The sequence below is a fragment of the uncultured Mailhella sp. genome (genome assembly GCF_963931295.1).
Lineage (GTDB): Bacteria > Desulfobacterota > Desulfovibrionia > Desulfovibrionales > Desulfovibrionaceae > Mailhella.
Map to the genome: position 1 here is coordinate 342,526 of NZ_OZ007001.1, position 115,343 is coordinate 457,868.

Sequence of the window (115,343 nt, forward strand, 5' to 3'; positions counted from 1 at the left end):
GCCGACATCTCTTCCTCCTGAAATTCAACCAGAGATTAACTGCCCCGCCCCGCAGCGTCAATTCCCCCCGGGAGGAGAGAGGAAGGGGGACAGACAAGAGCCTTCGGGGCGCTGCCCCGAACCCCGCCGGGGGAAATAATTCCCCCGACAAGTCGGGACAAGCCCCCGGGCCCCCTGTTTCCGCCTCCGGCTTCGCCGTTCGGCGGCTCAGGCTTGCGGGAATGACGGAGGGAACCTCGAAAGGGAACGCAAAGACGACAGAATGCGGGGGAGACAAAAACGGATGAAAGAGTCGTAAATCAAAGACAGGAACTCCGAAGTCCTCGCGAAAAGACGAGGCAGGGAAACGGATGTCCGCCGCGAAAACAAAACGCCGGACGACAAAAGGACGGAAGGCAGCGAGCGGAAAAACGACGAAACAATAATAGATCAACAAACAGACGTCGACGCAGTGACAGACGCTGCCGGAATGCGAACGTCGAACGAAAAAAATCGACGCCCTTCCGTCGTTCTTTCCCCCTTCTTCGAGCCGTTCGTCATTGTTTCGCCCATGCGCCGAACGCCGCGCCTTCTTCCGCCCCGGTCTCTCCTTCTCTCCAGACGATTCCCGGCCCGAAATTTTCTCTCGGCGAAGCCCTTTTTCCTTCCAAAGCCGACCGGCCCGCCGTCGCCGGTCCCGAAAGTTCGTCCTGTCTCCGCCAGAACGCCGCGCTTCCCGTCGGACGACCCTCCACCGCGCCCCTCTCCTTCCTCAGTAAATCGCCCCGGCGCGCCTTCTCCTCAGACCGAGCCACTTTTGCCGAATCCTCGTTCTTCGCCTGCCGCTTCGAGCTTCTGCCCCTGCCCCCTCGCCTCTTCATCCGAAATCTCGCCCCGAACCTCGCCTCCCCTGTTTCGCCTCCGGCACAACGCCCCAGTGTCCTCCCCTCCCCCTCAAAAAACTTCTCTTCTTTTGTCAATGTCTTGTGAAATTCATATCAATTTTCCCCCACAAATGATAAAAACGACGCCCATCTCCCGCACGCGCCCCCTGCTTCCCACCCCCGGCAAACGGATTGCACGCCAGACTTTTCCAGGCATTCCGCTCCGCAGCAGCGCTCCCTCCCCCGCGCTCATCTTGTGATGAAAAAACCTTCCTCCTCGATTTGTTACCTTTCTCCCCTTGCCTTTACCCTTCCATAAAGGTATTGTGATGGCGCACAAATTTGTTCCCCGCCTTATGGCGAGACTCTGTACTTTCCGGGTGTGTGATTTGCCGAAGACGAAAAAATATCTGCCGATTCTGGGAAAGCTCCTCGTTCTTTTCATCTGTGCGCTGGCCTGCTGGCTTCTCTACGACAAGCTCAAGCGCTACAGCATGGAAGAAATCATAGACAGCATTCTCCACATACAACATCGGCAACTTATTCTTGCCGTTGTGCTCGTCGTCATCAACTACGCCATTCTCGTGGGCTACGACTGGCTCGCCGTGCGGGCCATTCATCGGCGTCTGCCCTTTCCCCGCGTCTGCCTCGTATCCTTTGCCGGTTCGGCCGTCAGCTACAACCTCGGCGCGCTGCTCGGCGGCACCACCGTGCGGTATCGCCTCTACAGCGCCTGGGGCTTCCATCCCATCGACATCGTGCGCCTCGTGCTCATGCTCGCCGTCACCTTCTGGATCGGCGCGCTCGGTCTCGCAGGCGGCGTGCTCCTCTTCGCCAACGTGCACATTCCCCCGGAACTCGGCATCGAACCCGGTCACATCCGCCCCCTCGGCGCGGGTCTGCTTGCCCTGTGCATCCTTTATCTGCTCGTCTGCTGGTGGGCCAGAGGCCGAGCCGTGCGCATCTTCAAAAAAGAATTCGCCCTGCCCACCCTGCCCATCGCCCTCGCTCAGACCGCCGTCGCCTGCGCCGACCTGCTCGTCGCCGCCGCCTGCCTCTACGTGCTCCTGCCCGAGCACAGCACCCTCACCTTCGCCGACTTCCTCCCCAACTACCTCCTCGCGCAGGTGGCCGTGGTGCTCACTCACGTTCCCGGCGGCGTGGGCGTGCTCGAACTCATCCTCATGCACATCATCCACGGCGTGAATCCCAAACGCCTCTTCGGAGCCATCCTCGTTTTCCGCGTGCTCTACTACCTCGTGCCTCTGCTCATCTCCCTCGTCATGCTGTTCTTCTATGAACTCCGCCTGCGCAGACGCACCCCCGAAGAAATCGCCGCCGACGAAAAGGCTACCGAAGAACTCCCCGAAAGCAAATAATCATTCCATCCCCGCTCTTCCAAAGTCCCCGCCTGCCCTGACGCATCCGGGGACTTTTTTGCCCCCCGGAAATGACGTTCCCCAAAGACTTCCGCAGCCCCGGGGAATTTTCCCATCCCGGGACATGCCGTTGGGCAGACGGCTCTCACGCCGGGGGCTGCGCTGTCCCGAACTCATGCCGCGACCTCCTCCCCCCCTTCAGAATCATTCCGCGCCGCCGGAACTGTCGTCCGCATGGCCGCCGCTCCGCCCGTCCGTTGCCTGTTGCCGTCCGCCACGCCCGCCGCAATCTTTGCAGCGGCCCTGCCCTCCATTCTTCACGCGCCCATCTCCGCACCCGACGCCGCCGCCCGTCCACGACTCTCTTCCCCTCCGCTCTTTCCCTGCTCCCCATGCTCTCCCGCGCCCATCCTTCCCCGCCTTTCTGCAACGCCGACGCTCCTTTCCGCTCTTTTCTCTCACTCCCGTTGTTCTTTTACCGCTTCTGTTGCCCTCCCTTTCCGGCTCTTGCCCCGTCGCTTTCCCGCTCCTGTCGCCGATCGCCGGACTTAGGGCGAGCACCCGGCATCTCATCTGCACATTGACGCATGATAATCATGGCATCGCTTACCCGCCGCGCTATAAATAAGGCATGTCCCCGGCAAGGCGGATGCCGCACTCCTACGGACAACGCCGCCCTGCCGGGTTCCGCCGCAGAACGTTCCGCACGCCGGAACGGCGCCGGGCCCGCGCCCGACTGCCGGAACATTGCGTTCCAGACAAGCCACCTTCAAACAGGAGAAATCACATGTTCAAGAAATTCGGAATGTTGCTTATGGCCGCCTGCCTGCTGCTGCCCGTTCAGGCCAAAGCCGCCGATCTTGTCGGCGTGTACATTGCGCCGAAATTCGTGCTGAACGTTCAGCATTCCAAGGGCGAACTTTCGTATCACGGTCAGGGCCTCGGCTCCGATTCCAAAACCGGCGCCCGCGCCGGCGGCGCTCTTGCCGTGGGTTACGATTTCAATCCCGTGTTCAGCGTGCCCGTGCACGCCGAACTCGAATACGGCGCTTACGGACGCATTTCCAAAACCGAAGGCGACGGCGACCATTCGTTCCACGCCAAGGTCGGCCTCCAGACGCTGCTTGCGAATGCCTATTGGGACATCACCACCTGGAACGGCTTCACGCCCTACATCGGCGCAGGTCTCGGCATGGCCTTCCTCAAGACCGAAGGACATGTGAATCACACCCGTCTCGCCGCCGATCTGCTGGGTTCCAACAGCGACACCGACACCGTTTTCGCCGGGCAGGTGGGTCTCGGCTGCTCCTACGCCTTTACCGACAACCTTTCCGCCGACATCGGCTACCGCTTCCTCATGATGGACAACGGCAACGTCACCGGCCTTGTGGACGGCATGAATTTGAAGTCCAAGGACAACTATGTTCATCAGTTCATGATGGGTCTGCGCGTGACATTTTAAGGGGACAGGAGGGGCGCGAAGGCCCGTTTGCACAAGACACACTGTACGAACGCAGAACTTGCACGACGGGGCGGCGCTGACGGCGGAAGTGAATTCCGCCTGCTTCGCCCCGTCGGCCCGGCCGTCTGATGACAGGCCGGGGGCCCCAGAGCGTTGCCCCCCCCGCAGGAGAAAACACCGAAGTCCGAGGGCCCGTCTGGGCAAGACACACTGTACGAACGCAGAACTTGCACGACGGGCATTGCGTTTAACGGCGGGAGTGAATCCCGCCTGCTTCGCCCCGTCGGCCCGGCCGTCTGATGACAGGCCGGGGGCCCCAGAGCGTTGACACTCGGCAGAGAAAAACGCCGACGCCCGAAGGCCCGTTTGCACAAGACACACTGTACGGCCTGCATCACTTGCACGACGGGCATTGTGTTTAACGGCGGGAGTGAATCCCGCCTGCTTATGCCCGTCGGCGCGGGCTCCTGACGTCGCCCGCGGGCCCCAGAGCGTTGAAAGATGGCCTTCCGGGCTGCATGGGCGAACCTCGACGATCCCTCCCCCAAAACATCTGGAAATCCCTTCCTTTAACACGACTGTCCGACACTTGTCGGACAGGAGTCGGCCACCGCAGGTGGGTCCGAAAGGACACACCTGCACTGCGTCCGCAGCCCGAACAGCGCCTGCCAAGCTCCACGGCTTCCGCAGTCCCCGCCTTTCCAAACTCCCCCCCGGATTCGGCAACGCGCTTTGCATTCCCGCCGACGCCCCGCCGAACGGCGCAGCCTTCGGCGGAAAACAGGGGGGCGCGGGGGGAATTATTTCCCCCGCATGCCTTTCCTGCCTTTCTGCCTTTCTGCGTTTCCCGCTGCGGGCGTTCTGCCGGGCGTCGGCGGCGGGTCTGTTTATGCGCTGCGTTTGTGACAAAAAATACGTTATTTCTGCATGGACAGTCGGGCGCATGCGTTCTAGAATTGCGGGCATGCGCATGATAAAGTCCATTTTTGTACCCGCCGTAGTGCTTATTGTCTGGCAGATTGTGTCCGGCGCGGTATCGCCGTATCTGCTGCCCGGGCCGGGGCGCGTGCTGGAAACCGGGCTTGCCATGGCGAAAAGCGGCGTACTTACGGAGCACGTTCTGTCGTCGTTCTACCGCATTGCGGCGGGCTTCTGTCTGAGCGTGGCGCTGGCCTTCGGCACGGCCGCGCTGCTGTATCGCTGGCGGCTGCTCGACGAGCTTTTTCAGGGCACGCTTTCCTTCATGCGCATGACGCCTCCGCTCGCCCTCACGCCTCTGCTCATTCTCTGGCTCGGCATCGGCGACGCCACGCAGATTGCCGTCATTGTTCTGGCCTCGTTCTTTCCGATCTATCTCAACACCCGCGACGGCCTGAGCCGACTCGACGCTTCGTTCCGCGAGCTCGCCGCAAGCCTCCACCTCTCGCGCACCCGCACCGTGCTCTTCTTTCTGCTGCCTGCGGCCACGCCTTCCATCATCACGGGCCTGCGCCTGAGCTTCGGCTACAGCTGGCGCGCCCTCATCGCCGCCGAACTCATCGCCGCCAGCAGCGGCCTCGGCTACATGATCATGGACGCCGAACAGATGCAGCGCGCCGACGAGGTCATTGTGGGCATTCTCATCATCGGCTTTCTGGGCTGGGCCCTCGACGCCGCCTTTTCCGCCCTTTCCTCCGCGCTGCTCAAGCGCCGCTTTCCCGAGCTCGCCGCATGACTGATTCCGCAACTTCTTCCGAAAACGTCGAGCTGCTGCGCGGCATCCGCAAATCGTTCGGATCGCGCGAAGTGCTGCGCGGAACCGACATGTTCCTCGCTCCGCAGGGCGTCACCTGCCTTTTGGGCGCGTCCGGATGCGGCAAGTCCACGCTGCTGCGCATCGCCGCAGGACTCGAATCCCCGGACGCCGGACTCGTGCTCCCCCGCCCCGAAGAATGCGCCGTGGTCTTTCAGGATCCGCGCCTGCTGCCCTGGCTCACCGCAGGCGAAAACCTGCGCCTCGCCCTGCCCCGCGTCTGCCGCGACGCCGACATCCGCATGGCGGAGGCCCTCGACATGGTGGAACTCTCCCCGGACGTGCTTTCCGCCATGCCCCGCGAGCTTTCCGGCGGCATGGCCCAGCGCGTGGGCGTGGCCCGCGCCCTGCTCCGCTCGCCGCGCATCCTGCTCATGGACGAACCCTTCGCCTCGCTCGACGCCATTACCCGGGAAAAGCTTCAGGACATGCTCAAAAAACTCATGTCCCGCTCGCTCTGCCTGCTCGTCACCCACGACATGGAAGAAGCCCTGCGCCTCGGCAGCCGCCTCTGCGTCATGGATCGCGGCGTCATCGTGGAAAGCTTCAACATTTCCGAAAACACCGGCCCCGAACGGCGAAACTTCATTCGCCGCAACATTCTTACGCATCTGAATACTAAGGAGTTGTAATTATTATGAAGATGCTCAAAACGCTCGCCCTTGCCCTGGCCCTTTCCCTCGCCGCCTCCCCGGCCTTTGCCGAAAAAGGCGCTCTCAACATCAGCTATGTGAAGTCGCCCTTCAATCTGCAAATGATCGTCATGAAGGAACACAAGCTCCTTGAGAAAAAACTCGAACCCAAGGGCATCAAGGTGCAGTGGCATGAAATAGATTCCGGCGCCCAGCAGGCCACCGCCATGGCTTCCGGCGCTCTCGACGTGGGCGGCGTGCTCAACACCACCTCCGTGCAGATGGCCAACGCCGAAGGCAATCCGGTCATCATCATCGCCGGAGCCGCCCGCCCCACCGACGTCTTCGCCCTCGTTGGACAGGAAAACGGCCCCAAAACCTTTGCAGACCTGCGCGGTAAAACCGTCGCCGGGCCCAAGGGCACCGTGCTCCATCAGCTGCTCGTCGCCGGACTCGCCAAAGAAGGCATGACCATCCGCGACGTGAAATTCGTCCAGATGGGCATCCCCCAGAGCTTCTCCGCCCTCATGTCCGGCAAGGTGGACGCCGCCCTCATTGCCGCAGGCGCCCTCGTCAAGGCCAAACAGGCGGGCAAACCCGTCATAGCTACCGCTACCGGCCTCGTTACCCCCATCCTCGCCATGTGCGCCAGCAAAAAGTTCATCGACGAACAGCCCGAACTGCTCAAGGACGTCGTTGCCGTCCAGGACGAAGCCTACGACTGGATCATGGCCCACCACGACGAAGCCGTCGCCCTCGGAGCCAAAGAACAAAATATCTCCATCGCCGACGCCGAACAGCTCTACGCCTGGTCCCACTACAATAAACGACTCAATGAAAACGATATCAAAAGCCTCGACAACGATATGACCTTCCTTATCGAAAACGGCATGGCCCGCCAGAAGGTCGACTCCCGCAGCTTCATCCTGAAATCCGCCATGGAGTAAGAGAGGACGTAGAGAGGGAAAGATTTGCGGGGGAAGGGGGAAACCCTTTTGAAAAAGGGCTTTCCCCCTTCCCCCGCACCCCCATCCCCTTTCCTGAAACTTTTAATGTTTAAGGGGCGCGGCGAGGAGGAGAGGCACGCTTTCCGACAGTTTCTTTTTGAGGGAGAGCTCTTCTCCTCCCGGGGAAAAAATACCGCCTTCCCGCAGCCTCTTTATGAAATACACGCACAAAAAAAGGTCGCCGCCCGGCTTGGGCAGCGGCCTTTCTTCATGTCCTTTGCACGGAACAGGCGGCGCAGGGAGCGCTATATTTCCCGGTAAAGCCGTTCCAGTCTGGAAGTATCGTTCCGATACTGCTCTATAAGGTGGAGATTGTCGGAAGCCCGCTGCTCATCCCCGTCATCGGCATCGATTCTGGAAATATTCTCGGTAATGAAATCTTCTGTACTGTTGAGAAGATTCGTATATTCCTCCATGGCATCGGCGGCCTTTTCCTTCAGGCGCTCTCTGTCGATGATTTCATTATCCCTGTTGTCATGGCATGTCGTTATGATGTTCTGACATATTTTTATTCTTGAAAAATATGCCGTTTCAATAATATAGTAGGCGGATTTCCGCATTTCATCATCTTCTATGAATCCGATGAAGGCTATATTGTTGATGACCTCGCATCTTATTTTATCAGCAATGCCCAGTCTTGAAATGTACAGTGAATACATGAGCGGAATAAAGGGATTGTCCGGTTCCTTTATGATGGATTCACGAAAATATGCCGTGGAAAGATACCGTTCCGTCGCACCCGTGAGATAACCGGATACCGCCGCAACGTATCTGGGTACGGTCAGCGGATCGTCAACCCCGGTCTTGATGGCCTCATCAGCATAATAATAGGCCATTTTAAAATCACTCATGATGAATAAAAGGAGCGCCCGGGCCGAATAGAGTCTCGCATTTTCCTCGGCAGTAAACGAAGGATCATATACATTCAGGGCATTGTATGCCTTTTCGAGCACTTTTCTGTTGTTGTCGGAACCGGGAACTTCTTCATCCATGTAGCCGTCCTCCAGAATGTCCACGGCCTCCTCTATGCAGTCCGGGCCCGAGGTGTTGACTATGGGAGGAAAATTCGGCATCTGCGCCGCCTCTTCCTGCATACGGCTGTAGGAATACTCGGCAAAAATTTTATTTATGCCGTAATCGCTCACCACTTCCGTGCCGAAACTGAATATCGTCGTCAAAAGCGCCGCACCACCGGCCATTCCCAGACCGCCCGCCGTCACGGCTCCGCCGCCGAGCATGGCCAGCCCCGCATTGGTTGCCGCCACTCCGGAAAGTCCCATGGCACCGCCTATCATGGAGCCCACAAACTTTATGGGGCCCACCAGCAGAGGACTCGACAGCCCTCCGGTGAAATACACGGCAATGCCGGAAACCACCGCCACCAGCGCCGCCAGCACCCAGCCGACGACAACGGACTTCTTATAAAATGAGGCAAAAGTACCGAGTTCCGAAGCAAAGCAGGTATCCGCGAGCAAAAATGTCACAAAAACCACGCCGAATACGCAGACCGTTGCTTTTAACGCCTTCATTTCAACACCTCGAGAAGCATGGGAAGCGTGTCGACATCAGCATACAGGAGCTCCACATTCTGCGATTTGGCCGCCGCCCTGAGAAGCTTGTCGATATTGTTGTCGACAGGTCTGGAGGATATGACAAAAAAACTGCGCACGTTCGCATGCTTACCGGCATACGCATTCAGACTCTGCATATCACCGCGAAAATTAATCAGGGCATTGTAATCAATGCTTTGCGGATGATAATTCTTCAGCTCGAAAATACATGTCCTGGATCCCTTTTTCGCGATCAGATCAATATCCGTCATGGCGTTCTTGATGCCGTCGTCAAATCTCTGTCCTATGGCCAGAATTTTATATCCGTTTTTTTTCAAGGCATTGGCGGCAAGCACTTCAAAGCCGTGGCCGGAAGCCTTGGCCTCACTGATGCCGCTCATTTTGCTCAGAGCACTGCGAAACCCGGGAGTACCGGACAGATTCTTTATGACTTCATCCGCCTTTCTGGCAGAGAGCCGGCCCTGCCTGACGAGGATATCCACATACGCCTGTTCAAGAAACGCAAGCCGCTGCGCCTCGGGAAGCTTTTCCGAAAGCCGAATCAGATTGGCTCCCAGCTCCTTTGAACCGCTGGTCTTGCCCAGGCGGGCGAGCTGCTTGATGGTATTGACCGGCAGCCTCACGGCAGAAGCAACCAGCGCATCCGAGTCCGTCACAAGAAGAGAAAAACTGAACAGCAGCGCCATCAGCACCGCCACCAACCTGCGCATGTTTCTGCCCTCCCTCTCCTGCCGCGCCGATACATCGACATGACTTCACCGTCACGGCAGACTTTTGGAAAAGCATAGCCTTCCAATGATGAAATGTCATCACTTTTACCCATCTGCCGCCGTTGCGACGCAGCCGCAAGGCGGAAAAAGGGAGAGCGCGGCGGGCTTGCCCCAAATTGTCGGGGAAAATTATTTCTGACCTTGCAGACTCCCGAAGAACACGCAGGCTCGTTTGCACAGGACACGCCGTGCGGCCCGCATCACTTGCACGACGGGCATTGCGTTTAACGGCGGGAATGAATCCCGCCTGCTTATGCCCGTCGGCCGGGCTCCTGACGTCGCCCGGGGCCCCAGAGCGTTGAAACACGGCCTTCCGGCAGCCCCCCTTCGCCCCACAGCTTCGGCATAATCTTCCCGTTCACCCCGTCCTGCCGAACCGGCGAAGCCGGGAGGCAGAAACAGGGGGGCGCGGGGGGAATTATTTCTGACCTTGCAGACTCCCGAAGAACACGCAGGCTCGTTTGCACAGGACACGCCGTGCGGCCCGCATCACTTGCACGACGGGCATTGCGTTTAACGGCGGGAATGAATCCCGCCTGCTTATGCCCGTCGGCCGGGCTCCTGACGTCGCCCGGGGCCCCGGAGCGTTGAAACACGGCCTTCCGGCAGCCCCCCCCTTCGCCCCACAGCTTCGGCGTAATCTTCCCGTTCACTCTGTCCTGCCGAACCGGCGAAGACGGGAGGCAGAATCAGGAGGGCGCGGGGGGAATTATTTCCCCCGCATGCCTTTCCTGTCTTTTCTGTCTTTTCTGCCTTTACAGGATGAACTGCTGGAGGTCGACGTCGTTTCTGACGTCGGCGAGGTGTTCGCAGACGTAGTTTTTATCGATGACGATGTGTTGTCCGGCGCGTTCGGGGGCGTCGAAGGAGATATCGGCAAGGATTTTCTCAAGGATGGTATAGAGTCTGCGGGCGCCGATATTTTCGGTTCTGGCGTTGGTTTCTTCGGCGAAGGAAGCGATTTCGCGCAGGCCGTCTTCGGAGAAATGGAGGGTGACGTTTTCAGTGGAAAGCAGGGCGTTGTACTGCTTTTGCAGGGAATTGTGCGGTTCGGTGAGGATGCGGTAGAATTCCTTGCTGCCGAGGGCCTGGAGTTCCACGCGCAGGGGGAAGCGGCCCTGGAGTTCGGGAATGAGGTCCGAGGGCTTGCTGAAGTGGAACGCGCCCGCCGCGATGAACAGAATATGATCGGTATGGATCATGCCGTGCTTGGTATTGACCACGCAGCCTTCCACCACGGGCAGAAGGTCGCGCTGCACGCCTTCGCGCGAGATGTCCGAGGAGCGCTGCTGAGCCGCCGAGCTGGCAATCTTGTCTATTTCGTCGATGAACACAATGCCGCTCTGCTCCACGCGTTCGCGGGCCACTTCCACAATGTGTTCCTCATCTATCATGGAATCGCGGGCCTGCTGCACGAGGATGTCGTAGGCGGCGCGGGTTTTCATGCGCTTTTTCTGCGTCTTGGGCGGCATGAAACGGCTCATCATGTTTTTCATCTGGCTGCCGAGGGAGTTGTCCATGCCGGGCATGCCGAACATGTCCATCTGGGGAGCCTGTTCGGTGACTTCCACTTCCACCTCGTGATCGTCGAGGTGACCGAGCTTCCAGAGATTACGCAGCTTTTCGCGCGTAGCCTCGCGGCCCGCCTCGGTGCTGCTGCCGGGCAGAAGAAGATCAAGCAGGCGCTCCTCGGCCTGGGCTTCGGCCTTGGCGGCCACGCGCTGGCCTTCTTCGTCGCGCACGAGCTTGATGCCGATTTCCATGAGGTCGCGGATCATGGATTCCACGTCGCGGCCGACGTAGCCGACTTCCGTATATTTGGTGGCCTCCACCTTGATGAAGGGAGCGCCGGTGAGCCTGGCCAGTCGGCGGGCGATTTCAGTTTTGCCCACGCCGGTGGGGCCCATGAGTATGATGTTTTTGGGAGCGATTTCGTCGCGCAGCGCGGGATCGAGCTGCTGCCGACGCCAGCGATTGCGCACCGCCACGGCCACCATGCGTTTGGCCTGTTCCTGGCCGATGATATATTTGTCGAGCTCGGCAACTATCTGCCGGGGGGTCAGCGTGTTCATGCGAATACTCCTTTTTTTCAGAAAATAGGCCCGATTCTGAAAAAGGGAAGAGCCGCGAACACGACTTCGGCCCGGAAATTTGCCGAGCCGGAACATTTTTGCACGTCGCGGGAAGGGAAAAGAGGGCGAATCACGGCCCCGGCCCCCCGCGACGGCGCACAGTTACGACATCAGGAACGAGGCGCGCTGCTGTCGGGATGTTTTTTGATCCGGAGCGGTTCCAGCGACGTGGCGCAGGAAGCGCAGCCGCCCTTTTTGGAGCAGGAACAGCCACAGCCGCAGCCGCCGCCGGAAACGGAACGGCGGAATCTGGCGAAGAGATAGACGCCCGCGAGGGCAAGGATGACGAGAACGACGAACGTCTGCATGATGATGCTCCTCTGCCGGGTGAAACCGGCGTATGTCGTCGGGAAGCGCGAGCGCGTCCCGGGATGGTTGAAGCGCGTTTTCCGGGATATCCGGGGAAGGCGTAAGCTGACGTTAGCAAGAATGAAAATCATTTTCAAGTAATTTTTTGAGGGACTCGGGCGCGCGTCTGCTTTGGGAGCAGGAAGTCGCGCTCATCCGCAGGCCTGCCGAAAAAGGCGCAGTCGAAGAAAATCGAGATGGGGTGCGCCCCTCCGCTGAATCTTCGCCGCACATCCGCGTTCCCCGAGGCGATGCCGCAGTTTCCCCGAGCTCTAAATCACGTTTCTTTCGGCCCGTCCGAGCGGGCGCGGAAGCGTCTGCGCGGTCACGCCGGACACTGCACAGAAGGCCCGCCCACACGGGAGCAAAACGCTCCTGCGGTGAACTTCGCCGCCTTCAATCACTTCGACCACTCGCAAAGCCCCCCACCACGGCACGCGCGCCCCACACATCGTGATGCCCACGCCCTTTTCCAGCCTCCCCGGCGCAGCCACCTTTTCCCTCCGCTTTCCCTCGCGCTCAAAAGACTTTTTCCTTGCCCGACCGATTTTCCCCATTCCGGGCCGCCCCTTCCTCCGGCTCCGTCCGCCGTCCTCCGGCCCCGGAGTTCGCCCCCAGTGCAGAAGGCAGCCCGGTTATGAGCCGGGAGCTCCCCTCTTTGCCGCCCCTCGCCGCCAGCTCTCCCCTCATCGTGACATTTTCCTTACCACGCCGGGCCCCGCCGCGCGTTCCCCATGCCCGCCCCCGACGTCGCAATCCCCACGCCCTTTTCCAGCCTCCCCGGCGCAATCGCTTCCCCCTTCGTTCTCTTCCCCCCACATTTTCCCCGCTCCTGCTCACACTCTCCCCCGCGTCCAGCCCGGCGTCTTCGCCCCACCCCGCCCTCGCCATCCGCCCAGTCCCCATCAATCACGCCCCGCGGCCCCCGGGGGACTTGCCGCCTCCGCCGATTCTGTATACTGTATCCCCATTAACCCGTTCGCCGGATACTCAGATGCTGCGAAAAATACTCATCGTTCTCGTTCTTCTCGTTCTTGTCGCCGGAGGCGGTCTCTTTGCGCTGGTCGCCACCAACAGCGACATCATCGTCGACAAGTTCAACGCCTACGTCGAAAACAGCACCGGCGCACCCCTCGTTTCCGAAAAAGCCCCCGAGCTTACCCTCTTCCCCAACCGCGGCCTCGAACTCGCCGCCAGCTCCTGGAAACGCCCCGACGGCAGCCTCAGCTTCAGCTTCAGCCGCGCCTCGGTCATGATTTCCTCCCACGCCCTGCTCACCGGCAAATTCAGCATCAAAAACTTCTCCGTCGACGACCTCAACCTCACCATGAAGCTCAAAAAGCCCCTCATGGAATATCTCAACGGCATCCCCGCCAGCGTGGAACATCGACGCGACTTCGACGACCTCATTCAGAGCATGCTCCACGCCCTGCGCATCGCTCCCGACAACATCAGCATCAACCGCGGCCGCGTGTGCCTCATTCAGCCCGACGGCTCCACCATCGTGTTCGCCCCCGTCACCCTGAGCGCCACCAACGTCCACCCCGGCACCGCCACCAAGTTCATTCTCCAGACCGACATCGAAGGCTCCTCCCCCTTCTTCCACGCCGGCATCGAACTCAACTGCTCCGCCCTCCTCAACAAGGACAAGGCTTCCTTCGCCATCGAAAAGGCCATGCTCACCCCGGGCAACGGCGTCGCCTTCCGCGAATACCTCAACCTCTCCGGCGAACTCGACTACGACTTCGACAGCGACGCCCTCACCCTTTCCCAGCTGCGCTTCAAAGGCCCCGATCTCTCCGCCACCGCCTCCGGCAGCGTCGCCTCCCTCGCCCGCATGTACAGCGATCCCGTCAGGGGAGACGCCACCCTCAAGGTCGAAATCGAAGGCGATCCGCAGCGCATCAGCTCCATCATTCATCATCCGCTGCCCTTTGCCGATCACAGCATCTTCAGCGACTGTTCCTTCGCCGCAGAAATGCGCTGGTCCGACGGACGCATGCAGATGTCCAACATCCAGGGCAACGCCGACGACCTCACCTTCGCCGGCAACCTCGTCATCTCGCACAGCCCCTTCGTCATCACCGGCGACCTCAAGCTCGGCGACCTCAACCTCGACGACTACCGCAGCAGCGACGCCTCCCCAGCGCCCAAAAAACTCGAAAACCGCGACTTCACCCGCTGGCCCCGCGTCAATCTTCAGCTCTCCGCCGAACACCTGCGCTGGAACCGCGTCCACCTCGAAAGCGTTTACACACGCCTCGCCGGACAAAGCGGAACCTACGAATTCAATCCCCTCTCCGGCATCCTCGCAGGCAGCCCGGTCACGGCATCCATGAAGACCGTCATGCTGCCCACCACGCCCCTCTCTTCCCGGCTCTCCGTCAACTTCAGCGTGCCGCAGGCCAATCTCAACGACATCTCCCAGGCCATCGCCGATCAGCCCCTGCTCATGGGCAGCGGCTCCATCAACGCATCCCTCTCCTTCACCACCTCCCGCGGGCTGCCTTCCCTCAACGGCAAGGGCAGTCTCACCTCATCCCAGGTCGAAACCGCCTTCAGCATTCTGCCTTCCAGCATTCCGCTCGCCGGCACCCTGCTTTCCTCCAACCGATTCGACAGACTCTTCCTTTCCTTCGCCGTCAAAAACGGTCAGCTCGCCGTGGACAGGCTCGCCATGGAAGCTCCCCGCATTTCCCTTTCCGGCTCCGGCAACGTCGATCTCGTGGAAAAAACCATCGACGCCGCAGGCTCCGTGCAGATTCCCGGCAGCGCCGCCATTCCCGTGCGTCTCGAAGGCAGCCTCCCCTCTCCGCGCTACTCCCTCGACGCCGACGGCAACCGCACCCTTTCGTCCAAGGCCATTGATCTCGATCTCAACCTGCCCAGACAACTGCGCAACATTCTGGGCCCCACGCGCTAAGCTCTTCAAGGATCGTTATGTCCAGCACTCCCGCAGGCAAGCGCGCCGCCGAACTCTTCACCGCCGCCGGCGGCGACAAGCAGCACGCGCCCCGCAACATCGTCAAAAAGCTCATGAACGGCGAGTTCTCCCTCACCGTCACATTCTGGATCTTCTGCGTGTCCGTGCCCCTCGTCGGACACCTCGTCTTCACCCGCCTCATCTTTCCCCTGCTCGATCTGCAAAGCTGGCACGGTTCCACAGCCTTCCTCGTCTGGCCCCTGCTCGCACTGCTCTACGGCCTGCTCGCCAGCCTCGGCCTCTGGCGCAGCCGCGCGCACTTTTCCGGCAATCCCCTGTGGGTCAACCTTGCAGGCCTCGCCGCCATTCTCGGCGCGCTCGGCGTCGCAGCCTACGCCGTCATGATGGCCGCTTCCTGGTTCATGCTTGCCGCCTAGCGAGTTTCCCATGTCCATAGAAAAAGCCAAAGCACACCTCCGCCGCTGGAACCGCGACCGCGACGTGCAGGAACACGAGCTCTCCAGCGCCACCGTCGATCTCGCCGCCCGCGCTCTCGGCGTCGAAGCCTGCCGCATCGCCAAAACCCTTTCCTTCCTGAACGGCGAGCGCACCATCCTGCTCGTGACCGCCGGAGACGCCCGCGTGGACAGCTCACGCTTCAAGAAAACCTTCGGCGTGAAAAAGGTCAAAATGGTTCCCGCCGAAGAGGTCGAAGCGCGCACCGGCCACGCCGTGGGCGGCGTATGCCCCTTCGGCGTTCCGGACTCCGCAGACGTGTTTCTCGACGAATCCCTGCGCCGCTTCGACACCGTGTTCCCCGCCTGCGGCAGCGACAACAGCAGCATCGAACTCTCCCCCGCCGACCTCGAAACCTGTTCCTGCTCCCGCGGATGGGTGGATGTGTGCTCCGGCTGGCGCTAATTTCTCCTTTTGTCTTTCCCGCCCCTTGACAAAGGCCCGGAACACGTCATAGTCAAGCTGTGGAGAAAGGCGGAAACATGATGAAAGGCACGACGAACAGAGTTTCTCTCGGCATCAGGATCATGCTCCTGATGATCTGTTGCGTCCTTTTCATGCCCCCTCACGGACATGCCGGGGAAAGCAAGGAAACCCAAAGCTTCCGCATGGCCTCGCTCACCCTGGCGGTGAGCGGCATCAGCAATCCGGTCTCCCAGCTCAAGACCTTTGCCGAATCCGACGGCACATCCCTGCGCTCGCCGGGCAAACGTCAGCAGAACGCCTCCACCGGCTTCGACGGCGGCGACGCTCCGGCCGCCCTGCCCCCCACGCCTCCCCTGCCCGACTTCTTCCTCTGCGCTCAGGAGCATTTCGACGTGCCCGCCTGTCCGCCGGAAAGTCACGGGCTCATCCACTGGTTCTCCCTCGCTCCCCCTTCCTCTGCGAACGTCTAGTTATGGCCGAAGTTCCCGTTCCGCCCCTGCGGACGGGCATTGCGTCTGCACTTACGTTCCGAGCGTTTCCTTTCAGCCCCGCCGCGCCCGCACGATCTGCGACAATCCGCGTCTCTGCGCCGATTGCCTTCTCACGCGCGCCAGTCAACGCGACCACGGCCCCCGAACGCTCCAAGAGGATTTTTCATGCGTTCCCTGCGTTGGCGCTCCTGCGTCGCGTTGCTGACGGCTCTTCTCTGCGCCGCCTGCATATCCGTCAATTTCTTTGTGCCGCCCCGCGCCCTCGACGCGTGGCTGCCTGATCCCATTCGTCTCGGCCTCGATCTGCGCGGAGGCATCAACCTCACCCTCGGCGCAGACGTCGATCAGGCCGTTTCCCAATCTTTGTCCCTTCTGGGGCAGGATATCCGTTCCAGCGCCAACGATGCGGGAATAAGGACCCGCCTCCTCCGTCAGGCCGACGGTCGAACGCTGGAATTCGTGCCGCTCAAACACGAGGGAATCGAACAACTCTCCAACCTGCTGCGCGACCGATTCGGACAGATGGCAGTCGGGTCTGCCATCTCGTCCGGATCCGGGGAAAAATTCCTCGTCTCCTTCCGCCCCGAATGGGAAAAACAGCTCCGTGAACGCATCATGGATCAGACCATCCGCACGCTCCGCGGCCGCATCGACGCCTTCGGCGTGGCGGAACCCGACATCCGCCGCCAGGGCGACGATCAGATCCAGATACAGCTTCCCGGCGTCACCGACACCGCGCGCGCCCTTCAGCTCATCGGGCGCACCGCACAGCTCACCTTCCACCGCGTTCGATACGACGTCAGCCCCACTTCCACCCTCATGCCTCCGGGGACGGCGTGGTATCCGCTGGTCACGGGCTCGCGCTCCTGGACCGCCGCCGGCAAGAACGATCTCTCCGGCGGCCTCATCCTCGACAAGGCGCCCCTGCTCTCCGGTCAGGACATCGTGGACGCCCGCCCCGCTTTCGATGAACGCAATCAGCCATGCGTATCCATCCAGTTCAGTTCGCGGGGCGCGGATCAGTTTGAACGGGTCACCGAAGAACTGATCCATCAGCAGTTCGCCATCGTGCTCGACGGCGTTGTCCAGAGCGCCCCCGTGATCCAGCAGAAAATCAGCGGCGGCAAGGCTTCCATCACCGGCTCGTTCACCACCGAAGAGGCCCAGGATCTCGCCGTGGTGCTGCGTTCCGGCTCCCTGCCCGCCAAGGTCTCCGTGCTCGAAGAACGCACCGTCGGCCCCTCCCTCGGCGCCGATTCCATCCGCGCGGGCCTCATCGCCGGAGCCGTGGGCGCCATCGGCGTCATGGTGGTCATGCAGGTCTGCTACGGCCTTGCCGGACTCCTCGCCAACACCATGCTGGTGTTCACCATCAGCCTGCTCTTCGCAGGGCTCGGCCTTTTCGGAGCCACACTCACCCTGCCCGGCATCGCAGGCGTCGTGCTCACCATAGGCATGTCCGTGGACGCCAACGTTCTCATCTTTGAACGCATACGCGAGGAAATAAAACGCGGCCTCACCATGAGCCGCGCCATCGACGCCGGATTCCGCGAGGCCCAGAGCTCCATCCTCGACTCCAACCTCACCACCCTGCTCACCGCCGCCGTGCTCTACCAGTTCGGCACCGGCCCCATCCGCGGGTTCGCCGTCACCCTGGCGCTCGGCATCGTCGCTTCCATGTTCACGGCCATATTCGTGTCCCGCATACTCTTCGACGCCTGGATCAGACACAACAACGCCGTCAACTGCGGCCTGGCTCATCATGTTCGCGGGGCTTCTCGTTAGCCCTGCACCCGCTCCGGCCGGCGCCGGCGCGGGCCCGTCCCGGGCGATCCGGGCTTCTCTCCTCCGGATCGCCCCACAAAAAAATTTCAGGCCGCAAACGCTTCGCGCTGCGCCTCATCGACTCGAAAAACTACGGGAGGATCCCCATGGATGATTATCTCAAACAGGCCATAGAACTCGTCAAGGCGCAGTCTTCCGTCCGCGTCATGCAGGAAGAAGAAATGGTGACCATGATCCGCACCCTGGCCGCCAGCCTCAAAAACCTCGAAAACAACCAGCTCCCCGAAAACGATGAAGAGGAACTCTCCCTCCCCGCTCCCTCCAAATCCATCCGGGAAAAAAGCATCACCTGCCTCGAATGCGGCAAATCCTTCAAACTCATTACCAGAAAACACCTCGCCAGACACGGCCTCGACGCCGATTCCTACCGCAGAAAATGGGGCATCAAAAGCGATACCCCTCTTGTCTGTAAATCCATCCAGCGCGTCCGCCGTAAAAAAATGAAAGACATGCGCCTCTGGGAAAAAAGACACCCCGCTGCCGAAGCGTAAAGAGGAGAGAGGGAGAAGAGATACCGCGGGGGAAGAGGGAAACCCTTTTGAAAAAGGGCTTTCCCTCTTCTCAGTCTCCCGAAGAACACGCAGGCCCGTTTGCGCAAGATACGCTGTTCGGCCTGCACCGCTTGCACGACGGCGGCTGCGCTTAACGCCGGAAGTGAATTCCGGCTGCTTGCCTGCCGTCGGCCGGGCTCCTGACGTCGCCCGGGGCCCCAGTGCGTTGAGAGACGGCATTCCGGCATGCACTCTCCCCCTCGCCCTTTGCTTCGGGCATAATCTTCCCGTTTACCCTGTCCTGCCGAACCGGCGAAGCCGGGAGGCAGAACCAGGGGGGGCGGGGGGAATTATTTCTGACTTTGCCGTGTCCCGAAGAACACGCAGGCCCGTTTGCGCAAGACACGCTGTTCGGCCTGCATCACTTGCACGACGGGCATTGCGTTTAACGGCGGGAGTGAATCCCGCCTGCTTATGCCCGTCGGCCGGGCTCCTGACGTCGCCCGGGGCCCCAGTGCGTTGAAAGACGGCATTCCGGCATGCACTCTCCCCCTCGCCCTTTGCTTCGGGCATAATCTTCCCGTTTACCCTGTCCTGCCGAACCGGCGAAGCCGGGAGACAGAACCAGGGGGGGCGCGGGGGGAATTATTTCTGACTTTGCCGTGTCCCGAAGAACACGCAGGCCCGTTTGCGCAAGATACGCTGTTCGGCCTGCACCGCTTGCACGACGGCGGCTGCGCTTAACGCCGGAAGTGAATTCCGACTGCTTGCCTGCCGTCGGCCGGGCTCCTGACGTCGCCCGGGGCCCCAGAGCGTTGAAAAAACGCCTTCTGCCTTCACTCTCCCCTCGCCCTTTGCTTCGGACATAATCTTCCCGTTCACCCTGTCCTGCTGAAGCAGCTTTAGCTGCGAAGCAGAATCAGGGGGGCGCGGGGGGAATTATTTCCCCCGCATGCCTTTCCTGCCTTTCCTGCCTTTTCTTCTCAGGCTTTGACGACCATGAGTTTAGGGGAGGTCTGGGGGGCGGGGGTTGGGAGGGCATCGGAGGGAGCGGAGCCGAAGAGTTCGCTGGAGGGGCGGGAGACGAGTCGTCTTTGCATTTCCATGAGGAGCATTTCCATGAGGACGGCGAACTCGTAGGTATGGGCGGTTTTCGCGCTGCCGCCTGCGCCTTCGAGGGCGGCGACGGCGAACTGTGTCTGTTCCCAGAGGCTCATGAGTTCCTGATCGGGGAGGAGCTGGAGTTCGGCCAGCGCGGAAGATTCCCCCAGTTCAGACGGCGTAGCGGAAAAAATGGGAACCATAAAGCCTCCTTATCTATATCGGGCGCGGAACGGAGAACGGCGCATGATTTTATGGGAACGCGGGCCTTTCGGGGAGCGGCGCGGGGTGCAGGCCGAGCGGCGCGGAAAGGAGCGGCGAGTTGAGGGAAGAGTCGGGATTCGGGCGAATCTTCGGGAACGCCCTGCCCCGAGCCTGCGCGGGCCGACAGCATCCGGCTTTCCAATAGAGAAGAAGCCCGGCGCTAGCTTCCGGGCTTCTTTTAGAAGAGGCAGCTCGACTGCCCTTTATCTAAACTCCCCAATAAAGGAGAGATTTCCCATTGCGAACCTGACGTTCCGCAAAGTTTTGCAAAACGCCGTTCTGCGACCTGAGCCGCGAATTCCCCGGAGCGTTCGGGAAAAACGCCGACGAGTTTACTCTACCGGACTTTATCTCGGTAGGACTACATATCTCTTTTTTTCCGTTCTGGCAAGCATTTTTTCCGATCAGAGCCTGCCCGCGCTGCTCTGTGCGGCAGGGAAAAGCCTACTTGCGAACCGGGCCGACGCCGCAGAACCATGCGGCACAGATATCTCAGCGAAGTTCCAAAATCAGGCTCGACGGAGGGGAAAACGGGCTGGACAATGTACGGGCCAGCCGCCGGAGCGTTGCCGCGGCAGCCTCGCGTTTTTTAAAGCGCAGGCTTTTCAAAACAAGGCGAGACGCGCTTGCCGGAAGTCCTGAGCATGAGACCGGAGAGAGAAGCGACAAAAAAGCGGCAAGCCGAAGGACGGCGGGGGAGAGGGAGAAAAAAGAGCGCACCCCGGGGAAGCCAGAGGCAGAGAAAAGGAGGAAGACTGCCCCCAAAAGCCGGACGGCGACAAAGGGAGCCGACAGGGAGGCAGAAAGGCGTGATCCTGCGCCTCCCTTTGAAGTTTTCCTCCAGCGCCGACGGGATCCGTCCCCTCCGCATTCACCGTACCATGCTTCGCCGCGACGAAGTCGGGCGACGTTGATCCGCGCGCTCGCCTGCCATACTCCCGCAGCCTCTGCGCCTTCGCTACGCCATGCGCCTCAGTATGCACGTCTGACCTCGTCTGCACGGCTGCCCCCCCGCTGCCGCTCCGGCTGCGCTTTCCGCCCCGTCTCCGCTCTGCCTTCCGCTCCCGTTTACGCTTTCCCGAGCTTCCCTGCTCCCACGTCTGCGCTTTCTGTGCTTCCTCTTATCCTCCGTGCCCGATCCCCTGGCCCTCGCTCAGCCTTCGCCGCACGTCTCCTCCCACGCGCACGCATCCCCGCAAAAAACGGCTGCAAGTCTCCTTCTCCGCGGCGAGCATTCCCCCCAAAAGCGTCCTCCCTGCCCGCAAACCGCCAAAAACGCGGAAACTTTCCCCCTCTCCCCTTGACACCAGCCGCCAGGACATTAAAACATACAAGAACTCTCAGGGCGGGGTGAAAGTCCCCACCGGCGGTGATCCCCCTATTCCGCGGGGAAGCCCGCGGGCGCGTTTTCAAGGGAAAAAGCGCAGATCCGGTGCAAATCCGGGGCCGACGGTAACAGTCCGGAAGAAAGAGAATGGATTCCTCGCCTCAGTATTCTGAAGCCTCTCCTCTCTCCTAGCGCCTTCTGCGGCCCTGATGTGGACATCTCCAGGGAGTTTGTCATGCGTCAGCTTTCTTCTCTTTGCTCCATCGAACAGGCTGTGGACGACATCCGCAACGGGCGGATGATTGTTGTCGTCGACGACGACGATCGCGAATGCAGCGGTCATCTGGTCATGGCCGCCCAGCTCGTCAACCCCGACGCCATCAACTTCATGGCGCGTCACGCCTGCGGCCTCGTCTGTCTCGCCCTCTCACCCGACATGGCGGATAAGCTCCATCTGCCCCTCATGCCCTCCAGCAACGCCGGGCACACTCCCGCGTTCACCGTGTCCATCGAGGCCAGGGAAGGCGTCACCACCGGCATCTCCGCCGCCGACCGCGCCACCACCATTCTCGCCGCCGTCGCCGAAAACGCCGGCCCCGACGACATCGTCACCCCCGGTCACGTCTTCCCGCTGCGCGCCCGTCGCGGCGGCGTCCTCACCCGCGTGGGCATCGCCGAAGCCGGTTCCGATCTCGCCGCCTTCGCCGGTCTGCGTCCGGCCGCCGTCATCTGCGAAATCCTCAAGGATGACGGCTCCGTCGCCCGCATGGACGATCTCGAAGCCTTCGCCGAAACCCACGGTCTGCACATCGCCGCCATTCGCGACATCATCCGCTACCACATGCGCCACGGCAAACTCGCCGTCCGCCGCGTGGCCGAAGCCAATATGCCCACCAAGTACGGCACGTTCCGCATCATCGCCTACGAAAGCGACGCCTCTTCCGACACCCACATCGCCCTCGTCAAGGGCGACGTCGATGAACGCGTCGATCCCTCTCCCGTGCTCGTGCGCGTTCACAGCGAATGCCTCACCGGCGACGCCTTCGGTTCCCTGCGCTGCGACTGCGGCAATCAGCTTGCCGCCGCCCTCATGCAGATAGAAAAGGAAGGCCGCGGAGCCCTGCTGTACATGCGTCAGGAAGGCCGCGGCATCGGCCTCGCCAACAAAATACGCGCCTACGCCCTCCAGGAACAGGGCTACGACACCGTGGAAGCCAACATCAAGCTCGGCTTCGCCCCCGATCTGCGCGACTACGGCGCCGGAGCTCAGATTCTCCGCGACCTCGGCATCAGCCGCCTGCGCCTCATGACCAACAATCCCCGCAAGATCGTGGGCCTTGAAGGTTACGGCATCGAAATTACGGAACGCGTTCCCATTGAAATCGGTCTGTGCGACATCAACGAGCACTACATGCGCACCAAACAGGAAAAAATGGGACACATCCTCCACTTCGGCAAGAAAAAACAGGAGGACTGATCCCCCCGACATTCTCGCCGATTCCCCCTCGCAGGATTCCGCTTTCTGCCGCACCCCTGCGGCCGCCCCGCACGTTGCGACATGCGCCGACGCTCAAGCCTGCGCTCTCACGCGAGACTTGCGCTTCCGCGATGTGCGCCTCATGCAGGCTCGCATCGCCGCATGATCGAAGCGCCGGATTTTCGCACCGGCGTGCGCTTTGCCGCTGCGCGGACGCGTGACGGAACGCTCTCGCGAAACACGCCCGTCGCGTTTCTCTGCGATCGCCGCACAGCGCTCCGCCTGTCCGTTCTCACGGCGCGGCAGGTCGGATTCCGCATCCGCCGAAACGCCGATTTCCTGCGTCGAGGCCCATGCTCAAAGGAGATACTATGGACATCATTGCCTTGAACAGCAAAAACTGGGAAGAAAAGGTCCGTCAGAAAAATCCCTGGACCGTTCCCGTCGATTCCGAAGTCATACAAAACGCCAGAAACGGCAACTGGTGCATCATGCTCACCGCTCAGAAACCCGTTCCCGGCGCATGGTTCCCGCCATTGAAGGATAAACGCATCCTGTGTCTGGCTTCGGGAGGCGGTCAGCAGGGCCCCGTGCTCGCCGCCGCCGGAGCCTACGTCACCGTGCTCGACATCTCCGAAGCGCAGCTCGAACAGGATCGCTCCGTGGCCCGCAAGGAAAATCTCAATCTGCACACCGTGCGCTCCAGCATGACCGACCTGTCCATGTTCGACAACGACTCCTTCGACATCATTGTGCATCCGGTGTCCAACGTGTTCATTCCGCACATCCAGCCGGTGTGGAACGAGGCCTTCCGCGTGCTCAAAAAGGGCGGCGTGCTCATGAGCGGATTCATGAACCCCGTGTTCTACATGTTCGACGAAAAACTCGAAGAACAAGGCATTCTGCAGGTCAAATATCCCCTTCCCTACTCCGACCTCGACTACCTCAGCAAGGACGACCTCGAACGCAAGGGCGACGCCGTGGAATTCGGCCACTCCCTCACCGATCAGATACAGGGACAAATCGCCGCAGGCTTCGTCATCACAGGATTCTATGAGGATTCCTTCGGCGGCGAACGCCTCCTCGACAGATTCTGCCCCTGCTTCCTCGCCACCCGCGCCGTCAAGCCGTAAGAAGAAAGGCAGAAAAGGCATACGGGGGAAATAATTCCCCGGCGAAGTCGGGACAAGCCCCCCGCACACCCCCTGATTCTGCCTCCCGGCTTCGCCGGTCGGCAGGATCAAGGGATGCCGGTCAAATTCTCCAACATCAACCACGGGAGAAGCGTCCGCCGTTTCGGCGGAACCCCTTCTCCGTCGCCCGTCAACACACGAAAGGCCCGATCCGGGCTCCGCATCGGAGCAAGTCTGCGCGACCTGCATACGTGGCGGGGGCCGCAACTGCCCGTTTGCGCAAGACACGCTGTACAGAAAGCGAGGCTTGCACGACGGGCATTGCGTTTAACGCCGGAAGTGAATTCCGGCTGCTTATGCCCGACGTTTTTCTTTTCCCGAGTACCCGCAACTGCCCGTTTGCCCAAGACACACTGTACGGACTGCATCACTTGCACGACGGGCATTGCGTTTAACGCCGGAAGTGAATTCCGGCTACTTATGCCCGTCGGCCGGGCTCCTGACGTCGCCCGGGGCCCCAGTGCGTTGAGAGAAAGCCTTCCGGCAGGCGCTCCCCCCCAGACTGCTGAACCGAACTCAGAACAATCACATCGAGCCGAGAGCTTCTCTCCTCCCCCAAAAAATCCAGAAATCCCATCCGTTATCACGACTGTCCTTTGCAGTGTCCCGAATAGCTCACACACCCGTTTGTGCAAGACACGCTGTACAGGATGCAAGGCTTGCACGACGGGCATTGCGTTTAACGCCGGAAGTGAATTCCGGCTACTTATGCCCGTCGGCCGGGCTCCTGACGTCGCCCGGGGCCCCAGTACGTTGAGAGAAGGCCTTCCGGCAGGCGCTCCCCCCCCAGACTGCTGAACCGAACTCAGAACAATCACATCAAGCCGAGTGCTTCTCTCCTCCCCCCAAAAATCCAGAAATCCCATCCGTTATCACGACTGTCCTTTGCAGTGTCCCGAATAGCTCACACACCCGTTTGCCCAAGACACACTGTACGGACTGCATCACTTGCACGACGGGCATTGCGTTTAACGCCGGAAGTGAATTCCGGCTGCTTATGCCCGTCGGCCGGGCTCCTGACGTCGCCCGGGGCCCCAGAGCGTTGAGAGAAAGCCTTCCGGCAGGCACTCCCCTCCCCAGACTGCTGAACCGAACTCAGCGCAATCACATCAAGCCGAGTGCTTCTCTCCTCCCCCAAAAAAAATCCAGAAATCCCATCCATTATCACGACTGTCCGGCGAAGGCCGGACAGGAGTCGGCCACCGCAGGTGGGTCCGAAAGGACACACCTGCACTGAGTCCGCAGACCGAACCGCGCAAGCCAAGCACTCCGGCATCCGCAGTTCCCGCTTTTCCAAACGCCGTCAGCTTCGGCAACGCGCCCGGCACCCGCAGTCCCGCCCCGCCGAACGGCGCAGCCTTCGGCGGAATCAGGGGGGCGCGGGGGGAATTATTTCCCCCGCATGCCTTTCCTGCCTTTCTATCTTTTTTCGGACTGGGAGAGGAAGAGGCCGGCGAGGGTGAGGATGGTGCCGAGGGCGGAGAGCCAGGTCAGGGATTCGTTGAGGACGACGACGGAGACGGCGACGGTGATGACGGGGACGAGGTAGATATAGAGGCTGGCGCGGACGGTACCGAGGGCGCGGACGGCCATGTTCCAGGTTGTGAAGCAGAGGGCGGAGGCCACGAGGCCGAGGAAGAGCATATTGCCGAGATTGACGGGGCGAAGGAGTCTGGCGAAGTTGCAGTCGAAGCCGAAGAGGGGCATGCAGGGGATCATGAACAGCAGCCCCCATCCGAAGGTGGCGCGGGTGATCTGGATGGACGAGACGCCCCACGTGCCCATGATGCTGGTGAGGCAGGCGTAGAAGGCCCAGACCAGTCCGGCGGAGACGGCGAGCAGGTCGCCGACAGGATTCAGGGAAAGCTGCGCGCCGTTGAAGCTGATAAGGCAAATGCCCGTCATGGCGACAAGGAATCCGAGGTAGAAGAAGAGTCCCAGACGCTCGCCGCTGCGGAACACGAAGCGCCCCACAAGTCCGGTGAAGAGCGGCGCGGCCGTGAGAATGACCGCCACGTTGGACGCCATGGTATGATCGAGCGCGATGTTTTCCAGCAGGTAATAGAGGCATGTGCCCGTGAGTCCGGCGGCGGCCGTGACGGCGTGACGGCGCGGCGTCATGTGGGGCAGGCGTCCGGGAGCGACGAGGTACAGGGCGCAAAAGGCCATGGCAAAGCGCAGAAACAGGATTTCCACGGCCTGAAAATCCCTGAGCAACACCTTGGTACACACAAACGTGACGCCCCAGACGACAACGGTAAAAAGCGCCGCGGCATGACCGACGGCTCTACTGGACATGTTCATAAAACGGCTCGGGAAGGCCCGTTTGCGGAAAAAAGCTCCCGACAGCGTCCGGGGGCGACGCCCGTAAACAGGGTAACACTGTTCATAAGATGACCCGATCGCAAAAGCCCGACAGCAACGGCATCGGCAAGAGACCGCGTTCCGGCAGACGTTTTTCCACGCGAGCGCTTCGAGGCTGCGGCGCGGCGTGACGCCGTGAGCCGCGAGAACACGCGCAGCAGCGCGGAACGATTCCGCACCGTGCAGCGGCACAGCTCGTCGAGACGCTGCCGCCCGGCGCAGTGTTCCCGCATGGCATGCAGGCGCAGGCGGGAGTGCGATCCAGATCGAGGCTCGGCGCTGCCAACGTCGGCGCAGGATGAGCGGCGTGATCGAGAAGTCGGCAGACGGAAGCGCAAATTCTCTGCGCATCCGCCGTGCAGCAGCGTACACGGCACGCAGCAGCGTGGCAAGTCCGAAATCGCGCACAACTTTCTCTTTCGGACGCGGAAGAAAGGAACGGCAAGCCGGGCGGTTTTCCGCGTCAATGCTGCGGCCTCCCCAAGCTCAGGGAAAGCCGGGGCAAGCCCCCCCCCCGGACGATGCCGGGAACAGGCGACGCCACAGGAACCGACGCCGGGATGAGCACAACCGACCCGCAGAAAACGAACAAAGCCGCAGGGAACGGGCGACGCGCCGGGAGGGAAACAACCGTCGCCGCAGTCCGGGGCGCGCATCCGGCCATGTTCCGCAGGATTCACCCCGCGATTTTGCTCAAACAAACACGACTCGTCCCGCGCTTTCGTTCCCCGGAACAGGAGCTCCCCCGCGCGCACAAAAAAGGCGTTCCGCAAAACCGAAGTTCTGCAGAACGCCCGACCGTCACGACTCAGGGCTTGCCCGGAGCCTCAATCGCACCTTCTCCTACCGGATGAAGTTGGTGCGGATGACAGGTTCTTTCTCCGGCAGCGGCACGCCGGCGGCCTTGCCCGCTTCAAAGCAGCGGAGCATCCACGCCATGTTTCTGGCAAGCTGACGCATGGTCTGAAGGCCTTCCGCGTCCTGACGAACTTCGTCGGGCGTGTTGCCATGCACCTGGTTCCAGTAAATAGACGTGACCACCGGCATGTTGTTCATGCCGAAATATTTGTTGATCTGCTCAAACGCCGCAGACGCGCCGCCTCTGCGGCAGCTCACCACGGCCGCGCCCGGCTTGTTCGCAAACAACGACGAGCCGCTGAAGAACAGTCTGTCGAGAAAACTTTCCAGCTGGCCGGACGCCGACGCATAGTACACCGGCGAACCAAACACGAATCCGTCAAACTCGGGAACCAGCGCCAGCGCTTCGTTCACCTTGTCGTCGCGGAAGCAGCGGCCGGTCTTGCGGCACGCGCCGCATCCGATGCAGCCCGCAATGGGCTGCGTGCCCAGCTGAAAAATCTGCGAGCCGATGCCCTGCTTTTCCAGTTCGGCGGCAATTTCAGAAAGCGCCGTAAACGTGCAACCTTTGGCATGCGGACTGCCGTTCACAAGAAGTACCTGCATAGTATTTCTCCTGTTCCATTAGCTACAATGACTCTTCCATCGCCCCGCCTTCCGAAACCCGCGCCGCGATTGAAAACATTCCGCGCATGCTGCGCAAAATCGCCTTTCTCACGCGCATCCGGCCCCGGGCTGTCCGCGCCGTAAATCACGCCGCAAAACGCCATCCGGCGGAAACGACTCCCTTCCCCTTCGTCCAACACAAAAACGGAGCTGCCCGAAGGCCTCTCCGTTTCCGCAACGTTTTTCAAAAGGAATCCTATCGGGCAACGATCACGCGGGCCGGACGCAGCAAATGATCGTTCAAGCGATATCCCTTCTGCATCACGCGGACAATGCATCCCGAATCCACGCCTTCGGCTTCTTCCTGCCCCACGGCTTCGTGATTGTTGGGATCAAAAGCCTCGCCCGCCGTGCCCACAGGCACAAGTCCGTGCTTCTTCAGCGCGTCGAGCAGCATGGTGCGCGTCATTTCCACGCCCACCATCATGTTCCGGCTCTCTTCCGACTGTCCGCCGTACTGCAGCGCAAGATCCAGATTGTCCAGCGTGGGCAGCAGATCCGCCAGCACCTTCTCGGCCGCGTAGCGCGCCTGCTCTTCCTTCTCGCGCTGAACACGCTTCTTGAAGTTGTCCATTTCGGCCAGCGCGCGCAGCTTCACGGCGTTGGCCTCGGCGGCCACATTGCAGGCGGCGCAGAGTCTGGCGCGGCACTCCTCAAGCTGTTCGTCTTCCGACTTTTCCTGAACGGGCGCTTCCTCGGTCTGCGGCTGTTCCCCGGCTTCGAGTTCCGGCTCCTCGTTCAGAGCTTCCTTGTTTTCAAATTCCTGACTCATCAAAAGACCTCCAATAGTGGTACCCGAAAAGGTAGGAACGATATGCCCCTCTGTCAAGAACTCCGACGTGAACGACCTCGTCCTTCGCGCACCACCCGATACACGCCCGTGGCCATGGCGTCGAGCGCCAGAAGCGGATTCACCTGCGCAATGAGCGCATCCTGACACTCCACAAAAATATCAGACAATTCCAGCAGACTTTCTTCCGGCAGCGGCCGGAACAAGGCCGCCAGCGCCCCGGATTCGCGCCCCGCAAGGCAGTCCGCCAGCGCCTTCTGTCCCACAAGAGCCACCTGCTGCGCCGTGGCCGCATCTAGCCCGTTGCGCGACTGCGACAAATCAAACCAGCCGCGCCCCTCCGTCGCAAACTGCGCGAGCGCCTTTTCCCACACCCGCATGGCCTCCGGCAACGCGCGTCCGGTTTCCGGCCAGGGCAGCGTAATCACCCATCCGCGCGACACCAGCGTGGGCAAAAGCCGCTCGCGCTGCGGAGCCGTGAACACAAAACACGTGTCGGGGGAAGGATCTTCCAGCACCTTGAGCAGCGAGTTGGCCGCTTCCACGCCCAGCGACTGCGCTTCCGCCAGCACGATGACGCGCCGACGCGCAAAATGCGGCTTCTCGCCCATCACCGGACGCAGGCCACGCACATCGTCTATCTTGATGGATCCGGCGCGGCCGTCGAGCAGAAAAAGATCGGGATGCATCCGCGCCCCGATGCTCAAACACGAATGACAGCGCAGACAGGGTTCGTCGCCCTGCTCCTCGCAGTTGAGCAGCGCCGCCCACCACAGAGCCAGCGCCACCCGCGACGACGCGTCGCCGCCTTCCAGATGCAGAAGCTGCGGCGGCTCCTCGCGCATGGCCTGCAAAAAGCCGCGCTGTCTGGCCAGCTCCGGCCCCAGCGCGCCGGAAAACGCGGCGCGCGCCTCGTCCACGCCGGGGAGCACGTCCTCGGGCGCAACGCGGCGCGCAGCCGTCTTACCTTCTTTTTTTCCCGCCGCCATATCAGTGACGGAAGGTCTGATTCCTGTCGGGCCCCACGGAAATGTAGCCCACCTTCACGCCCAGCACTTCCTCGATGCGCTCAATGTAGCGACGGCAGTTGCGGGGCAGGGAATCCCAGTCCGTGCAGCCGGAAAGATCCTCATCCCAGCCGGGCAGCACTTCAAACACCGGCTTCGCGTTGTCGAGTCCGCGCGGGGTCTGCGGCGGATACTGCATCACCTTGCCCTCGTACTCGTAGGCCACGCAGAACTTGATTTCCTTCAGGCCGGAAAGCACGTCCACCTTGGTGAGAGCAATGCTCGTGGGATCGCAAAGACGCGCCATTTCCCGCAGCACCACCAGATCAAGCCAGCCGCAGCGGCGCGGACGTCCGGTGGTCGCCCCGTATTCGCCGCCCTGACGACGCAGAAATTCGCCCATGTCGTCGAAAAGTTCCGTGGGGAAAGGTCCGGAACCCACGCGGGTGGTGTAGGCCTTCACGATGGCGATGCGCTGATCGATCATGCCCGCATGCACGCCCGAGCCGATGGACGCGTTGTCGCACACCACGTTGGACGACGTCACAAAGGGATAGGTGCCGTGATCGATGTCGAGCATGACGCCCTGCGCGCCCTCAAACATGATGCTCTTGCCGGCGGCGTCGGCGTCGATGATGAGGCTCGACACGTCGGCCAGATAGGGCACAAGGCGCGGCGCAATGGCCATGAGATCGTTGAACACGGTTTCAGGATCCAGCGCGGGCAGGCCGTAGAGCTGCGTGAAGAGCACGTTCTTTTCCTTGAGGGCGTGCTCAATCTTGTCGCGCAGCACCTCGGGATCGGTCAGATCGCCGGCGCGCACGCCCACACGGGCCTTCTTGTCTTCGTAGCAGGGGCCGATGCCGCGGCCGGTGGTGCCTATCTTGGACTTCGCACTGCCTTCGCGCGCGCCGTCGATGGCGCGATGATACGGCATGATGAGATGCGTCTTGTAGCTGATTTTCAATCTTTCGGGGCTGACGTCGAGTCCGAGGCTCTGGAGGGCGTCTATCTCCTCAAGGAAGCTCTCAGGATCGAGCACAACGCCGTTGCCGATGACGCACATCTTCCCGGGATGAAGTATGCCCGAGGGCACGACATGCAGGACGTACTTCTGGCCATCGACGATGACCGTATGTCCGGCGTTGTTGCCGCCCTGAAAACGGACCACCATATCCACTTCGGAAGTGAGCAGATCGACGATCTTACCCTTGCCTTCGTCGCCCCACTGCGCACCAACGATTGTCATGTTCGACATATATCTCTCCTTAGGACGCACCTTGAAAAATAGAAGGCCGTGCCGGCCCTCTGAAAACGCGCCAAAGACATTTTTATAGAGCCCTTTGTCTGGCTCGTCAACCCGATAAAGCCGAGGGGGACCCGGACGCCCGGCGGTACCAATTCCTTCTCCCGAGTGCGGCAACTGCCCGCTTGCTCAAGCCTCTCTTTACAGAATGCGAGGCTTGCACGACGGCGGCTGCGTTTAACGCCGGAAGTGAATTCCGGCTACGCGCTGCCGTCGGCCGGGCTCCTGACGACATCTTGCCGGGAGCATGAGTAACGCCGTCGTCCGTTTGCGCCGGACACACTTTACGGGCTGCTCTGCTTGCACGACGGACATTGCGTTTAACGCCGGAAGTGAATTCCGGCTACTTATGCCCGTCGGCCGGGCTCCTGATGTCGCCCGGGGCCCCAGAGCGTTGAGAGAATGCCTTCCGGCAGGCACTCCCCCTTCGCCCTTCGCTTCGGGCGTAATCTTCCCGTTCACCCTGTCCTGCCGAAGCAGCGAAGCTGCGAGGCAGAATCAGGGGGGCGCGGGGGGAATTATTTCTGACCTTGCAGTGTCCCAAAGAACACGCAGGCCCGTTTGCGCAAGACACGCTGTACGGCCTGCGGGACTTGCACGACGGGCATTGCGTTTAACGCCGGAAGTGAATTCCGGCTACTTATGCCCGTCGGCCGGGCTTCTGACGTCGCCCGGGGCCCCGGAGCGTTGAGAGAACGCTTTCCGGCAGGCACTCCCCCCTTCGCCCTTCGCTTCGGGCGTAATCTTCCCGTTCACCCTGTCCTGCCGAAGCAGCGAAGCTGCGAGGCAGAATCAGGGGGGCGCGGGGGGAATTATTTCCCCCGCATGCCTTTCCTGCCTTTCCTCTCTTCCTGCCTTTCCTGCCTTTCCTGCCTTTTCTGTCTTTCACTCCCGTGAATCGGGGAAGCAGTCGGGGAATTCGGCCTTGTCGCGGGAGAGTTCGTCCTGCATCCAGGCGAAGAAGGCGCTCACTCGGGGGGTGCGGGCGGCCTCGGCGAGGCAGGCTGCGGTATAGCGGCTTCTGACCGGAACCGTGGGCGTGCGCAGAGCGGCGAGGCGTCCGGCGCGGAGGTCTTCGGCCACGAGAAGCGAGCTCGCCAGCGCCGCGCCCCGGCCTTCCGCCGCCGCGGAAAGCGCCATGTACGAAAACTGAAACATCGGCCCGAAGCGCAGGTCCGGGCGCAGTCCCGACGCCTGAAACCACGCCTTCCATTCCTGTTCCCCGGCTTCCGGAGAACGCAAAAGCCGGTCGGTCTGCCAGTCGCGTTCGTGATCGCGCCAGTAGTCCGGGCCGAACACCGGGAAAAAGCGCTCCTCCGGCAGCTGCACCATAAAAAGTCCGGGCGTCTCAGGCATGTCCAGCCGCACAATGACATCCACATCCGGCCCAAGCACAGGATGCCCCGGATGCGGTCCAATACGAATATCAATATCCGGACAGCGCTCGCAAAAACGACTCAGTCGCGGCGCCAGCCAGCGATTCGCAAAACTCGCCTCCGCCACCACGGAAAGCGGTCCCACCCCGCGCCGCAGGCGCGCGCTCTCCCGACGCAACGTGTCAAGCGCGCCCGCAATCGCCGCGTAATACCGTTCCCCGTCCGGCGTGAGTCGGATTCCGGGCGCACGGCGGATAAACAACGGCACTCCCAAATAATCCTCAAGATGCCGGATGTGCTGACTCACGGCCGCCTGCGTCACGCACAGCTCCTCCCCTGCCCGGGTGAAACTGCCCAGCCGGGCCGCTGCTTCAAAGGCCGCCAGCGCATTCAACGGTGGATTCTCTATCATAAGAAAAACTTATCCCGGCCCACAGGAAATCTCGTTTGCGCCGCCGCAGCATTTGCTGCATGTTGTTTTTCCGCGCCTTCCGGCCGAAAGGCGAACTCCAAAACAACTACGAATGCAAATGACGCGCGCCCAGCGCCCGTCTGGAGATTCCCATGTGGGATGTGTTTTTATTACTGCTGCCCGTGTTTGTGCTGATCTTCCTGGGCATGCTCGCTGAACGCTTTCAACTCGTGCCCCCCTTCGGCTCGACGACGCTCAATCAGTTCCTCGTCAACCTCGGACTTCCGGCCCTGATCTTTCTTTCCATTGCCGAGTGCCGCCCCGAAGATCTCGACCATGAGGCGTTTCTCGCCGGATTCGCCGTCTGTCTGTTCGTGACCTTCGGCGCGCTGATTCCGGTGTTCCACTTCCTTAAATTCGACACAAATTACCGGGAGGAAGTGGTGCTGTCAATGCTCGCCAGCTTCCCCAACGTGGTGCTCGTCGGCCTGCCCGTACTCATGGCCCTGTATCCCGGAAGCCCCGTGGTGGTGCTCGCCAGCACCCTCACCAACATTCTCGAAATCCCCATGGTGCTCATCACCCTGTTCATTCTCGTCAACAACGGCGCCCGCGGACGGCATCCCATACGCACCATCGCCCTTGCGCTCGTCACCAATCCCGTGGTGCTCGCCACCCTCGGCGGCGCAGCCTTCTACGCTTCCGGAACTCCCGTGCCCGCCGTCATCGAATCCCCCTGCCGCGCCCTCGGAAATTCCGTCATGCCCTGCGCCCTCGTGTCGCTCGGCATCGTCATCAGCGCAAGACTGCGCAATCACGGCGACAACAGCGTGTTTCATCCCGGCAGACAGGCCGTCATTCTCATCGGCAAGCAGATAGTCCAGCCCGTGATCGCCTTCATCGCGCTCACCGCCTTTCACACCGAACCCATGTGGCGCTCCATGGGCGTGCTGCTCGCCGCCATGCCCGTGGGAACCCTCGCCTATGCCATGAGCGACTCCTACAAGGTCGCCTCCAACGACGCTTCGGCCGCGGTCATCATGAGCACGCTCGTCTCGCTGCTGCTCATTCCGGTGCTCGCCCTCGTCGTCAAATAGGGGCAGGCCGCGACGGACTCAGCGCCGCCGATTGAACATATTTTCGCCGCGGATCAGGCCGACTCCCATCGAACCGCAGGGACAACGGCTCCACGGCAAACCGGCACGACGCCCCGGGATGACGGGGAATCTTCCCAAGGGCTTCGACGCCGGTAAAAACCTTTTCCCCCGGAACGGATACGCTGCGCACCTTTCCCCCTTGCCGCGCCTGCCTTTGTCAGCCCCTCCTCTCGGGGAACGCTCCGTTCCTTTTTCCCTGCCATGCGGGGCGCTTTTTCAGCCTGAAGCGCCCCGCTTTACATAGTCCTCCTCACTAAAGCCTGCGACAGAACATGCTCCTGCCGCAGGCTTTAAGTTTAAGCGGACACAATACGGACACGGAGCGAAAAACAACAGGCATCAAGCCCGGCGCGCAGAACGACTGGTTCAGCCTGCGGCTCCAGAACAACCCATGTGATTTCTCCCCGGCACTCAGAGAAGCTCCATAAAAACACACGATCCACCAGAAGGCTCGTCAGCTTTTCCCGCGCCGGCAGAGCGACTCCTCGTAAATGTTTTCTGCTGTATTTTTCCCCGGCGCGCAGAACGCCCTCAGGCCAGAAAACGGGGCATTTTTCGTATCGTGATTTTCCCCGCGAACGCAGAGCTGCCGAGAGAGGAAAAACCGCCGCTGCCCCTGTCCACACGGACAGCCGCGCCGCCCAAGATCATCGATCACCAGGGGCAAGCACGCCTCCACAATCAGGCATCACCAACAATAATGGAAAGCGTCCCGAGCAATGACATGTAAATACCACAGCCCTTCCAGTTCCAGCGGCGTTTCCCCCGATGCCATGGCCGCACAGAAGGTCGTCACGAAGTGCGGTCGCGAATTTCCCGGCCTCCCCGGAAACATTCCCCAGCGCCCGGGCAGCTCTCCAGTCGCCACCACGGCCGCCCCATGCCCCTGCTCGCATTGGCGCTGCCTGTGCGGAGTTCATGTTCACAGTATGGTGGGCCCCCGGACCTGCGTCCAGGTGTCGCCGCTCCACCGCAGATAAAAAAACGCCGCCTGCAAAAGGCGACGCTTGTCGTTCATGCCGCGCGTGGCAATCTGCACTGAACATCCGGCATGCGGTCCGCGCCTGTCCCGCGCATGAGGGCAAAGCGCCGTCCGGCTCCGTCAACCGCTCCGGCACGAATCCCTCACCTGCTTCTGCGGGAGCGCTCCGGCTTGTCCTTGTTCGGCGTCGGGTTCGCCGTCTTCGTCGCAGGCTTCGCCGTCTTCGCCTTCGGGCGTCCGGGCTTCTTTGCCCGAATCGGAGCCTTGCGCGGCGTCTCTTCCGCAGCGCCCGTCTTCGCCGCCTTCACCTTTCCGGCACTCTTCCCCGAGCCGGACGCCCTGCTCAATCCTTCGTCAGCAGCCGGCTCCGCTCCGCGCGAGGACTCCGCACGAAAGGCGTCCCGCGCTTCCTCAAGATCGCTCAACGACTGGCGAACACGCGCTGCACCTCGACGCCATTCCACATCCATGCCGCTGAAGCGCTTCTTCATCACATGCACCGCTTCGAGATTGCTGTCCACCAGCAGCGCATTGCGCCCCAGCTCAAACGCCGATTCCCCAAGCGTGCCGCTTCCGGCAAAAAAGTCGCACAGAATATCCCCCGGATTGGAATGCACCTTCACTATCCGATCTATGATCGCCCGCGGCTTCTGCGTGGCATAGCCGGTCTTCTCCCGGCCGTTCGGACTCACTATCGTGTGCCACCACACGTCCGTCGGCGTCTTGCCCAGAGCCGCCTTCCGCGGCCCCACCAGCGCAGGCGCCATGTAGGGAATCCTGTCCATCGCGTCGAAATTAAACGTGAACTTCTCAGGATTCTTTGCGTACCAGAGAATATTATCGTGCTTCGCCGGCCAGCGCTTCTTCGAGCGCGCGCCGTAATCGTACGCCCAGATGATCTCGTTGATGAACGAGGCGCGGCCAAAAATGCCGTCCAGCATCACCTTGCAGTAGTGAATCTCCCGGTAGTCCAGATGGAAAAACAGCGCGCCCTCCGGCGCAAGTATGCGGTACGCTTCTTCCATGCGCGGCTGCAAAAAGCCCAGAAAATCATCAAACCTGTCGTCGTATCCGCTGGTCTTGCCCCGGATCGTCCGATAAAGCTGCCCCTTGAATCCGACACGGTCGCCGTGATCGTCACGCACCGTCGCAAGCTGCGTGCGACGCTGCACCTTTCCCGTGTTGAACGGCGGATCAATATAAATCAGATCCACACAGGCGTCCGGCAGCGCGCGCAGCACTGCCAGATTGTCGGCATGAAAAACGGCAAGTCTGGGCATGGATATCCTTTGTCCTCACAGATGACAGACGTCCGCACTTTAATCGTTTCGCAGATTTATGGCAAGGCACATAGAAGACGTTCAATCTTCGCACAAAATTCCCCCGCATCCGTGCCACGCTCCGCGCCCCGCAGCTCTTTTTCCTCCCCGCGATGCGTTTCCCATCTTCCCCCCTTGACAACTCGCCCGTTTTTTTCCCTTATGAGAAATCACCATTTTTCAGGAGATTGTCATGATTCTGGCCCATGTGATCTGGCTTGCCTTCGCCTGGCTGCTCGGAGGATTCGTTCACGGCGTTACGTCCATCGGCGCGGCCATGGTCGCCATGCCCCTCATTACCTTCATCGCCAGCCCCAAAGAGGCCATTCTCATCGCCTGCATCTCCAGCGGCGTCGCCCCCCTCGCTCTTTCCATCATCTACCGCCGCTACATTCTCTGGAAAGAAATGATCTGGCTCTCTCTCGGCTGCATCGTGGGCATTCCCGCAGGCGTCGCCATGCTCTCCGTGCTCTCCGGCACCGTGCTCATGCTCACCATAGGCGTGCTGCTCATCTTTTTCGTCTCCTGGCAGTTCTTCTCCCACAAGGTGCGCGCCACTCTCCCCTATCATCCCGTCACGGCGCTCATCATCGGCACCGCGGGCGCGTTCCTTACCGCCAGCACAAGCCTCGGCGGCCCCATCCTCGCCGTGTATACCGCCTTCCGCGGCTGGGAACAGAAAAACGCCCTCGCCACCACCAGCATGTATTTCAACTTCGTCAATGCAAGCATCATCGTCATGCAGCGGAAAGCCGGTCTCTACTCCAGCGCCGTGTACGACGCCGTCAGCATCTCCCTCACCTTCGCCGTCATCGGCGTGCTCATCAGCATTCCCGTGGTGCGCCGCATGCCGCAGGAAACCTTCCGCAAGCTCCTGCTCCTCATGATCTTCATTTCCGGCGTCACCCTCCTCTCCCGGTCGGTGATGTAATTTTCCCCCAAAAACAAAAACCGCGGGCCCTTCTCCGCCCGCGGCTCAACCATTCCAATTGCCCGAGTTTTCTCCCGAGAGGGAATCCTCACCGTCCGCGACTTCTACTTCCCGTCACCAAGGGCGAGGAACTCTTCGGGAGCCTGCTTCTCAAGCTCGGTAAGCGCATCTTCCAGTTCGTTGCTCAGAGCGTTGGCCTTTCGGGGTTCCCAGTCCGCCAGCGCCGAGCGCATCTCGTCCAGCTTGTCCGTCACCTTCTTCGCCCCGGGCATCAGCGCCTTCCGGCTCTCCTCCGAAATATCCGCAAAACGCAGCGCATCGGGCAGATATTCCGCGAGCTCCGTCACCCCGCGCTTCATGCCCTGCGGCCCCCAGCGGTCGAGCTCAGACCAGACCAGCGCCGAAAGACGCGGCCAGGCCGCCACCACTTCATCTTCGTTGTACGTCCACGCGCCTACGCGAATCTGCAATATCTTTCCCATACCTTATACTCCTTTTGCCGCGCGCCCGGGGCGACCTTCCTTTTCTTTCTTCTTCCTTCTCCCGAGTACCCGCAACTGCCCGTTTGCCCAAGACACGCTGTACGGACTGCATCACTTGCACGACGACGGCTGCGTTTAACGCCGGAAGTAAATTCCGGCTACGCGCCTGCCGTCGGCCGGGCTCCTGAGGTCGCCCGGGGCCCCAGTACGTTGAAAGACGGCCTTTCCGGCTGCATTTGCGGCCCTGTCCCGGTGTTACCCGCCGAAAAATCTGAAAATCCCTTCCTTTAACACGACTGCCGGCGCATGCCGGACAGGAGTCGGTCACCGCAGGTGGGCGCAGACATTCGAGCGCCCTGCTTCCGCCACGTCCCGTTTGCCCAAGACACGCTGTACGGACTGCATCACTTGCACGACGACGGCTGCGTTTAACGCCGGAAGTAAATTCCGGCTACGCGCCTGCCGTCGGCCGGGCTCCTGACGTCGCCCGGGGCCCCAGTGCGTTGAAAGACGGCCTTTCCGGCTGCACTCCCCCCTTCGCCCTTTGCTTCGGGCATAATCTTCCCGTTCACCCTGTCCTGCTGAAGCAGCTTTAGCTGCGAAGCAGAATCAGGGGGGCGCGGGGGGAATTATTTCTGACCTTGCCCTCCCCCGAAGAACACGCAGGCCCGTTTGCCCAAGACACGCTGTACGGACTGCATCACTTGCACGACGACGGCTGCGTTTAACGCCGGAAGTAAATTCCGGCTACGCGCCTGCCGTCGGCCGGGCTCCTGAGGTCGCCCGGGGCCCCAGTGCGTTGAGAGACAGCCTTTCCGGCTGCACTCCCCCTTCGCCCTTTGCTTCGGGCATAATCTTCCCGTTCACCCTGTCCTGCTGAAGCAGCTTCAGCTGCGAAGCAGAATCAGGGGGGCGCGGGGGGAATTATTTCCCCCGCATGCCTTTTCTGCCTTTCCTTTCTTTCCCTAAAAAAACGCCCGGCTGCGGGTGCGGTCGGGCGTTGGGTCATACGTTTTTCAGGGGGCTATTCGCCTTCGTTCCATTCGCTCTGGACGCGGGCCACCACGTCTTCCACGGCGGTCTGCTGTTCCGGCGGGCAGACCACGATAAGGGGGCTTCCGGCGTCCACGTTCTGGGTCTGGTCGAAGTACACGTCGTAGATGATGCCCGAAGGGCCGCTGTAGCACAGGGGCACTTCACGCTTCATGCGCGACACGATGAACAGTTCCATGCCGTCGTGGATGGACACGGTGCGGCAGCCGAGAATCTTCACCTTCTTGTCCACGTCGGGCACGAAGTAGTACTTGGCTCGTTCCGGGGCGCAGAAGGCGTACAGGCTTTCCTTGAGCAGCTTGCTCACGACTTCCTGCCGCGTAAGGTAGTGACGGATCACGCCGAGGGGGGTTCCGGCCTCCACGAAGGAGCCGTCGAGATCTCGATAGAGCTTCTGGAGCACGCCGCGTTCGGTGGCGAGCACCTTGCGCGGATTCTTCTCGCGCGTGATGGTTGCAATGTGCGTGCCGGGAATTTCCTTCCAGGTGCCGGTAAAGCCGCTCACGCGGTCGCCTTCCTTGATGTCGGCGAACTGAATCACGCCCGTGTGCGGAGCGCAGACCTCCCGTTCCGTGTAGGGCGCGGCCTTGAGTTCTTCCATAACTTCGGCAATGTCTCTCATGCTTTCACCCTAGCGATAGTAAAGGTTGCGGCCGCCCATGGTTTCGAGGGCCTGGCGCAGGTTGGCGCGCACGTCGCGGCGATCCCAAACGCCCTGGATGTGCCCGCGGGAAAGCGCCTTGTAGCAGTTGTGATGATCCGGCGGAATGTCGAGACCGGTGGTGTTCTTGATGACGCCCGGGCCCGCGAAGCCGATGTCCGAAGAGCGGATGGCGAACTGATAGAACGCGCAGCCGAGGAAGCTGGCCACCGGGCCGCCGTAGGACTTGGTATCGTAGAGCACGAGGTACAGGCCGCCGGACTCGATGTAGCGACGCACGGCCACGGTGCAGCGCGGCATCTGAATGACGCCGTGCGTGCCTTCCTGAATGCGTATGCCCGCGGTGCCGTGGCAGTACACGATGAACGGATAGCGCTTGCGGCGCGCGCGATCGGCGGCAGCCACGAACTTGGAGCCTTCGGCCACGCCCACGGATCCGCCGCGGAACGAGCCCACCAGAATGGCCACCACCACCTGCACGCCGTCGAGACGGGCTTCAAAGGTGATGCAGCCGCTCTTGAGGCCGGTCTTTTTCTTGGCCGCGGCGATCTTTTCGTCGAATCCGGGGAAGTTCAGCGGGTTGCCGGCTTCCACTTCGGTATTGAATTCATAGAGCGAATTTTCGTCGAAGCAGTTGTTCATCACCCACTGGTATTCCATGGGGAAGTGATGTCCGCACGACGAGCACACGCCCGCAAATTCGTTGTAGAGATCGGGAGCCCACATGTCCATGCAGCCGCGCTGCGCCGAATACGGACACGACACCGCACGATCTTCCTTGGCCTTGGGGCTGACCCAGGCCCATCCGGAATGGTTGTCTTCCTCCCATTCGGAAAGCGTGGTCAGCTCTTCGGTGTTGCCCGCGGGTTCCTCCACCTTGCCGTGACGCAGCTTGTTCCACGGCTTCATGGCGCGCAGCTTGAGCATTTCCCATTCCGAACCTATTTCTTCAAGCAGGTTCGAGAAGGTGCGGCGGTTGCGGTGATAGAAATCATAAATAAGGCGATTGTAGATTTCCCACCACTGTTCGGACCATGCGTCGCCGAGGCGTCCCATGACGGAACGCCGGTTCTGACACTCGCGGTGCGAGGCCTTGATGAACTTGTTCTGACGCATTTCCACGAGACGCTGACGCGCCTTGCGGGAAAGATCCCAGCGCACGGAGAATTCGTCGAGATTGAGTTCCCTGTCGCGGAAGCGGCGCAGCGTGGCGGCGCGCAGCGGCGCGAGACCGCGGGCGGCGAGCACGACTTCGTCGGTGGCGCGGATCACTTCCTGACGGATGGTGCGGAAGAACTCGTAGTGGTACGGACGCGCGCCGAGCACGGGTTCCTGAATGATCTTGTCGATGTAGCCGAACTTGAGGTTGTCTTCGGCGGTGAGGTGCAGATCCTTGGCGCAGCGTTCCACGAGATCGGCGGAAGCGCGCGCCCCGCCGCGCAGATGACCTTCAATGGCGGCCGCGCCTTCGGGCGAGATCACGGAATAGTAGCCGTGCGAGAACATGAGGCGCTTGTCGGCGAGGGAAATGGCTTCGGCGCCGCCGGAACCGCCTTCGGAAAACACCGCGATGAGCGGCACGGTAAGGCCGGCCATTTCGTAGATGTTGCGGGCGATCTGCTGAGCCGCGCCGGGATAGTCTTCCAGCGGATAGCCGCCCGGCGTGAACACGTAGGCGTGAATCGGAATGCCTTCGGTTTCGGCCACGCCCATGTAGTGCTTGGCCTTGGCGTTGCCCCAGGGCTTGGCGGAGCCGCCGTTGCGGAATTCCTCGCCGTGGCCCTTTTCGTGACCCATCACGAGCACGGGCTGATGATACACCTTGCCGTGACGCTTGCGCGTGATGTAGGCGCGGGCGATGACCATGGCCGGATCGTTGGTGTGCTCGCCCTGCCCGCCGATTTCGGTGTAGTTGTCGTACACGTTTTCAAGGATGTCGCGCAGGCAGATGCGGTGCGGATGACGCACGATGCGCACCTTGTCCATGGGGGTGAGCTTGTCTTCGAGCTTGCACTCCATGAAGAAGAAGAGGTCTTCGAGCGAGGTCATTTCGGCCTGCGCCTCTTCGGCCGTGCAGGATTCGAGCTTGCGACGGGTCTCGCCGAGACGGGTCTCAAGAAGCGCGATGTCCTCCTCGTGCTTGCCGGGGAAGATATCCTTGAGATAACACAGTCGGTCGGAAAGCTGATGCAGTTGCTTTTCCCATTCCATCATAAAAATATATCCCTTCCTGACCAGAACAGGAAACTAGAAACGCAGCATGCGCTCCGTTTTTTTCTTCAGAAATTCCACGTTGGACTTCAGCGGTTCGCCCTTGCCGTCGTGCCCCTCAAGACGGAGCGTGTCGAGGAAGGCAAGACCGTGGGCGCTCACCTCGGCAAGATCCTTGCCCCAGATGATGGCCAGCGCCAGGTTGGGATCGAACTCGGTGGGAATGGTGTAGGGATGCTCGGGCGAGGCCGGAGGCACATGCGTGTGAACGCGGCACCATTCGTGCTCTTCCCAGCTGAAGCGGTCGATGTCGCCCACCCAGGGGGAGAAGCCGTTGTCGGGGTCTTCGGCAATGATGCGGTATTCCACGCCCACGCCGTGGAAGGTGATGTCGTCCTGCGTGTAGCCGAGCGGATCACCGAGACCGGTGCGTATCTGTTCGGCAATGAGATCGACTTCCTTGCCCTTCACGCGGCTGATGGCCGCCGACACGCCGTTTTCCACCTGAATGCGGGTGTTCACTTCCATGAGGAAGGGATGCCCGTCGCGGGTGACGATCCATTCCCAGGTGCCCACGCTGTCGTAGCCCACCTTGCGCGCCATGTTCAGCGAATGCATGACGATCTCGTCGAGCAGGGCCGCGGCGTCGAAATCGTACTTGATGGACGACGGATCAAAGCCCGGAGCCACTTCGAGACGCTTCTGACGCCCCGTGGACTGAATGGAACAGTTGCGCGTGCCGAAATGCACCGGATGACGCCCCGTGCGATCGGAAAGCACCTGAACTTCCAGATGATTGAAATCCTTGATGCGCTGCTCGATGAGCACGCCTTCGTCCTTGAACTGACGCATGGCGTAGTTGCGGATGCGGCGGTACACCTGACGGAACATGTCGATGTCATAGACTTCTTCAATGCCCATGCCGCCGCCGCCCGCCGAGGCCTTCACCAGCACCAGCGGACGCGCAATCCCCTGCTGCATCTGAAAGTCGAAAAGCGAACGCGCAATTTTTTCGGCTTCAAGCTCGTCGTAGATGGGACGGTCGGAACCGGGCACCGTGGGCACCCCGAGCGAACGCGCCAGACGCTTGGTGTTGATCTTGTCGCCGAGATCGCGGATCACCCGCCACGACGGCCCCAGAAACACCAGCGGACGCTCGCGTTCCGTGACCCGACGCGCAAAACGAAAGTCCTCGGCAAAAAAGCCGTAGCCCGGATGCACCGCCGTGGCCCCGGATTCGTCGGCCACGCTCAAAAGCTCGTTCGCGTCGTGATACGAAGATATGCGGTACAAGCTCTTCTCGCCGCCCACTTCGCGGGCCAGCAACACGTGACCGGAACTCGCATCCTCCGCCGTGTAAACGCATACAAAATCAAGTCCGAGCTTTATGCATGCCTGAATAATGCGAACCGCAATCTCGCCGCGGTTGGCTATAAGCACTTTATGCTGTTTATTCACGCCATTTCCTTATTGCAAAGGGGAAAAGGCCATAAGACCATAGAATAGTGAAACAATCTGATAAGGCGATCCTCTCCTCCCGCCTTATCCGCAACATGACGCAACTGGCGCAACGCGCCCGCCCGACCCCGCACTTCATGCAGAAGCCGAGCTCAGCGCCGCTCGCGCGGCCGCCTTTTGTGGGGCGATTATACCTTCCAAACAGAAAGAATCAACCCCCCCTTCCTTAATATCCTCTTATTTACGGATAGAACGGGTTGAGAGGAAAGGATCAGGCAAGAGCATCGGGGCTCCGCCCGCCCCCCGGAAAGGCAGGAAAGGCAAAAAGGCAGGAAAGGCATGCGGGGGAAATAATTTCCCCCGCGCCCCCCTGTTTCTGCCTCCCGGCTTCGCCGGTTCGGCAGGACGCCGGCGGGAATATGTGCGTTGCCGAAGATGGCGGGAGTTTGGAAAGGCGGAGGCTGCGAGGCGCGGAAAGGCCCGGCGGGCGCTGTTGGGTCTGCGTACGCAGTGCAGGTGTGCGCTTCCGCGCCCACCTGCGGCGGCCGACTCCTGTCCGGCCTGCGCCGGACAGTCGTGCCAAAGGATGAGATTTCCAGATGTTGGGGGGATGAAGGAACATCAAGGGCCGACAATGCAGACCGTAACATGTTCTCTCAACACTCAGGGGAAACACGGGCGACTTCGGGAAGCCGAACCGGGCAGTTATGTCAACCGGAAATGCTTTCCAAATATTGAGAAAAATCAGGGAAGCCCATGCAGACCGAAAGGCACAGTCTCAATATTATGGGGAAGGCGAGCGGAAAATATTCTTCCATCCCCGGCGCTCAGGACTTGCCCCGCCACGCCCAGAGGGCCAGAACGCACAGCACCACGACCACGCAGGCCAGCAGAAAATCGGGAATCTCAACAAAGCGCGGGAGCACCAGTTCCGCCGCCAGCGACGCCACCACCAGCGCAACGGCTGTCAGCTGGCCGCGGCGTCGTCGTCCGGCCTGCGCTTCCCTTTCCTGCTCGAAACGGGCGCGTTTCGCTTCTTCCGCGGGCGTTTCCGACACGCCGCGACGCTTCAGTTCTTCCGCCCGCAGCGCTGCCGCTTCCGCCGTGAGCTTCGCCGGATCCAACGCCTTCAGTTCCTCATCCGTCATCGACGCATAACGCTCGGCTATCTGTTCATCCGTCACTTTCATTCCGTATTCTCCATCCTTTCCGCATCGCATTCCGCCGCTTCCGCCTCCGCGAGCCGAACACTCCCCAAAAACAACGCGGCCTGTGCGCCCATCGACACCCGGAGCCCCTCCCCCGCCTCATACACAAACTTTCGGCGAAATTCCCCGTCGTTTCAATGATAAGAACCCCGCTGCGCACAGGCGTCAACGCGCACTCCGCGTTTTCTCATCCATGCGCCGCCGCAGTCCGAACCGGCTCTCCCCACCGGCAACAACGACTCTTTCCCCCGAAACGTCATACTACCTGAACCCGTCCGGCAACAAAAGCCCCATTGCAATCATCTGGAAATCCTTCCTTACTCACACGGATTCCGGCGAGGCCGGAATCCGTGTCGGCCACCGCAGGTGTGTCCGACAGGACACACCTGCACTGAGGCAGCAGACCGAACAGCGCCCGCCAAGCATCCCGGCATCCGCAGTCCCCGCCTTTCCAAACGCCCGCCATCTTCGACAACGCTCTTTGCCTGCACGCTCCCGCCCCGCCGAATGGCGCAGCCTTCGGCGGAATCAGGGGGGTGCGGGGGGAATTATTTCCCCCGCATGCCTTTCCTCTCTTCCTTTCAGTTTTCGAGATGGGCCTGGAGGAAGAGGCTTTTTGAGAGGGCGTTGAAGAAGTCCTGGTAGATGATGGGGTCTTCGATGGGGGTAACGTTGTACTGGGCGCTGGCGCGGACGGTCATTTGCGCTTTGCCGCGGGGCATGACGTTGACGGTCATGCGGACGGTGTATCCTTTAAGTTTGGTGCCGGTGACGCTGCCGAGGTCGAGGGACGCCTTATCGATGACGAATCCGAGGTCCTGGAGGGTGGCGATGACGGCTTCGACGGTTCTCTGCTTATCGGAGGTATCGAAGTAACGGGTCTGGATCTGGCGCAGGCGCAGCTGCGAGGAGCCGCCGGACTCGAACAGGCCTTCGGCGGCGGGCACGGCGCAGCCAGCACAGAGCAGCACCACAAGGGAGAGAGCAAGAGCCATGAGCTTTTTCATATTTCGTGAGCCTCCAAAAAGACGGACTTGGAAAGTTTATCGTAAAATTCCCGGTAGATGGCGGGATCGTTGATCTGTTCGGCGCGGGTGATCTGTCCGGCGGTGTCGAAGATGATGCGCTGGAACGTCACCCGCACAATGGATTCTCCGCCGCTCGACTGCACGCTCAGAATCTTTTTGAGATCCGCCTCTATCACCTTGACGGCGTTGTCGGCGGCCTGTCTGGCCGCCTTGTCGCTCACGTCGCGGGAATAGTTCTTGCGCAGTCCGGCGGCGATGTTCCTTTCGATGTCGGCCCGCACGGAGGTCAGTTCCGCGGAGGAAAGGTTCTTCATCGGAGCGCGGGAGCCCGGCGCGCCGGTATTTTCCCGCATCACCATGGACACGCGTATGGTCTGATGCGAATCCACGGGAACCTGACCGCCTCCGAGCGCCGCAATGATGAACGCGCCCGCAAGCTGCGTGGTGCTCGACGCGTCGCGCTTCTTCGAGCCCACCAGCACGCCGAGCGGCACTTCCGCCTCCTCAAGACTGAAACCCAGATCCTGAAGCACTCCCGTAGCCGCGGCAAGCATGGCGGCCTTGTCGGTGGTGTCGAAGCGCCGGGTCTGCATCTGACGGCTCTGGAGCGAGTCGGGCGTGAGCAGAAGCGCGTCTCGGGGAATCTGCGTGGAACAGCCTGCAAGCATGGTCACGCACAGAATCAGCATAAACACTTTTTTCACAATATATCCTCACGACATTAATTGTCCGGTAAAAATCCTTGAGCTTTCGGGGAGATTCCCGCAGATTTGCGCTGCTGCGGACGCTGGGGAGATTGACCGCGCGTTCCCGGGAGGGATCCGCTCCACGGCGAAGGGTTTGCGGCAGGCCGCAGCAAGCGGCGGAGAGAGTCCAGCACCCCACGGTGATGCGGCCACCCGCAGCGCGTGACGGGCAGGCTTCCGGCAGAGAGAAAACACCGGCTCCCCGGCTGACGCGGAATTTCCGCTCCAAGGCGAGCCGCGCCGCACCGGCCTCTCTTTCCCGGCCTGACGACGAAAATCTTCGGAAGCGCTTCTCCCTCAAGAGGTCTTCGCCCCTGCCCGGAAGGACGGATCATCAGAAGCTGGACTGCCGATAGCTGTAGTCCCGAACCTTGCCGTTCTCGTCGAACTTGATGATGATGGTCAGAGTGCGCTGATTCGTGGCCGACGCTCCGCTGCTGCGTTCCACGTTGCCGGTCGCGCCGCCGAGAAGGCCGCCGGCGCCCAGACCGAACACCCCGCCGAGCAGTCCGCCCACGCCGCCCTGCGAGGCGGAATAGGCCTGTTCCGTGGCAACCTTGTCGTACACCCAGGTTTCGCGGCGTTCGCTGTCGGTGGTCACCATGTTCGGCGAACCGAGTATGGACACCACTTCGGCACTCGACATGCCTTCACGAATCTCTCTCTGCACCTTGCCGACGGAAATTCTGTCCGCCGTGTCGTCGCGCACCGCTTCCCGATGCTTTCCCGCCGACATGCAGCCGCTGACACCAATGCTGAGCACCATAACGCCCGTCACAAAAATCCTGTTCATTTCTCACCTCTTATCGTTGTTTTTTTCTTCCCGGAATCAGGGGCGGGAAAAGGAGTTTCACCCTATATCGTTAAATTTGTCACATGGGAAGCGTTTTTTTACCCTTGCGGCGCAAAGAATTTCCGACATTGCGTCCAGAAAAGGACGAACAAAAGGCGGAGTCTGAGGAAGACGAGATAGAAAGATTGCGGGGAAAGGGGAAAACCCTTTTGAAAAAGGGCTTTTCCCCTTTCCCCGCACCCCTATCCCCTTTCCTAAAACTTTTATTATTACAAGCGGTTTTCCTGTTCTCAGGGCGCACGAACGACGTTTTCTTCCACCGTCCCGCCTGCCGGTGCACACGCTGTCGCAAAGCTCAAGCTCCATGCGATCGCCTTGCGTCCGCCGCATCCCGTTTGCACAAGGCATGCTGTACGGCCTGCATCACTTGCACGACGGGCATTGCGTTTAACGGCGGGGGTGAATCCCGCCTGCTTATGCCCGTCGGCCGGGCTCCTGACGTCGCCCGGGGCCCCAGTGCGTTGAAAGACGGCATTCCGGCATGCACTCTCCCCCTCGCCCTTTGCCTCGGGCATATTCTTCCCGTTCACCCTGTCCTGCCGAACCGGCGAAGCCGGGAGGCAGACTCAGGGGGGCGCGGAGGGAATTATTTCTGACCTTGCAGCGTCCCAACGACTGCGCAATCCCGTCTGCGCCGGACACGCTGTACGACCTGCGCGACTTGCACGACGGGCATTGCGTTTAACGGCGGGAGTGAATCCCGCCTGCTTATGCCCGTCGGCCGGGCTCCTGACGTCGCCCGGGGCCCCAGTGCGTTGAAAGACGGCATTCCGGCATGCACTCTCCCCCTCGCCCTTTGCCTCGGGCATAATCTTCCCGTTCACCCCGTCCTGCCGAACCGGCGAAGCCGGGAGGCAGAAACAGGGGGGCGCGGGGGGAATTATTTCTGACCTTGCAGCGTCCCAACGACTGCGCAATCCCGTCTGCGCCGGACACGCTGTACGACCTGCGCGACCTGTACGACGGGCATTGCGTTTAACGGCGGGAGTGAATCCCGCCTGCTTATGCCCGTCGGCCGGGCTCCTGACGTCGCCCGGGGCCCCAGTGCGTTGAAAGACGGCATTCCGGCATGCACTCTCCCCCTCGCCCTTTGCCTCGGCCATAATCATCCCGTTCACCCTGTCCTGCCGAACCGGCGAAGCCGGGAGGCAGAATCAGGGGGGCGCGGGGGGAATTATTTCCCCCGCATGCCTTTCCTGCCTTTCCTGCCTTTTCTGCTGCTCTGAATAATGAAACGGCGTGTTTTTCGGCGCGAGCTGGACACGGTGGCGAAAAAAGGTATAGTTTGAGTTTTAGTTTAACTTTTTCCGGGGATTCCCGGCGGGGGAACATATGGGCGACGAACTGAAGCGGCTGTACATTGAGCCCACGTCGCGGTGCAACTTGCGCTGCGCGATGTGCTTTCGCAACAGCTGGATAGGCGAGAGCACGGGGGACATGGACGAGGAGGCGTTCCGCGCGGTGATGGAGCATCTGCCCGCGAGCGTGGACACCATATTTTTCGGGGGCATGGGCGAGCCGCTGGCGTATCCGCACATTGTGGACATGGTACGCGCGGCGTCGGCATCGGGCCGCCGGACCGAACTTCTGAGCAACGGCTCGCTGCTCGACGAAGCGCACGCCGCCGCCCTGCTCGACGCCGGTCTCGACATGCTCTGGCTTTCCGTGGACGGCTTCAAGGAAGAACGCTACGAAAGCATTCGACGCAACGGACACCTCGCCACGCTCAAGCAGCACATCATGACGTTCAACCAGCTGCGCTTCGCCCTGAACCGCGAAGTGAAGCTCGGGCTGGCCTTCGTGGTCATGAAGAGCAACGTGCAGGAACTCGCCGATCTGCCCTACTTCGCCAGCTACTACCGCGTAAACGAAGTGAACATTTCCCACGCCATTCCCACCGACGAGCACACCGAATCCGAGCTGCTCTACCGCAACGTTATCGGCAGCGACCTCGGCGGCGACAACGTGCCGCCTTCCGCACCGCGCATCCACCTGCCCCTCATGGACTGGACTCAGCCCGGCGCAGCCCAGGCCGCCGCCGGACTGCTCAGCGCCGGCATGTGCGAAATATTCCTGTCGGGCCAGCGCCTGCACCGCCCCGCCCGCCGCTGCCGCTTCATCGACGACGGCATCGCCTTCGTGCGGCACGACGGCTTCGTCGCTCCCTGCATGTCGCTGCTGCGCACCTCCCGCCTCTACTGGGGCGGCAAAACCCGCGTCAATCAGCACCACTTCTTCGGCAATGTCCGCGACACCCCCCTCGACACGATCTGGAACTCCCCGGACTACGCCGCCTTCCGAAGCAAAGTACGCAACTTCGAGTTCTCCCCCTGCTGCCGCTGCTCCCAGTGCGACAACTGGGAAAACTCCCTCCCCGACTGCTACGGCAATAATACCCCTACCTGCGGCGCCTGCCTCTGGTCCGAAGGCATCATCTCCTGCCCGTAAAGGCAGAAAAGGCAGGAAGAGAGGAAAGACAGGAAAGACATGCGGGGGAAATAATTCCCCCCGCGCCCCCCTGATTCTGCCTCCCGGCTTCGCCGGTTCGGCAGGACAGGGTGAACGGAAGATTATGCCCGGAGCGAAGGACAAAAGGGGAAGAGCAGGCCGGAAGGAAGTCTCTCAATACCCGGGGCCAGCACGTCAAAAAACACTTTCCGGTTTACTTTCACGCTCCTCGACATTCCCTCCCACAACTATCTGGAAATCCTATCCTTTAACACGACTGTCCGGCACAGGCCGGACAGGAGTCGGCCACCGCAGGTGGGTCCGACAGGACACACCTGCACTGAGTCCGCAGCCCGAATCGCGCACGCCAAGCGCCCCCTCGCTGTCCCAGCCTTTCCGAACCACCACCCATTTTCGGCAACTCGCCCTGCCTTCCCGCCAGCGCCCGCCGAGGGCGCAGCCGTCGGCGGAATCAGGGGGGGACCGGGGGGGATTATCTCCCCCGGCGGGCCCGGGGCAGCGCCCCGAGGGCTCCGGCTTGTCACTCTTCCTCTCAATCCTGCCTTTCCGGATGCATTTCCGCCCGGCGGGGCAGGTGTGAGGGAGGGTTGCAATCTCTGCTTCCTTTCTTTATACTTCGCTGTTTCAAAGAGTACATCATCCGTCCGGGGCGGCTTCGAGAAGGGAGCGGCTCCGGGCAGGTTTTCCGCCGCCGCCCGGCAGGGTTTCGGCGTCGGGCTGCGCGTGCGCGCGGGTCGGCGTTCGGAGGAGTCGGCGCAGTCCGCGCGAAGGCAACTTTTTTCAAACCAAGTCAAAGAAGGAATGCGAACGTGAGTTCTCTCGCCCGTAACGAATCTCTCCGCAATATCGCCATCATTGCCCACGTCGACCACGGCAAGACCACCCTGGTGGACGGTCTCTTCAAGCAGAGCGGCATGTTCCGCGCCGATCAGGTGGTCGACGACCGCCTCATGGACAGCATGGAACTCGAACGTGAACGCGGCATCACCATTTCCGCCAAAAACTGCGCCGTGGGCTGGAAAGGCGTTCGCATCAACATCCTCGACACCCCCGGCCACGCCGACTTCGGCGGCGAAGTCGAACGCGCCCTCTCCATGGTTGACGGCGTGATCCTCCTCGTGGACGCTGCGGAAGGTCCCCTTCCCCAGACCCGCTTCGTGCTGCGCAAGGCCCTCGGTCTCTCTCTGCCCGTGATCGTGGTGCTCAACAAGATCGACAGAAAGGACGCCCGTCCCGCCGAAGTGCTCAACGAAGTCTATGACCTCTTCATCGACCTCGACGCCAACGAAAGTCAGCTCGAATTCCCCGTGCTCTACGCCATCGGCCGCGACGCCGTGGCCATGAACAGCCTGAACGACGAGCGCAAGGATCTTTCGCCCCTGTTCGACGCCATTCTCAAGTACATTCCCGCTCCCACGTACGATCCCGAAATGCCCTTCCACATGCTGGTGGCCGACCTCGACTATTCCGACTATCTGGGCCGTCTGGCCGTGGGCCGCATCCGCAACGGCCACGCCCACACCAAGGACGCCCTCGTGTGCATCGGCGAAAACGGCACTCCCCGTCCGCTGCGCGCCACGCGCTTCCAGGTGTACAAGGGCAAAAGCCTCGTCGATGTGGATGAAGTCGATGCCGGCGACATCGTGGTCATGGCGGGCATCGAAGATGTGACCATCGGCGACACCATCTGCACCGCCGCCGATCCTTCTCCGCTGCCCCGCATCAAGGTGGACGACCCCACCGTGTCCATGCGCTTCGGCATCAACACCTCGCCCCTCGCCGGCCGCGACGGCAAGCTCGTGCAGGCCCGTAAAATCCGTGAACGCCTCGATCGCGAAGCCCTGCGCAACGTGTCCATCCGCGTGGAAGACACCGAAGATCGCGACGCCTTCCTCGTGAAGGGCCGCGGCGAATTCCAGATGGCCATCATCGTGGAAACCATGCGCCGCGAAGGATTCGAGCTCACCGTGGGCCGCCCCGAAGTCATCTTCAAGGAAATCGACGGCCAGAAGTACGAACCCATCGAAGAAGTCTCCATCGACTGCGACGAAATCTACATGGGCGTGGTCACCGAAAAGCTGAACTTCCGCAAGGGCCGCATGACCAACTGCATCAACAACGGCACCGGCCGCGTGCGCCTCACCTTCTCCGTGCCCGCCCGCGGACTCATCGGATACCGCGACGAATTCCTCACCGACACCAAGGGCACCGGCATTCTCAACTCCGACTTCAGCGGCTACGAACCCTATCGCGGCGACTTCCTCACCCGCATGACCGGTTCCCTCATCGCCGACCGTCCCGGCAACGCCGTGGCCTATGCCCTCTTCAACCTCGAACCCCGCGGCAGACTCTTCGTCGTGCCCGGCGATCCGGTGTACGAAGGCATGGTTGTGGGCGAACACAGCCGCGACAACGACATCGACGTCAACGTCACCAAGGAAAAGAAGCTCACCAACCTCCGCGCCGCCGGCCACGATGAAAACATCATCCTCACCCCCGTGCGCCCCATGTCCCTCGAACAGTGCCTCAACTTCATGCGCGAAGACGAAGTGCTCGAAGTGACGCCTCATTCCCTGCGTCTGCGCAAGGCCGTGCTCTCCTGCGCCGAACGCTACCGCATGGGCGGCGGCCGCAAACGCGTGTAACTGATTCCTGAAAGGCCCTCGGCTTCTGTCCGCAGGGCCTTTTTTGCAGGCTCGAGCAGCCCCCCCCCTGCGACTTCCGACTCCGCTCAGAACGCGCCGCCGACGAACCGGGCCTCACCTCAACCGGAACTTTGCTCCGCTCTCGAGGAGTCGTTATGAAAACATCCGGTCGCCGTTCGCTCATCTTTCTCATCTACCTGCTCGCGTTCATATGCGCCATAGGCAATCCCGTGGCCGTGCCGAGCCTGCCTTTCATCATGCGCGACTTTGCGCTCAGCCCCATTGAAATGGGCATGGTCATTTCCATGTTCGCCCTGCCCGGAGTATGCGTTATTCCGCTTTACGGCGTGCTCAGCGACCGCATAGGTCGTCGCCCCATGCTGCTTGCCGGACTCATCATCTGCGTGGCGGGTTCCCTGCTCTGCTGGGCCGCCCCAAACTTCGGCTGGCTGCTCGTGGGCCGCGCGCTTCAGGGCCTCTCCATCACCCCGCTCGAAGCCATGTGCAATACCCTCGTGAGCGATCTCTTTCAGGGCGAGGACCGCATGCGCTTCGTCACCAAGGCCACGGCCATGCAGTATTTCAGCATTGCCATCACACCCATCATCGTTACCTGGATACTCAGTTTCGGCACCTGGCGCACAGGTTTTCTCTTCGCCGTCATTCTCGGCGCTGCGGCGCTTATCGTCAGTCTGCCCATCGGAGTTCCGCAGTCGCCCTCCAAAGGCGTCAGCTTCAGGGAGTACGGCAGCCATCTGCTCACGCTGCTCACCTCGGGCCGCGTGCTTTCCCTGTTTTCCGTGCGCATTGGTTCGGCGCTGGTCATTTTCGGGGCCGTGTATCCGCATCTTTCCCTGCTCGTGGACAAGAGCTACCACCTTTCTCCCGATCTTGCGGGGGTGCTCTTCTCCCTGTACGCCGTGGGCATGTTCGTGGGCGCCATGTCCACCCAGTGGGGCATGAGGCATCTTGCCGCCCGCACGATAGGCCTTGTCGGCGGCCTCGAACTGTGCCTCTCCATGCTGCTCCTGCTCTTCGGCTCCGGCCTCGTCGAAGCCGTGCCCGCCCTCTTTTTCGTGGGACTCGGCACCGGCACGCTCAATTCCTGCTGCGCCGGACACGTTTCCCTCACCGCCACGCCCGATACCCGCGGATCCATCATGTCCGCGTACTCCACCATGTTCCGGCTGGGACAGACCTTCGCCCCCATCCTCTTCGGCCTCTGCTATCAGTACGGCGGCTTCACCGGCGTGTTCGGCGCGGGACTCATCACCTCGCTGCTCGTCACCGCAGTCGCGCCCCTCTCCTTCGCCTATGCCGACCGCATGGAACATCAGCACGGCGATCTGCACCATACCTGATTCCGCACGGAATGAGCAACGCCGTGGCCCTCCGGCTCCGGATACAACGCCCTGAATAACTATTTCCGACCTTTCAGACCTTCGACGAACACGCAGCCCCGTTTGCGCAAGACACGCTGTACGGCCTGCATCACTTGCACGACGGGCATTGCGTTTAACGGCGGGAGTGAATCCCGCCTACTTATGCCCGTCGGCCGGGCTCCTGACGTCGCCCGGGGCCCCCGAGCGTTGAGAGACGGCCTTCCGGCATGCCTCCCCCCCTTCGCCCTTGCTCAGCGCATACCGTTCACCCTGTCCTGCCGAACCGGCGAAGCCGGGAGGCAGAATCAGGGGGGCGCGGGGGGAATTATTTCTAACTTTGCAAAGCTCCGACGAACACGCAGCCCCGTTTGCGCAAGACACGCTGTACGGCCTGCATCACTTGCACGACGGGCATTGCGTTTCACGGCGGGAGTGAATCCCGCCTACTTATGCCCGTCGGCCGGGCTCCTGACGACGCCCGGGGCCCCCGAGCGTTGAAAAAAACGCCTTCCGGCCTCCACTCTACCCCTCGCCCCTGGCCTCGGCCATAATCTTCCCGTTCACCCTGTCCTGCCGAACCGGCGAAGCCGGGAGGCAGAATCAGGGGGGCGCGGGGGGAATTATTTCCCCCGCATGCCTTTTCTGCCTTTCCTCTCTTCCTGCCTTTCCTGCTACTTGCGTTTAGCGGGTTTGGCGTCGGGTTCCGGGGGGAAGAGGATGTTGTAAACGGCCTTGGTGACGGGGCCTGCCACGGCGCCGCCGCCGCCGCCGTGTTCGATCATGGTGACGACGACGACGCGTTTGCCGTCCTTTTCGCCCCAGGAGCCTATCCAGGCGTGGTCGCGCTGGCGGAATTCCATTTCCGCGGTCTTCACACGGCGGTCGCCCTGCATCTTGATTTTGACCACCTGCGCGGTACCCGTTTTGCCGCCTATGGTCATATCCTTTCTTTTCAGCACCTTGGCGGTCGCGCCCGGGGCTTCCACGGTCTGCACCATGGCTTTTTTGATCCATTCGCGGTGAGCGTCGGAGATGGGCGTCTTGCCCGTGACCTCGCGGGGAGCGTCGGCAATGAGCTGGGGCTTGAGAAGATAGCCGCCGTTGATGATGGACGAAAGAAACACGGCGGTCTGGAGCGGGGTCACGAGCACATGGCCCTGCCCGATGGACGCGTTCACCGTATCGCCCTGCTGCCAGGCTTCGCCGAAGCGGCGCTTCTTCCAGTCGCGGGAAGGCACAAGGCCCGTGGTCTCGTAGGGCAGATCTATGCCGGTTTCGCGGCCGTAGCCGCAGGCGCGGGCAAAGGCTTCCATGTTGTTGATGCCCAGCTTCACCGCCATGCTGTAGAAATACACGTCGCAGGAATAGATGAGCGAATGCTCCATGTCCACGGCTCCGTGCCCGCCGCGCCGCCAGCAGCGGAACGTATGATTGCCGAGGGTGAACTGTCCGGGACAGAACACCTTTTCCTGCGGAGACACGCCGTGCTCAAGCAGCATGCCCACCATCATGAGCTTCCACACCGATCCCGCAGGATAGGCGCTCTGGATGGCACGGTTCTGGAGCGGAAAACGCGGATCGCTGCGCAGAGCGTTCCAGTCGCGCGCCGAAAGCCCGCCGATGAAGATATTGTTGTCGTAGGCAGGACGCGTCACCAGCGCGAGCAGCTTGCCGGAATCGGGATCCATGACCACCACGCTGCCCGAATAGTCGCCCATCGCCTCCATGACCGCGTGCTGAAGCCGCGAGTCGATGGACAACGTCACGTTCTGCCCCATGTGCGGCGATTCGATGAGCGTACGGCTCAGCGGCCTGCCGAGCACGTCCACTTCCAGCCGGTACAAACCTTTTTGTCCGCGCAGACGCCGTTCCAGCACGCTTTCGAGGCCCTGACGCCCCACCATGTCGCCGAGCGAGAGGTCGGGATCTTCGGCGAGTTCCTTTTCGCTGGCTTCGGCCACGTAGCCCAGAATGTGCGAAAACGCCTCCCCTTCCGGGTAGTAGCGCCGAGAATGCGTCACCACGCGCAGACCGGGCCACTTGTAAAGTTCGGCCTCAATGGGCGCCACCTGCTCGAAAGGCATGTCGGTGAGCAGCAGGATGGGGTCAAAACTGCGGCCCTTGCTGCGATCCTGCTCATAGCGCGCGTGAAGACGATCGAGCGGCACGCCGGTCCAGGCGCTCACCTGCGCAAGCGCCGCCGAAATGTCCGGACAGTATTCCCGCACAAGCGCCAGTCCGTACGCCGTGCGGTTTTCCGCCACCAGCTCGCCCGACGCATCATAAATTTCGCCGCGCGGCGCAAAAATACGTTCGTCGCGCAGGCGGTTTTCCTGCGCCATGCGCACGTAATCCGCGCCGCGGTGTATCTGCAGATACCAGAAGCGCGCGCAGAACAGCGCAAACAGCAGCACTATGCAGCACTGGAGAAGCAGAAGTCCGCTTTTCGGCGGCTGATATTCATCGTTGCCGGTTTCTATCTTCATGGATCACCTTGCGGCGCAGCGCCGCGGCCACCCACCACACCCACGGCGTGAACAGCGCCTGAAACAGGCATTCGTCCAGAAGCAGCGAGGGATTCCACGGGATGTCCTGAAGCGCGGAAAGCGTGGCGAAAATCAGATAATGCGCGCAGGAAAGCAGTATGCCGAACAGCGCCACAAACAAAAAGCCCGTGCCCTGAAGCAGGCCGCAGCCCACATGAAACACGATGGCCGCCAGCGCGTACCACAAAAGCGTGCCGCCGAAAGCCATGCTTCCCATGCCTTCCTGAAGCAGCACGAAAAACGCGCCCACGGCCAGAACCTGCGGAAAATTCCGCTCCTGAAGCGCCAGAATGAAGCCCGGCAGCAGGAAATCAAGACCGGGCAGCAGGGCCTGAAGCGCAACGCCTATGAACGCATAGCAGAGCCACCAGCCGGCGCTCGCCCAGCTCATTGAGCGCCTCCCGCTTCGGGAGCCGGTTCCTCGGGCTTTTCCAGCACCGGCGTGCGGCGGGTATAGACGGCGTCGCTCTCGGGCGTGATGGAATCGGCAGGCCGCTGAAGCAGAAACACTTCCTCAAGACTGTGGAAATCCACGAGAGGTTCGGCCTGAATTTCGAGCACCGACGCCCCGGAACGCGACGCCCCGCCCGTGGATATGGCCGTCACGCGGGCCACGGGAATGCCCTTGGGATAGCAGGAATCCACGCCGGAGGTGACCAGCAGCTCGCCCACGCGCACGGGAGCGTTCTGCCGCACGAAACGAAGTTCGAGAGGCAGTCCGGGGCCGCCGCCCGAAAGTATGCCCTGCACGCGCCCCTCGGACGTGATGACCGCCACGCGCGAGCCGGTATCGGTGAGAAGCAGCGCCACGGAGGTGCTGGGGCCCGCCTTGAGCACGCGGCCCACCACGCCCGCCCAGGACGTGACCGGCGTGCCCGGCGCGGCTCCGCTCATGTAGCCGCTCGAAAGCATGATGGTGGAAAGCGCCGCATTGGGGCCCATGCGCCAGGCCAGCACGCGGCTTGCGCGCGCAGGCCACGACGCCGGATACTCAAGATGCATGAGCCGACGCAGACGTTCGAGTTCGGCGCGTTCCTCGCGGGTTCCGGCGAGGCGCTGTTCGAGAATGCGGAGCCGTTCGCGCAGCTCGTCGTTCTGACGGCGCACGTCGCGCAGATCGACGTAGCTGTTCCACACGTCGGAGAGGGAATCCTCAATGCTGTCGAGGCCGCGCATGATGCCCCCGGTGAATTCGAGTCCCACGGCGGCGCACAGCCTGTCCCACTGTCCGGTGCGCTGGTTCCAGGTGTAGATGCCCAGAAAAAGCAGCAGCGTGCAGATGATGAGAAGAATGATGCGTCGGGGCAGCAAGGCGGGGCGACTCCTGCGTTGGGCATGAAATCCCTCCCCCGGTCGGCAGGGGAGGGATCAAGAGCTAGTCTATGCACACCTCGCGCATGGTGCGCATGTTGTCGAGCGCGATGCCCGTGCCCATGACCACGGTGGCGAGGGGATCGTCCACGCTGAAGATGGGCAGCGAGGTGTCTTCGCGCAGAAGCTGATCCAGACCGCGCAGCAGAGCGCCGCCGCCGGTGAGCACGATGCCGCGTTCCACGACGTCGGCGGCGAGTTCGGGCGGGGTCTGTTCGAGGGCCTGACGCACGGCCTGCACAATGGCGTCCACCTGCTCGGCGATGGCCTTGCGCACTTCTTCCGAGGTGATGATGATGGTCTGCGGGATGCCCGTGACGAGATCGCGACCCTTGACCTCGATTTCCTTTTCCTCTTCCATGGGATAGGCGGAGGCGATCTGAATCTTGATTTCTTCGGCGGTGGATTCGCCGATGAGCATGTTGTACTTGCGCTTGACGTGGCGGAGAATGGCTTCATCCATCTTGTCGCCGCCCACGCGCACGGAACGGGAATACACGATGCCCGAAAGGGAAATGACCGCAACTTCCGTGGTGCCGCCGCCGATGTCGACCACCATGTTGGCGGTGGGTTCCTGAATGGGGAGATTGGCGCCGATGGCCGCGGCCATGGGCTCCTCGATGAGGAAGACTTCACGCGCGCCGGCGCTGAGCGCGGATTCCTTGACCGCGCGCTTTTCCACCTGAGTGATGCCGGTGGGCACGCAGATCATGATGCGCGGACGCACGAGACGACGCTGATTGTGAACCTTGGAAATAAAATACCGCAGCATGGCTTCCGTCACCTCGAAGTCGGCAATGACGCCGTCCTTCATGGGGCGGATGGCGCGAATGTTGCCGGGAGCGCGACCGAGCATGCGCTTGGCTTCGGAACCGACGGCGAGCACCTGATTGTTGCCGCGGTTGTCTTTCTTGACCGCCACCACCGACGGCTCGCGGAGCACAATGCCCTTGCCCTTGACGTACACGCAGGTATTTGCGGTGCCGAGGTCAATCGCGAGGTCGTTGGAGAAAATACCGAGTATCATATCAAAAATCTTGGCCATGGGGATTTCTCGCAAGGACGTATGGAGTATGGAATGGGAGGTTCTAGGCACAGAAAAGGCGCGCTGTCAATAGTACGCGACCGTCCGGCCCGCCGTCCTCCGAGTGGCGCGGAACGCCTTTCGGAACCAGACAGCTTTCCATCGTATTTGCGCTCTTGTCAATATTTTTAATGGGTGAACGCGACATTTCTCCGTCAAACCTCGTTCCGCCGAGGGGGATGAGGGAAAACGGAGGGACGCCGGGCGCTTTCCCCCGGTCGTCGGAAAGCACGCTCTGCCTCGGGAAAACGCTCAGTCGAGGAAGGGATTCCGCTCCGGCGCGTCGCAGTCCTTGCCCTGCCACCAGTCGTTATACGCCAGCACGGCGTCGATCATGTCGAGGGTGCGGCGCTTGTCCGCCGCCCAGGCGGGAGCGACAAGCTCGCCGGGCGCAGGATCCGCGCAGAGCCTGTGAATCACGACGTTCGACGGCAGCAGCGTGAGCGCCCGCGCCGCCAAAAGCGCGTATTCCTCCTGATCGAGCAGGCGCAGCTCTCCGCTCTTCCACGCCCGTTCCACGGCCGCGCCCTTCGGCACGTACAGATTGTGCAGCTTCACCCCGTCCGCGGGCAGGCCCGAAAGCCAGCGCGCCGACTTCAAAAAGTCCTCGCCGTCCTCGCCCGGAAGCCCCGCCATCAGATGCGCGCACGTCTTCACGCCAAATCGCGCCGCCAGCCGGAGCGCCCTTTCCGAATCCTGCGCCGTGTGCCCGCGATTCACGCGCCGAAGCGTGACGTCGCTGCACGTCTGCACGCCCACGTCCAGCCAGAATTCCCGCCACGGCGCCGACGCCATCAGCCGCATTTTCTCTTCATCCAGACAGTCGGGGCGCGTGCCGATGCACGCCCCGACAAGCCCGGGCAGCGCTTCCAGCTCCTTCAGCATGGCCGACAGCCGAGCCGCCGGCCCGTACGTGTTGGTAAACGACTGCACATACCCCAGAAACAAACGCGTGCTCTTCATTCTGGGCATGGCCGCATACCGCGACCGCCAGCGCTCCCACTGCTCCCGAAAGCTCCCCAGCCCCACGCCCGGCCCGGAACCCTCCGCATTGCAGAACGTGCATCCGCCCACGCTCAGCGTTCCGTCCCGGTTCGGACACCCCGACCCGGCATCCAGCGTGATCTTCTGCACCTTCTCCCCAAACTCGCCCCGTAAATGCCCGTCCAAACTCCGATACCGCAGCTGCCGACTCATCTCGCACCCCCTCCCCCTCTACTGCCGCAAAACCCCTCCCCCCGCAACTGGAAAAGCAAAAAGGCAGGAAGAGAGGAAAGGCAGGCGGGGGAAATAATTCCCCCCGCACCCCCCTGATTCTGCTTCGCAGCTAAAGCTGCTTCAGCAGGACAGAGTGAACGGGAAAATTATGCCCGAAGCAGAGGACGAACGGGAGTGAGTGCAGACCGGAAGGCACTCTTTCAGCGAGCTGCCCCCCGGCGACGTCCTCATCCGAACATTGTTGTTTCAAGCGCATGTATTGAGACTTCCGCCTTTTTCTTTAACTTCTGAAAATCCTTTCCTTTGGCACTACTTGCGGCCCAGGCTCTCGCACCATCGCTTTCCCCATCAGTACCGACTGGCGTTTCCCCGGTCTCGGCCAATCTCCCCCTCCCCCCCAAAAAAAATCTGGAAATCCCTTCCTTTGACACGACTGTCCGGCGCAGACCGGACAGGAGTCGGCCACCGCAGGTGGGTCCGAAAGGACACACCTGCACTGAGCTCGCAGCCAGAACAGCGACTGCCAAGCACTCTGGCATCCGTAGTTCCTGCCTTTCCAAACGCCCGCCCGGATTTGGCAACTCGTCCTGCATCCGCACTCCCACCCGCCGAACGGCGCAGCCGTCGGCGGAAACAGGGGGGCGCGGGGGGAATTATTTCCCCCGCATGCCTTTCCTGCCTTTGACTTATTTGACATTCGGGCAGTCGGCCGCCTATGTTTGAAGATCACAGCAAGGGAGGGAGCATGCCTCACAAGGTTACCGACGCATGGGACAGGAGCGGAGCGTTCACGCTGGAGGAGGCGGAGGCGCTGGCGGCGCGGCGCGGGGAACGGGCAGTGCCCACGTGGTGCGGCATGTGCGGGCCGCGGGGGAACTGTGCGGTGTACGCGTTTGAGCGCGACGGGCGTCTGCTTCGGGTAGCGGGCATGAAGGAAGCGCCGCACAACAGAGGCGGGCTGTGCTGCAAGGCTCATGCGGCGGCGCAGTGGGTCTATTCTCCGGACAGGATCACCACGCCTCTGCGGCGCACGGGCAAAAAGGGCGAAGGCCGCTTCGAGCCCATAGGCTGGGATGAAGCGCTCGGCATTGTGGCGGACACGCTGAAGGCGCAGAAGGCGGCGTTCGGGCCGGAATCGCTGGCGGTGCTTTCTCCGGCGCGGCGCGACTACAGCGAATATCTGTATCGTCTGCTCGTGGCGCACGGCAGTCCCAACTACGGACACAGCGGCATTTGCGCCATGCAGCTTCATTTCGGCTTCTGCCACACGATAGGGGCGCGGCCCTCGCCGGACTACAGGAATGCCGACGTGATTCTCATCTGGGGCAGGCAGCCGGTGTATTCCGGGCCGCCGCTGGGCACGGCCGAAGCGCTCGTGGAAGCCCGGCTTCGCGGCGCGCGCATTTACGCCATCAAGCCCTCCATCGAAGCCGACGGCAGTTTCGCCACCGACTGGATTCCCGTGCGCCCCGGCACCGATGCCGCTCTCGCCCTTGCCATGCTCCACGTCGTCACGGGCGAGGGGCTCATCGACAAAAATTTCGTTGATCAATGGTGCTTCGGCTACGACAGGCTTGCCGAACACGTGCGTCAGTTCAGTCCGGCGTGGGCCGAAGGCATCTGCGGCGTACCGGCTGCGATCATTGAGGAAATGGCCCGCACCTACGCCACCACGCCCCGGGCCACCATCGATGTGGGCAACGGTCTCGAACACGCCCCTTCCGCCAGCGACGCCATCCGCGCCATAGCCATGCTCATGGCCGTTACCGGACATCTCGACAGGCCGGGCGGCAATCTGTTTGCCGGGCCGGGCTCCACCATGCCCGCGCCGCGCAGCGTTCAGATGAGGGACAGGTACACCCCGGAATGGCTGGAAAAAATCGTGGGACCGGAATTTCCCCGCGCGTTTCAGCCGTTCCGCGAAGGCACTTCGGCCGCGTATCCGCGCCTTTTTGCCGACGTTGTTTCCGAGCATCCGACCATTCACGCCATCATTGCGCCCGGCTCGCAGCCCACGGTGAGCACCCGCAATCCGCGAGGCGTCATCAGGGCGCTGGAAAAGCTGGATTTCTATGTCGTCATCGACACCCACCGCACCGCAGACATGCCCTGGGCCGACATCGTGCTGCCCGCGCTCACGCCCTATGAAATCGATCATCCCTTCGAGGTGCGCGGCCCCTTCATCATGGCGCGCAGCCGGGCGGCTGATCCCGTGGGCGAAGGCCGCTCCATGCAGCAGATCATTCTCGACATCGGCACCGCCCTCGGCTACGGCGACGAATTCTGGAACGGCGACATCAACGCCTGCATGGACTGGCAGCTCGAACCGCTCGGCATGACCATGGACGAGCTGCGTTCCCACCGCACGGGCATCATTTATCCGCCCGCCGGTCGGCGTACCTACGAAAACTACGCAAAAGTCTTCTCCACGCCCAGCTCGCGCCTCGACAAAAGTCCCTTCCTGCCTCAGGGCAAGGCGGCGCTCTACAATACCAGCTTTGAAGAGGCGGGCTTTGCGCCCTTGCCCGGCTGGAGAGAACCCGTGGAAAGCGTGACCGGCACACCGGAACTCCTCAAGGATTACCCCTTCGTGCTTTCCGACTATCACACCTCGCGGAGCTTTTCCGCAGGCTGGCAGCGCAACGTTCCCCTGCTGCGCGAGGTGGAAAAGGAACCTTGTCTGCACATCCATCCGAACAGGGCCCGGGCCCTCGGCATTGCCGACGGCGACACCGTGCGCGTCACCTCTCCCCACGGCTTTCTTCTTGTGAAGGCCATGTACTACCCCGGCATCCGCGAAGACACGGTCATGCTGCTGCACGGCTGGTGGCAGGGATGCGCCGAACTCGGCCTGCCCGACCTGCCCCTGCTCGACGGCGGCGCCAACGTGAACCTGCTCTACTCCCCGGACATGGAAAAAAGCGCCGATCCCCTCATCACCGCCATGGGCAGTCAGACTCTCGTAAACGTCGCGCGCGTCTGCCCCGCCGAAAAGGATGCCTCATGAAGGAATACGCCATCACCTTCGACCCGGAACGCTGCATTGCCTGTCACGGCTGCGTGGTTGCCTGCAAAACCTGGCGCGACACTCCGCAGAACGCCTGCCGCCGACGCCTGGATACCCTGTGGACCAAAGAAGAAACCATGCCCCGCCTGCGTCACGCTTCCGTGGCCTGCCTGCACTGCAACACGCCCGCCTGCCTCGAAGCCTGCCCCGCAGGCGCCATTCGCAAACAGGAAAACGGCCTCGTCACCGTGGACGAACACGCCTGCATCGGCTGCCGCGCCTGCCTCAGAGCCTGCCCCTTCCACGTGCCCTCGTTCGCCGCTCCGCGCAGCCCCATGATCAAATGCGACCTCTGCAACGGCCTCTTCAACCCCGAAACCGAGTCTCCCCCCTGCGTGGCTTCGTGCCCTACCCGCGCCCTCACCTTCACCGCCCTCACCCCCGAACAAAAAAGCTCCTGCGAAGCCGGTATGCTCGCCCTGCTCCGCAGCCGTGAGGAATGGTAGAACGTCTGAGGAAAAATGTGATGGACGAAAACGCCCCGGCGTCCGCCATCACCCGTTTGCGCAGGAAAGTCTGCACAGGTTGCGGAACTTGCACGACGGGCCTTGCGTTTAACGCCGGAAGTGAATTCCGGCTACGCGCCGCCGTCGGCCGGGCTCCTGACGACATCTTGCCGGGAGCATGAGTAACGCCGTCGTCCGTTTGCGCCGGACACACTTTACGGGCTGCATCGCTTGCACGACGGGCATTGCGTTTAACGCCGGAAGTGAATTCCGGCTACTTATGCCCGTCGGCCGGGCTCCTGACGTCGCCCGGGGCCCCAGAGCGTTGAAAGAATGCTTTCCGGTTTACCTTTGCGGCCCTGACTTCGGCGTTCCCGAAAAAACACCTGGAAATCCCTTCCGTTGATACGACTGTCCGGCGCAGGCCGGACAGGAGTCGGCCACCGCAGGTGGGCGCAGCAGCGCACACCTGCACTGAGTCCGCAGCCCGAACAGCGCCTGCCAAGCACTCCGAGCCCGGCGTCACTGCCTTTCCGCACTCCCGCCCGTTCTCAGAAACGCTCCATGCCTTCCCGTCGGCGCCTGCCTTGCCGGCGAAGTCGGGAGGCAGAATCAGGGGGGCGCGGGGGGAATTATTTCCCCCGCATGCCTTTTCTGCCTTTCCTGCCTTTCCTGCCTTTCCTGCCTTTACTCTTCCGGCAAAGGCGGGGCGTTGAGGGCGCGGGGGGGCTGGGATTTCGGGAGTCGGGAGAGGGCTTCGCACTGGAGCTGACGCAGGCGTTTTCCGGATTCCGCGCCGCGGTTGCGCCAGGCTTCGGGCAGGCGCACGGCACGGATGGCGGCGAGGTCGCGGGAGGCCATGGGTTCCCAGTTCCAGCCGCCGTCGGCTCCGGCGAGGATCCAGAAATCGTGGAAGATGCGGGCTTCCTGGAGTTTGCAGATCAGGTCTCTGCGCGTGCCTGCGCGCAGGGAGCCGTACACGCCCCCTTTCATGTGCAGCGCCGTGCCCGCCACGCCCGCGCGGATGTGGCGCGAAGGCAGGCGCAGGCGGCGGCCCAGGGCGCGCACGAGTTCCGCGCCCTTGAGCTCATGCCCGTAGTGATGCGGCAGAATGGCGGCGTCCGTGCGGATTTTGCCGAGATCGTGGCAAAGGGCCATCCAGGCGGCAAGGGGGTGTCCGGCACAGCGGTCGAGCACCTCAAGGGTATGATCCAGCACCGAATTGTCGTGCCACGGGAGCGGCCCCGCAGGAATGTCCGCCGCGGGGGCGAGTTCCTCAAACCACGGAGAAAGACAGTCCGCGTCGCGCAGCACCGTGAAGAAGCGCGACGGCTTCGGCGCTTCCAGCGCGCGCAGAAATTCGCGTCCCACGCGCTCGGCAGGAAGCGCGGCCACAGCGGATCGGCACTCCACGGCCGCGCGGCGCATGGCGTCCAGCGTTTCGGGGGGCACGGTCCAGTCCGGCCAGGCCGCGGCAAAGCGCGCCACGCGGAAGAGGCGAAGCGGATCGTTTTTCAGCGCGTCGGGCGAGGCGAAACGCAGACGACGGGCAGCCATGTCCGCAAGAAAATCAGGATGGCAGAACAGACGCCCCTGCGCGTCGAAGGCGGCGGCGTTCACCGTGACGTCGCGGGTAAGCATGTCGTGCTCGACATCGCCTTCCAGCGGGGTGAACTCGTCCGCGCCCACAAGCCAGATTTCAGGACTGCGACCCGTATTGCGCGCCGCGGGGAAGCGCTGTAGAAAGAACTCTTCGCCACCGCTGAAGGAAACATCCACGTCGTGGGCCGGACGCCCCAGCAGAAGATCGCGCACCGCGCCGCCCACCACATACCATTCACCCATGTTGCCCCCGGCCCGCGGGCCGCCGCGCGCAGGCAAAAACGCCGCGCGCCTCCCTCCCGCAGGAGGGGCTGTGTGTTTCATCGCCGCCGATACGCGACGGCCGCTCTGGAGGATCCATGAACGATAACGCCGCCTTGCGACTGCTCTATCTGGGCCTGCCCCCCATCGGGGAACAGGAGCCCACGGCTCTGCCCTTTTCGCCGGAAGCGCTTGCCGCCTCGCCTCTTGCCCTGACCGCCGCAGATCTGGCGACGATTCCGGCGCTGTTTGCCGCCGCATGGACGGAGCGCGACGACGGCGGAAACCGCGCCGACACGCCGGACGCCAGCGCCTGCGCAGAAGCGGGCGCAGAGGCGGACGCCATCGCCGCGGCCTTCGCAACTGCAAACGCGGCCACCTGCGCGGACGCCGGTCTCGCGGCAGCCAACGCCTCGGCTCCGCTCTCCGGCTCGTCTTCGCGTCCCGGATCCGCAGGCCCCGACGCCCTTGCCTGGACGCCCAAAGAAAAAAACGGCGTGCGCTGGCTCGAAATTCCCGCGCCCGGACTGCCCGCCCCAGTGTACATCACCGGCCCTGCCACCTCAACCCTCGACGTCGCCCGCCTGCTCGTCGAAGCCGACCTCTTCCCCGAATGGGCCTCCGTGCTTTCCCTGCGTCAGAGCTCCGGCCGCGGCCAGATGCGCCGCGCCTGGGCCTCCCCCGAGGGCAATCTCTACTCCGCCCTGCGCCTTCCCCTCGCCCCGCCCTTCGATTCCGCGGCCGCCGCCCCCGCCTGCGGAGCCCTCTTCGCCGAAGCCCTCTCCCGCGAGAGCTGCCCCGTGCTCCTCAAATGGCCCAACGACCTCCTTCAGCCCTCATCCTCGTTCCGCCCCGGCGTCGCCCCGGGCAGAAACGACTGCTTCAAAGTCGGCGGCATGCTCATGGAAGAACGCCGCGGCGCGCTCATCGTGGGCACGGGCTTCAACCTCGTCTCCTGCCCGCCGAACTCAATGCTCCGGGATAACTACGCTTTTTCCGCAGGCGTGCTCAGGCGCGCATCCGGCTTTCCCCTCATCGATCCCGCCTGCGCCGATCCCTCGCAAAAGGACAGCAAATCCAAGGACATCGTGACTATTTTCACGCTCTGGATTCGACTTGCGAGCCGTCTTTTTTCCTGCTATTCACAAAGGCAGACCCTCGAACCGTGGTGGCCCGCGCTCGCGCAAAGGCATCTCGCCTTCCGCGGCTGCCGCGTCACGCTCGCCGACGCCTGCCCCGAAAGGGAAACCATGGTCAGAATCCCCTGTGAGGGCGTGGTGGACGGCGTGACCGAATCCGGCGCGCTTCGCCTCAGTACAGCATTCGGAACGGAAACGTTTCTGGGCGGCTCCATCCTTCCCGCCGGTCAAGTCTCCTGACTTTCCCCGTCGGAACCCGGCCCCCCGAAACCTCCCCCTTCCTCGGAGTAGATATGTCTGCAAAAACCATGGAACAAGTTCAGGCCGAGCTCAAAGGCAAAGCCATACTCGTGGCCAACCGCGGCATTCCCGCCCGCCGCATCTGCCGCGCCATCCGCGAACGCTTCGGCGCCGTGGCCATCATGACCGCCACCGACGTGGACAAGACCTCCCCCGCGGCCTCCGCCGCTCAGGAACTCATGCTCCTCGGTCCCAACCCCTCCGCCTACCTCGACCTCGACCTCATCATCAGCAAGGCCAAGGCCCGCGGCGTGGTCGGCATCCATCCCGGCTGGGGCTTCGCCTCCGAAGACGACAGCTTCCCCCGCAAGTGCGCCGAATCCGGCATCACCTTCATCGGCTCCACCTGCGAATCCATGAACCTGCTCGGCAACAAGGTGCAGGCCAGAAATCTCGCCACCAGGATCGGCGTGCCCGTCGTGCCCGGTTCCGACGGCGCGGTCGACATCAACGGCGCGCGCAAGGTCATCAAGAAAATCGGTCTGCCCGTCATGCTCAAGGCTGAAGGCGGCGGCGGCGGTCGCGGCATCTTCGTCATCCGCACCATGCAGGAACTCGAAGACGCCTTCGTCAAGGCTTCCACCATGGCCGAAGCTTCCTTCGGCAACCCCCGCCTCTTCGTCGAACGCTACCTCGAACACGTCCGCCACATCGAAATCCAGGTCATCGCCGATCAGTACGGCAACGTCTTCGCCTTCGATGAACGCGACTGCACCGTGCAGCGCAATCATCAGAAGCTCGTCGAAATCACGCCGTCCCCCTGGCCCGGCATGACCCAGAAACTCCGCGATCAGCTCAAGGAATACGCACGCGCCCTCATCAAGGCCGTCAACTACTATTCCCTCGCCACCGTGGAATTCCTCGTCACCCAGGACGGCACCCCCTACATGATCGAGGTCAACACCCGTCTCCAGGTCGAACACGGCATCACCGAAAGCCGCTACGGCATCGACCTCGTCGGCGCGCAGATCGCCATCGCCTTCGGCGCCGAACTCCCCTTCAACGAGGAAAACACCAAGCCCCAGAACTGGGCCATGCAGGTCCGCATCAACTGCGAAGACCCCCAGAACAACTTTACCCCCAACTGCGGTCGCGTCGTCCGCTACGAATCCCCCGGCGGCCCCGGCATCCGCATCGACTCCAACCTCTGCGCCGGTTACGACTTCCCCTCGAACTACGATTCCGCGGGCGCGCTCCTCATCGCCTTCGGCAGAAGCTGGGAACGCATTCTCAGCATCATGAACCGCGCCCTCGAAGAGTACACCATTTCCGGCATCAAGACCACGCTGCCCTTCTATCGCCACATCCTCCAGAACGAACAGTTCCGCTCCGCCAACTTCGACACCAACTTCGTCGCCAATACGCCGGAACTCTTCGACTATCAGGATCTCGCGCCCGAAGGCGAACGTCTCAGCCACCTCGTGGCCGAAATCACCGCCAAGGGATACAATCCCTTCGTGCAGCTCGGTCAGTACCGCTCCGCAGACACCCCCCGTCTGCCCGCCTTCGAGCCCGTGCTGCCCCACATCTCCGGCGCAGACCGCTACGCTCCGAGCCCCTATCCCCACGAACGCGATCAGCTGCTCGAATTCCTGCGTGATTCCAAGATGGTGCACTTCACCGACACCACCACCCGCGACATGACGCAGTCCAATACCGGCAACCGCTTCCGCCTCGCCGAAGATGCGCTCATCGGGCCCTACCTCGATTCCTGCAACTTCTTCTCCCTCGAAAACGGCGGCGGCGCTCACTTCCATGTGGCCATGATGGCCAACATGACCTATCCCTTCACCGAGGCTCAGGCCTGGAATCAGTTCGCGCCCAAGACGCTCAAGCAGCTGCTCGTGCGTTCCACCAACGTGCTCGGCTACACCCCCCAGCCCCGCAACCTCATGAACATCACCGGCGAAATGATCTGCGACAATTACCAGATCATCCGCTGCTTCGACTTCCTCAACGATATGCGCAACATGCGCCCCATCGCCGAAGTCGTGCTCTCCCGCAACGACGTGGTCTTTGAACCCGCCCTCTCCATCTCCGTGGCCAAGGGCTTCGACATCGACCACTACCTCAACGTGACCGCCGCCACCCTCGACATGGTCGGCAGCATCGCGGGCTGCACCCAGAAGGACGCCTCGCGCATGATCATCCTCGGCCTCAAGGACATGGCCGGCATCTGCTCGCCGTCCTTCATCGCCGATCTCACCCTGGCCATCCGCAAGCAGTGGCCCGACCTCGTGCTTCATTACCATCGCCACGCCACCGACGGCCTCTTCGTGCCCGCCGTGGGCGCCGCCGCCAAGGCAGGCGTTCAGATCGTCGATACCGGCCTCGGCGCCAGCGTGCGCACCTACGGTCAGGGCGACGTGCTCGCCACCGTGGCCTACATGGAAAATGAACTCGGCCTCAAAACCATGGTCAACAAGGACATGATCGCCCAGGCCAACTTCGTGCTCAAGCAGATCATGCCCTTCTACGACCGCTACTGCTCCCCCTACTTCCAGGGCACCGACTACAACGCCGTGTATCACTGCATGCCCGGCGGAGCCACCTCGTCCTCGCAGGAAGGCGCCATGAAGCAGGGCTACATTCAGCTGCTGCCCCACATGCTGCGCTTCCTTGCCGCCATCCGCAAGATCGTGCGCTATCACGACGTCACGCCCGGTTCCCAGATCACCTGGAACACCGCCTTCCTCGCCGTGACCAACGCCTTCAAGCGCAGCGGCGAAAAGGGCGTGCAGGACCTCATCCGCGTGGCCGAACTCGCCGCCGTCACCCCCGAAGATCAGGTGGACGACATCCTTCGCGAACAGCGCCTCGACATCTACCGCGACTGCAACGACGCCTTCCGCAACCTGCTGCTCGGCAAGTTCGGCCGCCTGCCCCTCGGCTTCCCCGAAGACTGGGTCTATGAGAGCGCCTTCGGCAGCTCCGCCTACCGCTCCGCCCTCGCCTCCCGCACCGAGGATTCTCCCCTCGAGCACCTGAAGGACGTCAACGTTGAAGCCGAATCCAAGGCCTGCGCCGCCATCATCAAGCGCGCCCCCACCGACGAAGAACTCGTCATGTACCTGAACCACCCCGGCGACGCCGTCAAAACCATGCAGTTCGTCAAGAAGTACGGCGATCCCAACCGCCTGCCCCTGCATGTGTGGTTTGAAGGCCTCAAGCTGGGTCAGGAACTCCAGTTCACCGACTCGAGCGGCAAGCCCCACAAGATGACCATCTTCCGCATCAGTCCCGTCACCGATCACGGAACCGTCACCGTGCGCTACAGCTTCGACTCCATCCTCATCAGTCACGAAGTCAAAGTCTCCGAAGGCCGCATGACCTCCGCCGACACCACCATGGCCGATGAGAACAACATCTACCACGTGGCCGCCCCCTCCAACGGCGACCTCTGGGTGATGTACGTCAAGCCCGGCGATATCGTGAAGGCCGGAGACGAACTGTTCAACATCTCCATCATGAAGCAGGAAAAGGCCGTGCTCGCCCCCACCGACGGCATCGTCAAACGCGTGCTCAAAACCGCCGACTACCAGGCCACGCGTAAAATGATCCCCGTGCGCGAAGGCGAACTCATCGTCGAACTCGGCCCCTGCCCCATCGTCTGCCCCAACCCCGACTGCGGCAAACCCCTCCCCTCCGCCGCCATGCACTACTGCCCGTGGTGCGGCTGCCCCGTGGAAAAGACCGATAAGGAACCCGGCAGCTAACCAGAAAACATAAACCTAAAAAAGGGCGCCCCAAAAACGGACGCCCTTTTTTAGTTAAAGGCAGAAAGAGAGAAAAGGCAGAAAAGACAGGAAAGGCAGGAAAGGCATGCGGGGGAAATAATTCCCCCCGCACCCCCCTGTTTCTGCCTCGCAGCTAACGCTGCTTCGGCAGGACAGGGTGAACGGAAAGATTATGCCCGAAGCTGTGGGCAACGGTGGGAGTGGAGGTCGGAAGGACGTTTCTCAACGCTGTGGGGCCCCGGGCGACGTCAGGAGTCCGACCGACGGGCATAAGCAGCCGGAATTCACTTCCGGCGTAAAACGCAATGCCCGTCGTGCAAGCCGCGCAGGCCGTACAGCGTGTCTTGCGCAAACGGGTCTGTGTGCTCTTCGGAACTCTGCAAGGTCAGAAATAATTCCCCCCGCACCCCCCTGTTTCTGCCTCGCAGCTAACGCTGCTTCGGCAGGACAGGGTGAACGGAAAGATTATGCCCGAAGCTGTGGGCAACGGTGGGAGTGGAGGCCGGAAGGACGTTTCTCAACGCTGTGGGGCCCCGGGCGACGTCAGGAGTCCGGCCGACGGGCATAAGCAGCCGGAATTCACTTCCGGCGTAAAACGCAATGCCCGTCGTGCAAGCCGCGCAGGCCGTACAGCTTGTCTTGCGCAAACGGGTCTGTGTGCTCTTCGGAACTCTGCAAGGTCAGAAATAATTCCCCCCGCGCCCCTCTGATTCTGCCGTGCGGCTGCGCCGGTTCGGCAGGCGCTGACGGCAAGACAAAGCGCATTGCCGAAGATGGCGGAAGTGCAGAAAGGCGGGGACTGCGGATGCCGGGGTGCTTGGCGGGCGCTGTTCGGTCTGCGGTCTCAGTGCAGGTGTGCGCTGCTGCGCGCCGACTTCTGTCCGACAAATGTCGGCAGTCGTGTCAAAGGGGGGAATTTCCAGATGTTTGGAGAGTAAAAAAATGGCAGGACGACAACGCCTGCATTCGAGACAACAAGGCGCAGGTTATGACGTCTGCCCCGTCGATGGTGCCGTGTTGAATGATCCGCTTACCCTGCCTGCAAAGTCAAAAGGCTGAATCGAGGGAAGGAACGTTATAGCTGAGAGAGCGGGTGTCCTGCGCTTTTCCGCTGATGGCGTAGGGAGATGGCGCAGGAAAGGCAGAGGGGAGTGACTACGCGTTGAGTGTCTCTGATGTCGAACGTGAGAAGCCATCGAGGAAGAGATTGCGCAGTGAATTGTTGCAGTGAATAGGGAAGCTGGAAGGCGTGAGTGTTGCCGTTCTGCATAGATATCACTTGAGCAATAAAGAACAATATCATATTATGAAGCATTCAGCAAAAAATTTTCCCTTGAACAAAGGAATATGCCATGACCATCCCCATCAAAAAGTTTGAATCCGACGCCGTTATTGTCAACTATTCAAAAAAGAACAATATATTTGATTTTATTTCGCTCAATGAGCTCGGCACGTCACAACTGATCGCCTGGCTTCTTGATCCAGAAGAAAGTCACGGTTTAGGCAATGCCTTTCTCAAAGCTTTTGTGGCGGAGATAAACAACAGCGTCAAACAGCACGAAGAGCTGAACTCAGACCGGCTGACCCTCGGCGACATCGGTTCCGCGACCATTCTTACCGAGCAGACCATCAAGCATTACGGGAAAAAGGGAAGACTGGACATTCTTCTTGTCAGCGACAAGGTATGCATTGTCATTGAAAACAAATTCGGCTCCAAGGAACACAACAATCAGCTCAGTTTCTATCAAAAATATTTTTCCAACACGCGCAAAAACAAGCTGGAGAAAACGTTCTTCGTCTATCTCGACGTCAATATGAACGTTCCTGAAATGGAACACATCGCCCAAAAGGGCTGGATACCGCTCGACTTCTCCTGGATATCCGAATTTATCGTCAATCATAAGAAGGACGTCAAAGAACAGCGGATAAGATACATTCTCGAATCATTCCATACCGCCATTGACGACGAAAGCGCCTTCGACGACTGCATGGATCAGCTCTGTCACACGCATGCAGAACTCATCAACGCCGTGAAGGATCTGCATGAGGACAGCATCACCGATTTTATTGCCGACAAGAAGCACTTCGACATTTCTCTGTATAAAACATACGTCAAACATCAGTGGATATTTGAAAGACTTATCAAGAGAATGAAATATATAAAGGAGATAGACCTTTCCCTTGCCGTAAGCAAAAAGTTTAAAACATCCTATTACATACAAAAAGGCTCGTGCGATTTCACGACTTGGAAAATTGCGGAACGTTCCGAAGAAAATGACACCTACTGGCCGATTTACATTAATATTTCCCTCAATGACGACGACACCTGCTCCATCAAACTGTATCTTTACATAAGCGACATGAGACAGGATGAAAGTATGTTGACCAGCCTTGAAAGCGCCGCAGGAAAAATAAAAAACAAAGCAGATTTTTCTTTCACGGAAAGAAATACCTACTGCCTCATGTCGTCCACGGATGTTTCACAGAAACAGCTCCTGAACGCCTTCGGCGAACAGTGGGATGCCCTCTTGAAAATCCAAAAAATCATCACGCATTGATGCCGCCCGTCCGCGGCGTTGAGCGAAGGATGCAAAGGAAACTCCGTCAAGGCGCTTTTCTGCCCGCAAAACAAAAGGCGCGACCTCAAACTTTTCTCTTGAGGCTGCGCCTTCGTTGGTTTCGGGGTTCCCTTGCCTGCCTGATGATCTCGGGAGGGCTGCCATGCCCGGACTCCTGATGTCGCCCGCGGGCCCCAGAGCGTTGAAAGACGGCCTTCCGGCAGACACTCCCCCCTTCGCCCACAGATCCGAGCACAATCTTTCCGTTCACCCTGTCCTGCCGGGCGGCGCAGCCGCACGGCAGAAACAGGGGGGTGCGGGGGGAATTATTTCCCCCGCATGCCTTTTCTGCCTTTCCTGCCTTTTCTGCCTTTCCTCTCTTCCTGGCTTTACTTTGCGGGGCGGTCGAAGCGGGGGACGGGGAGGTGGCAGCCGCCGCGGCCGGTGCGTCTGGTGAAGTCCTGATGCCAGGCTTCGGCCTCGTAGAAGGGGCCGGCGGGTTCGAGTTGGGTGACGACGTCGTAGCCGAGGCGGCGCAGTTCATCGATGAGTTTCTGTGCGGTCTGCTTCTGGTTTTCATCCAGCCAGAACACGGCGGAGCGGTACTGACTGCCCACGTCCGGGCCCTGGCGGTTGAGCTGGGTGGGATCGTGAATTTCAAAGAAGCGGCGCACGATGGCTTCATAGCTGATTTTGGCGGGATCGAAGCGCACGAGCACGGCTTCGGCGTGGCCGGTATCGCCGCGGCAGACATCCTCATAGGACGGCCGGTCGGTATGCCCGCCCGTGTAGCCGGATCGCACGTCCACCACGCCCGGCAGCTTGCTCATGGCGTCTTCCACGCCCCAGAAACAGCCGCCCGCAAGCACCGCCACGCTGGTTCCGCGAACCTGCGTGTACAGCGCAAGCCCCAGCTTCTCCTTCTCGCTGCCCGCAGGCGCAAAGCTCATCGACAACGAATTCACGCAGTAACGCGTATTCTTTTCCGTCAGACGCTCGCCTTCAAACACGTGTCCCAGATGCGCCCCGCAATGATTGCACACGATCTCCACGCGGCGACCGTCGGCATCGGGCAGACGACGCACGATGTCGGGCAGCGCGTCGTCAAAGGCGGGCCAGCCGCAGCCGGAATCAAACTTGTCCGACGAACGATACAGCGCTACGCCGCACTGACGGCACAAATACGTTCCCGCCGCCGTGTTCTTTTCATATTCACCGGACCACGGCGCTTCCGTGGCCTTGCGGAGAATCACATCCGCTCCCCTGGGCGTGAGAGGCGGCACGGCGGCATCGCCGCGCGCCACAATACGAAATCCGCTCTCTGTCATGGCAACCGGCTCCCGTAAGGGGTCAAAAGTTGGACGAGTAAACTTCGCCGCCGCGTCACTCGCAAAAAAAAAACAGCAGCAGCACAAGGAAAAAGGCGCGTCGCGTTCTGACCTTGTCGTACATGGCACCCTCCTTATTAAGAATCTTTACTGATAAGTAGTCGTACCACGGTAAAAAAGCAAGTGCTTTCTCCTCCACATGTTCAAAAACTCATGCAGAGAAGAAATCAAAGATTTCCACAGTCCTCCTGCACCGGAATCATAAGGAAACTGCAATCCGCATGCGGCGTTGCGCCGTTCTGCGTGCCTGCTTGTCTCCACCACGACGTAGCAAGCGCCACTGCCAAACGTGTACCGCTCTCCCCCCCCACGCGCGTTGCTGAGGCGGGGGCGTCGGAATTCCCCCGGCAAGCCCTGCACCGCGCTTCACTGCGGGAGAGGCGTCGGGACTTTGCTTGCGCGTATCTCCCGCCTGACCGAAAGCTCGGGGAAATGTCGAAAGCCGCCGCGCCCGCTCTCGCCTCGATTTTCACCCTGCCCTGCCTCGCCCTCGCCGACCTCGCATCAGCGTTCCTGACCGATCCTTTTATTTTCGCGCCTGCCCTCGCCTGCGCCTCAGTTCTGGCAGCCGCTTTCCGATAAAAAAAGGCAGCTCGTTGCAGAACTGCCTTATCGCTCACTCATGAGGGGAAAGCCACCAAAAGAATACTAAGCGCCCCGTAATGATGGGTTACCATCCCTCCGGGCAGGTCTATGAGAACGTAACCTTTAGAAACGTCATTAGAAAATAATTGAAGGAACAGGTCATAACCCCTCTGCTGGTCAGGTCTATTAAAACGGGGTTCATCATGAAAAAGAGTAAAGAAATCATGATTCGTCATCATCCCTTTGCAAGGCTGTTCTCTTAGAACCAGGCAGGACCATAACTATTGTGTATCGCACAAGGGCGAGGCACAAACCCTCTGGTCTGGTCTGCGACATGAGAAAAAATGGAACGATACGAGGCTGTGTTATTCTCCGCCTCTCTTCTCCTTTGCTCTCGCCTTTTCCATCCTTTTCCCCCTTTGCTCCGTGCTCAGCGCGTCGGAACCGTTGTCGCTTCTGCCGTCATGGGGTCACGCCTTCCTGCCCCGGCTGGGGGCGCAGGTATCTGCGTTCAAAATCCGCCGCCGACATGGGGCGACCGTAGTAGAAGCCCTGTCCGATCACGCAGCCTTCCGCAAGCAGGGCGTCGATCTGCGCCTGCGTCTCCACGCCTTCGGCAACGCAGGTCATGTTGCGCACCGCGCACAGCCGCACGATGTCGCCCACGAGGGCGCGTCCCACGGCGTTGTGCGACAGGCCGCTGATGAGACTTCTGTCGAGCTTCACGGTATCGAAGGCCACGTTGGCGAACACCGAAAGATTGGCGTAACGCGTGCCGAAGTCGTCGAGACCGAAGCGCACCCCGAACGGACGAAACCCCGCCATGGCGCGTTCGAGCGTGCGGTTTTCCAGATCGCCGGCGTTTTCGGAAACCTCGATTTCGAGCAGGTTCGGCGAAATATGCGGATACCGGCTGAACAGCGCCAGCACCGAACCCGGCGCCGAGGCGCTCAGCATGGTGGCGCGCGAAAAGTTCACGGAAAGCGGCAGCACCTTCCAGCCGCGCACGCGCCAGTTTTCCATGGTGGAGAGCGCCAGATTGAGCACGTGCAGATCCACCTCGCGGATGACGCCCGTGCGTTCCAGGGATTCCATGAACAGGGCGGGCGCAATGACGCGGCCCGAACCGTCGAGGCCGCGCACCAAGACTTCCGCGCCCACGAGATCGCCGGTGCGCATGTTCACCTTGGGCTGAAGGTAGATGGTAAAGCTCTCCAGTCCGGCCGTGCCCGCCACGGCGGGCCCCCGCACGCCGTGCGCGGACTGCCCCTTTCCGTCGGCCGCAGGCTCCAGCTGATTGCAGAGCATGATGGTGCGCGCCTCCTTGACCAGCTTGTCGCCGGAAAAAAGACCTTCCGACCAGGAATAGCCGAAGCGCAGCTGGCCCGGATATCGCCGCTGCAGCAGGGACTGCGCTCTCAGCACCCGCGCGAGGAAAACGTTCTGGGTGCTGTTGGCGCACAGGGCCACGAATTCGTCGCTGCGGGTGCGGAACAGCAGTTCGCGACCGAACACGGCGCTCAGCGTTTCGGCAACGTACAGGATGCGCCACGAATTCCGTTGTCCCACGCGCCGCCGCGGCTGGGACGCCCCGGGAATATCCAGAATGAACGCCCCCAGAGAACTATAGGCGTCGGACGTGAGCAGACACACCTTGTCCATGTAGGCGCGCAGATTCTGCAATCCGGTGAGCGCGTCGCGCATGCCGGAATCCCGCCCCTGACCGGACACGCGCAGCGACCGTTCCAGATACGGCATGAGCACGGCGAACAGACCGTCGCCTTCCATGCGGGCCCGCGGATTCTCCACGCAGAGCAGACCGTCGGGCTCGCCGTCTTCCGGCGCGAGGGGGAACACGGCATAGCTCCAGCGGTCGCCCCTGCTGCGCATGTGCAGGGGCGCGTTCTCGCGCAGGGCGCGCCAGCACATGGGAATCTTGTCGAGAGGCACGTCGGAAAACTGCTTCTTCAGACTGCGGCGGCCGTCGTTCACCCATTCGTGGGTGGCGCGCACGCTGCGGCCGTCGTCGACGAGGGCGAGGGTATAGACTCTGTCCGCCTGATAGTATTCTCCCAGATTCCGCAGCACCTCCGCCATGACGACGTCCGGGGACTCGTCGAGCAGCAGGGCTTCCAGACAGGCTATGGCCGTATTCTTGCCATTGTCGGAGAGGCGGCGCGCCGGTTCGACGTTACGCACGTCCTCCTTCGGAAACACGGACTGCGCCGGGCGGGCGGCGACGTCGCTCTCAACGGCGGAAACCGCGTGGTCGGCATGGTCGGTATGGTCGGCCGAGGCAGCCGCCGACGCAGCCGCAGCGGAAACCAGGGCCGCCATGCCGGGAAGCGGAGCGCCGAGGGCCGCGTTGCCCACGGCCGGAGCGGATGCCGTCGCGCCGGGGAACGACGCGCCGAGAGGCGAAGTTCCGGAGGCTCCGGGAATCGATGTTCCGTGGGCGGCAGCGGCCGCAGGGGCCGAGGTTCCGGAAGCCGAAGCAGACGCGAGAGCCGGTGATCCGAGGGCGCCGTGGGACACGGCGGCAAAAGTTCCGGGAGCAGCATGGGGCGCAGGAGCCGAAGTTCCCGCCCCCGCAGGGAGCGTTGCATCGGAAGTTCCGGGGGCCGCCGCGCCCGCGGATGCCGACGCCGCATCCGGCGCAGACTCCTCTGCCGGAACGGAAGCCGGAACCTCACCGCCGGACGCCGCATCCCGCACGACCGACGCCGAAGCCGCGGATTCCGCGCCCAGCGGCAGCCCGTCCGACCGCTCGGGCTGGAACGGCGACAGATCGTCAATGAACACAATCACGTCCGAAGGCTCGTTTTCCCATTCGCCGCACATCTGCTCGGCTCGCCGCACCAGCGCCTCGTAGTCCGTTCCGCAAAGATCGGCGCAGGCCACCGCCGCCACAAAACGCGGAATCATGGCCATGCCGCAGTCAAACAGCGCCTGACGCACAAAGGCAAATGCTTCGTCCATGCGCTGCCGCGTCACCACCCGCGGCGCGGCGTCGGAACGAAACACCGTAAACGCGTCCTCGCCGTGCTCGCCCATCACGCAGTCGGAACCGAGCAGCAACGAAAACGCCATGAAAATAAATCGACGACGGCGCGCCGCTTCCGGCCCGGACAGACCAAGCACCCGCACAAACGCCAGCAGATGCAGCGGAAAGCCCCCGGTCTCCAGCACGTTTTCCGCCAGCCTGCGGGCCATGTCGCGCCCGTAGATGCCGTGCACCGGCAAATCGCTTGAGCTGCGCACCAGCGACGCTTCCCGCGCATGCCGCCGTTCCGTGTCCTGCAGAAAGCCGAAGGCCTGCACGTCCCCGGAAAGCGGATTCTGCGCCAGATGCGCCGTGTACGACAGCCAGCGCACCATGCCGCCCTCGTCCACGCGACGATATTCCCGCGTCACCCACTCCGAGCCGTGCGCAAACGCCTCCAGCAGCGCATCCCGACCGAACACCGACAGAAATTCATCCCTGTCCTCCCGCCGAAACAGCCGCTTCTTCTCCCACTTCAGGAGCTCCATGCAGCTCACGCCGCGCAAATGCTGCGTAAACGTCCGCCCTTCCGACCAGAGCGCCTCCACACGGTCACGCGTCAGATCAAGCCGCAGATAGCAGAACAGATTCGGACGCAGCGCCTCCCACAGCCGCTCCCGGCCGGATATCCCTCCGCCCGAAAGCACGCCCCCGGAAAGCGGTTCCGCAATGCCTATCACCTTGAGCGGCCGCCGATCCCCGTCGGGCAGCACCCGATAGTACACCGAAAACCACCCGTATCGACGACTCATCTTGTGCCGCAGAATGAACGCTCCGCCGCCCGCAGGACGTCCGCCCAGCATGTCGCGCGCAAAAGCCCGGAACCGGGAAACGGAATCCGGATGCACCCACCTGCGCTCAATCAGGCCTTCCGGAAAATTCTCCACCCGCATGGACGACGCGTTCACTCGACGCCGACTGTTGAACAGCACAAATCGACGCGACGACACGTCCAGTTCCCAGAGCACGCGCGAACCGCGATCAAGCGCCAGCTTCAAAAGCTCGCTCTCTTCCTGAAGCGCGTCCTCGCGCTTGCGCGCTCCTGAAACATCCCGCACCAGCGCCAGCATCGACACCCTGCCGCCGGACGCCGGCATGCGCGTCACCCGCGCCCGACACCAGCGCCATACCCCGTTGCGCAGAAAACGATGCTCGTATTCCACCCCGCGGCCGCTCGCCATGCTCTCGCGCAAAAGCCGCTCGTATTCGGGCACGTCGTCGGGATGAATCCCGGAAAACGACGAAAGATCACACGGCAGCGCCACGCTTCCCGGCTCCGCGCCCAGCATGCCCAAAAGCGCAGGACTCGCATACACCACGCTGATGTTCTCCTGCACTTCCAGCAGCGCCACGCCTTCTTCCATGTGCTCAAGCAGCGCCTGAAGCTGAACAGGCGCATACGGCAGCACTTCCGTCTCGTGCTCGCCTTCTTCCGACTCCTCCCCGCTGCTGATGTGATACCTGTTGCGCCCCTCCGCCTTGGCCTCGTACAACGCCGCATCCGCACGCTCGTACAGCTTCTCAAACGCCCGCGTCTCCCCGGACGCTATGTACACCCCAACGCTCGAACTCACATGCAGCGTCGGATTCACGCCTATCGAAAACTGCAGCGCCTCACATATGCTCCGCGCCTTCTCCCGCGCACTCTCCTCCGTAATCGGACCCGAAATCAGCGCAAAAAACTCGTCCCCGCCAAGACGCCCCACAATGTCCGTCGCCCGAAAACACCCCGACAGCGCCTTCGCCGCCAGACGGATGACCTGATCCCCGGCCTGATGCCCCAGCGTGTCGTTCACCTGCTTGAAATTGTCCAGATCAACAATGAACAACGCACACATGTCCCCAGGCTGCATGTGCCGCAAACACTGCTCAATGTAGTCCGTCGCCGTCTCACGATTCAAAAGCCCGGACAATACATCCCGCGAGGCGCGCTCCGCCAGTATCTTCAACTCGCGCCAGTATTGAAGATCTGATAAATGAAATCCGCTGCCTATCGTCATATCCGCAACGTCCCTGCCTTAAAAACTCCAAACCTGAGCTTTTCCACTATCCACCCCCCTTCCCCCACTGTCAAGAATCAGAAAAATCAATCGCCTCAAATCGCTCAGTAGAAGGGGGCAGACCGGAAATTGAATGGAAGGGGGACAAGATTTTTAAAAGGCAACGCCGTGCAACATCATGGGCGGCAGCCGACATTCCGCGCCGCTCTTTGTCCGGCAAACGTCACCCCGGCATAAGCGCTGAATCGAAAAAAAAAGAGAGGAAGACGCCCCACTCTCGGAACACTTTCTATATATCTGACGAACGCCCCGGCGTCCTACACATCCCGTTTGCGCAAGACACACTATACGGACTGCGGGACTTGTACGACGGGCATTGCGTTTAACGGCGGGAGTGAATCCCGCCTGCTTATGCCCGTCGGCCGGGCTCCTGACGTCGCCCGGGGCCCCAGAGCGTTGAGAAAAAGCCTTCCGACAGGCATTCTCCCCGCCCCGGCGACTGAACCGAAAATCAATTCCGCCACGCCGTGCCGATTACTTCTCCAACAAAAATCTGGAAATTTCTTCCTTACTCACATTGACTCCGGGCACGCCGGAATCAATGTCGGCCACCGCAGGGGGGGGCGCGGCAGCGCACACCTGCACTGAGACCGCAGACCGAACAGCGTTCGCCAAGCACTCCGCCCGCTGCGGACATGACCTTTTTGCCCGACCGCAGCCATAGGCAACGCGCTTTGCCTGCACGCTCCTGTCCTGCTGAAGCAGCTTTAGCTGCGAAGCAGAATCAGGGGGGCGCGGGGGGAATTATTTCTGACCTCGCAGGAATAGTTCTGCCACAACATCCCGTTGACGCAAGACACACTGTACGGCCTGCGGAACTTGTACGACGGGCATTGCGTTTAACGGCGGGAGTGAATCCCGCCTGCTTATGCCCGTCGGCCGGGCTCCTGACGTCGCCCGGGGCCCCAGAGCGTTGAAAAAACGCCTTCTGCCTTCACTCTCCCCTCGCCCTTTGCTTCGGACATAATCTTCCCGTTCACCCTGTCCTGCTGAAGCAGCTTTAGCTGCGAAGCAGAATCAGGGGGGCGCGGGGGGAATTATTTCCCCCGCATGCCTTTCCTGCATTTTCTGCCTTTAGAAAGCGGTGAGGGCGTAGAGGAAGAGGTCGAGGACGGAGGTATAGCGGGAGAAGCCCTGGGGGATTTGGAACATGGACTGGGCGGCCTGTTCCGCGACGATATTGGTGAGCCAGGCGGCGCCGCCGTGGGTAGCGTCGGTTTCTTCGGCTCTGACGTGCATGGGGAAGGGGGAGAAGGCCTCGTTTTCCCAGACTTCGACGGTGAAGCGTCTGGTGGAGCCCATGAAGCCGGCCTCGAAGACGTTGCGTGTTTTTCTGACGGAGTAGCCCTGCCAGTTATCCTTTCCTATGGGGGTAACTTCCTTTTCCTGGAGGCTGATCATGCCCATGCTCTGGGGCATGACGGCGGCCGCGGCGCTTTTGACGAGGCTGCGCCAATCGCGGGGGTCTCCGGAGACGGGAATTTCGACGTAGGCCTTGAGGCGCTGGGAGAGCACGCGGAGCATGTGATTGCGGCTGTCGATGAGGAGCGTGAAGGCTCCGGCCTTGCCGAGGTCGAGGTCGAGTCTGGAGTAGTGGCCGGAGGACATGGCGGCTCCGCAGGCATGCACGGATTTGCCGTCGATGCGGTACTGGACGTCGGAACGGAAGTCGGCGTAGGCGGCGGCCCAGGCGGAAGGAGCGCAGATTCCGAGGCACAGGCACAGGGCGCACAAAAGGCGCGCCGCACGTTGAAGAGCAGGCATGATTATTCTCCGAGGGCGGGCATGGACATGTCGATGCCGGAATAGCCGTCCATGAACACCGTCTGCATGGGGCTCACCACGTCGGGCAGGCCCGAGTAAAGATTGTGACCGATGAGACGCCACCGATAAGCGCTGCCGGAAAACACGGGGCGATACACGAAGCTGAACGACGAGCCGCTGTTGCTTTCCCAGGCGTCGCGGGAATCGACGCGGTACTGATCCTGCGGCAGGAAGGGGCAGCCTTCGCACAGTTCGCCGTCCACGGCCTGCATTTCCAGCACCATGTATTCCAGGTTCTGAGCTGCGCCCGACACCGTGCCCTGAAACGTGATGGTGCCGTCCGCCGCGGCCTCGGCGCTGAGCGAGGCAAAGGAAAATTCATCGCGGGAGTAGTCGGGCACAGGATCGCCCTTGCGGCCGCATCCGGCGACGACGAGCGCCGCGCACAGCGCAATCAGCGCAAACCAGGCTCCTGAAAACACGAAACGACGTTTCATAGCAATCCTTGATGACATGCCCAAAGGCATGCCGCTTGTGCCGCATCCTTGCCGGGGAGGCGGTCGTTTTTCTGTCTGCGCCGAAAAGAGGCGCGGAACTTGTTGTCCTGTCGGCTCCGAACCTTCCGGCAGGAGCGCTTCTGCCCCGGAACTTCGGCGCGGAGCATGGTTTCGTTTCTGCCGCCTGCCCGGCGCGGAAGCCTTGCTGATCCGGGCCTCTCCGGCGGAGAACATGTTTCTGCCCCCACCGGAGGCCGAACGTCCTGCCGCATCGGAGCTTCGACGCTGAGCCCTTTCTGCTCCGAATTCCCGGGCGCGAATCCCGGGCGCGGAACGCTTTCCGCCTCGGGACTCTCCGGAGGGGAACGCCCTCCGCGTCAGGACAGCCCGGACGCGGCGCGCTTCTGCTCCGAATTCCCGGAGATCAGCGTCAGGCCGGAGCCCCGGACGCCTTCTTTCGTCCGCGGCGGCGGGGAGCCTCGGCGGCGCCGGAAGCCTTGACTGTCTGCGCTTCGCTGGTCTGCGCCTCGCCTGTCTGCGGGGCGTTTTCCTTCGCGGCATCGGCCGAAGCTGCGGAGTCAGGCGCGGCGGCCTTGTCCTTTGCGGGCGCGCCCCAGAGCATTTTCCAGTCGGAGAGCAGGCGCAGCGCGTCGAGAGGCGTCATGGCGTCGGGATTCACGCTGCGCAGCGCCTCCAGAAGCGGATGTTCGGGCGCGGGCTGCGCCGGAACGGCTTCACGGGCCGGAGACGGTTCCTGCATCGGGGCGGGCTTCACGGTTTTACCCTTTGCCGGAACAATGTCCAGTCCCGGGAGCACGGCGGCTTCCAGCTTCGCCACCCGCGCCTTGCCCCGCGCTGCCTCAAGCTGCGCCAGAATCTCCCTCGCGCGCTGCACCACGGAAGCCGGAACGCCCGCAAGACGCGCCACTTCAATGCCGTAGCTGCGATCGGCCGGGCCGGGAATGAGACGGCGCAAGAACACGATGTCGCCGTTCCATTCGCGCACGGCAATGTTCATGTTGCACACGCCGGGCAGCGCTCCCGCCAGCGACGTGAGTTCATGATAGTGCGTGGCAAAGAGCGTGCGGATGCTCCCCCCTGCCCGCCGCGCGAGTTCCTCCACCACGGCCCAGGCCAGCGCCAGACCGTCGAAGGTGCTCGTGCCGCGTCCGATTTCGTCGAGAATGACCAGACTGCGCTTGTCCGCCTGACGCAGAATGCGCGCGGTCTCCATCATTTCCACCATGAACGTGCTCTGCCCCTGCGCCAGGTTGTCCGACGCGCCCACGCGCGAGAAAATGCGGTCCACCAGGCCGATGCGCGCCTGCGCCGCAGGCACGAACGAGCCCATCTGCGCCATGATCGCAATGATGGCCGTCTGACGCAGCACCGTGGACTTGCCCGCCATGTTCGGCCCCGTGATGAGCACCAGATGCCGACTCGCGTCCATGGAAAGATCGTTGGGAATGAACGACGCCCGCCCCGTGACGGCTTCCACCACCGGATGCCGCCCCTGACGAATGACGATTTCCTGACTTTCGTCGAGTTCGGGTCTTGTCCAGCCGTTGCGCTCCGCGCCTTCGGCGAGCGACTGCCAGTAGTCGAGCCAGGAGAGACGCGCGGCCATGCCCACGAGTCTGGGGCGGGAGGCCGCCACCTTTTCGCGCAGCTTCTGATAGAGCGCGTATTCCAGACTCTTGCGCCGTTCGGCGGCGGTGAGCATTTTTTCCTCAAGTTCGCGCAGGGCGGGCGTGGTGAAGCGCTCGCTGTTGGCAAGGCTCTGCCGGCGCTGAAAATAATCGGGAATCTCGGCCTGCTGCGCGCGCGAAAGCTCGAAGTAGTAGCCGAACACGTGATTGTAGCCCAGCTTGAGCTTGGGCATGTTGTTCTTTTCCTGCTCTTCGCGCAGAAGATCCTGAAGACGTCCTTCGCCGTGCTCCACAAGATCGAGCAGTTCGTCGAGGGCGGGATCGTAGCCCTGACGGAACAGGCCGCCTTCGGTGATCTGTGGCGGCAGATCGTCGCGCAGGGCCTTGGTGAGCAGATCGGTGATGTCTTCGAGCATGTCCCATTTCTTCAGCAGGCGCTGAAGCGCCGCGGGCAGGAGCACGCCGCGGCGGTCGTCGTCGGTGGAGAGTCCCTGTTCAGGGAGCGCCAGCGCCGCACGCACCGCAGGCAGGCAGCTCAAACTCTCGCGCAGAGCCGCAAGATCGCGCGGCTGGCAGCGGTTGAGCGAAATGCGCGTGGACAGCCGTTCGATGTCGTACACGTTTTCGAGCGCGTCGCGCAGGGCGCGGCGCACGTCGGCGCGCTTCCAGAAGAATTCCACCACGTCCTGCGTCTCGGCAATGGGTTCCAGCCGACGCCAGGGGCAGCGCATGCGTTCTTCGAGCAGACGGCCGCCCATGGGGGTGCGGGTGTTGTCCATGACGGCCCAGAGCGTGCCTGCGCCGCGTTTGCCGTCCATGCGGCAGAAGAGTTCGAGATTGCGTTCGGTAATTTCGTCGAGAATGAGATAGCGGCCCTTGTCCAGCGGACGGAACGGCGCAAGCTGCGCCGGATCGCGTTTCTGCATCTGCTCAAGATAGGCCACGAGCGCGCCGCAGGCCTGCATGAGTTCGGGACTTTTTTCCAGACCGAGGGCGGCTTCTTCCTGCACGTGCTGGGCGGCGAGCACGCGTTCGCGCGCGCCTTCGAGCTCGAAGTGACTGCGCACCGGAACCCGCACCACCTGCATGCCGGGCAGGGAGTTCAGCGAAAGGGGAATGTCGCCCTTGTCGGGCATGAGCAGCTCGCGCGGAGCCATTTTGAGGGCCCACTGCTTGAGCTCCTCCTCGCGCGAGGACTGAATGCCGGTCCATGCGCCGGTGGACACGTCGAGCCAGGCAAAGCCGCCCGCCCCGCGCGAGGCGTTCCAGAACAGCGCGCCGAGATAGGTGTGGGCCTTGGCTTCGAGGTTGGCGTCTTCGAGGGCGGTGCCGCTGGTCATGACGCGGGTGACCGCCCGCTTGACCAGTCCGCGCGCCTGCCTGGGATCTTCCATCTGATCGCAGAGGGCGATTTTGTAGCCCTTGCGCACAAGCACGCTGATGTAGTTTTCCGCCGCGTGCCAGGGCACGCCGCACATGGGCACGCCGCCCTCGTCGCGACTGCGGCTCGTAAGGGCGAGTTGAAGTTCGCGCGAGGCTATTTCGGCGTCTTCAAAGAAAAGTTCGTAGAAGTCGCCCATGCGGTAAAAAAGCAGCGTATCGGGATAATCCTTTTTGATTTCCAGATATTGCCGATACATGGGCGTAAGTTTCGGTGCAGTGTCGCTCATGGTGCTCTCGACGAAGGCCCGGCGCGTGTCAGTGGGGGCGCGGGCCGGGAATGCGCGCCGATCTGCGCTCCGACCGCGGATGCGGGGAGCGGTTCCGGAACGTGGGCCGGGAAGGCCTGGCCGGGGGCCTGTCCCAAAGGAACCCGGGAGCGGCCGACGCCGGAAGCGCGGGCCGGGGCTCAGGCCGGAGGGGCGGCCCGAGAGGCCGACGCCCGGAAATTCGGTCCCGAAGGACGTTTTGCCGAGTCCGAAGCTCCGAGGCGCTGTCGCGCGGGGGTCTGCCGCGAGTCGGACGCGGGCCGAGGACACACGCCGGAGGCTCGGGCCGGGAGCTGCCCCGAAGGCCGGAGGAACGCCGACGCCCGGAAATGTGCTTCGGCGCGCAGGGCTCCGCGTCAGGGCCACCCGGGGGGCGACCGGGGAACAGAGTCTCAAGGCGCGACTCCGGGGCCTGCCTGCGGGCGGGCCGGGGACAATTGCCGCAGGACTCGGCGACCGGCGCTGCGGCTCCGGGAATGCCGACGCGCGGGGCCTGCCCTGTTCCGAGGGAACCGGGAATACACGCCCGAGAGGGGCGGAATGCCGACGCCGGGAACGCCGGCGGGACTCAGGCCGGAGCAGCCGACTCCGGGGGCTCACGGCCAAGGCATCCCCCCAGGGAAACCCGGGAGACCGCCCGAGGGCGATCCAGGCTCGGCCCGGGAAGCGGGACGCACGCCCGGGGGGAAACATCAACGCCGAAAAGCTCGGGCAAACGCCCGAAGCTCCGAAGCTCTGCCCCCTTGAGGGCCTGCCTTTGCCGCGGGACCGGACGGGGCGCACGCCCGAAGATTTGCTTCGGCGCGCGGGCCTCCGAATTCAGAGCCTGCCGAGGGGCGACCGGGGGCAGGGTTTCAAGGCTCTGACGACCGGAGCCACCGCGTTGATTCAGGTTCCCGAAACGCCTCTCCGAGACGCCGAGGCCGGGGCAGCAGACCAGAAGAACCGCAGCCCGAGGGCGGCCCGGAAGAAGTCCAAACCGCTCCCAAAACACCGGAGCAGCATTCCCTGCCCCGGGACTTTCCGAAAGCGAAACACCCTGCCCTGAATCCGCGGCCGCGTCAAGCCGTCCGCCGTCAGGCGTCCGCAAGAAGCGCAGGGAAAAAAAGCGCACGAAACAATCCTGTTCCGTGCGCCTGCCTGACTGTTATTCAGCCGCGTTCTGCGCAGCTTCGGCCCGGGCTTCCGCTTCCTTGGCGCGGGCTTCGGCGTCCTTCAGATTCGCCGCCGCTTCCTTCAGCTTCGCTTCCGCTTCCTGAAGAGAGGCTTCCAGCTTCTGCTTTTCCGCCGTCATCTTGTCAAGACGCTTCTGAAGCGACGTCGCACGACGACGCGCCGCAGACGCGCGACCCGAAAGAGCCAGCCTGTCCCAGATCAGCATGAGCAGCACCACCGCCGCGCCCAGCGCAAAGCTGATGAGCAGCAGCGCATAACGCGGAATCGGCGCCGTGGTGATCGCCGGCGCAAACATCGGATCCACCTTCAGCGAAACCGCGTCGGAGAACAACGGCTGGTTCTGCACAAAGAGCATCATGACCACGAAGAACAGCAAAACCAGCAGAAAAACTTTGATATAGCGCATGACGTCTCCTTATCGCAGCAGCACACGCGGAAAAAAGGTTCAGGCAGATTGCCCCGCCAGCCTGGCAAATACCGGCGCCATGCGTCGACGGGTTTCCACAAGAGCTTCAGGGATGACCCGCACATCGTCAAGCACAGCCATGAAGTTCGAGTCGCCGCTCCAGCGGGGAACTACATGCATGTGCATGTGCATGCCTATGCCCGCTCCCGCGGCTTCCCCAAGATTCAACCCCACGTTGATGCCCTGAGGATGACTCAGCTCCCGCAACACGCGACAGCTCAGCTGCGTCACCGCCATCAGATCGGCAGCTTCCTCCGCAGAAAGCTCCGTGATGTCGCTGACATGACGATACGGTATCACCATCAGATGACCCGAGGCGTACGGATAACGGTTCAGCATCACAAATACATGACCGCTCCGATACACGATAAGCCGTTCTTCATCCAGCGCCGGATCCTCCGGCGCGCAAAGCACACACCCATCATGACACTTCGGCCCGAGAATATACTGCATTCTCCAGGGAGCCCACAGATTTTTCATAAAGGTCATCTCCTTTTGACACACTAGCACAGCACTACCGCACGGGCAAGTGCCCCCACTCAATCATGCCCGACGGAATGCAAAAAAAAAATCGTTCCAGAACCCCCGTACTAAAACATAACACCGTCAACAGGCAACCCCCTCCCCCCTCCAATAAAGACAGAAAGGCAGAAAAGGCAGGAAAGACAGGAAAGGCATGCGGGGGAAATAATTCCCCCCGCCCCCCCTGTTTCCGCCGACGGCTTCGCCCTCGGCGGGGCGCTGGCGGTAAGGCAGGGCGCGTTGCCGAAGATGACGGAAGTGCGGAAAGGCTGGAACTGCGAGGCTCGGGCGCGCCTGGCGGGCGCTGTTCGGGCTGCGGACGCAGTGCAGGTGTGTCCTTACGGACCCACCTGCGGCGGTCGATTCCTGTCCGGCCTGCGCCGGGCAGTCGTGAGCAAGAAAGGATTGCAGGATGTTGAGGGGAGAAAAGAAAAGTCCGGGCAAAAAGCGTCGTCACGACTTGCTGAGGGACGTGACGGGGCGTCGTTGATGGCCGGCCCTGTTTAGACTGTTCCGCCTCTCGACTGCGCCTTCCTGAAAAACAAAAAACCGCTTTCCGCAAAACGGCGGCAAAGCGGTCAGAAAGCGAAGATGGAAGGGCTGGGCGACGAATGCGCCTCGACTTGAGTCTCCGGGCTTTTCTCTCCCCTGCCCGTCGGCCCCCAAAACAAAAGTTTTAGGAAAGGGGATGGGGGCGCGGGGGAAGGGGGAAAGCCCTTTTTCAAAAGGGGTTCCCCCTTCCCCCGCAAATCTCTCCCCCTCTCTTTAGAACGTAATTCTCAGGCCGAGGGAGAACTGGTGCATGCTGAGGGATTCGGCGCGGAGGCTGTAGCCGTTGTAGCCGGTTTCGCTGTCGCCGCTGAAGAGGTAGCGGTAGCCGAGGTCGGCGGAGATATTGGGGGTAAAGAAGTAGGAGCAGCCGAGGCCGACCTGCGCGGCGAGCTTGATGTCGGTATCGGAGGAGCCGAAGTGCTGGCCGTTGATATCGGCGCTGCCGCGGGTATTGGCGAAGAGGAGGCCGACGCCTGCGCCCACGTAGGGGGTGAAGTCCATGATGTTGGTGATGTCCCAGTAGCCGTTGACCATGAGGGTCTGGAGTCTGGATTCAGCCTCGCCGAAAGGAACGCTCTTATCGATGCGGCTGTTGTAGCCGTATTCGATTTCGGCGCGCAGGGGAGCGCCGTAGAGCACGCTGAAGTCGTAGCCGCCGGCGATGGAGAATCCGGCGATGCCGCGGGTGCTGTCCTTGGAGCCGGAGCCGCCGGGCGCGGTCACGTTCCAGTCGGTGCTCTGGAAGCCTGCAACAAACTTGGGAACGACGTAGATGCCGGAATCTGCGGCCCTGGCTGCGCAGGGCAGAGCCATCAGCAGCGCGAGGACGGCGGCAAGACAAAACTTCTTCATGAGTATTCTCCTTGTCATGAGCAAGACGGGCGCGCCCGCCGAAAAAAGAGCGTATATTTCTCTGGATAGAGAACCGCGCCGGTTAAGTCAACAACACAAGGGATTGCCGAGGTTTTCGGGGCTTTTCGGGGAAAGTGGCGGCGGCCTTTTCCGGGAATGCGGCAAGGCCGGGGAAAGGCCGATGCGCTGACATGGGCGGATCGCGCCGTGGCGGTGAACAATATCATCGGAAGGAGCCGACGCGCGGCATGGGAGAAGGGTTGACCGCCCGGGAGATGGGGAAAACATCCCGGGGCGATGCGGGATTTGAGGCAGGATCGGCATGGGCGCGGGAGGTCGGCAGGCGTCGGGAACGGACGGGAGGTCGGCAGGCGTCCGCCGGAAGCCTGAGGGGCGGCCCGGGCGTCAGGAAGGCGGGTCGGTCACGGCGCATTCCAGGGCGTCCACGCGGCCGAGCCAGCCGCGGAGCTGTCCGCCGAGATCGGGATTGCGGCGGACGAGTTCGCAGTAGCGTCCCCGACGCAGGTGACAGATGGCGGCGGCGGTGTGCGCGTCGTTGCAGTGCCGGAAGGCGGAGCGCAGGCGTTCGTTCCAGGCGAAGCGGGGCGGGAAGCCCAGGGCCTGCCGGGCGGCGGCCGCGGCGTATTCCGGGCCCATGCCCACGGCGGTGTCGTAGAGCACCATGGCGCAGCGCGGAGGCACGTCGTCGAGGCGCAGCAGGCTGCCGAAGGCGCGGCGCACTTCTCCCGCGGATCGCGACGCCGAACGCGGATCAATGCGCACGCCGAAGCGGCCTTCGTGCCCGCTCACGGCGATGCCGCGTTCGCCGAGCAAAAGGAAGCTGCGCCCCTTTCCGGCAAAACCGGGGCCGCCCGCGGAACCCGTTTCCCAGCGGGACGTAAAACGATGCGCCTTTCTGAAAGATTTGTCCGTCATGTTGAACTCCTTTCACTGTGCTGGTCGACGCCGCGGCCCGGACTCAGCGTATTTCCGGCGGCCGCGGCCCGGACGCCGAGCGGGCTTTGACGCTTCTGCCTGACGAGCGCCCCGGCGTCTGTCATGTTTCTTTTGCACAGGACACGCTGTCTCGGCCTGCCCGGTCTGCAGGACGGAGACTGCCGCCCTGCGGACGCTTTCCTTCGCGGCCCTGACGCGGCGAGGCGCGGCGTCTTGACCCGAAAAGGCGTTGCGTTTACCGTGAATCGACTTTCATTCCGGCAGCCTTTCGTCTGCGCTCCCGGAACGACAACCGCAATCAAGGCAGGAGAATTATGCGAGCCGTTCAGCGCATTCTTGCAGCGGTCGTGCTGGCCGCTCTGGCTTTTTCGGCCGGATGTTCGTGGATCGGAGAAACCGCCGGTCGCGCCAAGGCCGGGGTGGAAAACGCCATCAGCGACACGAAGTCCGGATATCACAGGGGCTACGCCGAAGGAAAAAGCTGATCTTCCGCAGAACGCGTTGCGCGAGGCTCCGCGCGCGGAGCCGGATCGGAACAGCCGACAGCCTCTGCGCCCGCCGCCCCGCTTGCGGAAGCGACGTTCTGGCGAAGGCTCCCGGACGCGTTCCGACAGGCCGTGCGCGGCGCGCTTCCGGAGGCTTTCGGACGCGCAGTCGCGTACCTTCCTGCCGCCGCTCCCGGGCGCGACGCCGAACCGCGCGCCCGAACGCTGAAAAGTTGCGCCACGTTCAGCGATTCCGCACCGACGGGCAGCGCGTCGAGCAGAGCGTTGGCCCACACGTCTTCTGCTTCCGAGGCGTCGGCGGGGCCGCGCGCCCACGGATCCTCCATCGGACGCAGATGCTCTCTGGCGTCCCGAAGCTCGGCGCGCAGCGCCCGACGCGTTGCATTCTGCCCCTGACGCCGACAACGTTCGCTGCAAAACAGACGCCGCGCATTCGTCGATTCAAACCAGTTTCCGCATTCCTCAAACGCACACTTTTTCAACATTCCTTTCTCCTTTTGATGACAGGGATCGACGCCCCTGTTTGCCGACGCCATCCGAACCGGCCGCCGCGCTCCAAGGATTCCGAGGCTCCACCATCCCCAGGTCCCGGGGGTTTCCAAGTTCCCTCCGGCATTCCTACGGATTTTCACGCTCCGACGTTCTCGACGGCCTCTGGACACGCTTCGCCGTCGCTCTTCTCTCACGCGTCGAACATCCTTTCGCCCGCGTTCACGCCTCAGCTTCTCCGCCCTTCAAAAATCCCCTAGGCTCCCGGGACTTCCGGGGCAGGCATCTGAACTCACGTTTCCCTCTTCCCCGGCGTCGCCTTCTTTTTTCCGCCGTCCAGCCTGCGGCGCAAAAGCGACGTCGTGAGCCGCACCGGACCGCGATCCAGTCCGGCCACGGCTTCCGCTCCCAGCGACAACACGTCCTCCCTGCCCGCCGCCTCCCGCCACGCCGACAGAAATTCCCGCCGCTTCCAGGAAAGATCCTCTTCCTTCCAGCGGCACACCCGCTCCCATCCCCCGAGCTGCCGCACCACGAATTCCGTCGTCGGATGCAGTTTCGGCGTCCGCCAGAATCCGCACGAACGCACTTCTTCCAGCAGTCTGCCCCATTCCGCTTCCGCCTGAAGCGCAAGGTTCCTCTCCCCGCGCACCGTGCCCGTCCGGGCGTCGAGCTCCCGCTGAATCAGCGCAAACGGCGGCAGACTCCCAAACCGCACCGATTCAAAGCCGCAGCCCCGCACCACCGACAACACCGCGCTTCGACAATCCTCCACGCTGTACGCCGACATCAGCACCAGCCACAACGTTGCAGTATCCTCATCAAGCTCCGCGCTGTAATTCGAGGCAAGCATCCGTATCAACCGCATTTTTTCTTCCGCATCCCTGTTCACGCGCGCCCCTCCCGAAACGTCGCCGCTCCTTCAAACCGTTCCAGCGCCCGCCGCGCCGCTTCCTCGTTCCGCATCTCGCGCCCCTGCGTCCGCGACGCGCTGCGCATTCCCCGCTTCGCCTCCCATGCTCGCACCGCCGCCCGCCAGTCCCGCATCGGCGAGCCGCCCGCCTTCCAGCCCCGCGACGCGTAAAACTCCACAAATCCCCTGGCCGAAATTCCGTTGTTCCGCGACTCGCAGTACGCGCGCACCTCCTCTTCCGTCGGCGGACGACACCCCCCTTCCCCGGGAGGTCTTTTTTCCTGTTCCTCTTCCTCTTTAATCGACCCTCCGCTCAGGGTGTCCGCACGGTCGGACACGGTATCCGCACCCTCCCCGGGCCCGACATCCGCCGCGCCCGGCCCGAACAGTTCCGGATACCGTTCCCGAACCGCCCGGCGGATGCGCGACGACGACAAACGCTTCCACAAGCCCCGCAGCGACTGCACCAGCCGCGGCGACGTCGAGGCCTGATGCTTCACAAAATTCACCAGCCAGAGCAGCGTGCCGTCCTTCACCAGCTTGCCCGCGCGCTCCGCCTCGGCAATCAGCGCGTCCACAGATTCCGGCGACAGTCCCGTTTCGTAGGCCATGCGCCGCGTGGATACTTCCAGCACGCCGAGACTGTTCGTGTGCGGACACGTGATGAGGTACAAATACAAAAGTCGCCCTTCCGGGCCGAGTTCCTCCACGTAAGGGTCGTTCCAGAAGCTCATGCGCAAGGTTCTGTATTCCGCCATGTTTCCGACTCCTTGATCCGGGCGCTTCCCGTCCGGAACGATAATGCGGCCGATGTCGCCGCCCCGTTCGACAGCCGCAGCGATGGCGAAAGGTTCCGCCGCTGCCCCTCACGCCGACGCCCCCGGAGCGGCACGTCAGGTCCCGCAGCGTCCGGACTTCGCGGCGACGGCGTCCGTTGTTGAAGCTGACGCGGCTCCCCCGCCCCCTTTCGGAGACGAAGAAAACGCTTCCGCCATCGGCGCTTCCGCAGCGTTCAAGTTCCGCGGCCATCGCATGCAGGCCGCCACCGAAGACGCGCTGCGCAGAGTCGCCGTGCCGCGGCCGGTCGCAAGGCTCCGCAGCCCTTCTGATGCCGAAATTTCAGCCACGCTTCTGTTTTATCTACAAATGCAGACAAATGTAAAGCATAAAGTTTTACAAAAGCAGATTTTGCAAAAGCAAAAAAAAACAGGTATGCTGTCGGCATGAAACTCGTCGAGTCCGCTCTCAGCATTCTGGAAGAGGCGGTTGCCCGCGACTTCAACGGCAACCTGCGTGAAGCCGCGCGCTTTTTCGACATCTCCTATCAGACCATGTACGCATGGCTCAAGTCGAAAACCCGCGTGCCCTCTCTCCGTTCCATGGAGCCCGCCCTCGAAAAGCTCGGCGTGTCGTTCACTTCCCCGGAACGTGAAGCCGGTCGCCCCGTCTGCTTCGTGGACGCCGAAATCGTTCCCGCCGGAAAGAACATCCACCCCCCGGACGCCCAGGACTACTGGGCCGCCCCCCTCGTGGGCGAAGTCGGCGCAGGCCCCGGCTACATTCCGCAGGAAAAGGTCGAAAGCTGGTTCCTCGTGTACAAGTATCAGCCCGCCGTCATGCGCCGCCGCAACCTCCTCGCCGTCCAGATCGGCCCCAATTCCACATCCATGGAGCCCGTGCTCCATCCCGGCGACATCGTGCTCGTCGACAGGGACGACAGAAACGTCCTCACCCCCGGCCGCATGATGCTCGTCCTCGATCCCCAGGACGGCTCCGGCATGATTAAACGCGTCGCCGTCGAAGACAAGCACAACGGCGATTACCAGATCACCTACTATTCCGACAACGCCGCCGACAACCCTCCCCGCGTCCTCAGCCTCATGGACGACTTCGACGGCGACTGGCAAAAATCCATCGTCGGCCGCGTCATCTGGTCCTGGTCCGACGTCAGCCAGAAATAACAACGACGGGGCTGGTGTTTGCTATGCGGGGCTCCGCCCCGCGCCCCGCCGGGGGAAATAATTTCCCCCGAGCCCCCTTGATTTGTCCGTAGCGGATGCCGAAAGACCGGCGGGAAAAGGCCGCCGCGTCCCCCGACGCCACGCTCGCTTCTGAACAGCGCGGGGCCGGTTCGGCTTCGCGGGATGGGTTTGGTATGCGGGGCTCCGCCCCACGCCCCGCCGGGGGAAATAATTTCCCCCGAGCCCCCTTGATTTGTCCGTAGCAGATGCTGAAAGACCGGCGGGAAAAGGCCGCCGGGTCCCCGACGCCACGCTCGCTTCTGAACAGCGCGGGGCCGGTTCGGCTTCGCGGGATGGGTTTGGTATGCGGGGCTCCGCCCCACGCCCCGCCGGGGGAAATAATTTCCCCCGAACCCCCTTGATTTGTCCGTAGCGGATGCCGAAAGACCGGCGGGAAAAGGCCGTCGTGTTCGGCCTTCAACGCATCCGCCCTTCCCGGCTTCGCCCCTCCCTTCCTCCAACGCTCCGACATCGTCCGCCGCATCCCGTTCCGGCAAGCCTCTCCCCGCCCGCTCCATCGCCCGTCACCTTCAAGGTTACGTTCCCAACGGTTGCCCCTCCGCGCCTTCTGCGTTCCCCCAGTCCCCGTTTCTCGCGTTTCCCCTTTCTTCATCATACTCCTCCATGCCTCGCGCTCCCCGCATCCGCGGCACTCCCCGTCCCGCCTTTCCGCAGTCCCCCCCCTTCCGCCCCCCCGCCTCTTTCCTCCCGCCCCCTCTCACCCGAACGCCCGCATTCCCCGCTGCACTCGGCGTGCCTCTCTCCCGCCTCGCGCGCCTCCTGCGACACCCTCGCCCCGTCACATGCGATGCTCCCCGCTTCTTCCGCCGCTGCCCCATTGTTAGCGCCATCCTTCCAGTTTTCCCCACTGCTTCCCCTTTTGTTCCCGCTGTCGTTCACGCTCCGGCAGTTCTTTTCCTGCTGTATTTACAAATGCAGAATTTTTTATTGACTTGAAATCTGCATTTGTATAAATTCTCCACAGACACCGGAACAGGCACGCCTTCCGCTCGCCCTGTCCGTCGTCTTCAACCGTCAAGGAGGCTTCTCGTGACCGATTATCTTTCCGCATCCCAGCTCGTCATGTTCCAGCGCTGCGCCGAACAGTGGCGTCGCCGCTTTCTTGAGGAAGACTTCGCGCCCCCGGCGATTCCCGTCCTCGTCGGTCGCACCGTCCGCGAGGTCGCCCTCGCCGCCCTGCGCCGCAAACTCGATGCCGACGCCTTCCCATCCCCCGAAGAACTCGCCGATCTTGCCGCCGACGCCTTCAACCGTCGCGCAGCCGAAGGCGTGTACGTCGCGCCTGAGGAGCTTTCCTCCGTCCGCGCTTCCCTCACCGATGCCAAAAACGCCGCGCTCTCCCTCGTCGCCCTCTTCCGCGCCGAACTCGTTCCCCGGCTCGATCCCGTGCTCGCCGATGAACGCGCTCTGCTCGACCTCGGCCTCCCCATGCCCGTGACCGTGAATCTCCACTGCCTCAACCGCAACGGAGAGGCGCATCACATCGCCACCGCCGCCAAACGCTGGAATCCCGACCGCGCCCACGCTTCGCCCGATCCCGCGCTCCGCCGCGAAGCCCTCCGGCAGCGTTCGGGCGCCGCCCCCGCTTCCCTCATCTGCGACGTGCTCGTCAGCACCAGAACGCCTGCCCTCCAGCGCATCGAAACCTCCCGCGCTCCGGGCGACCTGCTCGCCGTGATCCGCGCGTTCCGATTCATGCTGAACGCCGTCGACGCCGGCATCTTTCCGCCCGCCCCGCCCGAAAGCTGGATCTGTTCCCCGCGCTGGTGTCCCTATTTCTACTCCTGTTCCCATGTGCCCGCCCGGCGCAAAATCCTGCCCGTCGGCGTGCATGGCGCGAGGGGCCGCCTGCTCTCCGTCGTTCCGTAGGCCGCCGGGCCTCGATCAAATCACTCGTCACCTCTTTCAAGGAGCTCAGCCATGACCACCTTTCACGATCTTTCCCACGTTTCCGATCTGCCCCGGCATCATCCGTATTCCGCGGCGCAGGCCCGCGCCGTGGCGGAATCCCGAAGCGCCCTGCTCGCCGCCTCTTCCCTGCCCCGCGATGAATGTCTGGTGCGGCATCGCCTGCTGACGCTGTGTTCGGATCCGGGCTTTGCCGTGTTCGCCCTGTGCTGCGACGCCCCCACCCTCACGCTCGTCGAAACCGCCGCCCGCCTCTGGGGCAACCTGACCTTCGGCCTGCGCGAGCGCTCCTGCGAGGAGCGCGTCTGCGAACTGGAGGCCTTTGCCTGCGATCTGGAAACCAACGTGCAGGCCGTGCGCCGTTTCCGCGCCCGCCGTGCGGACGGACAGGAAAACGCCTTTCTGCTGGCCGCGCTGCTCGACGTGCTGCCCGCTCCACTCATGGCCGAAGCGCTGGAGCGCTGCCGCGCGGCGCTCTCGGAACCGAGCGCCGCGCCCACCGACGACACCACGCCCGACCCTGTTGCCGAAAGCGAAACGCCCGCGCCGTGCGAAGCCGCGCCGACATCCGAAGCCCCCGACATCTGCCGCAGGGATGAAGAAGCGCCAGACGAAGCGCCGTCGCAAAAGCGCACTCCCCGCAAAGCGCCGATCAGGGAAACGGCAGGCGAAGCGAAGGTCGACGCCGCCCCCGCAGGTTCCGCCAAAAAATGCGGCAGACCCCGCCGCGCTGCGGCCAGCGCGAGCAGCGCCCAGCCCGGGGCTCCCAACGAAACCGCAGCACATTCCGGCGCTGCCGAAGCGGAAAAAGGGCACGAGCCTGCGGCGGAAAAAAAGGCTCGACGCCGCTCCACGCCGGAAAACGAAAAAAACGCCGCGGAGAAAAACGACAAGGCAGAGATCAGCGCCGCGACTGCGGCACTCAAAGAGGGGAACAGCGCGCAGACTGACGGGACGACGGATGCCGCCCCGGCGGCAGCGGAGACTTCCGGCGAAGGCGAACAGCAGGAGCCCGAAGAAAAGCCGCAGGAAGCAGCCCCTGCCGGAGACCGGGAGGAGAGGCCCGCTGACGTTGCCTCCGACTCCGCTGCCTGCGGGGAAGAGAAGCGCCCGGAAGTCGAGGCGACCGCCGCAGTGCCGACGCCGTCGCCCGTGCTGCGCTACCGTCCGGAACTCATCGGATGCCCGGAACGCGGCCGCGACGTGGACACGCTGGAGTGCCACGGCTGCCTCCGCCGCAACGACTGTCCGGCCTACGCGTAAGAACTGACCATCGCCGGGCGCGCCTGCGCCCGGCTTCCGTTGTGCGGACAGGCCGACCATGGTTTCGCCCAAGCGTTCCGGATGCGTTGCCCCCAGGGCATGAATATGGAAACGCGGGCCCCGGTCGGACCTCCGCCGGCGTCATCACCCCGGCATTCGCCCGGAAACATGTTGTGATGGCTTCCATGGCGGACGAAAAGCCCCCGGATGCGCCGCCGGCACACGAAAGGAGCAAACGCCCTGCCGTTGCAGCAAAGTCAGCTCTTCGGCTTTTCCGACCATGCTTCAGGATAAAAGGCATGGAGACAATATCCGTGTCATAACAGACATTCCCTCTTCTCACAGATTTTTCAAGTACCAGTCCACCGTCTTCACTATGCCGGAATCAAAGTTTTCATCCGGCTTCCAACCGAGTTCCGTCATGATTTTTGTCGGATCGATGGCGTAACGCTGGTCGTGTCCCGGGCGATCGGAAACGAAGGTCATGAGTTCCTCATACTTCGCCCCGTTTTTGCGCGGTCTCTTTTCATCCAGCACGGCGCACACCTTGTGCAGGATTTGAAGATTGTTCCGCTCGTTGTGTCCGCCGACGTTGTACGTTTCGCCGCTCCGGCCCTTATGGAAAATGAGGTCGATGGCCTTGCAGTGATCGAGCACATAGAGCCAGTCGCGGATGTTCGAGCCGTTGCCGTACACCGGAATGGGCTCTTCTGCGAGACACTTTGAAATGATGACCGGAATGAACTTCTCGTGATGCTGCTTCGGGCCGTAGTTGTTCGAGCAGTTGGAAGTGGTCACGTTCATGCCGTAGGTGTGATGGCAGGCCCGCACGATGAAGTCCGATCCCGCCTTGCTCGCCGAGTACGGGCTGTTCGGCGCGTAGGGCGTGGTTTCGACAAAGTATCCCGTGGCCCCGAGCGTGCCGTACACTTCATCCGTGGAAATGTGATGGAAGCGTGCGTCCTCATAGCCGGGCTTCACCTTGCCGGGGGCGTCCATCCAGTGACGGCGCGCCGTCTCGATGAGCGTGAACGTTCCCATATAGTTGGTTTCCATGAAGGCGCGGGGCCCCTTGATGGAGTTGTCCACGTGGCTCTCCGCGGCAAAGTGAATCACGCCCCGGATGTCGTATTCCGTAAAAAGCCGCTCCACAAGCGCTTCGTCGCAGATGTCGCCCTGCACAAAGACATAGTTGGGCATGCCCTCGCACTCTTTCAAATTGTCGAGATTGCCCGCGTAGGTAAGCTTGTCGAGATTGACGACACGATACTCCGGGTATTTCGCGCAGAAATACGGCACGAAGTTGGAGCCGATGAACCCGGCGCCGCCGGTGACGAGTATGGATTTCATTTCTTTGTCCTGTATCCGTTATTTAACTCAGTCATAATGATTTTACCATCAACATGCAACAATCGCATATATTCTTTATATATAATAAAGAATAACATATTTCAAACAGAGATAATTCTTTTATAAATACTTCACGACTTGAGCATAATCAGTTTTATACATCTTACAAACTATTTTTATTTACTGTTCAATATGAATAATTTATATTCAATTTAAAAATAATGAACATAATCATGATAATTATAACAACAATAAAATTATTCATTATATCTGTGCTTCATTATCAAAAAATTATATCATTTTCAGATATAAATCATACAGCCTTCTTTCAAAATTACCACTTGGAAAAAATTTAAAAGGCAAATTAAAGAACAAAAAAAATAAGGATAAAAATTTAAAAAATGAAATCAATGAGATAATAAAACACAAGTAAATAAGTCCGTTGATGACCATCCCCTGTCATATCTTCTTCCCCCTCGGAACGATTGCATCCGAACGCTTCCCGACGTATCATCAGAAGCGTAACCATGAAAAAGACCCCTGCCGGGTCGGGTTCGCAGCGACGACTCCTCCTGCCGCGCTGCCGGGCCCGGCCCGTCCGGGAGAATTACGGCCGATCTGCGCTTCCTCCGGACACGCAGGCGGCCTTTTCTTTCGGGCGGGATTCGGCAGGAAAGACAGACAACGTCGGCCTGGTCGCCGCGCGTTCTGCCGGGATGAGAAACTCCGGCGCTTCGACGCCGCGTCGGAGAACGCCTCGCAACGACGTGCCTTCGGCGGACGACTTTGCCAGCGCTTCCGCCTCCGGCAGCGCTGCCCCGCCGAGCCTGACGCACTGGAGAGCAGGAACCGCGGACAACGACGCCTGTTTCGTCCGCAGCTCTCCGCCCAGAGACGGAGTCAGGGGCTGCCCGGGAACGGGACTCCCTTTTCCCCCTCCCCGACACGCAGCGCCATTCCGCCGTTTCCTCGTATACAGAAACTTCCCAGCTTTCGCGCTGTTGCCCGGAATTTCCCCGGCCTCGTCCCGCGCCGACCTTCTGGCTCGTTTCTCCATGCCAAGCCCCCGCGTCTCTTCCGCGGGATCCGGCGCGCCGCGAGTCTGCTCTCCCCGCCTCACGCTCCGCATCAGCATCCCAGATGCCTGCCTGATTCTTCACCGCCAGCAAGCCCATTCCCAAAAGACGCAACGCACCTCGCCCCTCCCTTCAAAAACAGCGCAATCTTCCTGAACAATTTCCCCGTCGCTCCCGTCCCGCGCCCCATCTCCTGCGCCCTGCGGCTCCCTCTGATTTCTTTCGCAACATTCGCGTTTCCCTCTTGACCCTATAGCCAGTAGAGGGTCTATGTCTAAACCGGACAGGAGCGCACAGAAAGACTTCCCGCCGCGTTCAGAGCACAACGCCATTCCTCGCGTAAACCAGGACCCACGCAGGCCGACGCCCTTGCCGTCGTGTCCGCCCCGCGCGGAAAAACGCGTTCTCTCCGAAGGATGAGAACCCTTTCACCACGCCGGGGCCGACGCCGCAGCTGCCTCCGGCTCCGCTCGGAAAGATCCGCGCTGCCGACGCATTCAGGCGCACGAAAAACGGCTCCCGACGATTCCGGAAGCGCGCCCGGAGCGTCCGAACGCCTTCCGACTCCCCGAATGCCGGACAGACCGCACGCAACCGGCATTCGGCGTTGCCGACGCCCTGAAGGCGCGGATCATTCTTCGGCAAGACTGGTCCGACGGGGCGGGCATGCGGCGAACCGCAGCCGTGCCTGAACCTGCGAGCGTCGCGAGACGCCAACCTTTTCACTTCGACAGCACAAGGAGAAACTCATGAAGATTCAGCAAATACGAAACGCCACGCTGCGCATCGAGTACGCAGGCAAGACCTTCCTCACGGATCCCTGGCTCATGGGCAAGGGCACGATGGGCGCATTCCGCATGCTCGGCAATCTGTTCCGCTGCGAGCCGGAAAAGCTGGACATTCCCATGCCCATGACCGAGCTGCCCATGCCCCCGGAAGACGTGCTCAGGGGCGTGGACGCCTGCATCTGCACCCACGTGCATCCCGATCATATCGACATGTCGCCGGACGGCGCCATCGGCGGCAGCCTCGACAAGAACATTCCCGTGTTCGTGCAGAGCATGGAAGACGCGCATGCCTTCGTGCGTTCCGGCTTCACGGATGTGACGGTCATGTACGAAAACAGCGAATTTGAGGGCGTGCATCTCGTGAAGGTTCCGGCCAGACACGGCACCAGAATTCCGTGCGGCCCGTCCTGCGGCGTGATGCTTCATCATCCCGCCGAAAAGACGCTGTATCTGGCGGGAGACACCATCTGGTACGACGCCGTGGAAAAGAACATCCGCACGTGGAATCCGCAAGTCATCGTGGTGAATGCCTGCGCGGCCGTGCTGCTCGACGAAGGACGCCTCATCATGGACGACGCCGACGTGGAAAGGACGGTGCGCGCCGCCGACGGAGCGCCCGTGGTGGTGAGCCACATGGACGCCGTGGCGCACGCCACCATTTCGCGGCCGGAAATGAAAAAGCGCCTCACGGAACGCGGCGTGTGGGACAAGGTGATCATGCCCGACGACGGCGAAACCCTGACGTTCTGATCGCGCCGGGCAAAGATTCGGGCAGCCGCAAGGCGCGGGTTCGGCAGAAGTCGCCCGGCGGCCCGACGACGGCGTGGCGGACGTCAGTTCCCCGGCCTCCCAGGCCAAAGGCCCGGCGAGACGCCCAGGAGCCGGAACAAAAAACGCCCCTCCCATGACGGACGAGCGGCGGCCAGCGACCGAGGAACGAAGGCAGCGGCCCGGCCACCCCGGATTCGGCGGCCTGACGGCAGGCGCGGAATTTCTCATGGCCATCACGCGACCGCCAGTCGGCAAAAGGCTGCCTCTCCGATGACCGGCAACGACCCGCCCTGCGAAAAGCGTCCGGCCGTCTCATGACGCCTGCCCGAAGCCCGACTGACGCCCGACCGGCAACCAGCGCCGCAGGAACGACGAGGCGACAAGGGGCCCGAGTGAGGGAAGCCACGGATCCCGAGGCAGAAGACGGGCTCCCAAACTGCTGGTCATGGGAAAATCCTTGCTTGTTGCTTTTCCAGGAAGGCAATCGTGCCACGGCCGACAAGGTACACTTTTCCGCGTCGACTGAACAGCCCGCAGGCATCCCTATCCATGACGGAGCCTGAGCCCCGTCCCTTTACACGATTAAAAACATAAATCCCCGCAGTCTGTACGAACTGCGGGGACTTTTTTGCTCTTCTGGCGGAGGGAAATAACACTTATTTCTAATTCATCAAAAGATACACATACAGGTCACAAGTTATACAGGACAAAAGCCTGCAACGACGTATGAATAACGACGCTTTGCCTGTCTGTCTCTCCCCAGTCAGCGGAAATTTTGACAACCTCTTCCATTTTCAGAGCATATTATTCGACAGGTTATCTTTAAAGAGAGGAAAATGCACCTTGATAGATACCTGTCGAGATGTATTTTGTCTATTCATCATCCACCGTATCTTTCACGAGTTTATGGCGATCTGAAGAACAAGAATATCGATAGCGAGCCAAGTTGAAGGTCGTAAGTTAGAATATCGTTGTCCGCTACAGATATTTCCGGGGGTATAACTGATAAACTTATAACCCTTTTTCTTTTTTCAACCGTATTTCCAACCTTCGGATGGAAAAATTTTCCGATCCCCGGCAAAATGGCGGCAGAAATACGAGCACAAGACGCGCAGTACGGCGAGGCGTCTTTTTGCATGAGCATGCCTGCGTCTCTAGTCCGGCTTGCCAGCATCTTCGGAAGAGGCCGTCGAAAAACATCACATCGAGGTCTGCCCCCTCCGACGCCCCTTCCCTGCACATCGCGTCCCAGAGGCAATGACGCAGGCTCCGCTCCTCGCCGGAAAACCATGCCGAAACGGAAGCCGACCTCGTCTCTCCCGTTCAGGCCCCGCTAAGAGCCTTCCCGGTTGCGGCAAAGCTCCCGGGCCAGTCCTGCCAGTGCCTCCATCTCTTCCGCGCGCAGACCGAGCAACGGATTGGTTTCGGCGGCGTTTTTCCACTCGGACATCCGCAGATCGTGACGAAAGTCCGCAGGCCGTATGCCGTATCGCTTCAATCGATAATAAAACGTGCTGCGATTCATGTTCAATAGTTTCAGAGCGTCGGCAATGCGGCCGCGGCTGGCCCGCAGCGCGGCTTCCAGAGCGGCTTTTTCCCCTCTGTCGCACGGACGCTCTTCAGCGCTTTTCTGCATACGCTCCGACTCGCGTCCGGCAATGACCTCCGGCAGTTCCTTCAGCGTCACTTCCGTGCCGGATGCCATATATACCGCCCGTTCCATAACGTTTTCCAGCTCGCGGATGTTTCCGGGCCAGGAATAGCGCTGAAGGGCGTCAAGCGCGCTTCTGGAAATCCCCCGCAACGTCTTTCCCGACTGACGGGAAAACTTCTCCATGAAATGCCGGGCCAGCAGCGCGACGTCGCCCTGCCGCTCCCTCAGCGGCGGAATGTGCAGGGGAAACACATTGAGCCTGTAATACAGATCTTCCCGAAACGTCTTGCTCTGAACGGCGTTGTAAAGATTCTTGTTGGTAGCCGCTATGATGCGGATATCGACGCGCCGGGCGCGCTGGCCACCGATGCGGACAACCTCACGGTTCTGAAGCAGTCGCAGCAGATTGACCTGAACATCCAGCGGCATTTCTCCTATTTCGTCCAGAAAGATGGTTCCTCCGTCGGCCAGCTCAAACTTGCCCGGCTTCCCCTGACGACTGGCCCCGGTGAACGATCCTTCCGTATAGCCGAAAAGCTCGCTCTGAATGAGCTCCCTCGGCAGTGCTCCACAGTTGACCACCACAAAGGGCATCCCTCTGCGCGGACTGGCATTGTGCAATGACTGCGCAAAAAGTTCCTTGCCCGTGCCGCTTTCTCCGAGAAGCAATACCGTCGTATCCGATCCGGCTATTCTTCTGGCGTTGTTCAGCACTTCAGAAAGAGCCGAAGACCTGCCGAGAATGTCGTCAAAGGTAAACGTAGCCTTGGCGCCGACCAGGCGCGTGGCGAATTCCCTCATGCGGGCAGTTTCGCGCAATGTCAGAATCATGCCGCCCGTCGAATCGTTCACCGCCGCGGAAAGCACGCAGGGAATCGATTGTGCGGCATGTTCCAGCATCAGCGTGGTATCGACGTCATGAAAGGCCTTCCTCTCCTCCAGCAGGGATCTGACCGCCTGACCGAAACGTATGACTTCGGCAATGTTCCGCCCGACGGCATTCTTTTGCAGGTGCAGCATCGTCATGGCCTTGGCATTGATGAACAGGATGGAGCCGCCGGCGTCCAGCGTAATGACGCCTTCATCCATAAGTTCCAGGAGCGCTTTGTATTCCCCCAGTACTTCCCGCAGCGCAAGCTGCTCCATGATGGCATAGACGGCAGCCCCGAGCATGCCGCTTGTATGAAGATGAAACGTCTCGCAGGGCGAGGTGATGCCGAGTACGCCTATGACATTCTGCTTCTTGTCCAGAATGGGAGCCGCGGAGCAGACAAAATTATGATTTTCCGTGCAATAGTGCTCCGCAGCAAAAATTTCCAGCTGCTTTTGCTCCTCAAGGCAGGTAGCTAACCCCACGGTTCCTATGTACTCCTCTTTGGACAACGTGCCTCGCGAGTTGACTAGTCCGCCCCCGGGAAGAGTGTGCAGAATCACGCCGTCACGCGAGGCCAGAGAAATAAAACTGTGAGAGTCGGAAATGAGAGAAAAAATCTGCTCCATGACGGCCTTTGAGCTTTCCAGAAGCATGGAGTTGCGCTCCAGCTCCGCAGCAATCTGTTCCGGCGGAAGCTTCCGATGCATCACATGGTACGGATCCACATGAAGGGCACGGCAGCGCAGCCACGAACGATAAACGAAATCACGAACAATGGTGTGATCAACCTCTTCGCCGTTCTGGAATTTCCTCCACTCCTCGAAAATTTTTTCCCGATTGGCAAGCATGGAAGTGCTGTCCGACATAATTCCCCCTCATTGACGCCTGAACAGATTGGACATTTTTAAACAATTGAACAACCGTATTTATTCTTGTTTTATTTCAAATAATTATCATAAAGCAGCTTTCCTTTTTGCTTCATGTTGCTGATGTTTTGTACTGTTTCATTAAAAAATCAGCTGAACGGCGTCGCGAATTTTGAATAAAAATATCCTATTTTGTCCAAAAATTCCATCGTCGCGCATTTTGAGTATATTTTTCTCAACTTATTGAATATATTTGTTTTTATCTTTCGTTCCATTTTGGCACAAATATTGCATTATTGTATCCGACGGCTGTTCTTTGCTCGACGAAGGCCGTTTCCGACACCAAGCTTCACCTCAGAGGGCGATATGGAATACAATATGCTTTTTTCTCCCGTCACCATTAATGCGCTTACCCTGAAAAACCGCATCGTCATGTCTTCCATGGTCACGCAGTACGCGGCCAGCAACGGGGAAGTCACCGATCAGATGATCCACTATTATGCGGAAAGAGCCCGGGGCGGCGTCGGTCTCATCATGATCGAAGCCACCTATGTGGAACGTCAGGGCGACAGCTACAAGTTCGGACTCGGCGCGGACACGGACGAGATGCTTCCGGGACTCGCCAGGCTCGCCAACGCCATCCACGCCTGCGGCGGCAAAGTGGGACTCCAGCTCCAGCACGCTGGAAGAACCGCCAATCCGCTGACCAACGGCGGCCCCATCAAGCTTGTCTCCTACATTCCCGGCGTCACGCCCTATGAAGGCGCACGCGTCCTTACGCGAGAAGACATTGCCGATCTTGTGAAACGCTATGCCGAAGCGGCGCTCCGCGCCAAGAAGGCCGGATTCGATCTTGTCGAACTTCACGGCGCCCACGGCTATCTTCTCAATCAGTTTCTCTCGCCCTTTACCAATCTCCGCGAGGATGAATACGGCGGCAGCGCGGAAAACCGTCTTCGTTTCCCCCTGGAAGTGCTCAGCGCCTGCCGCGAGGCCGTAGGCAAAGACTTTCCCCTCACCGTGCGCCTCAGCGTGGATGAGTTCAACGGCACCGGTCTGACCCTGCAAACCTCCCTGCCCATCGCCCAGGCCTTTGTGGACAACGGCATCGACGCGCTGAACATCAGCGTGGGCGCCTGCGAAACCAACCGCTACACCATTCCGCCGGCCGTCCTTCCCGAAGGATTCAACGCCGATCGCGCCGCCGCCGTGCGCAAGGCCGTGGAAGCGCGCGTTCCCGTGGCCGTGGCCGGTCGCATTCACAATGCGGCGCTGGCCGAATCCATCCTGACTGCAGGCAAGGCCGACATCATCGTCATGGGGCGTCCGCTCATCGCCGATCCGTACCTGCCCGTCAAAAGTCAGGCCGGCAGACTGGACGACGTGGCTCCATGCCTCTCCTGCAACGAGGGATGCGTAGGCATTCCCTTCGGAAACGTGACCTGCGCCGTGAATCCCAGAGCCGGTCAGGAGGCGAGATTCCCCCACATTAAAACGAACACCCCGAAGCGCATAGTCGTGATAGGCGCAGGCCCCGCCGGCATTCAGGCCGCTCTCACCGCCAGGGAAAAAGGACATCACGTCACGCTGATTGAACGCGAAAAGACCCTCGGCGGTCTCCTCCATGTGGCTTGCCGGCCGCCCCACAAGGAAGCCTTTGAAAAGCTGCGCCGCTACATGGAACACGCCGTGCGGCAGTCCGGCATGGAGGTGCGGCTCGGCACGGAAGCCGACGTGGACATGATCCGCGCTCTCAATCCCGACATGACCGTCGTCGCCACGGGCAGCGAGCCCGTCGTGCCCGGATTCTGCAGAAACACCGGAGCCGTCACCGCCCAGGAAGTGCTTCTGGGACGGGAGACGGGGCAGAACGTGCTTATCCTCGGCGGCGGCCTTGTCGGCTGCGAAACCGCGGAAATGCTGGCGGAACAGGGCAAGAAGGTCACGATTCTGGAACTGCGGGACACCCTTGCTCCCGACATGGAAAAGCGCACCCGCATATTCATGATGGCCCGCCTGAAGGAACTCGACGTGCATGCGCTGCTCAACACCGAAGTGCTGGAAGTCTCCGGCCTCCATGTGCGCGTGCGCGGCCCTCTGCGCACCGAACGCTCGCTGGACGAGTTCGACTCTCTGGTCATGGCCTTCGGCTACCGTTCCCGCAACCTTCTTCAGCAGCAGCTTGCCGAAGCCGGCATTCCCTTCACGGCGGCAGGCGACTGCGTTCGTCCGAGCAAGGTCATCACCGCAGTGCGTCAGGGATTCCAGGCCGCATGGCCGCTGTAGCCTGAAACTGCATCCGATTGTTCCCCCCCTACCCCAACCATCGAGGAAACCATGATTATCGACGTCAGACTCCGTCCTCCGTTCAAAGGCTTCAAACAGCAGTTCTCCCCCGCCGGCAACAAGGCTCTCAGCGCCAAATTCGGCCTGACCTCCCCGGAATCCGTTCAGCAGGTTTCCGAAGAGCTCATGCTCAAGGAAATGGACGAAGCCGGCATCACCTGCGGACTCGCGACCGGTCGTAACGGCCATTTCCGCTATAATATTCCCAACGACGATCTCGTGGACATGACCGCCCATTACAAGGGCCGCATTCTCGGCGCCGCAGGCCTGAACTGCGCCGACGTGCCGCAGGCCATGGCCGATGTGGAAAAATACGTGATCAACGGACCGCTCAAGGCCGTTTCCATGGAACCCGGCGCATGCCCCGTTCCCCGCTACGCCAACGATCGCAGACTCTATCCCATCTACGAAATGTGCCAGGCGCACAAGATTCCCGTCATTCTCATGCTCGGCGGCCGCGCCGGCCCCGACGTTTCCTACAGCAATCCCGAAATCATCAGCCGCATAGCCGCAGACTTCCCCAACGCCCGCTTCATGGTCTCCCACGGCGGATGGCCCTGGGTGCAGGCCGTGATCGGCGTCTGCTTCTGGCAGGAAAACATCTGGCTGTGCCCCGACATGTACCTCATGAACAACTCCGGCGCGCAGGATTACGTTGCCGCAGCCAACACCTGGCTTCAGGATCGCTTTCTGTTCGGTTCCGCCTACCCGCTCATGCCCATCGGGGAAAGCCTCGCCATCTTCAAATCCATGTTCAAGGAAAGCGTACTTCCCAAACTGCTCTATAAAAATGCCGCGGAACTGTTCAATATAACCCTTTCCTGAATACGCCGATCCTCCGTGCCGCAGGGGGAACGCCCTTCCCCCTGCCGTTCACGAGGAACGCACCGAAAAAAAACACTCCGAAAAAAGGGAATAGTATGTCCGTAACCATGGAAAAAGGAAAAATTATCGGATGGCTGGTTACCATACTCACAAGTATTGCCATCATGCTCATTCCGGTTTCCGAGACGTTCACGCCGGAAATACGCGCCTATCTCATGCTAAGCATATGCGTCATCAGCATCGTTGCCTTTGACCTCATGGATGTCATCATCCCATCCGTGCTGCTTCCCGTCGCCTACTATATTTTCCATGTCGTTCCCATCCAGACGGCCTATGCGCCGTTTACCACCGACACCTTCTGGATGATTCTCGGCGCCTTCGTGCTCACCAACGCCCTTGACGAATGCGGCATTCTCAAGCGCATCGCGTACTGGATCATCAAAACCTGCGGCGGCACCTACAACAGAACGCTTTATGCCCTGTATCTCGTCGGCCTCATTCTCGGCATCATCACCTTCTGCGGCCATTACCTTCTTCTCATCTCGCTGGCCTACGGCATATGCCGGGCCATGGGCTTCGGCAAATCCAAGGAGTCCCTTCTCATCATGATGGTCGGCGGCATAGCCGGACTCAACGTCAAGCTCTTTGCCTATCGTCCGTCCACCATGTCCATGATGGTCACGCAGGTCAAAACCATCGACCCCGGCTTTTCCGTGTCCTTCCTCGATCAGATGCTCTACAACAGCCCTTCCGTGCTCATGGCGGTATCCTTCATCTGGCTGCTGACGAAGATTTATAAAAGCCACACCTTCGTTCTGCCCGGAGGAAAGCAGTACTTTGAGGAGGAATACAGAAATCTCGGCCCCATGTCTCCCGCGGAAAAGAAGGCCGCCGTTCTTCTCGCAATTCTGATGATATGGATCAGCACCGAACCTCTGCACGGCATTTCGGCAAACTACTCCTTCATGACCCTGCCCTGGCTCTGCTTTGTTCCCGGCATCAACATAGGCACGCGAAAAAGCATCAACCAGATCAACCTCGGCGTCATATTCTTCGTGGCCGCCTGCCTCGGCATAGGCATAGTGGGAACCAAACTGGGCTTCACGCAGCTGCTTGCCGGAAAAATCGCCGAAAACATTTCCGGCATCGGCGTGAACTGCTTCCTGTTCCTCATGCTTTTCCTCAGCACCCTCGTCAACCTCATTCTCTCCCCCGGCGCCATGATGGCCGTGCTCCCCGCACCCTTCGCCAGCCTCTCGCTGCAGCTCGGCATGAATCCGCTGCCCTCCCTTCTGACCATCATCTACTCCACCGACTTCGTCTTTCTTCCTCATGAAGTGCCCGCCTATCTCATCATGTTCGGCTTCGGACTCATGACCATGAAGGACTTCATCAAACTGCATCTCATGAAAATCGCCTGGTTCACCCTGCTGTTCGGTCTCATTCAGATTCCGTTCTGGTACGCCATGGGCATCATCATGCAGTAATCCCCTTCCCTTTCCATCCCCTGCATCGGCAACGCCGCGGGCCCGCCCGCCGGCGAATCCTCAAACACGTCCTCAAAACCATTTTTCATCCTTCAAAAGGAGCTTTCTCATGGCCATCATCGACTGCCGCTTCCGTCCCCTGACCCCTGAATTTGAATGCTACATCAACCCCGAACCCGCCAACTTCTGGATTACCCAGACCCGTCCGCTCAAGCCTGAACCGCTTGACGTGACCATGAAGTATTTCAAAAAAATGGGCATCACCGGCGCGGTCTGTTCCGGACGCGACATGCGCTCCACCGGCGGAGCCTATGTTTCCAATGAATACATCGCCGACCTCGTCGCCAAGTATCCCGTCTTCATCGGCGTTGCCGGTGCCGATCCGCTGAACGCTCACGTGAAGGACGACATTGAACACGCCGTCAAGGATCTCGGCCTCAAGGGCGTTTCCGTGGATCCCTTCTCCCTGAAAACCACCGCCGACGACAAGCGCTTCTACCCCATCTATGAAAAGTGCGCCGAACTGAACGTTCCGGTCATCATCACCATCGGCCCCCTGCCCATCCGCTGCGGCTCCTATCTGGAATGGGGCAGCCCGCTTCCCGTGGATCATATCTGCGCGGACCTGCCCGACCTCAAGGTGCTGCTCTCCCACGCCGGATTCCCCTTCACGCAGGAACTCATCGCCATCGTCTGGCGTCACGAAAACCTGTACTTTGAAAGCTCCATCTACCGCCATCTCCCCGGCGCCGATCTGCTGGTCGAGGCCGTGAACACCTGCATCGGCGACAAGATGTGCTACGCCTCGGCCTACCCCTATGCCGACTACACGCAGGCGCTGCCCAAGTTCCTGGCGCAGGGATACAATCCCATCGTTCTTCCCAAGATTCTGCATGAAAACGCCGAACGCCTGTTCGGACTGAACTAACTCCCCATGTGGCCGGTCTTTCGGGATCGGCCACATGCGCACGGCAAGATTTTCAAAACATTCTGACGATCGGAGGAGGCATGCTGAACCCCCTGTTCAAAGGCATTGACCGCATGACGAGCGCACTGATCATCCTGACGTTCTCCATGATGTGCATTGTCATCTTCGCGCAGGTCATCACACGATATATATTCAGTTTTTCCCTGCCCTGGGCCGAAGAAGTCGGACGTTTTCTTTTTCTGGCGCTCTCCTACCTCGGAGTATCCATGGGCATGAAGCGCCAGGCGCACCTTCGCGTGGACATCGTTCTTTTATACATGCCGCCTTTCATAAAAAAAGTATTTGAAGTCCTTTCTCAGGCGATATGCGCAGGATTTTTCATCTTTATTGTTTATGAAGGAATCTCCATGACCATGAAGGTATGGAGAATCGAACAGACGGCCGTCTCCCTTCCTCTTCCCATATGGGTGGTATGGGCATGCATTCCCTTCAGCGCCTTTCTTACAACGCTGCAATGCTTCAAAAACATTTATGAACTTCTTTCCGGAACTGTTCCGGACGGCGCGGGGGAACAGGCATGAATGAACTGACGCTCATGTTCACGATCATCGTGGGACTGCTGGTCATCGGCGTTCCCATCGGCGTATCCCTCGGCATCGGCGTCGTCGGGGCGCTGTGGTGGGCCGACGAATCCATGATGTTCTTCACTCAGAAGCTTTTCAACAACTTCGACTCCTTCCCCCTTCTGGCCATTCCCTTCTTTCTGCTCTCCGGCGACATCATGGCGCGCGGAACCCTTGCCGACACGCTGCTGAACTTCTGCCGGAGCATGCTCGGTCACAGAAAGGCCGGCATGGCCTACATCACCATCGTCACCTGCCTGTTCTACGGCGCGCTCTGCGGCTCCGCCGTGGCCACCACCGCCGCCGTCGGCGCAACCATGATTCCCGCCATGGAAAAGGAAGGATATCCGAAATCCTTCGCCACGGCCGTCAACGCCTCTTCCGGAGCCCTCGGCATCATCATTCCGCCCAGCATTCCCATGATTCTGTACGGCGCCTTCGGCGGGGTATCCGTTTCCAACATGTTTCTTGCCGGCATCATTCCCGGCTGCTTCGTCGCTCTCATGCTCATGGTCACGGCAGGCTTCATCTGCGCCAAAAACCACTACGGCAACGTGCTCCCCAAGGCCAGCGCCAGGGAACGCTGGGCGAGCTTCCGCGAAGCAAAATGGGCTCTCGGCGTGCCGGTCATCATTCTCGGCGGCATCTACGGCGGCATCACCACGCCTACCGAAGCCGGCGTCGTGGCCGTGGTCTATTCCTTCATTGTGGAAAAATTCATCCGCAAGTCCATGACCATGGCCGTCTTCCGCAAAATCATGGTGGATTCCGCCACCACGCTCGGCCTCATCATGCTGGTTCTTGTCACCGCCAACGCGCTCGGCAACATCATGATGCTGGCCAATATTCAGGATTCCCTTCTGCACTGGGTACAGTCCCTCACCACGAGTCCCCACGTGCTGACGGCCGTGCTGCTGATCATGCTTTTCATTCTCGGCATGTTCGTGGAAGTGTCCGCCATCATTCTCATCTTTGCCCCGCTTCTGGTTCCCATAGTAACGAGCTACGGCATCGATCCCGTGCATTTCGGCATCGCCTTCATCGTCTCCATGTGCCTCGGCGGCCTCACGCCTCCCGTCGGCGTCAATCTGTTCATCGGATGCAGCATCAGCGGACTGAACATCGCCATCCTCACCAAGGCCATTCTGCCCTTCATCGGAGCCATCATAGCGGCAAACTTCATCCTGGCCTATGTTCCGTTCCTCAGTCTGTGCCTCTTGTAATCCTGTTTCATGCTACGGAGTGCAACCATGAAAATTCGTCTTGCTTCCCTTGCCCTGGCCCTTGCTCTGAGTCTTGCCGGCACCGCCTTCGTGTCCGACGGCATGGCCGCCCCCAAAAAAATCAAGGTCTGGACCGGCAACCCGGAAGGCGATCCCATTCTCGCAGGCATGAAGGACGCCTTCAAACCGTTCGTGGAAAAGGAATCCAAGGGAAAGTATGTGGTGGAAATCTACCCGGCAGCATCACTCGGAGCTTCCGATACGGCCTTTCAGGGAGTCCAGTTCGGCAGCATTCAGATCGTTGTCGATGCCGTAAACAATATCAGTCAGTTTATCCCTCAGTTCTCCGCCTTTGACGTGCCCTATCTGCTTCCGGACGAGGAAAAGCTGAACAGGGCCTTCCATTCCAAGGCCGTGGAACGCCTCTGGACCTTCGCCGAAAAGAAGGGCATCAAGCCTCTCAACGTCGTTCTGGCCACCTACCGCGGCATTCTCTCCAACAAGCCCATTCTCAAGCTGGAAGACGCGCGCGGCCTCAAGGACAGAACCTCTTCCTCCAAATATCACATTGCGGCCATGGAATCGCTCGGCTTCATTCCCACGCCCATGGCCGCCTCGGAAGTGCTTACCGCCATGCAGCAGGGCGTCATCGACTCCGTGGACTTCGAATGGCACGCCTTCGTCAATCAGAGAATCGTCGATGTGGCCAAGAACCTGCTTCTCTCCGACCATCTGCCCGTGCTGTACATGGCCTACACGAGCTCCGACTGGTGGGACGGCCTTTCCAGGGCCGACCGGGAAATGTTCACGAAGGCGCTGGAAGCCTACCGTCGGCACGTCATCAACATTTATAAGGAACGCAACGCCCAGGTGCTTGAAACCATGGAAAAGGATTTCGGCGTCACGATCACCCGCCTGAGTCCCGAAGAAAAGGCCCGCTGGATCGAAGCTTCCAAATCCGCCGTCAAGAGCTTCCCTGAAGACATCGCCGCCCTGGCCGAAGAAATCCGCGCCGCCGGCGAAGGCAAGTAATCACGTTTTTCTATCTGAGCGGAACAGGGCATCTCTGCCGACGCCGCTCATCCTTTATCCGTCCAACGGAGAGAGCTTCATGAAATGTCTTGAACCTGCGCGCCTCGGCAACGTGGAACTGCGCAACCGCATCATCTGCCCCCCCATGGTGACCCGCTTTGCCTCGGAAGAAGGCCTCGTCACCGACCGTCTCATCGCATACGCCTCCGAAAGAGCCCGCGGCGGCGTGGGCCTCTACACGCTGGAAGCCACCTACGTCACCCCTCAGGGCAAGGGCTTTGAACACGGCGTGGGCATTGACGACGACAACAAGATTCCCGGCCTCAGGCGTCTCACCGACGCCGTCCACGCTCAGGGCGGCAAAATTTCCGTTCAGATTCATCACGCGGGCCGCGAAACCTGGAGCTCCGTCAGCGGACTGCCCGTGGTGGCCCCTTCCGACTGCCCCGTCGCCTATTCGGAAGAACCCGTTCACGTGCTGACGAAGGAAGAAATCGCCGTCATCGTCGGGCAGTTCGGCGCAGCCGCCCGGCGCGCCAGAGAGGCCGGGTTCGACGCCGTGGAAATCCACGGCGCTCACGGCTATCTGCTCACGCAGTTTCTCTCGCCCTACACCAACAAGCGACAGGACGAATACGGCAGTTCGCTGGAAAACCGCGCAAGACTCAGTCTTGAAGTCATACGGGCCGTGCGCGCGGCCGTGGGCAGAGATTTCACCGTGACATTCCGCATGAGCGTGGAAGAAAGCCTGCCCGGCGGTCTGCCGCTGCAGGACGGCGCGGCGGCAGCGGCGCTCTTTGCCGCCACGGGCGACATCGACGCCATCCACATCGTATCCGGCAACTACGCCACGCATCACACCGTGATTCCTCCGGCGAGCGAGGGCTACATCATCAACAGAGCGCGCGCCATTGCCGTGCGTCAGGCCGTGGGGCCGGACTTCCCCCTCATTCTTGCCGGGCGCATCAAGACCGTGTTTCAGGCCGAAGAAATCATTCAGAGCGGCATTGCCGACTTCGTGGCCATGGGACGCGCCCTCATTGCCGATCCCGAACTGCCCAGACTGTGCGCCGAAGGCAAGTTCAACGCCGTGCGCAACTGCCTCGGCTGCAACGACGGCTGCGCCATGCGCACCGGCGTGGGCCTCGACACGCTCTGCGCCGTGAACCCCTTCATGGGCTTCGAGGGCGAATTCCGCTCAGACGAGAAGGCAAAAACGCCTCTTCGCGTGCTCATTGTCGGCGGCGGCCCCGCCGGCATGGAGGCCGCATGGTACGCCGCCCGCCGCGGACACCGCGTCACCCTGTGCGAAAAGCGCTCCCGACTGGGCGGACAGTTCTTCCTCGCCTCGCTGCCGCCGTTCAAGACCGATCTGGCCATCTACCTGTTCAACATGTTCCATCGACTGGAAAACGTCGGCGTCGAGATTCGCCTGAACTGCCCCGTGAACGCAGACTTCATCCGCAGTTTCAACGCCGACAGAGTCATCGTCGCCACCGGCAGCCTTCCCCTCTCCATTCCCTTCAGGGGACTGGAAAACGTGCCGCATCTTTCCGCCGATGAGGTGCTCGACGGCCATCTCGACGACGCCGGAGCCCGGGTGGCCGTCATCGGAGGCGGACTCGTGGGCGCGGAAACGGCCGAATACATCGCCCGCACGGGACGCAGCGTCAGCATCGTGGAAATGGCGGACGACATTGCGCAGGGCATTCACCCCGTCATGCAGGACTTCATGAAAAAACGTCTGGCCGCGCTCAACGTTTCCGTGTTTACCGGGCACAAGGTGCAGGCCTTTGAAGGCAACCGCATTGCCGCCTCCCGCGCGGACGGGTCAACGGTCGATCTCGGTCCGTTCGACACCGTGGTCATCGCCCTCGGCTCCAGAGCCGACAAAACGCTGTGCTCCGATCTCGACGCCGCTGGCATCCCCTACTCCGCCGCGGGCGACTGCGTGAAGGCAGGCAGAGTGCTTGCGGCCGTAAGTTCCGCCATGCACGCGGTTCACGATCTCTAACACGTACTCTCCCCTGTTCCGGCGGACAGAGGGCAGCGCTCTCTTCCGCCGGACTCCCTCCACAACGCGGCCGCGACAGAATCGGAAGATGCTCACGCCGTCGTGACCGCCAGATTCTTGAGGAATCGGCATGCCCCTCTACCAGTATCCCTGCTGCAAAAACAAAATCATCGTCCTTACCGGAAAGACCTCCGGCACGCCCCTGAAACGCTGGTACCTGGAACGCCATGTGAAGGATCTTGCGTCTCTTCCCGACATGCGGGAATACCGGGCCAACATGCTTTCCGAACAGACGTTGAACTGCCTCACCCAGGAGACCAACGGCGATGATCCCTACGGCGTTGAAGCCGTGGACGAGATCAAGGGGCCGGACTGGAACGCCATCCGGCATCTGTACGAGGAGGCGCGCATTCTCGGAGCCTATCGGGTGACGGAATACATG

Annotated in this window: 78 protein-coding genes, 1 pseudogene and 1 riboswitch (2 of these 80 only partly in view); of the genes and pseudogenes, 39 read left to right on the forward strand and 40 right to left on the reverse strand. The window is 61.4% G+C overall.

Annotated features, from left to right (window positions below):
• Window positions 1-8, reverse strand: partial view of a site-specific tyrosine recombinase gene (locus ABGT79_RS01440; protein WP_346664675.1) — the 5' portion only. It extends 1,591 nt beyond the left edge of the window; the window shows 8 of its 1,599 coding nt (coding positions 1-8); the start codon lies at window positions 6-8; the stop codon falls past the left edge of the window.
• A gap of 1,244 nt (window positions 9-1,252) precedes the next feature.
• On the opposite strand from ABGT79_RS01440, the gene ABGT79_RS01445 reads away from it, so the two are divergent.
• From ABGT79_RS01445 to ABGT79_RS01465, 5 genes are all read left to right on the forward strand, one after another.
• Window positions 1,253-2,242, forward strand: coding sequence for a YbhN family protein (locus tag ABGT79_RS01445; RefSeq protein ID WP_346664676.1), 990 nt, complete (start codon window positions 1,253-1,255; stop codon window positions 2,240-2,242).
• A 787-nt stretch (window positions 2,243-3,029) separates the two neighbouring features.
• The gene (locus tag ABGT79_RS01450; protein WP_346664677.1) at window positions 3,030-3,704 is read left to right on the forward strand and encodes an outer membrane beta-barrel protein; all 675 of its coding nucleotides are present in this window, start codon (window positions 3,030-3,032) and stop codon (window positions 3,702-3,704) included.
• 943 nt (window positions 3,705-4,647) lie between these two features.
• A complete protein-coding gene (locus ABGT79_RS01455) occupies window positions 4,648-5,418 on the forward strand; it encodes an ABC transporter permease (protein ID WP_346664678.1) in 771 nt (256 codons plus the stop codon).
• Window positions 5,415-6,128 (forward strand): ABC transporter ATP-binding protein, encoded by a 714-nt coding sequence (locus tag ABGT79_RS01460; RefSeq protein ID WP_346664679.1) that lies wholly within the window; start codon window positions 5,415-5,417, stop codon window positions 6,126-6,128. The genes ABGT79_RS01455 and ABGT79_RS01460 overlap by 4 nt, the downstream gene beginning before the upstream one ends.
• A gap of 5 nt (window positions 6,129-6,133) precedes the next feature.
• Window positions 6,134-7,075: an NrtA/SsuA/CpmA family ABC transporter substrate-binding protein gene (locus ABGT79_RS01465; RefSeq protein WP_346664680.1), complete on the forward strand. Its 942-nt coding sequence runs from the start codon at window positions 6,134-6,136 to the stop codon at window positions 7,073-7,075.
• Between the two features lie 305 nt (window positions 7,076-7,380).
• Here the strand turns inward: ABGT79_RS01465 and ABGT79_RS01470 are convergent, their stop codons facing one another.
• The 4 genes from ABGT79_RS01470 to ABGT79_RS01485 all read right to left on the reverse strand — a co-directional run bounded on the left by ABGT79_RS01470 (window position 7,381) and on the right by ABGT79_RS01485 (window position 11,916).
• Window positions 7,381-8,619: a hypothetical protein gene (locus ABGT79_RS01470; protein WP_346664681.1), complete on the reverse strand. Its 1,239-nt coding sequence runs from the start codon at window positions 8,617-8,619 to the stop codon at window positions 7,381-7,383.
• Between the two features lie 41 nt (window positions 8,620-8,660).
• Window positions 8,661-9,416 carry a restriction endonuclease gene (locus ABGT79_RS01475; RefSeq protein WP_346664682.1) on the reverse strand — a complete coding sequence of 252 codons (756 nt, stop codon included), beginning with the start codon at window positions 9,414-9,416 and terminating at the stop codon, window positions 8,661-8,663.
• An 815-nt stretch (window positions 9,417-10,231) separates the two neighbouring features.
• Entirely contained in the window at window positions 10,232-11,548 is a 1,317-nt protein-coding gene (gene hslU, locus ABGT79_RS01480; RefSeq protein ID WP_346664683.1) for an ATP-dependent protease ATPase subunit HslU, read from the reverse strand.
• A 170-nt stretch (window positions 11,549-11,718) separates the two neighbouring features.
• Complete coding sequence (locus ABGT79_RS01485) at window positions 11,719-11,916, reverse strand: hypothetical protein (RefSeq protein ID WP_346664684.1); 198 nt, start codon at window positions 11,914-11,916, stop codon at window positions 11,719-11,721.
• A gap of 1,034 nt (window positions 11,917-12,950) precedes the next feature.
• Here ABGT79_RS01485 and ABGT79_RS01490 point away from each other — a divergent pair.
• The 6 genes from ABGT79_RS01490 (at window position 12,951) to ABGT79_RS01515 (ending at window position 18,648) form a co-directional block, all read left to right on the forward strand.
• The gene (locus ABGT79_RS01490) at window positions 12,951-14,879 is read left to right on the forward strand and encodes an AsmA-like C-terminal region-containing protein (RefSeq protein ID WP_346664685.1); all 1,929 of its coding nucleotides are present in this window, start codon (window positions 12,951-12,953) and stop codon (window positions 14,877-14,879) included.
• 17 nt (window positions 14,880-14,896) lie between these two features.
• Entirely contained in the window at window positions 14,897-15,316 is a 420-nt protein-coding gene (locus ABGT79_RS01495) for a hypothetical protein (protein WP_346664686.1), read from the forward strand.
• A gap of 10 nt (window positions 15,317-15,326) precedes the next feature.
• Window positions 15,327-15,800, forward strand: coding sequence for a YbaK/EbsC family protein (locus ABGT79_RS01500; RefSeq protein WP_294489245.1), 474 nt, complete (start codon window positions 15,327-15,329; stop codon window positions 15,798-15,800).
• Between the two features lie 203 nt (window positions 15,801-16,003).
• Window positions 16,004-16,291 (forward strand): hypothetical protein, encoded by a 288-nt coding sequence (locus tag ABGT79_RS01505; protein WP_346664687.1) that lies wholly within the window; start codon window positions 16,004-16,006, stop codon window positions 16,289-16,291.
• A 186-nt stretch (window positions 16,292-16,477) separates the two neighbouring features.
• Window positions 16,478-18,097, forward strand: a complete 1,620-nt coding sequence (secD, locus tag ABGT79_RS01510; RefSeq protein ID WP_346664688.1) for a protein translocase subunit SecD — start codon at window positions 16,478-16,480, stop codon at window positions 18,095-18,097.
• 146 nt (window positions 18,098-18,243) lie between these two features.
• Entirely contained in the window at window positions 18,244-18,648 is a 405-nt protein-coding gene (locus ABGT79_RS01515; RefSeq protein ID WP_346664689.1) for a MucR family transcriptional regulator, read from the forward strand.
• A gap of 983 nt (window positions 18,649-19,631) precedes the next feature.
• On the opposite strand, the gene ABGT79_RS01520 is transcribed toward ABGT79_RS01515, so the two are convergent.
• Window positions 19,632-19,952, reverse strand: coding sequence for a hypothetical protein (locus ABGT79_RS01520; RefSeq protein ID WP_346664690.1), 321 nt, complete (start codon window positions 19,950-19,952; stop codon window positions 19,632-19,634).
• A 1,393-nt stretch (window positions 19,953-21,345) separates the two neighbouring features.
• A riboswitch (FMN riboswitch) is annotated at window positions 21,346-21,493 on the forward strand.
• A gap of 82 nt (window positions 21,494-21,575) precedes the next feature.
• Here ABGT79_RS01520 and ribA point away from each other — a divergent pair.
• Window positions 21,576-22,817 (forward strand): GTP cyclohydrolase II, encoded by a 1,242-nt coding sequence (gene ribA / locus ABGT79_RS01525; protein WP_346664691.1) that lies wholly within the window; start codon window positions 21,576-21,578, stop codon window positions 22,815-22,817.
• Window positions 22,818-23,188: 371 nt separating this feature from the next.
• Window positions 23,189-23,950 (forward strand): class I SAM-dependent methyltransferase, encoded by a 762-nt coding sequence (locus ABGT79_RS01530; protein WP_346664692.1) that lies wholly within the window; start codon window positions 23,189-23,191, stop codon window positions 23,948-23,950.
• A 1,479-nt stretch (window positions 23,951-25,429) separates the two neighbouring features.
• Here ABGT79_RS01530 and ABGT79_RS01535 read toward each other — a convergent pair.
• From ABGT79_RS01535 to ABGT79_RS01560, 6 genes are all read right to left on the reverse strand, one after another.
• The gene (locus ABGT79_RS01535) at window positions 25,430-26,308 is read right to left on the reverse strand and encodes a DMT family transporter (protein WP_346664693.1); all 879 of its coding nucleotides are present in this window, start codon (window positions 26,306-26,308) and stop codon (window positions 25,430-25,432) included.
• A 909-nt stretch (window positions 26,309-27,217) separates the two neighbouring features.
• Window positions 27,218-27,838 carry a flavodoxin family protein gene (locus tag ABGT79_RS01540; RefSeq protein WP_346664694.1) on the reverse strand — a complete coding sequence of 207 codons (621 nt, stop codon included), beginning with the start codon at window positions 27,836-27,838 and terminating at the stop codon, window positions 27,218-27,220.
• Window positions 27,839-28,094: 256 nt separating this feature from the next.
• Window positions 28,095-28,670, reverse strand: coding sequence for a nucleotide exchange factor GrpE (gene grpE, locus ABGT79_RS01545; RefSeq protein ID WP_346664695.1), 576 nt, complete (start codon window positions 28,668-28,670; stop codon window positions 28,095-28,097).
• A gap of 53 nt (window positions 28,671-28,723) precedes the next feature.
• Window positions 28,724-29,677 (reverse strand): DNA polymerase III subunit delta, encoded by a 954-nt coding sequence (locus ABGT79_RS01550; protein WP_346664696.1) that lies wholly within the window; start codon window positions 29,675-29,677, stop codon window positions 28,724-28,726.
• Window position 29,678: 1 nt separating this feature from the next.
• On the reverse strand, window positions 29,679-30,953 hold the full coding sequence (locus tag ABGT79_RS01555; RefSeq protein ID WP_346664697.1) for an adenylosuccinate synthase: 1,275 nt from the start codon (window positions 30,951-30,953) through the stop codon (window positions 29,679-29,681).
• 933 nt (window positions 30,954-31,886) lie between these two features.
• Window positions 31,887-32,789 carry a LysR substrate-binding domain-containing protein gene (locus ABGT79_RS01560; protein WP_346664698.1) on the reverse strand — a complete coding sequence of 301 codons (903 nt, stop codon included), beginning with the start codon at window positions 32,787-32,789 and terminating at the stop codon, window positions 31,887-31,889.
• A 152-nt stretch (window positions 32,790-32,941) separates the two neighbouring features.
• Here ABGT79_RS01560 and ABGT79_RS01565 point away from each other — a divergent pair, with 152 nt between their 5' ends.
• Window positions 32,942-33,886, forward strand: coding sequence for an AEC family transporter (locus tag ABGT79_RS01565; protein ID WP_346664699.1), 945 nt, complete (start codon window positions 32,942-32,944; stop codon window positions 33,884-33,886).
• Between the two features lie 1,185 nt (window positions 33,887-35,071).
• Here the strand turns inward: ABGT79_RS01565 and ABGT79_RS01570 are convergent.
• The gene (locus ABGT79_RS01570) at window positions 35,072-36,169 is read right to left on the reverse strand and encodes a DNA methyltransferase (protein ID WP_346664700.1); all 1,098 of its coding nucleotides are present in this window, start codon (window positions 36,167-36,169) and stop codon (window positions 35,072-35,074) included.
• A gap of 271 nt (window positions 36,170-36,440) precedes the next feature.
• Here ABGT79_RS01570 and ABGT79_RS01575 point away from each other — a divergent pair, with 271 nt between their 5' ends.
• Entirely contained in the window at window positions 36,441-37,178 is a 738-nt protein-coding gene (locus ABGT79_RS01575; RefSeq protein ID WP_346664701.1) for a sulfite exporter TauE/SafE family protein, read from the forward strand.
• Window positions 37,179-37,282: 104 nt separating this feature from the next.
• On the opposite strand, the gene ABGT79_RS01580 is transcribed toward ABGT79_RS01575, so the two are convergent.
• The 8 genes from ABGT79_RS01580 to ABGT79_RS01615 form a co-directional block, all read right to left on the reverse strand.
• Complete coding sequence (locus ABGT79_RS01580) at window positions 37,283-37,660, reverse strand: hypothetical protein (protein WP_346664702.1); 378 nt, start codon at window positions 37,658-37,660, stop codon at window positions 37,283-37,285.
• Window positions 37,661-38,684: 1,024 nt separating this feature from the next.
• Window positions 38,685-39,335, reverse strand: coding sequence for a biotin attachment protein (locus ABGT79_RS01585; protein WP_346664703.1), 651 nt, complete (start codon window positions 39,333-39,335; stop codon window positions 38,685-38,687).
• 9 nt (window positions 39,336-39,344) lie between these two features.
• Complete coding sequence (locus ABGT79_RS01590; protein WP_294488220.1) at window positions 39,345-41,585, reverse strand: acetyl-CoA carboxylase carboxyl transferase subunit alpha/beta; 2,241 nt, start codon at window positions 41,583-41,585, stop codon at window positions 39,345-39,347.
• Between the two features lie 36 nt (window positions 41,586-41,621).
• Window positions 41,622-43,043 carry a biotin carboxylase N-terminal domain-containing protein gene (locus tag ABGT79_RS01595; RefSeq protein ID WP_346664704.1) on the reverse strand — a complete coding sequence of 474 codons (1,422 nt, stop codon included), beginning with the start codon at window positions 43,041-43,043 and terminating at the stop codon, window positions 41,622-41,624.
• A gap of 827 nt (window positions 43,044-43,870) precedes the next feature.
• Window positions 43,871-44,233: a hypothetical protein gene (locus ABGT79_RS01600; protein ID WP_346664705.1), complete on the reverse strand. Its 363-nt coding sequence runs from the start codon at window positions 44,231-44,233 to the stop codon at window positions 43,871-43,873.
• A 599-nt stretch (window positions 44,234-44,832) separates the two neighbouring features.
• Window positions 44,833-45,258, reverse strand: a complete 426-nt coding sequence (locus ABGT79_RS01605; protein WP_346664706.1) for a hypothetical protein — start codon at window positions 45,256-45,258, stop codon at window positions 44,833-44,835.
• A complete protein-coding gene (locus tag ABGT79_RS01610; protein ID WP_346664707.1) occupies window positions 45,255-45,983 on the reverse strand; it encodes a hypothetical protein in 729 nt (242 codons plus the stop codon). Before ABGT79_RS01610 ends, ABGT79_RS01605 begins: the two co-directional genes overlap by 4 nt.
• Before the next feature lie 376 nt (window positions 45,984-46,359).
• On the reverse strand, window positions 46,360-46,818 hold the full coding sequence (locus tag ABGT79_RS01615; RefSeq protein ID WP_346664708.1) for a hypothetical protein: 459 nt from the start codon (window positions 46,816-46,818) through the stop codon (window positions 46,360-46,362).
• A 1,392-nt stretch (window positions 46,819-48,210) separates the two neighbouring features.
• On the opposite strand from ABGT79_RS01615, the gene ABGT79_RS01620 reads away from it, so the two are divergent.
• The 3 genes from ABGT79_RS01620 (at window position 48,211) to ABGT79_RS01630 (ending at window position 53,353) form a co-directional block, all read left to right on the forward strand.
• Window positions 48,211-49,326 carry a radical SAM protein gene (locus ABGT79_RS01620; RefSeq protein WP_346664709.1) on the forward strand — a complete coding sequence of 372 codons (1,116 nt, stop codon included), beginning with the start codon at window positions 48,211-48,213 and terminating at the stop codon, window positions 49,324-49,326.
• Window positions 49,327-50,156: 830 nt separating this feature from the next.
• A complete protein-coding gene (typA, locus tag ABGT79_RS01625; RefSeq protein WP_346664710.1) occupies window positions 50,157-51,992 on the forward strand; it encodes a translational GTPase TypA in 1,836 nt (611 codons plus the stop codon).
• 155 nt (window positions 51,993-52,147) lie between these two features.
• Window positions 52,148-53,353: an MFS transporter gene (locus ABGT79_RS01630; RefSeq protein WP_346664711.1), complete on the forward strand. Its 1,206-nt coding sequence runs from the start codon at window positions 52,148-52,150 to the stop codon at window positions 53,351-53,353.
• 692 nt (window positions 53,354-54,045) lie between these two features.
• Here ABGT79_RS01630 and mrdA read toward each other — a convergent pair.
• The 5 genes from mrdA to ABGT79_RS01655 form a co-directional block, all read right to left on the reverse strand.
• On the reverse strand, window positions 54,046-55,860 hold the full coding sequence (gene mrdA / locus ABGT79_RS01635; RefSeq protein ID WP_294488183.1) for a penicillin-binding protein 2: 1,815 nt from the start codon (window positions 55,858-55,860) through the stop codon (window positions 54,046-54,048).
• Window positions 55,835-56,311, reverse strand: a complete 477-nt coding sequence (locus ABGT79_RS01640) for a hypothetical protein (RefSeq protein WP_346664712.1) — start codon at window positions 56,309-56,311, stop codon at window positions 55,835-55,837. The genes mrdA and ABGT79_RS01640 overlap by 26 nt, the downstream gene beginning before the upstream one ends.
• Entirely contained in the window at window positions 56,308-57,231 is a 924-nt protein-coding gene (mreC, locus tag ABGT79_RS01645) for a rod shape-determining protein MreC (protein WP_346664713.1), read from the reverse strand. The genes ABGT79_RS01640 and mreC overlap by 4 nt, the downstream gene beginning before the upstream one ends.
• Window positions 57,232-57,295: 64 nt before the next feature.
• Entirely contained in the window at window positions 57,296-58,336 is a 1,041-nt protein-coding gene (locus tag ABGT79_RS01650; protein WP_294446731.1) for a rod shape-determining protein, read from the reverse strand.
• Between the two features lie 291 nt (window positions 58,337-58,627).
• Window positions 58,628-59,572: a TIGR01212 family radical SAM protein gene (locus tag ABGT79_RS01655; RefSeq protein ID WP_346664714.1), complete on the reverse strand. Its 945-nt coding sequence runs from the start codon at window positions 59,570-59,572 to the stop codon at window positions 58,628-58,630.
• A gap of 766 nt (window positions 59,573-60,338) precedes the next feature.
• Between ABGT79_RS01655 and ABGT79_RS01660 the strand changes: the two genes are divergently transcribed.
• Together ABGT79_RS01660 and ABGT79_RS01665 are read left to right on the forward strand one after the other, a co-directional pair.
• The gene (locus tag ABGT79_RS01660; RefSeq protein WP_346664715.1) at window positions 60,339-62,600 is read left to right on the forward strand and encodes a molybdopterin-dependent oxidoreductase; all 2,262 of its coding nucleotides are present in this window, start codon (window positions 60,339-60,341) and stop codon (window positions 62,598-62,600) included.
• The gene (locus ABGT79_RS01665; protein WP_346664716.1) at window positions 62,597-63,106 is read left to right on the forward strand and encodes a 4Fe-4S dicluster domain-containing protein; all 510 of its coding nucleotides are present in this window, start codon (window positions 62,597-62,599) and stop codon (window positions 63,104-63,106) included. The genes ABGT79_RS01660 and ABGT79_RS01665 overlap by 4 nt, the downstream gene beginning before the upstream one ends.
• Before the next feature lie 687 nt (window positions 63,107-63,793).
• On the opposite strand, the gene ABGT79_RS01670 is transcribed toward ABGT79_RS01665, so the two are convergent.
• On the reverse strand, window positions 63,794-64,951 hold the full coding sequence (locus ABGT79_RS01670; RefSeq protein WP_346664717.1) for an HD domain-containing protein: 1,158 nt from the start codon (window positions 64,949-64,951) through the stop codon (window positions 63,794-63,796).
• A 116-nt stretch (window positions 64,952-65,067) separates the two neighbouring features.
• Between ABGT79_RS01670 and ABGT79_RS01675 the strand changes: the two genes are divergently transcribed.
• The 3 genes from ABGT79_RS01675 to ABGT79_RS01685 all read left to right on the forward strand — a co-directional run bounded on the left by ABGT79_RS01675 (window position 65,068) and on the right by ABGT79_RS01685 (window position 72,703).
• Window positions 65,068-66,348: a hypothetical protein gene (locus tag ABGT79_RS01675; protein ID WP_346664718.1), complete on the forward strand. Its 1,281-nt coding sequence runs from the start codon at window positions 65,068-65,070 to the stop codon at window positions 66,346-66,348.
• 53 nt (window positions 66,349-66,401) lie between these two features.
• Window positions 66,402-70,124, forward strand: a complete 3,723-nt coding sequence (locus tag ABGT79_RS01680; protein WP_346664719.1) for a pyruvate carboxylase — start codon at window positions 66,402-66,404, stop codon at window positions 70,122-70,124.
• A 1,373-nt stretch (window positions 70,125-71,497) separates the two neighbouring features.
• The gene (locus ABGT79_RS01685; protein WP_346664720.1) at window positions 71,498-72,703 is read left to right on the forward strand and encodes a PD-(D/E)XK nuclease family protein; all 1,206 of its coding nucleotides are present in this window, start codon (window positions 71,498-71,500) and stop codon (window positions 72,701-72,703) included.
• Between the two features lie 389 nt (window positions 72,704-73,092).
• Here ABGT79_RS01685 and ABGT79_RS01690 read toward each other — a convergent pair whose 3' ends face one another.
• The 8 genes and pseudogenes from ABGT79_RS01690 to ABGT79_RS01725 form a co-directional block, all read right to left on the reverse strand.
• Window positions 73,093-74,031 (reverse strand): bifunctional methionine sulfoxide reductase B/A protein, encoded by a 939-nt coding sequence (locus tag ABGT79_RS01690; protein WP_346664721.1) that lies wholly within the window; start codon window positions 74,029-74,031, stop codon window positions 73,093-73,095.
• Between the two features lie 1,107 nt (window positions 74,032-75,138).
• Window positions 75,139-79,719 carry an EAL domain-containing protein gene (locus tag ABGT79_RS01695; protein ID WP_346664722.1) on the reverse strand — a complete coding sequence of 1,527 codons (4,581 nt, stop codon included), beginning with the start codon at window positions 79,717-79,719 and terminating at the stop codon, window positions 75,139-75,141.
• A gap of 1,134 nt (window positions 79,720-80,853) precedes the next feature.
• Window positions 80,854-81,543, reverse strand: coding sequence for a hypothetical protein (locus ABGT79_RS01700; RefSeq protein WP_346664723.1), 690 nt, complete (start codon window positions 81,541-81,543; stop codon window positions 80,854-80,856).
• A gap of 2 nt (window positions 81,544-81,545) precedes the next feature.
• Entirely contained in the window at window positions 81,546-82,040 is a 495-nt protein-coding gene (locus ABGT79_RS01705) for an LPS translocon maturation chaperone LptM (protein WP_294488148.1), read from the reverse strand.
• Between the two features lie 589 nt (window positions 82,041-82,629).
• Window positions 82,630-85,359, reverse strand: a pseudogene (mutS, locus tag ABGT79_RS01710) (DNA mismatch repair protein MutS); the annotation flags it as partial.
• A 1,186-nt stretch (window positions 85,360-86,545) separates the two neighbouring features.
• Window positions 86,546-86,980 (reverse strand): lipopolysaccharide assembly protein LapA domain-containing protein, encoded by a 435-nt coding sequence (locus ABGT79_RS01715; protein WP_294488324.1) that lies wholly within the window; start codon window positions 86,978-86,980, stop codon window positions 86,546-86,548.
• A gap of 39 nt (window positions 86,981-87,019) precedes the next feature.
• The gene (locus ABGT79_RS01720) at window positions 87,020-87,520 is read right to left on the reverse strand and encodes an HIT domain-containing protein (protein ID WP_294488327.1); all 501 of its coding nucleotides are present in this window, start codon (window positions 87,518-87,520) and stop codon (window positions 87,020-87,022) included.
• A gap of 807 nt (window positions 87,521-88,327) precedes the next feature.
• Window positions 88,328-88,966, reverse strand: a complete 639-nt coding sequence (locus ABGT79_RS01725) for an outer membrane beta-barrel protein (protein WP_346664724.1) — start codon at window positions 88,964-88,966, stop codon at window positions 88,328-88,330.
• Between ABGT79_RS01725 and ABGT79_RS01730 the strand changes: the two genes are divergently transcribed.
• Window positions 88,965-89,156, forward strand: coding sequence for a hypothetical protein (locus ABGT79_RS01730; RefSeq protein WP_346664725.1), 192 nt, complete (start codon window positions 88,965-88,967; stop codon window positions 89,154-89,156). The two genes, ABGT79_RS01725 and ABGT79_RS01730, sit on opposite strands and share 2 nt — an antisense overlap.
• 215 nt (window positions 89,157-89,371) lie before the next feature.
• Here ABGT79_RS01730 and ABGT79_RS01735 read toward each other — a convergent pair whose 3' ends face one another.
• A complete protein-coding gene (locus tag ABGT79_RS01735) occupies window positions 89,372-89,902 on the reverse strand; it encodes a hypothetical protein (RefSeq protein WP_346664726.1) in 531 nt (176 codons plus the stop codon).
• Between the two features lie 335 nt (window positions 89,903-90,237).
• Between ABGT79_RS01735 and ABGT79_RS01740 the strand changes: the two genes are divergently transcribed.
• Entirely contained in the window at window positions 90,238-90,408 is a 171-nt protein-coding gene (locus ABGT79_RS01740; protein WP_346664727.1) for a hypothetical protein, read from the forward strand.
• Between the two features lie 802 nt (window positions 90,409-91,210).
• On the opposite strand, the gene ABGT79_RS01745 is transcribed toward ABGT79_RS01740, so the two are convergent.
• Together ABGT79_RS01745 and ABGT79_RS01750 are read right to left on the reverse strand one after the other, a co-directional pair.
• Window positions 91,211-91,771, reverse strand: coding sequence for a hypothetical protein (locus ABGT79_RS01745; RefSeq protein ID WP_346664728.1), 561 nt, complete (start codon window positions 91,769-91,771; stop codon window positions 91,211-91,213).
• Between the two features lie 35 nt (window positions 91,772-91,806).
• Window positions 91,807-92,589 (reverse strand): hypothetical protein, encoded by a 783-nt coding sequence (locus ABGT79_RS01750; protein ID WP_346664729.1) that lies wholly within the window; start codon window positions 92,587-92,589, stop codon window positions 91,807-91,809.
• 82 nt (window positions 92,590-92,671) lie between these two features.
• On the opposite strand from ABGT79_RS01750, the gene ABGT79_RS01755 reads away from it, so the two are divergent.
• The 4 genes from ABGT79_RS01755 to ABGT79_RS01770 all read left to right on the forward strand — a co-directional run bounded on the left by ABGT79_RS01755 (window position 92,672) and on the right by ABGT79_RS01770 (window position 97,044).
• Window positions 92,672-93,058: a hypothetical protein gene (locus ABGT79_RS01755; protein WP_346664730.1), complete on the forward strand. Its 387-nt coding sequence runs from the start codon at window positions 92,672-92,674 to the stop codon at window positions 93,056-93,058.
• Complete coding sequence (locus ABGT79_RS01760) at window positions 93,055-93,792, forward strand: S24 family peptidase (protein WP_346664731.1); 738 nt, start codon at window positions 93,055-93,057, stop codon at window positions 93,790-93,792. Before ABGT79_RS01755 ends, ABGT79_RS01760 begins: the two co-directional genes overlap by 4 nt.
• A 1,110-nt stretch (window positions 93,793-94,902) precedes the next feature.
• Entirely contained in the window at window positions 94,903-95,742 is an 840-nt protein-coding gene (locus tag ABGT79_RS01765) for a hypothetical protein (RefSeq protein ID WP_346664732.1), read from the forward strand.
• A 51-nt stretch (window positions 95,743-95,793) separates the two neighbouring features.
• On the forward strand, window positions 95,794-97,044 hold the full coding sequence (locus ABGT79_RS01770) for a hypothetical protein (protein ID WP_346664733.1): 1,251 nt from the start codon (window positions 95,794-95,796) through the stop codon (window positions 97,042-97,044).
• A gap of 339 nt (window positions 97,045-97,383) precedes the next feature.
• Here ABGT79_RS01770 and rfbB read toward each other — a convergent pair whose 3' ends face one another.
• On the reverse strand, window positions 97,384-98,394 hold the full coding sequence (gene rfbB / locus ABGT79_RS01775) for a dTDP-glucose 4,6-dehydratase (protein WP_346664734.1): 1,011 nt from the start codon (window positions 98,392-98,394) through the stop codon (window positions 97,384-97,386).
• Between the two features lie 1,825 nt (window positions 98,395-100,219).
• Between rfbB and ABGT79_RS01780 the strand changes: the two genes are divergently transcribed.
• On the forward strand, window positions 100,220-101,008 hold the full coding sequence (locus ABGT79_RS01780) for an MBL fold metallo-hydrolase (RefSeq protein ID WP_346664735.1): 789 nt from the start codon (window positions 100,220-100,222) through the stop codon (window positions 101,006-101,008).
• A gap of 1,354 nt (window positions 101,009-102,362) precedes the next feature.
• Here ABGT79_RS01780 and ABGT79_RS01785 read toward each other — a convergent pair.
• Entirely contained in the window at window positions 102,363-104,423 is a 2,061-nt protein-coding gene (locus tag ABGT79_RS01785; RefSeq protein ID WP_346664736.1) for a sigma 54-interacting transcriptional regulator, read from the reverse strand.
• A gap of 366 nt (window positions 104,424-104,789) precedes the next feature.
• Here ABGT79_RS01785 and ABGT79_RS01790 point away from each other — a divergent pair, with 366 nt between their 5' ends.
• From ABGT79_RS01790 to ABGT79_RS01830, 9 genes are all read left to right on the forward strand, one after another.
• Window positions 104,790-106,709 carry an FAD-dependent oxidoreductase gene (locus tag ABGT79_RS01790; RefSeq protein ID WP_346664737.1) on the forward strand — a complete coding sequence of 640 codons (1,920 nt, stop codon included), beginning with the start codon at window positions 104,790-104,792 and terminating at the stop codon, window positions 106,707-106,709.
• Window positions 106,710-106,760: 51 nt separating this feature from the next.
• Window positions 106,761-107,594: an amidohydrolase family protein gene (locus tag ABGT79_RS01795; RefSeq protein ID WP_294487272.1), complete on the forward strand. Its 834-nt coding sequence runs from the start codon at window positions 106,761-106,763 to the stop codon at window positions 107,592-107,594.
• A gap of 107 nt (window positions 107,595-107,701) precedes the next feature.
• The gene (locus tag ABGT79_RS01800; RefSeq protein ID WP_346664738.1) at window positions 107,702-109,081 is read left to right on the forward strand and encodes an SLC13 family permease; all 1,380 of its coding nucleotides are present in this window, start codon (window positions 107,702-107,704) and stop codon (window positions 109,079-109,081) included.
• Window positions 109,082-109,190: 109 nt separating this feature from the next.
• Complete coding sequence (locus tag ABGT79_RS01805) at window positions 109,191-110,009, forward strand: amidohydrolase family protein (protein WP_294487275.1); 819 nt, start codon at window positions 109,191-109,193, stop codon at window positions 110,007-110,009.
• A gap of 80 nt (window positions 110,010-110,089) precedes the next feature.
• Window positions 110,090-110,590, forward strand: coding sequence for a TRAP transporter small permease (locus ABGT79_RS01810; RefSeq protein WP_346664739.1), 501 nt, complete (start codon window positions 110,090-110,092; stop codon window positions 110,588-110,590).
• Complete coding sequence (locus ABGT79_RS01815) at window positions 110,587-111,855, forward strand: TRAP transporter large permease (protein WP_346664740.1); 1,269 nt, start codon at window positions 110,587-110,589, stop codon at window positions 111,853-111,855. Before ABGT79_RS01810 ends, ABGT79_RS01815 begins: the two co-directional genes overlap by 4 nt.
• A 27-nt stretch (window positions 111,856-111,882) precedes the next feature.
• Entirely contained in the window at window positions 111,883-112,887 is a 1,005-nt protein-coding gene (locus ABGT79_RS01820) for a TRAP transporter substrate-binding protein (RefSeq protein WP_346664741.1), read from the forward strand.
• A 79-nt stretch (window positions 112,888-112,966) separates the two neighbouring features.
• The gene (locus ABGT79_RS01825) at window positions 112,967-114,901 is read left to right on the forward strand and encodes an FAD-dependent oxidoreductase (protein ID WP_346664742.1); all 1,935 of its coding nucleotides are present in this window, start codon (window positions 112,967-112,969) and stop codon (window positions 114,899-114,901) included.
• A 130-nt stretch (window positions 114,902-115,031) separates the two neighbouring features.
• On the forward strand, window positions 115,032-115,343 hold the 5' portion of the coding sequence (locus ABGT79_RS01830) for a hypothetical protein (protein ID WP_346664743.1). It continues 381 nt past the right edge of the window; 312 of the gene's 693 nt are visible here — the first part of the coding sequence; its start codon is at window positions 115,032-115,034; its stop codon lies off the right edge, out of view.

What these genes read in the sequence shown, in the direction of transcription:
- ABGT79_RS01530 (WP_346664692.1), top strand. Translation starts at nt 23,189, where the DNA reads ATGGACATCATTGCCTTGAACAGCAAAAACTGGGAAGAAAAGGTCCGT.
- ABGT79_RS01475 (WP_346664682.1), bottom strand. Translation starts at nt 9,416, where the DNA reads ATGCGCAGGTTGGTGGCGGTGCTGATGGCGCTGCTGTTCAGTTTTTCT.
- ABGT79_RS01800 (WP_346664738.1), top strand. Translation starts at nt 107,702, where the DNA reads ATGGAAAAAGGAAAAATTATCGGATGGCTGGTTACCATACTCACAAGT.
- ABGT79_RS01745 (WP_346664728.1), bottom strand. Translation starts at nt 91,771, where the DNA reads ATGCTTGCCTCGAATTACAGCGCGGAGCTTGATGAGGATACTGCAACG.
- ABGT79_RS01585 (WP_346664703.1), bottom strand. Translation starts at nt 39,335, where the DNA reads ATGAGAGACATTGCCGAAGTTATGGAAGAACTCAAGGCCGCGCCCTAC.
- ABGT79_RS01790 (WP_346664737.1), top strand. Translation starts at nt 104,790, where the DNA reads ATGGAATACAATATGCTTTTTTCTCCCGTCACCATTAATGCGCTTACC.
- secD (WP_346664688.1), top strand. Translation starts at nt 16,478, where the DNA reads ATGCGTTCCCTGCGTTGGCGCTCCTGCGTCGCGTTGCTGACGGCTCTT.
- ABGT79_RS01465 (WP_346664680.1), top strand. Translation starts at nt 6,134, where the DNA reads ATGAAGATGCTCAAAACGCTCGCCCTTGCCCTGGCCCTTTCCCTCGCC.
- ABGT79_RS01460 (WP_346664679.1), top strand. Translation starts at nt 5,415, where the DNA reads ATGACTGATTCCGCAACTTCTTCCGAAAACGTCGAGCTGCTGCGCGGC.
- ABGT79_RS01515 (WP_346664689.1), top strand. Translation starts at nt 18,244, where the DNA reads ATGGATGATTATCTCAAACAGGCCATAGAACTCGTCAAGGCGCAGTCT.
- ABGT79_RS01520 (WP_346664690.1), bottom strand. Translation starts at nt 19,952, where the DNA reads ATGGTTCCCATTTTTTCCGCTACGCCGTCTGAACTGGGGGAATCTTCC.
- ABGT79_RS01455 (WP_346664678.1), top strand. Translation starts at nt 4,648, where the DNA reads ATGCGTTCTAGAATTGCGGGCATGCGCATGATAAAGTCCATTTTTGTA.
- ABGT79_RS01720 (WP_294488327.1), bottom strand. Translation starts at nt 87,520, where the DNA reads ATGAAAAATCTGTGGGCTCCCTGGAGAATGCAGTATATTCTCGGGCCG.
- ABGT79_RS01550 (WP_346664696.1), bottom strand. Translation starts at nt 29,677, where the DNA reads ATGGCGGCGGGAAAAAAAGAAGGTAAGACGGCTGCGCGCCGCGTTGCG.
- ABGT79_RS01580 (WP_346664702.1), bottom strand. Translation starts at nt 37,660, where the DNA reads ATGGGAAAGATATTGCAGATTCGCGTAGGCGCGTGGACGTACAACGAA.
- ABGT79_RS01780 (WP_346664735.1), top strand. Translation starts at nt 100,220, where the DNA reads ATGAAGATTCAGCAAATACGAAACGCCACGCTGCGCATCGAGTACGCA.
- ABGT79_RS01620 (WP_346664709.1), top strand. Translation starts at nt 48,211, where the DNA reads ATGGGCGACGAACTGAAGCGGCTGTACATTGAGCCCACGTCGCGGTGC.
- ABGT79_RS01690 (WP_346664721.1), bottom strand. Translation starts at nt 74,031, where the DNA reads ATGACAGAGAGCGGATTTCGTATTGTGGCGCGCGGCGATGCCGCCGTG.
- mrdA (WP_294488183.1), bottom strand. Translation starts at nt 55,860, where the DNA reads ATGAAGATAGAAACCGGCAACGATGAATATCAGCCGCCGAAAAGCGGA.
- ABGT79_RS01615 (WP_346664708.1), bottom strand. Translation starts at nt 46,818, where the DNA reads ATGAACAGGATTTTTGTGACGGGCGTTATGGTGCTCAGCATTGGTGTC.
- ABGT79_RS01740 (WP_346664727.1), top strand. Translation starts at nt 90,238, where the DNA reads ATGCGAGCCGTTCAGCGCATTCTTGCAGCGGTCGTGCTGGCCGCTCTG.
- ABGT79_RS01660 (WP_346664715.1), top strand. Translation starts at nt 60,339, where the DNA reads ATGCCTCACAAGGTTACCGACGCATGGGACAGGAGCGGAGCGTTCACG.
- ABGT79_RS01540 (WP_346664694.1), bottom strand. Translation starts at nt 27,838, where the DNA reads ATGCAGGTACTTCTTGTGAACGGCAGTCCGCATGCCAAAGGTTGCACG.
- ABGT79_RS01665 (WP_346664716.1), top strand. Translation starts at nt 62,597, where the DNA reads ATGAAGGAATACGCCATCACCTTCGACCCGGAACGCTGCATTGCCTGT.
- ABGT79_RS01485 (WP_346664684.1), bottom strand. Translation starts at nt 11,916, where the DNA reads ATGCAGACGTTCGTCGTTCTCGTCATCCTTGCCCTCGCGGGCGTCTAT.
- ABGT79_RS01725 (WP_346664724.1), bottom strand. Translation starts at nt 88,966, where the DNA reads ATGAAGAAGTTTTGTCTTGCCGCCGTCCTCGCGCTGCTGATGGCTCTG.
- grpE (WP_346664695.1), bottom strand. Translation starts at nt 28,670, where the DNA reads ATGAGTCAGGAATTTGAAAACAAGGAAGCTCTGAACGAGGAGCCGGAA.
- ABGT79_RS01670 (WP_346664717.1), bottom strand. Translation starts at nt 64,951, where the DNA reads ATGGGTGAATGGTATGTGGTGGGCGGCGCGGTGCGCGATCTTCTGCTG.
- ABGT79_RS01650 (WP_294446731.1), bottom strand. Translation starts at nt 58,336, where the DNA reads ATGGCCAAGATTTTTGATATGATACTCGGTATTTTCTCCAACGACCTC.
- ABGT79_RS01590 (WP_294488220.1), bottom strand. Translation starts at nt 41,585, where the DNA reads ATGGAATGGGAAAAGCAACTGCATCAGCTTTCCGACCGACTGTGTTAT.
- ABGT79_RS01755 (WP_346664730.1), top strand. Translation starts at nt 92,672, where the DNA reads ATGGCGAAAGGTTCCGCCGCTGCCCCTCACGCCGACGCCCCCGGAGCG.
- ABGT79_RS01575 (WP_346664701.1), top strand. Translation starts at nt 36,441, where the DNA reads ATGATTCTGGCCCATGTGATCTGGCTTGCCTTCGCCTGGCTGCTCGGA.
- ABGT79_RS01770 (WP_346664733.1), top strand. Translation starts at nt 95,794, where the DNA reads ATGACCACCTTTCACGATCTTTCCCACGTTTCCGATCTGCCCCGGCAT.
- ribA (WP_346664691.1), top strand. Translation starts at nt 21,576, where the DNA reads ATGCGTCAGCTTTCTTCTCTTTGCTCCATCGAACAGGCTGTGGACGAC.
- ABGT79_RS01695 (WP_346664722.1), bottom strand. Translation starts at nt 79,719, where the DNA reads ATGACGATAGGCAGCGGATTTCATTTATCAGATCTTCAATACTGGCGC.
- ABGT79_RS01730 (WP_346664725.1), top strand. Translation starts at nt 88,965, where the DNA reads ATGAGTATTCTCCTTGTCATGAGCAAGACGGGCGCGCCCGCCGAAAAA.
- ABGT79_RS01505 (WP_346664687.1), top strand. Translation starts at nt 16,004, where the DNA reads ATGGCCTCGCTCACCCTGGCGGTGAGCGGCATCAGCAATCCGGTCTCC.
- ABGT79_RS01760 (WP_346664731.1), top strand. Translation starts at nt 93,055, where the DNA reads ATGAAACTCGTCGAGTCCGCTCTCAGCATTCTGGAAGAGGCGGTTGCC.
- ABGT79_RS01605 (WP_346664706.1), bottom strand. Translation starts at nt 45,258, where the DNA reads ATGAAAAAGCTCATGGCTCTTGCTCTCTCCCTTGTGGTGCTGCTCTGT.
- ABGT79_RS01715 (WP_294488324.1), bottom strand. Translation starts at nt 86,980, where the DNA reads ATGCGCTATATCAAAGTTTTTCTGCTGGTTTTGCTGTTCTTCGTGGTC.
- ABGT79_RS01680 (WP_346664719.1), top strand. Translation starts at nt 66,402, where the DNA reads ATGTCTGCAAAAACCATGGAACAAGTTCAGGCCGAGCTCAAAGGCAAA.
- ABGT79_RS01750 (WP_346664729.1), bottom strand. Translation starts at nt 92,589, where the DNA reads ATGGCGGAATACAGAACCTTGCGCATGAGCTTCTGGAACGACCCTTAC.
- ABGT79_RS01495 (WP_346664686.1), top strand. Translation starts at nt 14,897, where the DNA reads ATGTCCAGCACTCCCGCAGGCAAGCGCGCCGCCGAACTCTTCACCGCC.
- ABGT79_RS01655 (WP_346664714.1), bottom strand. Translation starts at nt 59,572, where the DNA reads ATGAGTCGGCAGCTGCGGTATCGGAGTTTGGACGGGCATTTACGGGGC.
- ABGT79_RS01820 (WP_346664741.1), top strand. Translation starts at nt 111,883, where the DNA reads ATGAAAATTCGTCTTGCTTCCCTTGCCCTGGCCCTTGCTCTGAGTCTT.
- ABGT79_RS01450 (WP_346664677.1), top strand. Translation starts at nt 3,030, where the DNA reads ATGTTCAAGAAATTCGGAATGTTGCTTATGGCCGCCTGCCTGCTGCTG.
- ABGT79_RS01600 (WP_346664705.1), bottom strand. Translation starts at nt 44,233, where the DNA reads ATGAAAGTGACGGATGAACAGATAGCCGAGCGTTATGCGTCGATGACG.
- ABGT79_RS01535 (WP_346664693.1), bottom strand. Translation starts at nt 26,308, where the DNA reads ATGTCCAGTAGAGCCGTCGGTCATGCCGCGGCGCTTTTTACCGTTGTC.
- ABGT79_RS01810 (WP_346664739.1), top strand. Translation starts at nt 110,090, where the DNA reads ATGCTGAACCCCCTGTTCAAAGGCATTGACCGCATGACGAGCGCACTG.
- ABGT79_RS01555 (WP_346664697.1), bottom strand. Translation starts at nt 30,953, where the DNA reads ATGTCGAACATGACAATCGTTGGTGCGCAGTGGGGCGACGAAGGCAAG.
- hslU (WP_346664683.1), bottom strand. Translation starts at nt 11,548, where the DNA reads ATGAACACGCTGACCCCCCGGCAGATAGTTGCCGAGCTCGACAAATAT.
- ABGT79_RS01640 (WP_346664712.1), bottom strand. Translation starts at nt 56,311, where the DNA reads ATGAGCTGGGCGAGCGCCGGCTGGTGGCTCTGCTATGCGTTCATAGGC.
- ABGT79_RS01815 (WP_346664740.1), top strand. Translation starts at nt 110,587, where the DNA reads ATGAATGAACTGACGCTCATGTTCACGATCATCGTGGGACTGCTGGTC.
- ABGT79_RS01675 (WP_346664718.1), top strand. Translation starts at nt 65,068, where the DNA reads ATGAACGATAACGCCGCCTTGCGACTGCTCTATCTGGGCCTGCCCCCC.
- ABGT79_RS01700 (WP_346664723.1), bottom strand. Translation starts at nt 81,543, where the DNA reads ATGCCTGCTCTTCAACGTGCGGCGCGCCTTTTGTGCGCCCTGTGCCTG.
- ABGT79_RS01795 (WP_294487272.1), top strand. Translation starts at nt 106,761, where the DNA reads ATGATTATCGACGTCAGACTCCGTCCTCCGTTCAAAGGCTTCAAACAG.
- ABGT79_RS01490 (WP_346664685.1), top strand. Translation starts at nt 12,951, where the DNA reads ATGCTGCGAAAAATACTCATCGTTCTCGTTCTTCTCGTTCTTGTCGCC.
- ABGT79_RS01705 (WP_294488148.1), bottom strand. Translation starts at nt 82,040, where the DNA reads ATGAAACGTCGTTTCGTGTTTTCAGGAGCCTGGTTTGCGCTGATTGCG.
- ABGT79_RS01735 (WP_346664726.1), bottom strand. Translation starts at nt 89,902, where the DNA reads ATGACGGACAAATCTTTCAGAAAGGCGCATCGTTTTACGTCCCGCTGG.
- ABGT79_RS01785 (WP_346664736.1), bottom strand. Translation starts at nt 104,423, where the DNA reads ATGTCGGACAGCACTTCCATGCTTGCCAATCGGGAAAAAATTTTCGAG.
- ABGT79_RS01825 (WP_346664742.1), top strand. Translation starts at nt 112,967, where the DNA reads ATGAAATGTCTTGAACCTGCGCGCCTCGGCAACGTGGAACTGCGCAAC.
- rfbB (WP_346664734.1), bottom strand. Translation starts at nt 98,394, where the DNA reads ATGAAATCCATACTCGTCACCGGCGGCGCCGGGTTCATCGGCTCCAAC.
- ABGT79_RS01500 (WP_294489245.1), top strand. Translation starts at nt 15,327, where the DNA reads ATGTCCATAGAAAAAGCCAAAGCACACCTCCGCCGCTGGAACCGCGAC.
- ABGT79_RS01560 (WP_346664698.1), bottom strand. Translation starts at nt 32,789, where the DNA reads ATGATAGAGAATCCACCGTTGAATGCGCTGGCGGCCTTTGAAGCAGCG.
- ABGT79_RS01805 (WP_294487275.1), top strand. Translation starts at nt 109,191, where the DNA reads ATGGCCATCATCGACTGCCGCTTCCGTCCCCTGACCCCTGAATTTGAA.
- ABGT79_RS01630 (WP_346664711.1), top strand. Translation starts at nt 52,148, where the DNA reads ATGAAAACATCCGGTCGCCGTTCGCTCATCTTTCTCATCTACCTGCTC.
- ABGT79_RS01685 (WP_346664720.1), top strand. Translation starts at nt 71,498, where the DNA reads ATGACCATCCCCATCAAAAAGTTTGAATCCGACGCCGTTATTGTCAAC.
- ABGT79_RS01565 (WP_346664699.1), top strand. Translation starts at nt 32,942, where the DNA reads ATGTGGGATGTGTTTTTATTACTGCTGCCCGTGTTTGTGCTGATCTTC.